The sequence below is a fragment of the Saccharothrix stipae genome (assembly GCF_054781895.1).
The window spans coordinates 284,141-398,539 of the sequence record NZ_BAAGTN010000031.1 but is presented as its reverse complement, the minus strand read 5'-3'; the positions used below and the strand labels follow the sequence as shown (position 1 = coordinate 398,539).

Sequence of the window (114,399 nt, the reverse complement as noted above, 5' to 3'; positions counted from 1 at the left end):
TGAAGCCACCCGGAGAACCCTGGTGGGGTTGACCCCACCACCGGGGTGGGGCGGGCCACGCCCTAGGCTTCCGCGTCGTGAGCCCGCATCCCCAGCACCCTGCCGTGGAAGTGTCGGGGCTGGTCAAGCGCTACGGCTCCACCGTGGCGGTGAACGGGCTCGACCTCACCCTGGAGACCGGCACGGTCCTCGCGCTGCTCGGTCCCAACGGCGCCGGGAAAACGACGACCGTCGAAGTGTGCGAGGGATTCCGGGCCGCCGACGGCGGTGAGGTGCGCGTCCTCGGGCTCGACCCCCACCGCGACGGCGACCGGCTGCGGCCGCGCGTCGGCGTGATGCCGCAGGGCGGCGGCGGGTACCCCGGCGTGCGGGCCGACGAGATGCTGCGCCTCGTGGCCGCCTGCGCCGCCAACCCCCTCGACCCCGCGTGGCTGCTCGACGTCCTCGGGCTGTCGTCCTCGGTGCGCACCCCGTACAAGCGGCTCTCCGGCGGGCAGCAGCAGCGCCTGTCACTGGCGTGCGCCCTCGTCGGCCGCCCCGAGCTGGTGTTCCTCGACGAACCGACCGCCGGCATGGACCCGCAGGCCCGCCGCCTGGTGTGGGAGCTGGTGTCGGCGCTGCGCGCGGACGGCGTCAGCGTGCTCCTCACCACGCACTTGATGGACGAGGCGGAAGCCCTCGCCGACCACGTCGTCATCGTCGACGCCGGCCGCGTCGTGGCGCAGGGCAGCCCCGCCGAGCTCACCGAGCACCACGCCGACGACCGGCAACTCCGCTTCCGCGCCCGCCCCGGCCTGGAGCTGACGCTGTTGCGCGACGCCCTGCCGGAAGGCCTGGAAGTGCGCGAAGCCAGCCGGGGCACCTACCTCGTGCACGGCAACATCGACCCCCAGGTCCTCTCCACGGTCACCTCGTGGTGCGCGCAGCAGGGCGTGCTGGCCGAGGAGCTGACCGTGGCCAGGCGCAGCCTGGAGGACGTGTTCCTGGAGCTGACCGGCAGGGAGCTGCGCTCGTGACGCGACCACCGACCTTCGCACCGGGCACGTTCACGCCCGCGCCCGGCCGCGGGAAGCTCGGCCGGATGCTGCTCGCCCAGGCCCGCACCGAAACCGTGCTCACCCTGCGCAACGGCGAGCAGATCCTGCTGACCGTACTCATCCCGGTGGCGCTGCTGGTCGCGATGACCCTCATGGACGTCATCCCGGTGCCCGAACCCCGCGTCGGCTCCGCCACCGCACGCATCCTCGCGCTGGCCGTGATCTCGTCGGCGTTCACCGGGCAAGCGATTGCGCTGGGCTTCGACCGGCGCTACGGCGTGCTCAAGCGGCTCGCCGCGACCGCGCTCCCCCGCTGGCTGCTGGTCGCCGGACGGGTCGTGGCGGCACTGGCCGTGGTGGCCGTGCAGGTCGTGATCATCTCCGTGGTCGCCCTGCTGCTCGGCTGGCAACCACCGTCGGTGACCGGCTTGCTGTGGGCGTTCGTGCTGATCGTGCTCGGCACCCTGTCGTTCGGCGCGCTCGGCGTGCTGCTCGGCGGGGCGTTGCGGGCCGAGGTCGTGCTCGCGCTGGCCAACATCGCGTGGTTCGTGCTGCTGCTCATCGGCGGCGTCGCGCTCGGCGTGGACGCCCTGCCGGGGTGGCTCGCGACCATCGTCGACGCCCTGCCGTCCGCCGCGCTCGCGCTCGCGCTGCACGACGCCGTGGTCGAGGGGACCGCGCCGGGGTTCGGTCACGTCGCCGTGCTGGTGATCTGGGGCGTGGTCGCCGGCGCGCTGGCGGTCAAGACCACCAGGCTCGGCTGACACCCCCGGGCGGCGGTTCTCAGCCAGTGGTACCTACCATCGGGTCGTGTCCGCCCCATCCTGGCTCACCTCGTTCCTGAGCACGTTCCAGCGCGCGTTCGCCATCGCCGTCGTGATCGCCCAAGGCGGCATCGCGGTCACCGGCTCGATCGTGCGGGTGACCGGATCGGGCCTCGGCTGCCCCACCTGGCCGCAGTGCTTCGAGGGCAGCCTCGTGCCGGTCGAGCACCCCGAGGTGGCGTCGCTGCACCAGTGGGTCGAGTTCGGCAACCGGACGTTGACCGGCGTGGTGGGTGTCATCGCGGGGTTGTGCGTGCTGGCGGCGTGGTTCAACCGGCCCCGGCGAAAGCGGGTCGTGGTGCTGGCGCTGGTGCAGTTCGGCGGGGTCGTGCTGCAGGCCGTGATCGGCGGGTTCACCGTGCTCACCGGTCTGCTGTGGTGGACGGTGAGCGTGCACTTCCTGGTGTCGATGCTGCTGGTCTGGTTCGCCGTGCTGCTGGTCGCGGCGCTGGGTGAGGGCGACGAGCCCGCCCGGCCGCGGGTGCCGCGGGCGTTGCTGGCGTTGCAGGTCGTGCAGGCGGTGACGTTGGGGCTCCTGCTGATGGCCGGCACGTTCGTCACCGCGGCCGGTCCGCACGCGGGCGACGCGGCGACACCGCGCCTGGACGTGTCGGTGGACACGTTGTCCCAGGTGCACGCCGACCTGCTGTTCCTGTTCCTCGGCATGCTCGTCGCGCTCGGCTTCGCGTTGCGCGGCCACGCCGTGCCGCGGCGGCCGTACTACGCGTTGGTGGCCGTGGTGCTCGCGCAGGGCGCGCTGGGCATGGTCCAGTACTGGACCGGCGTGCCGGAGGTGCTGGTGTCACTGCACGTGCTGGGCGCGGGTGCGGTGGTCGTCGCCACCGCCGCCCTGTGGGTGTCCACCCGCGAACGGCCTCACCGCGAGGACGAGGGCCTGCGCTCCCAGACCGCGGGCAGTTCGGTCGCCAGCCACGTGTAGATGTCGTCCACGGTGCGCAGCCGCACGGCCCGTTCGGGGTCGCCGCTCATCAGCCGCATCCCGGACTCGGTCAGCTCGCGCACGCTCACCAGCGCGTCCAGCTTGCGCTGGATCAGGTCGACCCACCGCTTCTCGTTGATCCGGTACTGCGCCGCCTGCCGCCCGCGCCGCGTCCGCTTCGTCACCAGGCCGGCGTTCACCAGGAACTTCAGGTTCGTGCTGATCGAACCGCTGCTGGCCTCCAGCTCCTGCGACAGCTCGGCGGCGGTCCGCTCCGTCGGCTGGCACACCAGCAGGTAGCCGAGGATGCGGCCGCCGATCAGCGGGATGCCCTCCTCGGCGAAGTGCGCCGCGAACCGCTCGATCCACGCCGACAGCCGCGTTTCCCGTCCGACGCTCAATGCGACCCCCTGTGCTCCGCGTCGACACTTCGGCCGACACTGAAGGCATAGTAGGTCGGGTGCTGATCATCACACAACGGCGCCGCGCCGTCCTGAGCGTTGAACTCGGGTGTTCCGAACGTAGGACTCTCGCGTTCTGAGTGTTGGACTCTCGCGTTCTGGGGGTAGGACATGCGGGGGTCAGAGGCGGCGAAGGCCGGAGAGGACGCGTTCCATCAGGCCCAGGTCCGGTTGGGCGCCGTCGGTGGACGCGGTGCTGTGGACGTCGATCAGGCCGCGTTCGGCCATGTCGCCCAGGAGGACCTTGGCCACGCCCAGGGGCAGGCGCAGCAGCGCGGCGATCTCGGCGACCGACCGCGGCCTGGCGACGAGGGAGATCACCTCGTGGTACTCCGACTTCATGGCTCCCGGGTAGTCCCAGTCCACCGCCGACACCAGCGTCTCGATCTCCAGCTGGTACGACGACGTGGTGCGGCCGCCCGTCCACGAGTAGGCGCGGACGATCGAGGCCGCCTCCTCGCGCGGGTACTCGAAATCGTCGTCATCGTCGAAGACCGGGCGGTGGGGCTTGGTGTCCCCGGTCGCGGTGGGTTGCTCGGGCTTCGGCTTCTCCTGCTTGCGACGGCGGGAGGAGTCGAGGCTGAACCCGTTCAGCAGGGCGGCGAACGTCTCGTCCGACGCCCCTGGCTCCTCGTTCCGGTCCATGACCACCTCACGCAGACGGGCGGGCCATCATCCGCTTCGCGCCGTGGAGCTGGGCGCGCAGCTCGGGGGTCAGGAGCTGGCCGACCTGATCGACGACCACGGTCATCTCGTAGGCGACCTGGCCGACGTCGGCGTCCGGCGCGGCCAGCACGGCCAGGCACGAACCGTCCCGGATCGACATCAGCAGCATGATCCCGTACTGCATCTCGATCACCGAGCGCAGCACGCCGCCGCCGTCGAAGCACCGGGCCGCCGACTCGGTCAGGCTGGCCATGCCCGCCGCGATCGCGGCGAGCTGGTCGGCCCGGTCGTCGGGCAGCCCGTTCGAGGCGGTCAGCAACAGGCCGTCCACCGAGATCACCACCGCGTGGGCCACCCCGGGCACGCGATCGGCGAAGTTGCTCACCAGCCAGCCGAACTGGTCGACCTGTCGCGACTTCTGCGTGCTCATCCGTTCTCCTGCCCAGCTCGATTCTCACCGGAACCCCGCACACCTTGCCGGATCCCGGTCTGGTAGCTGGCGAGGAACCCGCGTGTCGCCTGAGGATCCCTCCGGACGGGTGCCACCGCGTCGGGCGCACTCGGCCGTTCGGCCACCAGATTGGTCCGCGGCTGCCGCTTGGGCAGCTCCGCCGGAATGTCGTTCACTGGCTTGTCTTGCCCAGGCTTGTCGTGCACTGGCTTGTCGTTCACGGGCGCCTCCCCGCGCGCGTGGATGTCCGCGGCGCGGTGCCGCGCGGGTTCCGCCGGTCCGGACGGCACGGGGGCGCCGCCGAACCAGGTCGAGGCCGTGCGCCGGGGTGCGGGTGCCGGCGGAGTGGCGGGCGGTGAGTCGACGGTGCGGCCCTGGAACGGCGCCCAGCCGTCCTCCTTCAACGGCACGACGGGCGGCAGGACCGGCTGCGGCAGCGCGGGCCGTGACGTGCCGTTGCGCGGCAGAGCCGGCTGCGGGCCGGTCGAGTGGGGCAACGCCGGCTGCGGGCCGGTCGAGTGCGGCAGAGCCGGCTGCGGACCCGTGGTGCGCACGCCCGTCGTGTGCGGACCCGCGGTGTGCGGACCGGCCGTGTGCGAGGCAGTGGAGTGGGAGCCGCCCGAGTGGGAGCCCGCCGAGTGGGAGCCCGCCGAGTGCGGCACCGCGGGCTGCGGGCCGGTCGACACCATCGGGATCGAGGCCTGCGCGGGTACCGGGCGGGCCGGTGACGCGCCGGTCGCGCGCACCAGTTCGGCCGGCAGCGCCACGACTGCGCGCAGCCCGTCGCCCTGCTCGCGCAGCATGACCTCGATGCCGTGCCGCCCGGCGAGCCGGCCCACCACGTACAGGCCGAGCTGGCGGGACACGGGCAGTTCGCCGGAGTCCTCCGACGCCGCCAGCGCGATCCGGCGGTTGGCCTGCGCCAGGTCCTCCTCGGACATGCCGACGCCGAGGTCGATCACGTCGACCAGCACGCCGCCGCCGGGCCGCGGCCGGCCGCCGACGACGACCTGCGTGCGCGGCGGCGAGAACGTGGTGGCGTTGTCCAGCAGCTCGGCGACGAGCCGGACCAGGTCGCCCGCGGCGTAGCCGACGACCTCGACCGACGGCGTGGTCTGCACGACCACCCGCTGGTACTGCTCGATCTCGGACGCGGCGGCGCGCAGCACGTCGCCCAGCGGCACCGGACGGGTGAAGCGGCGGGCCACGTCGCTGCCGGAGAGCACCATCAGGTTCTCGTTGTTGCGGCGCATCCGGGTGGCGAGGTTGTCCAGCTTGAACAGGTTCGCCAGCTGCTCGGGGTTCTCCTCCTGCCGCTCCAGCTCCTCCATGAGCTTGAGCTGCCGCTCCACCAGGCCCTGGCTGCGGCGGGACAGGTTGATGAACGCGTTGCGCATGCCGGTGCGCAGGTCGGCCTGCTCGGCCGCGGAGCTGACCGCCTGCCGGTGCACCGCGTCGAACGCGCGCGCCAGCTGACCCAGCTCCTCCTTGGTGTCCACCGGCACCGGCGCCACGGTGACGTCGTGCGCGGCGTTCTCCCGCAACTGCGCCACCAGGGTCGGCAAGCGGTGTTCGGCGACGTCCAGCGCGGCGGTGCGCAGCGCGCGCAGGGACCGCAGCAGGTAGCTGCCGATGACGTAGCCGACCGCGGCGGCGGCGAACATCGACGCCAGCAGGATCACGGCCGCCGCGCCCGCCCGGTCACTGGTGGAGTCCTGCAAGCGCCCGGCGGCCGAGATGAGCTGGCCCTCCAGGGACCGCAGCACGACGCCGAGCTGCTTGAGGGTGCTCTCCGAGCCGGTGTTCCAGGCTTCGGCCTCGACGAACAGCTTCACCGCGCTGGAGTTGACCCGGACCTGCTGGAAGAGGCTGTTGCGGAGGTCGACCTCCTGGCCCGCGACGGTGCTGCGGTAGTCGGCCTGCTGCTGCGGCGTGGCGACGGCGGAGAAGTCGGCCAGCTTGTCCTGCTGGCGGGTGTAGGACTGCTCCAGCGCGGTCACCTCGGTGTCGAGCAGCACGCCGCGGCTGATGCCGGCCAGCACCGTGGCGTGCTGCCAGGACACCTGCTCACCGGCCATGGCGAGGTTGTGCAACGCGGTCGCGGTGCCCGACAGCGCCGGGTCGCCGAAGTCGCCGACCATGGCCTGGTCGAAGTCCAGCAGGGCACGCGTCACCACGGTGTAGCCGCCGATGGCGCCCTCCAGGTCGACGCTGCCCGACAGCACGCGCTCGCGCAGCTGGGGCAGGCCGTCGAGCTGGACCGCGACGTCGCGGAACCGGGCGTTGGCGACCTCGCCGAGGGTCGTGGTGCGCTCCATCAGGTTCCGCACGCCGGCGGCCGCGTTGTCGGTGGCGCTGATCAGTTCGCGGAACTCGCGCTCGGCGACGCCCGCGCCCTCGGCCCGCTGCGCGGACAGCGCGCGTTCGGCCTGCACGCCCGCGATCAGCGGGTCGATGCCGGCACGCAGCGTCACGATGCGCTGCATCGAGGCGTAGGTGTCGGCGCTCTTGACGTACCCGCGGATCTGCACCAGGCCCGCGCCGACGGCGACGAGCACGGGCACCGCCAGCACGGCGGCGAGCTTGACCGGCAGACGCCAATTCCGCCAGTCCGCGACGGCGCTCCACCACTGCCCGCGCACGTTGTTGTCGCCAGTCACCAGACAAGCCCCGGAAAGTCCGTAGTTGTTTCGAAGTTGAACGACGTCGACGTATTCAGGACCGACGAGCGTGGATGTTGCTGGGCGGATAGTAGGTGGTGGACAGGCGTGGGACAACGACCTTGCGGTCGGTCCTCATCCGATCGGCGCAGCGTGACGACATCGGGTGCATCGGAGGCCAATCGAGACGACGGTCCGGCGTCGACTGGGCAGTCGTGACCCGACCGATGGCCGCATCCCGTTGACTGGCGGCCCATCGCGGTTACGCTGAGCGCTCGCCGCCGGCCCGTGCATCCCCGTGCGCGGCGAAGGTAAATCCCCGTGGAGGATTGATGACGAAGGCGATCCTGCCTCCGACGGATTCGAGACCCGCTCGCGGCGGGCGTGGCTTCGCCACTTTCGACGACCCGGGGTCATCCCTGTTGGTCGACGAAGCGGGCGACCCCGACTTCGTCGCGCTCCAAGCGAGCGCCGATTTCCGCGAGTTGCGCCGGCGGATCAAGATCTTCGTGGTGCCGGCCACGTGCGGCTTCCTGCTGTGGTACATCGGGTACGTCGCGCTGTCGGCCTACCTGCCCGACTTCATGGGCACGCCGGTGTGGGGCGTGCTCAACGTCGGCCTGCTGTTCGGGCTGCTCCAGTTCGTCACCACGATCGCGCTGACGCTGACCTACGCCCGCTACGCGCGGCGCAAGCTCGACCCGCAGGTCGACGCGGTCCGCTCGCTCACCGCGGAGGACCGGGCCTGATGGGCGGCAACACCGCGATCAACCTGGGCGTGTTCGGCGTCTTCGTGTTGATCACCCTCTACATCGTGTACCGGGCGGGCAGCCGCAACGCCACCGCGTCGGACTACTACGCCGCGGGCAGCAGCTTCACCGGGCCGCAGAACGGCATCGCGCTGTCGGGCGACTTCCTGTCCGCCGCGTCGTTCCTCGGCATCTCCGGCAGCATCGCGGTCAACGGCTACGACGGCTTCCTGTACTCCATCGGCTGGGTGGTGTCCTGGCTGCTCGGCCTGATGATCATCTCGGAGCGGTTGCGCAACACCGGCCGGTTCACCCTCGGCGACGTGCTGGCGTTCCGGATGCGGCAGCGCCCGGTGCGCGCCGCGGCGGCCAACGTCACGCTGGTGATCTCGCTGTTCTACATGATCGCGCAGATGGCGGGCGCGGGCGCGTTGATGGCGCTGCTGCTGGACGTGCACAGCAAGGTCGGGCAGTCGGTCATCATCGCCGTGGTCGGCATCGTCATGGTGCTGTACGTGCTGGTGGGCGGCATGAAGGGCACCACGTGGGTGCAGATCATCAAGGCCGTCTTCCTGATCATGTGCGTGACCCTGATGACGGTGTTCCTGCTGGGCAAGTTCGGCTTCAGCCTGTCCGCGATCCTGGAGACGGCCTCGCGCAACACGCCGCTCGGGCCGGAGGTGCTCCAGCCGGGCGTGCGGTACGGCGGCACCCCCACCAGCCAGCTTGACTTCATCTCGCTGGCCCTGGCCCTGGTGCTCGGCACGGCGTCGCTGCCGCACGTGCTGATGCGGTTCTACACCGTGCCGAACGCCCGCGAGGCGCGCCGCTCGGTGGTGTGGGCGACGTGGATGATGGCCACCTTCTACCTGTGCACGCTGGTGATCGGCTTCGGCGCGCTGGCGCTGGTCGGCTCGAAGGCGATCACGTCGGCGCCCGGCGGCGAGAACTCCGCCGCGCCGCTGCTGGCCTACGAGATCGGTGGCGCGGTGCTGCTGGGCGTGGTGAGCGCGGTGGCGTTCGCGACGATCCTGGCCGTGGTGGCCGGTCTGACGTTGACGGCGTCGGCGTCGTTCGCGCACGACGTCTACGCGAACGTGATCAAGCACGGCCAGGCCGACCCGCGGTCGGAGGTCCGGGTCGCCCGGCTGACCGCGGTCGTCGTGGGTCTGCTCGCGATCGCGGGCGGTATCGCGGCGAACGGGCAGAACGTGGCGTTCCTGGTGGCGCTGGCGTTCGCGCTGGCGGCGTCGGCGAACCTGTCCACGATCATCTACTCGATGTTCTGGAAGCGGTTCAACACGCCGGGCACGCTGTGGGCGGTGTACGGCGGGCTCGGGTCGTGCATCGTGCTGATCGCCTTCTCCCCCGCCGTGTCGGGCGCGAAGTCCTCGATCTTCCCGGACGTGGACTTCGCCTGGTTCCCGCTGGGCAACCCGGGCCTGGTCTCGATCCCGTTCTCGTTCCTGTGCGGCTACCTCGGCACGGTCCTGAGCAAGGAGAAGGCCGACCCGGTCAAGCAGGCCGAGATGGAGGTCCGGTCGCTGACCGGCATCGGCTCCGGCTTGAAGTAGGGCACCACTCGCGTCACGACGCCGAACGCCGGAGCCCAGTGCTCCGGCGTTCGGCGTGCGGGCGTCGTCGAGGGCTACCGCCGGGCGAGGGCGGCCCGGACGGCCGAGGCGAACCGGAGGGGCGCGGTGGCGTCGGTCTGGCGGAAGCCCAGCGAGGGTTCGACCAGTTCCAGTTCGAGCAGCAGCGGCGCGTTGTCGGTGCCGGGGATCAGGTCCACCCGTGCGTACAGGAAGTCGTCGCGGCGCAGGCCGGTGAGCTCGGCGGCGGCGTCCACGACGTCCTCGGCGACCCGCCGTTGCGCGGCCGACGGTGCCGCGCCGGACAGGCGTTCCACGATGTACAGCCCGGATTCGTCGTACTGGGCGTCCTCGGTGAGCATGGCGCCCTTGGTGAACGCGTGCGAGTACAGCCCGCCGAGGAACACCATGGCCGTCTCGCCGACCGAGTCCACGTTCGCCTGGTAGGGCTGCACCAGCGCCGGCACGTCCAACGCGGCCAGGTGCGCGGCGGCCGCCCCGTGGTCACCGGCCGCGACGCGCAGCGCGCCCCGCGAGCCGGCGCCGACGGTCGGCTTCACCACGAACTCGCCCTCCGGCCAGTCGGTGAAGCCGGGCTCGGCCACCGCCGTCGGCACCACCGGCACGCCGTGCCGCGCGAGGTCGACCAGGTAGGTCTTGTCGATGTTCCACCGCACGACCGACGCCGGGTTCACCAGCTTCGGCTCGGCGTCGCACCAGGCCAGGAACTCCGGCAGGCGCTCCGGGTAGTCCCAGGTGGACCGCAGCACGACCAGGTCGGCCTCGACCGGCGTGCCCCACTCGGCCCACGCGGCGTGCACGCCGACGTCGGCGAGGGCGTCCACCAGCGCGTCGTCGTCGCCGTCACCGGCGGGCAGCGACGCGCAGGTCGCGAAGACGACCTTCATCGGCCGGCCATCTTGCGCCGGTGCGCCGGGCCGATCCTCACCGCCGCCGTCGTCTCGCGGTCCCACTCGTGCCGCTCCAGGTCCGCGACCGCCTCGACCACGGCCTCCGCCGACGCCACGTCGGGCAGCACCACGTCGCCCATGGCGCCGTCGTCACCGACCAGCACGACCCGCGCGCCGGCCCGACCGACGTTCTCCACGACCGCGCGGGCGGGCTTGCCGTGCGCGGCCACGAACGCCGTCGCCGTCTTCACCGCACGCCCGATCTTCTTGTCCTCTGCCACGTCGGCCAGACTAGAACCTGTCGGTAACTTCCGCGCACGTGACGACGCCCACGGTCCGCGGACGGCAAGATCACCGCCTCCCGGAGCACGCCGGCGCGAGGTAGCTTGCGGTTCGTGACCGATACTCCTGAGCTCACCCACCTGGTCGAACGGTTCCTCGCCTGGCACTTCGACCACAGGCCGGGCAACGCCGCGATGCTCGGCTCGTTGGCGCACGACCACACGCTCGGCGACTTCAGCGCGAGCGCGTTCGCCGACTACGAACGCGGCGCGGACGCGTGGCTCGACCGGTTCACCGCGATCGGGGTCGACGACCTCCAGCTGTCGGTGGACCGCGACCTCGTCGTCGCCGTGCTGCGCGGTGTGCGTGCGTCGGCCACGTGGCCCGCGTGGCGGCGCGACCCGTCGCTGTACACCGGCGCGGTGCTCTACCCGTTGTTCAGCGCGTTCCTCAACCGGCTGCGGCCGGAGCCGGAGCTGGTGGCGAGCGTGGTGAAGCGGCTGGCCGAGGTGCCCGGGGTGCTGGCCGCGTGCCGCGCGAACCTGGACGCCGAGCTGGCCGCGCCGAAGATCGTGCGCCGTGCCGCCGACCAGGCCCGCACCGGACGGGCGTTCCTCACCACCACGCTGCCCGCCGAGGTGTCCGACCCGGCGTTGCGCGCGGAGCTGGCCGAGGCCGCCGAACCCGCGGCGCGGGCGTTCGACGAGCTGGCCGTGTTCCTGGACGAGTTCGCGCAACGCGCCGCGGGCGACTGGCGGATGGGCGAGCGGCTGTACTCGACGCTGCTGCGCGAGCAGGAGGTCTTGGGTTACGGCGCGGCCGAGCTGCACGAGCGGGGCAAGGCCGCCTACGCCGAGTTGGACGCCGAGATGCGCGAGCTGGCCGGGTCGGCCGACTGGCATTCGGTGATGGCGTCGTTCCAGGACGACCACCCGCCGACGCCGGAGGCGATGCGGGCCGAGTACGAGGCGGAGACGCGGCGGGCACGGGCGTTCCTGGTGGAGCACGGCCTGGTGACGTTCGCCGAGGGCGAGGAGTGCCGGGTGGTGCCGTCGCCCACGTTCCAGCGCCCGGTGCTGTCGGTGGCGTCCTACATGTCGCCGCCGCCGCTGACCGACCTGCGGACGGGCCACTTCTTCGTGCCGTTCCCGCCGGACGGGTTCACCGCCGAGCAGACCACCCAGCGGCTGCGCACCAACTCGCGCGCCCAGCTGGCCACCATCGCGGTGCACGAGGCCTACCCCGGCCACCACTGGCACCTGTCGTGGCTGGCCGCGCAGGACCGGCCGGTGCGCAAGGTGTTCCGCACCCCGTACTTCTCCGAGGGCTGGGCGCTGTACGCCGAGAAGCTGCTGCGCGAGCACGGCTACTTCACCGCCGAGGTGGTCGGCGACGCGGCCAAGGCGCGGGCGCAGGAGCTGGCGCACGTCGAGGCGCGGTTGTTCCGGGCCGCGCGGATGATCGTGGACACGGCGCTGCACTGCGGCGACATGGGGGTCGAGGAGGCCGAGGAGTTCATGACCACCAAGGCGTCGTTGACGCCCGGCACGGCGGCCGGCGAGGTCAGCCGGTACTGCGCGTGGCCGACGCAGGCCCCGTCGTACCTGACCGGCGCGTTGGAGATCGAGCGCATCCGGTCGGAGTACACCGGGTCGCTGCGCGACTTCCACGACACGATCGCGGGCGCGGGCGCGTTGCCGCTGGGCCTGGCGCGCAAGGTCGCTCTCGGCAGGTGAGACGCGCCGGGACGGGCGGGTTTCGCGGAACACGCCGGCCGTCGCGGCGGTTGGCGTACTGACGTACGGACATCGCTACAGGAGGACGACACATGCCCAAGGCAGTGGTGGTGCGCGCGACCGGCGGACCGGAAGCGCTGGAGTTCACCGACGTGGCGGCGAAGTCGCCCGGCGCGGGCGAGTTGCTGGTGGACGTGGCCGCGGCCGGGGTGAACTTCATCGACTGCTACCACCGCGAGGGCCGCTACCCGCTGGCCCTGCCGTTCGGGCTCGGCCTGGAGGGGACCGGCCGGGTGAGCGCGGTCGGCCCGGACGTGACCGGGTTCGCGGTGGGTGACCGGGTGGCCTGGGCCCAGGCCCTCGGCAGCTACGCGGAGCAGGCCGTGGTGCCCGTGAAGGACGCCGTGCCGGTGCCGGACGGGGTGGACGACGACACGGCGGGCGCTCTGCTGCTCCAGGGCCTCACCGCGCACTACCTGGTCGCGTCGACGTACCCGGTGCAGAAGGGCGACACGGTGCTCGTGCACGCCGCCGCCGGTGGCGTGGGGCTGCTGCTGGTGCAGTTGGCCAAGGCGCGGGGCGCGCGGGTGATCGGCACGGTGTCCACCGAGGCGAAGGAGGCGCTGGCCCGCGAGGCGGGCGCCGACGAGGTGATCAGGTACGACCTGGCGGACTTCGCGCCCGTGGTGCGTGAGCTGACCGACGGCGCCGGTGTCGCGGCGGTGTACGACGGCGTGGGCGCGACGACGTTCGACGGCAGCCTGGCCAGCCTGCGGCCGCGTGGCGTGCTGGCGTTGTTCGGCGGGTCCAGCGGCGCCGTGCCGCCGTTCGACCCGATGCGGCTCAACCAGGCGGGCTCGGTGTTCCTGACCCGGCCGTCGCTGGGCGCGCACGTGGCCACCCGCGAGGAGCTGGAGTGGCGGGCCGGTGAGCTGTTCGCGGCCGTGGCGGACGGTTCGCTGACCGTGCGGGTCGGCGGGCGCTACCCGTTGGCCGACGCGCGGCGGGCGCACGAGGACCTCGAAGGCCGCCGCACCACGGGCAAGCTGCTGCTCGTCCCCTGACACCGAGCTCGAGCCGGCTGACGGGCGGAGGGGCGGTCCCGACCCGGGACCGCCCCTCCGGACTGTTCGCGGCGGACTGCTCGCGGCGGTCCGGTCAGCCGGTGACCTTGACCGCGTCGACCACGAAGATCAGGGTCTCGCCGGGCCGGATGTCGCCCTGCCCCTGCGGGTAGCCCTTGTCGGACGGCACGACGAGCAGCCGGCGGCCGCCCTCCTTCAGGCCGATCAGGCCCTCGTTCCAGCCCTTGATCACGTTGGCCTGGCCGATGTTCTTCAGCTCGAACGGCTCGCCGTTGTCCCAGGACGCCTCACGGGTCTGCTGGTCGCGGAAGGTCGCGAGCACGTAGTGCACCTCGGCGGTGGAGCCGGGCTTGATCTCGGGACCGGTGCCCTCGGTCAGGTCCTCGACGACCAGCCCGTCCTGCGGCGTGCAGCCGGTCGGGACGGTGATCGTCGGCTTCGCCCCCGCCGCACCGGTCACCTGGTACTGCGCCACCTGGCACGGCGGGCCGCTCGGCTCCGGCAGGTCCGCCTCGGTGGGCTGATCCTCCGGCTGGGCGGCGGTCGCGGACGGTGTGTTGGTGAGGGTGGACGGCCGGTCGCTAGCGGTGCACGCGGTCAGCGCCAGACCGGCGGACAACAAGGAGACGAGGGCCAGGGCCGTACGGCCGACAGTACGCATGGTTGCCGAGCTTAGGGTTCACCCCCGCGCGGCCCGTCGCGGCCCCACCAGCAGGCGCAACGCGGTCACCGTGCGCTGCTGTCGATCTACGAATCAATCCGCAAATGTGCCACTAATTACCGCTTCCGCCGTTGCGTACTCGCGCGTACAGTAACTCCGCGCACTTGATCGCATACCGAGAGCATTCGGCCGATCGAGTGCCCACCAAGGAGGTGACATCGTGTCCGCGGAGCCGAAGGGCGTCCGCAGTAACCTGTTACAAGAATTGTTCTGGACCAGAACGGGTCTGCTCCTGCTGGCCCTCATCGTCACTTCCGGCGTCAGTCTGGCCATTTCCAGCACAATGGATCAAGGAGCGCTCCGCACGTTCCTGACGTCGGTCGGCACCGGCACGTTGATCTCGGCCGTGGTCGGGTTCGGGCAAACGTTGATCACCAGTTCGGCGGCGCAGCGGGCGCTGGTCACGCCGGTCGTCGAGGAGAGCCGCAAGGCGCTGCGCGACCTCACCGCCGAGTACCGGGCACTGGACCGCGAGTTCTTCCCCACTCACGTGTTCGAGCCGACCGCCCGGCCGGACCCGGCGTTCAACCAGGTCATGATGCAGGACCTGGAGCGGACCCGGTTGTTCGTCTTCCGCGGCTTCGCGGGCCGTTACGCGGCCTGCCGGCTGCTGCTGTCGCAGTCGGAGTGCGAACTCAAGGCCGTCCTGGCCGATCCCCGGGACGGTGACGCGATCAGCGGGCGGGCGCGGTACCTGCTGCGCAACGAAGGCGCGGACGGCGACTACGACGTGATCGCGGCGAGGCTGCGCGAGCAGATCTCCATCGGCCTGGTCGGCCTGTTCCTGGCCCGCGGCCGGTGCTCGCGGATCGACCTGACGATCGTGTCCGACCCGCCGCTGGACCGGCTGGAACTGTTCGACGACAGCGTGTGGCTCACCCTCTACAGCAACACCAGCGCGGGCGTGATCCGTTTGTACCCGCGCACGGTGCGGTTCGCCGAGGGCTCGTTCATCTACGGGATGGAACGCGCCGAGTTCCTGCGCATCAGCAATTCCAAGGCAGGGCTCCACGTCGTCATCACACCGGGCACCAGTCGGGCGGACTTCCTCGCCCTGTTCGAGAAGATCACCGGGACCACGCTCACCGACGACGGGTTCCGGTCGCTGGAGGAGAAGTTCCACCGGTTCCGCAAAGAATTCTCCACTTCCGCTCAGCTGGGGAGCTGATAAGCCGTGCTCACCGAGTTCACCGGGTTCTCCGCCCTCGCGGAGCTCGCCACGCTCATCGCCGTGGCCGACCCCCCTGTCGTCGACCACTGGGGACACGTCGAGAGGCGTTTCCAGGAGTGGGCGGGCCGACCCGGCCTGCGGGAGAGGCTGCGCGGGCACCTGCGCGCCCTCTCACCGCAGGACGAGATGCGCGTCGTGGCCAGATCCCGCGAGACGACGACCCACTTCGCGTGGTGCCTGCGGGACGAGCCGGCCGAGCCGTTCACGTTCTGGCTGCACGAGTACAAGCCGCAGCGCGACTGGCGGGCCGGCTACGCCGACTCCATCCACAACCACCGCTACCACTTCTGCACGACCATCCTGTCGGGCTCCTACCTGCACGAGCGCTTCACCGCGGACGTGGCCGACGACGGCGGGGCGATCCTGTCCACCACCCTGCTGCGCAGTGCCGAGGCCCACGAGGGCGCCTCGGGCACCATGCTCGCGCACGAGTTCCACCGCATCCCGAAGGCCGCGGACGACACCATGACGTTCCTGGTCAAGTCGCGCGCGGTCAGCCCGTGGAGCCTCAGCTACGACCCCGACACCCGGACCAGCCACCGGCACGTGCCGGTCGAGGCGAGGTTGGAGGACCTGACGAACAACCTGTAACCGGCGCCAAGGATCATCGCGCGCGCCTACCATCGGCCCACCCGGCACGGGAGGGTCCAATGAGTACTGTCACCAGGACGGTCACGGCGCAGGCGATCTCCGAGGTCGAGGGCGAGGTGTGGCGGCTGTGCCGCGACCTCGCCGCGAAACTGCAGTTCCACGGCTGGCACCACGTCAGCTTCGTGCGGGACAAGGCCGTCCACTTCGCCCGGCGCAACGGCTCGGACGTGGCGCTGGTCGAGGTGGCCGCCCTGGTCCACGACGTGAACTACATGGTCCGGCGCAACTCGCTGCCGGTCGACGGCAGGCGGCTGCGGCTGGACATCCTGGCGCGCGCGGGCGTGCCGGACGAGGTCGCGGCGCGGGTGGACGCGGTGGTCGAGGAGGCCGAGATGCGCACCCGCCACCGCGACATCTCACCCGAGGCGCAGGCGCTGTCGGACGCGGACACGCTGTTCAAGGCCCTGCCGGTGACGCCGGTGGTGCTCGCGCCCAAGTACCTCGAAGAGAACGGGATCACGCTCAAGGAGCTGGCGCACAAGATCGTCGGCGAGCAGCGGGGCAAGCACGACGACGGGTACTACTTCTACGACCCGGAGGCGGCGGCCACCTACTCGCGGTGGGCCACCGCGAACCTGGAGCTGTGGTCGTGCATCGTGGAGTCGCTGGACGACCCGACCGTGAACGAGCTGCTGTCGGCGGTGTCCTAGGGCTTCAAGGCTTCTCCCAGACCAGCAGGGTGGACTCGAACACGGCCCCGTCGATCATGACCACCACCAGTTGGGCCCACCGCCCCTCGGACGTCTTCACGCAGAAGGCGGAGCCGTGCCCCACCTCCTCCAGCCCGACGGTGGTGACCGACTTCGCGGAGGTCGTGCAGCTCCGGTACGACGGCGGCTCTTCGATGACGACGAGGTGCCCGGCCTGGAGACCCTTGTCGAAGGTGAGGTCGGTCTGCGGCGTCCGGTAGGCGGACACGCCACCGTTCTCGGTGGTGATGTCGAAGTCGATCGAGGTGCCCGCGGTCAGCCTGATCGACTCCTCGCGGAACGCGGCCGGGGCCGTCCCGTCCTGGGGTGCGCTGTTCTGGGCCGCACTGTCCTGGGGTGCGGCATCCCGGGGTGCGGCGGGGCGGAGTTCGAGCCAGCCGAGCACACCGGCCGTGACGACGCCCACCACCGTGACCGTGACGGCCGGCACGAGCCCCTTGGCCGTGCGCTGCGGGTTTCGGCGCCACCGGAAGAGCAGCCCGACACCCAGCACCATGACGACACCGGCCGCGATCAGCCCCAGCGGAGCGAGGTTCCGGAGGCCGCCGACCAGCGACAGGAGCAGGGCGGCCACGCTCGCCACGCCACCGAGCACCTGCCAGCGGTCGACGGTGGCCTTGCTGAACGAACCGCGGCCGGACGGCGTCCCGTCCCCCTGCTCGGACATGGCGTCAGGCTAGCTATCCGCAAATATGCGGAAGGTGCATCAAGGGCGGGATCGAGCCCGGACGGGGACCGGGTTCAGAACGGCCAGCCGAGGACCGGCAGGCCGATCACGGCGTCCACGGCCAGGCCGCAGAACACGAGCATCAGGTACAGGTTCGACAGGTGGAAGAACTTCATCGTGTTGGTCGACCCGCCGCGGCGCACGACACCGTGCAGCCGGTGCGCGAACACCGCGAACCACACGCCCGACGCCGCCGCCACCGCGACGTAGATCCACGACGTCACCGGCGCCAGCAGCAACGTGCACACGACCGTGATCCACGAGTAGATGACGATCTGACGGGTGACCTGCTGCGCCGTCGCCACCACCGGCAGCATCGGCACCCCGGCCCGCGCGTAGTCCTCCTTGAACTTCATCGCGAGCGCCCACGTGTGCGGCGGCGTCCAGAAGAAGATCACGCCGAACATCACCAGCGCGGGCCACGCCACCGTGCCGGTCACCGAGGACCAGCCGATGATCACCGGCATGCAGCCCGCCATGCCGCCCCAGATGATGTTCTGCGAGGTCCGGCGCTTGAGCACCAGGGTGTAGACGAAGATGTAGAACAGGATCGTGGCCACCGCGAACACGGCCGAGATCAGGTTCGTGGTCAACCACAGGAACCCGAACGACACCACTCCGAGCACGATGCCGAAGACCAGCGCGTTGCGCGGCGGGATGGAGTCCTTCGCCAGCGGCCGGGCGCTGGTGCGCTTCATGACCGCGTCGATGTCCGCGTCGACGTAGCAGTTCAGCGCGTTCGCCGAGCCCGCGGCCAGGGTGCCGCCCGCCAGGGTGCACGCGATCAGCCACAGCGGCGGCAGGCCGCGGGCGGCCAGCAGCATCGCCGGGATGGTGGTGATCAGCAGCAGCTCGATGACCCGTGGCTTGGTCAGCGCCACGTACGCGCCGACGACCTGCCGGGGCGACCGCGCCGGAGCCTCGGTGACGGCACTCATGGCGTCGCGCTCCTCGTCAGGTCTGGGGATGGGCAGATCGTAACCGCGCGTTCTCCGAGCAGCCCGTTCGGGTACTCCCCTGAACGCACGACCCCTGTCTGTGCGTACACCCACAGAGCGTGAGTGGTACGTGTGTCCGCTAGTCGGACTAGGCTGGCCGGCGGACCTTGGGAGCCGCGGATCGGGTTTGACGGGATCGATTAAGTTCACCGCCGGCCGTCACCACCGCCGCCTAGTGAGTTTGGAGCTGGAAGTCAGTGTCCGTCACCGATGACATCGCCCGGTTGACCGAAGCCCACCTGCCTGAAGACTGGACCGACCTCGACAAGCGCGCGGTGGACACCGCGCGCGTCCTCGCCGCGGACGCCGTGCAGAAGGTCGGCAACGGCCACCCCGGCACCGCCATGAGCCTCGCGCCGCTCGCGTACACGCTGTTCCAGCGGGTCATGCGGCACGACCCGGCCGACGCCGACTGGATCGGCCGCGACCGGTTCGTGCTCAGCGCGGGCCACTCCAGCCTGACGCTGTACGTGCAGCTGTTCCTCAACGGCTACGGCCTGGAGCTGGACGACCTCAAGGCGTTGCGCACCTGGGGCTCCAAGACCCCGGGCCACCCGGAGCACCGCCACACCAACGGCGTGGAGATCACCACCGGCCCGCTGGGCCAGGGCCTGGCCGCCGCGGTCGGCATGGCCATGGGCGCGCGCCGCGAGCGCGGCCTGTTCGACCCGGACGCCCCGGTCGGCCAGAGCCCGTTCGACCACCACATCTTCGTGATCGCCTCCGACGGCGACATCGAGGAGGGCGTGACGTCCGAGGCGTCGTCCCTGGCGGGCACCCAGAGGCTGGGCAACCTGACCGTCGTCTACGACGACAACAAGATCTCCATCGAGGACGACACGACGATCGCGCTGTCCGAGGACACCGCGAAGCGCTACGAGGCCTACGGCTGGCACGTGCAGGTCGTCGAGGGCGGCGAGAACGTCGCCGGCATCCTGGAGGCGCTGGAGAACGCCAAGGCGGAGACCGAGCGCCCGTCGTTCATCCTGCTGCGCACGATCATCGGCTACCCGGCGCCGAACAAGCAGAACACCGGCGCGGCGCACGGCTCGGCCCTGGGCGCGGACGAGGTCGCCGAGGTCAAGCGGATCCTGGGCTTCGACCCGGAGCAGACCTTCGAGGTCGCCGACGAGGTGCTGGAGCACACCCGTTCGGTGATCAAGCGCGGCGAGGCGGCCAAGTCGGAGTGGCAGCGCTCGTTCGACGCGTGGGCCGAGGCGAACCCGGAGCGCAAGGCGCTGCTGGACCGCCTGGTCGCGCGCGGCCTGCCCGAGGGCTGGACCGACGCGCTGCCGTCGTGGGAGCCCGACGCCAAGGGCGTGGCCACCCGCAAGGCGTCCGGCGAGGTGCTGAACGCGCTGCGCGACGTGCTGCCGGAGCTGTGGGGCGGCTCGGCCGACCTGGCCGAGAGCAACAACACCACGATGAAGGGCGCGGACTCGTTCGGCCCGGAGTCGATCTCCACCAAGATGTGGTCGGCCAACCCGTACGGCCGCACGCTGCACTTCGGCGTCCGCGAGCACGCCATGGGCTCGATCCTCAACGGCATCGCGCTGCACGGCCCGACCCGCCCGTACGGCGGCACGTTCCTGGTCTTCAGCGACTACATGCGCCCCGCGGTCCGGTTGGCCGCGCTGATGAAGTCCGCAGTCACCTACGTGTGGACGCACGACTCCATCGGCCTGGGCGAGGACGGCCCGACGCACCAGCCGATCGAGCACCTGGCCGCGCTGCGCGCGATCCCCGGCCTGACCGTGCTGCGCCCCGGTGACGCCAACGAGACGGCCGCCGCCTGGCGCGCCGTGGTCGAGAACCCGACCGGCCCCGCCGGCATCGCGTTGACCAGGCAGAACCTGCCGGTGCTCGAAGGCACCAAGGAGAAGGCCGTCGAGGGTGTCGCCCGCGGCGGCTACGTGCTGGAGGGCGAGGGCGAGCCGGAGCTGATCCTCATCGCCACCGGCTCGGAGCTGCAGATCGCGGTCGAGGCCCGGAGGGTGTTCGAGGCCGAGGGCGTGGCCGCCCGGGTGGTGTCCATGCCGAGCGTCGAGTGGTTCGACGCGCAGGACAAGGGCTACCAGGAGCAGGTGCTGCCGTCGTCGGTGAAGGCGCGGGTGGTGGTCGAGGCGGGCATCGCCCAGCCGTGGCACCGGTTCGCGGGCGACGCGGGCGAGATCGTCTCCATCGAGCACTTCGGCGCGTCGGCGGACTACCAGACGCTGTTCCGCGAGTTCGGGTTCACGACCGAGAACGTCGTCGCGGCGGCCCGCCGGTCGCTCGCCAAGGTCAAGTGAACCCCGGACCGTTGGACGCAGAGACCTCATTGGAGTTGACGAGATGAGCACCAATCCGCTGGCCGAGCTCAGCGACGCGGGCGTGTCGATCTGGCTGGACGACCTGTCCCGCGAGCGCCTCAACACCGGCAACCTGGCCGGGTTGATCGCCGACAAGCACGTCGTCGGCGTGACCACGAACCCGACGATCTTCGCCTCCGCCCTGGCCAAGGGCGCCGCCTACGACGAGCAGGTGCGCGAGCTGGTCGCGCGCGGCGCGGACACCGAGGCGGCGGTCCGCGAGATCACCACCGCGGACGTGCGCCACGCGTGCGACCTGTTCCGCGACATCTACGCCGCCACCGACGGCGTCGACGGCCGCGTGTCGATCGAGGTCGACCCGCGGCTGGCCAACGACACCGAGGCCACCGTCGCCGAGGCGCTCGACCTGGCCAAGGCCGTGGACCGGCCGAACCTGCTGGTGAAGATCCCGGCCACGGTCGAGGGCCTGCCCGCGATCACCCGGGTGCTCGCCGAGGGGATCAGCGTGAACGTGACGCTGATCTTCTCCGTCGAGCGCTACCGGCACGTGATGGAGGCGTTCATCGCGGGGCTGGAGCAGGCCAAGGCCAACGGGCACGACGTGCGCGGCATCCACTCCGTCGCGTCGTTCTTCGTGTCCCGGGTGGACAGCGAGATCGACAAGCGGCTCGACGCGCTGGACACCCCGGCGGCGGCCGGGCTGCGCGGCAAGGCGGCCATCGCGAACGCGGTGCTGGCCTACGCGGCGTACGAGGAGACGTTCGCCGGCGAGCGCTGGGAGGCGCTGGCGGCCGCGGGCGCCCGCGCGCAGCGTCCACTGTGGGCGTCGACCGGCGTGAAGGACCCGCAGTACTCCGACACCCGGTACGTGGACCAGCTCGTGGTGGCCGACACGGTCAACACGATGCCGGAGAAGACCCTGCACGCGGTCGCCGATCACGGCAAGATCGAAGGCGACGTGGTGACCGGGCGCGCGGCGCAGGCGCAGGAGGTCTTCGACGGGCTGGTCGAGGTCGGCATCGACCTGGACGACGTGTTCGTCGCGCTGGAGACCGAGGGCGTCGACAAGTTCGAGAAGTCGTGGGCCGAACTGCTCGACACGGTCACCGGACAGCTGAACCAGGCCAAGGGCTGAGGACGAGGACGCAACGATGACCGAGGTGATCTCCGTGGAGATCGTCCGCACGCCGAACCAGAACCAGGTCGACACCGTCGTGGGCGACCTGGTCCGGGATTCGGCTCCGAGCAGGCTCACCGCAGGCGACGCCACGCTGTGGGGTCCCGAGGCGGAGCCGGAGGCGTCGATCCGCTTGGCGTGGACGACGTTGCACGAGACGTCCCGCCCGCTGGTCGCGGAGATCACCGCGCTGCGCGACGAGCTGCTCGCCGAGGGCGTGGACCGGGTGGTCCTCGCCGGCATGGGCGGCTCGTCGCTCGCGCCCGAGGTGATCACGGGCACGGCGAACGTGCCGCTGGTCGTGCTCGACACCACCGACCCCGGTCAGGTGGCCGAGGCGTTGGCGGGCGACCTGCACCGCACGGTGCTGGTGGTGTCGTCCAAGTCGGGCGGCACCGTCGAGACCGACAGCCACCGGCGGATCTTCGAGGCCGCGTTCACCGCCGCGGGCATCGACGCGGCGTCGCGGATCGTCGTGGTGACCGACCCGGGCTCGCCGCTGGAGGCGGCGTCGCGGGAAGCGGGCTACCGCAAGGTGTTCCTGGCCGACCCGCACGTGGGCGGCCGGTACTCGGCGCTGACCGCGTTCGGCCTGGTGCCCTCGGGCCTGGCCGGCGCGGACGTGGGCGAGCTGCTGGACCAGGCCGCCGCCGCCGCGCCGCTGGTGTCGGCCGACTCGGCGGACAACCCGGCGGTGGTGCTGGCCGCCACGTTCGCGGTGGCGCACGCGCACGGCGCGGAGAAGATCGTGTTCGCCGACACCGGCTCCGGCATCGCCGGGTTCGGCGACTGGGCCGAGCAGCTGATCGCGGAGTCGACCGGCAAGAACGGCACCGGCCTGCTGCCCGTGGTGGTCGAGGGGCCGGGCGCACCCGGTTTCGTGGACGCCCGCACGGACGCCACGACCGTCGCGATCGGACCGGCCACCGGCTCGTCCACCCTCGCGGTCGAGGGCACGCTCGGCGCGCAGTTCCTGGTCTGGGAGTACGCGACCGCGCTCGTCGGCCGGGTGCTGGAGATCAACCCGTTCGACCAGCCCGACGTGGAGGCGGCCAAGAAGGCGTCCCGGTCGCTGTTGGACTCCGCCGCGCCGCCGTCGGTCGAACCGGCCTTCGTGGACGGACCGATCGAGGCCCACCCCAGCGAGGGGTGGCTGCCCGCGGACGTGAAGACCGTCGCCGAGGCGTTGCGGGCGCTCATCGCCGCCGCGCCGGAGCACGGCTACCTGTCCGTGCAGGCCTACCTGGACCGGCTCGACGACGCGTCGTTCGCCCTCGTTCGCCCCGAGTTGGCGCAGCGTTCACACCTGCAGACCACCTTCGGGTGGGGGCCGCGGTTCCTGCACTCGACCGGCCAGTACCACAAGGGCGGTCACCAGAACGGCGTGTTCCTCCAGCTGAGCGGGGCGTCCGAGACCGAGTTGGACGTGCCGGGCAGGCCGTACGACCTCAGCACGTTGCAGTCGGCCCAGGCGCTGGGTGACGGCCAGGTGCTCGCCGAGCGCGGTCGCCCGGTGCTGCGGCTGCACCTGACCGACCGCGTCGCCGGGCTGGCCCAGCTCGTCGAGGCAATCCAGGAGGACGGTTCGTGAGCGAGCTCGCGAGGTCACGATCCAACGCAGCAGTGTGCGCTCATCTGTCCGACGAGCTCGGCGAGGAGGTCCGATGAGTGCTCCCACGAGGCGCAACCCGCTGCGCGACCCGCGGGACAAGCGGCTACCGCGCATCGCCGGGCCCTCCGGCCTGGTGATCTTCGGCGTGACCGGTGACCTGTCGCGCAAGAAGCTCATGCCCGCGATCTACGACCTGGCCAACCGCGGCCTGCTGCCGCCGGGCTTCGCGCTCGTCGGCTTCGCCCGCCGCGACTGGGCCGACCAGGACTTCATGCAGGTCGTGCACGACGCGGTCAAGGAGCACGCGCGCACGCCGTTCCGGCAGGAGGTCTGGAACCAGCTCGCCGAGGGCATCCGGTTCGTCCAGGGCACGTTCGACGACGACAGCGCGTTCGACTCGCTCGCCGCGACCCTGTCCGACCTGGACCGCGACCGCGGCACGGGCGGCAACCACGCGTTCTACCTGTCGGTGCCGCCCAGCGCGTTCACCACGGTGGTCAACCAGCTCAAGCGCGCGGGCCTGGCCACGCCGCCCGCCGACAAGCCCGACCAGTGGCGCCGGGTGGTCATCGAGAAGCCGTTCGGCCACGACCTGGCCAGCGCCAAGCAGCTCAACAAGACCGTCAACGACGTCTTCCCCGAGGAGTCGGTGTTCCGCATCGACCACTACCTCGGCAAGGAGACGGTGCAGAACATCCTGGCGCTGCGCTTCGCCAACCAGCTCTACGAGCCCATCTGGAACGCCAACTACGTCGACCACGTGCAGATCACCATGGCCGAGGACATCGGCCTCGGCGGTCGCGCGGGCTACTACGACGGCATCGGCGCGGCCCGTGACGTGATCCAGAACCACCTGCTCCAGCTGCTCGCGCTGACCGCGATGGAGGAGCCGGTGTCGTTCCGGCCGAGCGACCTGCGCGCGGAGAAGGTCAAGGTGCTCTCGGCGACCCGGACGATCGGGCCGTTCGACGCGACCACCGCCCGCGGCCAGTACACCGGTGGCTGGCAGGGCGGGCAGAAGGTGCTCGGGCTGCTGGAGGAGGGCGGGTTCGCCAAGGACTCGGTCACCGAGACCTACGCGGCCATCACCTGCGAGGTGAACACCCGGCGCTGGGCGGGCGTGCCGTTCTACCTGCGCACCGGCAAGCGCCTGGGCCGCCGCGTCACCGAGGTGGCCGTGGTGTTCAAGCGCGCGCCGCACCTGCCGTTCGACGACACCTCGACCGAGGAGCTGGGGCAGAACGCCCTGGTGGTCCGGGTGCAGCCGGACGAGGGCGTGACCATCCGGTTCGGCTCCAAGGTGCCGGGCAACTCGATGGAGGTCCGGGACGTCACGATGGACTTCGGCTACGGCCACGCGTTCACCGAGTCCTCCCCCGAGGCCTACGAGCGGTTGCTGCTCGACGTGCTGCTCGGCGAGCCGTCGCTGTTCCCGAAGAACGACGAGGTCGAGCTGTCCTGGGAGATCCTGGACCCCGTCCTGAGGCACTGGGCCGCCACCGGCGCCCCGGAGAAGTACAAGGCAGGCACCTGGGGGCCGGCGTCGGCGGACGAGATGCTGGCCCGCACCGGCAGGCACTGGAGGCGTCCGTGATCATCGACCTGCCCTCGACGACCACGTCGCAGGTCAACAGCAAGCTCGTGCGGCTGCGCGAGGAAGGCGGCGCGGTCACCCTCGGCCGGGTGCTGACGCTGGTCATCGTGACCGACGACGGCACGAAGACCGAGGAGGCCATCGACGCGGCCAACGACGCCAGCCGCGAGCACCCGTGCCGGGTGATCGTGGTGGCGCGCGGCGCGCGCAAGGCCGCGCCCCGGCTCGACGCGCAGATCCGCGTCGGCGGTGACGCGGGCGCGTCCGAGGTGGTCGTGCTGCGCCTGTACGGCGAGCTGGCCAACGAGGGCGCTTCGTGCGTCGTGCCGCTGCTGCTGCCGGACACCCCGGTGGTGGCGTGGTGGCCGAACGAGGCGCCCGCCGTGCCCGCGCAGGACCCGATCGGGCAGCTCGCGCAGCGCCGGATCACCGACGCGGCGGCGGAGAAGAACCCGATCAGGGCGTTGGAGCAGCGCAAGGCGGGCTACACCCCCGGTGACACGGACCTGGCGTGGACGCGGCTGACGTTGTGGCGGGCGATGCTCGCGTCGGCGTTCGACCTGCCCCCGTACGAGAAGGTCACCGAGGCCGAGGTGAGCGGGGAGAGCGACTCGCCGTCGACCGACCTGCTGGCCGCGTGGCTCGCCGGGTGCCTGCGGGTGCCGGTGAAGCGGGCGAAGGCCAGCCGCGGCGAGGGCATCGTGGACGTGCGGCTGGAGCGCCGGTCCGGTGTGGTGGAGCTGTCGCGCCCGGACGGCAAGGTCGGCACGTTGACGCAGCCCGGCCAGCCGGAGCGGCGGGTCGCGTTGCAGCGCCGCCAGGTGCGTGACTGCCTGGCCGAGGAGCTGCGCCGGCTCGACCCGGACGAGGTGTACGAAGCGGCGCTGCGGTCGTTGGGCAAGGTCGTGCGCGGTCGGACCGCGCCGAAGGCCGCCACGGTGGCGCGCAAGCCGGCGCGGGCCGCGTCGGGCGCCGCCAAGGCGAAGCCCGAGGGCGGGCTCGTCACCCAGGTCGCCGACACCGCCGCCAAGCCCGCCGCTGGTCCGGTGGACGGCAAGGCCCCGGTCGACGCCGAGGTGGCCGCCAAGTCGGACGGCCGGACGGACGGCAAGGTGGACGCCAAGTCGGCGAAGGCCGCGGTGAAGTCCACCGTGAAGTCCGCGCCGAAGGGCTCGGCCAAGACCGCCGCGAAGACCCCGGCCAAGGCGGCGCCCAAGGCGGCGAAGTCGAAGGCCGGCTCGTGAGCCGTCCCGAGGTGGTGGTGCACCGCGACGGCGACCTGCTGGCCGCCGCCACGGCCGCACGCCTGGTCACCAGCCTGGTGGACGCGCAGACCGCACGCGGATCGGCGTCGCTGGTGCTGACCGGCGGGCGGACCGGCATCGCGGTGCTGGAACACCTGCGCGCCACGCCCGCCCGGGACGCGGTGGACTGGAGCCGGGTCGACCTGTACTGGGGCGACGAGCGGTTCCTGCCCGCCGGGCACCCGGACCGCAACGAGACCCAGGCACGGGAGGCGTTGCTGGACCACGTGCCGGTGCCGGCTGAGCGGGTGCACGTGATGGAGCCGTCGGACGGGCGGTTCGGTGACGACCCGGAGGCCGCCGCCCTGGCTTACGCCGAGGTGCTCGCCGCCGCCGCGCGCCCGGAGGACCACGGGGCCGTGCCGTCGTTCGACGTGTGCCTGCTCGGCGTCGGCGAGGAGGGGCACGTGGCCTCGATCTTCCCCGAGTCCCCGGCGGTGCAGGAGCGGGAGCGCGGCGTCGTCGCGGTGCGCGACTGCCCCAAGCCGCCGCCGACCCGAGTGAGCCTCACCCTGCCCGCGATCCGCGCGGCCCGGGAGGTGTGGCTGATGACGACCGGTTCGGCGAAGGCCTCGGCCGTCGCCACGGGTCTCACCGACGCGGGCGAGGCGCTGCTGCCGGCCGCCGGCGCCCGTGGGCGGCAGCGCACCCTGTGGCTGCTCGACCAAGCCGCCGCGGCGAAGGTGCCGTCCTCCGCCTGACCCACCGCGTTCCGCTGCCGCCGTCGTCCGTCCTCCGGGCACGGCGGCAGTCGGCTTTCTCGGGGGTGATCTGCCGCACTCGGGACCGGCTTTCCCGCACGTTGTCCGCTCACCGGACGTTCGCGCTCGCAATTTTGTGCGCCGCCCGGCGTCCCGTTCGGGTAATCAGAGCATCTCGAAGGGTGAGTGGGGTCGATCGAGCACGTCGGGGGCGGGAAGGCGGGTCATGCCAAGCGTGATGACAGCGCAGTACGGTGAGGACCGGCGGATGGCTGACACAGGAGGTCGGACCCTGGCCGGCGACGCTGTCAAGGGGCTGCCGAGCGGTCGGGACAACGGCGTTGCGACCGAACGGGTGCCGCGTGCTGCGTTCCTCCGGGTGCTCGGGCGGTTGGCGGGGCGGTTGCTCGGCCGGCACCGGCAGCTGGCGTTCGACGCGGCGGCCGTCGGCATCGCGGCGCTGGACGTGTGGCTGCGGGTCGTGCCCGAGGCCGAGCCGTACAACTACGTGCTGTCGATCATCTCGGTGGCGGCGGTGGCGTTGCGCAGGCGGTTGCCGTTCCTGGTCGTGCTGGTCACCGTGCCCGGGTTCCTGGCCGGGTGGGCGCAGTTGGCGGCGATGATCGCGCTGGGCACGTTGGCGCGGCAGACGTTGTTGTCGCGGCAGACCTACATCGGGGCCGGGTTGGTGTGGCTGAGCAGGTTCTTCGTGTGGCCGCCGGACGAGTTCGTGGCGTTGGACTGGAAGACGCACGTGCACAACGCCATCTACGGGTGCATCGTCGCGGGGATGCCGATCGCGATCGGGTTGCTGGCGCACGCGCGGGAGGAGTTGTCGGCGCGGATCGGCGAGCTGGCGGCGAGCCGGGAGCGGGAGCGGTTTCTGCACGCCCACGCGGTGCGGGCGGACGAGCGGGCCAGGTTGGCGCGGGAGATGCACGACGTCGTGTCGCACCAGGTGAGCTTGATCGCGATGCAGGCGGGTGCGCTGCGGATGGCGGCGGCCGATCCGGATGCCAGGCAGGTGGCCGGGACGATCCGGATGCTGAGCACGAGGACGTTGGACGAGCTGCGGCAGCTGGTGAGCGTGCTGCGGACGACCAACGGTGACGACTCACCCCAGCCGAGGATCGAGGACCTGCCGCAGCTGGTGAGCACCACGGGCATCCCGGCGACGTTGACCGTGCAGGGGCCGGTGGACGACCTGCCGGCCTCGGTGTCGGGGGCGGTGTACCGGACGGTGCAGGAGGCGTTGACGAACGTGCGGAAGCACGCGTGCGGCGCGCCGACGTCGGTGTTGGTGGTGGCCGATGCCGACCAGCTGCTGGTGGAGGTCCGCAATGACGCGCCGGACGGGGCGGAGGGTTTGGGCGACGGCGCGATGACGCCACTGCCCGGCGGTGGTCACGGGCTGGTGGGGCTGAGGGAGCGTGCGGCGCTGTTGGACGGTGAGTTGGAGGCCGGCCCAACGGACAGCGGCGGCTTCGTCGTCAGGGTAACGTTTCCCCTGGTCAGGACTTTGGAGGCCTGAGGGTCCGGGTCGCTCAATCGGGTGATCTCAGAACAATCGAAACCAGAAACGCTGTTATCATCGACCTGAAACGTCGGTTGGAACAACGAGGAGCGCCGACCGACCCCGGGCCCTTGCACCACGACCGACACCCTCGGGCGACGACCACGCGCCGGCCGGTGGCCGTCGCCGGAGCCAGCAGGCGGGCGGCCGGCAGCCGGAGACGGGCGGCTGACGGACGGGCGGCCGAACGCGGTCGGCCGCCGGCAGGCGAGCAGGGTCAGCGGCCGCCGGACGCGGGGAGAAGGAACGCGCGGTCAGCCGGCGGACAGCGGCCGTACGGGGTCAGCGGAGGGCCGAGCGCCGGGTCGCCACGGCCGTGCACACGGCCGCCGCCACACCCAGGCCGCCGCACACCAGCGCCGGCCACAGGTCGGGCGTGTGGCGCAGCAGCACGGATGGCAGGAGCCACACCGCCACGCCGAGCCCGAACCCCAGCGGCGCGGCCGCGATCACCGCTGCCGGACCCGCCTGGTGCCGGCGCAGGGATCGCAGGATCGACTCCAGGTAGGCGAGCGCGAAGAGCAGCAGCACCACGCCGCCCGCGCCCATGATGCTGATCAGCGGGTGCGTGAGTGGCTGGAGGGAGTAGTCGGTGGACTTGCCGTCGGCGGTCACCGTGGCCACCACCGCGCCGCCCACGATCCAGCGGCTCGCGCCGGGAAGCTCGAAGGCCAGCGGTGAGGGTGAGGTGGCGGAGGTGGCGGGAGCGTCGGAGGCCTTGGGGGTGGCGGGGACGTCGGCCAGCGGGATGCCGGCGGCGGTCACGGTGAGTCTCGCGGTCGCCGGGTTGCCGCCCTCGCCGATCAGGACCGGCTTGCTCAGGTCGGCGGCGTGCACGGGAAGGTCGCGGCCGGGTGCGGCGAAGGGGAGTGCGATCAGCAGTGCCGCCGCAAAGGCGGCCGCGAAGGCGAACCAGCGGGCGGGTTTCGGTGCGGCCATCACCTGGGCCGCAGGCACGAGGGTTTGCGCGCCCAGTCGCGCGGGCGTCGGCGGTGTGTCCACCAGCGTCGCCCGAACGGGGATGTCCAGCGTTTCCCGCGGCACGGAGAGACCCGTCCCGGCGGGCCGGGTGCCGGCGGCGGCCACGTGCGGGGTCAGGTGGACCGGCGTCCCCAGTCGGAGCAGCCAGTCCCGGCCGAACAGCTCGGCCGCCGCGCCCGCCAGGTCCACCGCGAACGTCTCCGCGTTGCGGTACCGGGCCTGAGGGTCGCGTTCAATCCCCCGCATGATCACTCGGGCGAGTGGATCTGGTACCTCGATCAGGGGTCTGGGCTGCTGGTGGACGTGACGCTGGATCATCGCCAGCGCCCCACCCCCGCTGTCGAACGGCAGCCGGCCGCTCAGCAGCTCGTACAGCACCGTCGCCGCGCCGTAGACGTCAGCCGCCGGGCTCAGCGGGTTGCCCAGGGCCTGCTCCGGCGACAGGTACGCGGGCGTCCCGAGCACCTGCCCGCCGTGCGTCACCAGCGTCGCCCCCTCGCTCACCACCTGCGAGATCCCGAAATCGGCGACCTTGAGCACCCCACCCGCGGTGAACAGCAGGTTCTTCGGCTTCACGTCCAGGTGCAGCACACCGGCCCCGTGCGCGGCGTGCAGGCCGGACAGCATCGCCAGGCCGAAAGCACACGACGAGGCCGGGGTAACGCCTGATCCGGTGAACTTCGACCACACCGTGCCACCGTCGAGCTTCTCCATCACCAGCAGGTGCTCGCCGAGGTCCTGGACGTAGTCGTACACGGGCACGATGTGCGGGTGGTCGAGCCGCGCCAGCAACCGCGCCTCGTGCGCGAACCGCGCGCTCATCCGCTCGTCCGACGCGAGCACGCCGGGCAGCCGCTTCACCGCCACCGCCCGCCCCAACGGCCGGTGCACGGCCGCGTACACGACCCCCATCCCGCCGCGCCCGATCTCACCGCCGATGTCGTACTGGGGCAGCGCCGCGACGACGTTCGCCGACACCGTCACGCGACACCGCCGGGCAACGGCCGGGTGATGCGCTGCGTGCTCTCCGGGTCGGTCGGCACCTCGTCGGCGGCGGGGTGCGGTGTCAGGTAGCCGAGCGCGAACGCCGCGGCCGCCGAGCCGAGGATGAACGGGATCTCGGCGGCCGGTGACGGTGCCATGATCCGCAGCACGGACAACGAGATGACCGCGACGAGCCCGGTGCCGACGCCGGCGGGCAGGAACCGCATCGCCCGCTGCCACCGGTTGGCGGGCAGTCGGCGGCGGGCCAGCGCGATCAGCGCGCCCGCCCACGCCAGCAGGGTCAGCCCGAACACCGCGAGCCCGAACACCCCGTACACCGACCACATCGACCCGCGCACGTCACCGGTCGCGCCGATCGACGCGATGACGTCGCGGTTGGTGTCGAGCACTTCCAGCTCGGTGGGCAGCAGGCCGGTCGCCTGGGCGCCGAGTTGCCCGAGGTCGAGCACGAACCCGCGGGTGACGCTCTGCTTGGCGGGCACGTCGAACGGCACGGTGGTGTCGTAGGAGAAGAAGGTCAGCGCCAGCGCCGTGCCGGACAGCCGGATCGCCTTGACGTGCCGCACCGTGTCCGATCCGTTGTGGACGGTGACGGAGATGCGGGAGGAGCCGGACGGGTCGAGCAGCAGCGCGTCCTCGCCGACCGGGGTGCCGTCCACTGTGGCGTCGATGGTGACCGCGTCCCCGGCGGCCAGGACGGCCGAGTCCCCCGCCGCGATCGTGACCGCGTCCCCGGCGGCGTGGGCCGGGGCGACGCCGAGGAAGATCCCGCACAGGAGCAGTAAACCGACGCTGCTCATAATGCGTCTCACAAGGGCACCTCATCGGTGGGTAGCGGACTGGTCCGGGGGTCGGGTATGCGATCGGCAGGAACACTAGCTCTACTCGGTGCCCTGGCACATGGCGTTGCGGTGCTTGTAGCGGCACCGGTATCGGCGCAGCCGCAGGGTGTCGCGACGGCGAGCCCGGACTCGGGTCCGGCGGGGACCACATTCACGGTGAGCTGGTCCGGTGTGTACCTCGACCCGGACTGCTCGGACTACGCGGTGCAGATCGTCTGGGACGGCAGGCGGGTGGTCGGCGGCGGCCGGCACGCGGGTCGCGGCGCGGGGTCGGGCACGGCGACGGTGCCGTCGGACGCGGGTGTGGGCGGGCACCGCGTCACGGTCCGCCCGGTGTGCGCGGCGACGTCGAACCCGTCGGACGGCTTCACGGTCACGCCGACACCGACCACGACCACCACCGCGCCGCCGGTCACGACGACGACCGCTCCCCCGGTGACCACGACGACCACCACACGTCCGCGCGTCACCACGACGATTCCGTCGACCACTACCACCACCACGACGACCACCACGACCACGACCGACAGTTCGCCCGCGTCGACCACGACGACGCCGTACGACGGTGACGGCGCCCTGACGCTGGACAAGGACAACATCCAGCCGGGCGACCCGTTGACCGCCACGGGCACGGGTTGCGACCCCGGGTCGTCGGTGCGGCTGAGCTCGCTGGGCGAGGACGTCGGCACCACGAAAGCGGACAACTCGGGCACGTTCAGCACGAGGGTCGAGTTCACCACGATCCAGCCGGGCCGCCACGTGATCCGCGCCGACTGCGGGGTGGTGCTGGTCGGCAGCGTGGACGTGGCGTTGACCAGCTCGACCGGCGGCACGACGTCCACCTTGGTGGTGCTGGTGTTCTTCCTGCTGGTGGGCGCGATCCTGGTGCGGCGGCAGTTCACGGGCCTGTTCACCAAGCGCCGCTGAGCACGACGCGACAGCCGAGCACACACGACGGCCCCCGCGGAAACTCCCGCGGGGGCCGTCGTGCCGTTCTCGCCTGGACCTGACTAGGGCTCTTCGCGCTGCTTGCGCAGCTTGATGAGCGCCTCTTCGAGGATCGCCTCACCGTCCGCGTCGGAGCGCCGCTCCTTCACGTACGCCAGGTGCGTCTTGTACGGCTCGTTGCGCGGCGGAGCAGGGGGTGCCTGCTCGTCGCGCCCCGCCGGAAGACCGCACCGGGGGCAGTCCCAGTTCTCCGGGATCTCGGCTTCGACCGCGAACGACGGCCGAGACTCGTGCGCGTTCGCACACCAGTACGACACCCGACGTCGGGGCGCGGACTCGCCGCGCTCCGATTCGCCCATCGGGCCTGCGCCGACGCGGGTACCGCGAATCGCGTTACCACCAGCCATCGACCCTCACACCCCCACCACGTGGATTCCCTGTGTCCGCGTCGGCCGACGCCGTCGGCGCCCGCCGACCTGTGTCAGTTGACCTTCATCAACAGCCCGATGCCCACGATGGCGATGACCCAGACCGCGCCGACGAACAGCGTCAGCCGGTCGAGGTTCTTCTCCACCACGCTGGAACCGGACAGGCTGGACTGCATACCGCCGCCGAACAACGAGGACAGACCGCCGCCGCGCCCGCGGTGCAACAGCACGAGCAGGATCAGCAGCAGGCTGGAGACGATCAACAGGATCTGAAGGAACAGGATCATTTCTTCCTCGCTGTCAGGCAGGTGACGCCACAGAGTACCCGGTCGACTGCCGACCGTGGACCACCGCGGGGGGAGTGCGTGTCAATCACATCAGGGTAGAGGTCCACCCGCGGCGAGCGCGCACAGCTTGGCGAACTCGTCCGCATCCAGGCTCGCACCACCGACAAGGGCACCGTCGACGTCCTTCTGGGCGATCAGCTCGGCGATGTTGCCGGACTTGACCGAGCCGCCGTAAAGCACTCGAACGGCCGAAGCGACGTCCTCGCCGTAGAGCTCGGCGAGCTTGACCCGGATGGCGGCGCACACCTCCTGCGCGTCGGCCGACGAGGCGACCTTGCCGGTGCCGATGGCCCACACCGGCTCGTAGGCCACGACGACGTCGCGCACCTGCTCGGCGGTGAGGCCCTTGAGGCCCGCGACGAGCTGGTCGGTGCAGTGCTCGACGTGCCCGCCGGCCTCGCGGACGTCGACGTGCTCGCCGAGGCAGAAGATGGGCGTGACGCCGTGCTTGAGGGCGGCCTTGACCTTCTTGTTGACGACCCCGTCGTCCTCGTTGTGGTACTCGCGGCGCTCGGAGTGGCCCACGGTGACGTAGGAGCAGCCGAGCTTGGCCAGCATCGGGCCGGAGACGTCACCGGTGTAGGCGCCCGAGTCGTGCGGCGACAGGTCCTGCGCGCCGTACTTGAGCAGCAGCTTGTCACCGTCGACGAGGGTCTGGATGGAGCGGATGTCGACGAACGGCGGCAGCACCGCCACCTCGACCTTGGCGAAGTACTTCTCCGGCAGCGAGAAGGCGATCTTCTGCACCAGGGCGATGGCCTCGAGGTGGTTGAGGTTCATCTTCCAGTTGCCCGCGATGAGGGGCTGACGCTGAGCCATCACGCCTCCAACACAGACACGCCGGGGAGCTCTTTGCCCTCCAGGTACTCCAGGGACGCCCCACCGCCGGTGGAGATGTGCGAGAACCCGTCCTCGGGCAGGCCGAGGGCGCGCACGGCCGCGGCCGAGTCGCCACCGCCGACCACGGTGAACGCGTCGCTCTTGACCAGCGCCTCGGCCACCGCGCGGGTGCCGCCGGAGAAGGCCTCGAACTCGAACACGCCCATGGGGCCGTTCCAGAACACGGTCTTGGCGTCGGCGAGCTTGGTCGCGAACAGCTCGCGGGTCTTCGGCCCGATGTCCAGGCCCTGCCGGTCGGCGGGGATGGCGTCGGTGGCCACGACCTCGAACTCCGCGTCGGGCGCGAAGTCGGTGGCCGCGAGCACGTCGACCGGGAGCACGAGCTCCACGCCGCGCTTCTCGGCCTCGGCGAGGAAGCCGCGGACCTGGTCGAGCTGGTCTTCCTGGAGCAGCGAGCCGCCGACCTCGTGGCCCTGGGCCTTGAGGAAGGTGTAGGCCATGCCGCCGCCGATCAGCAGCCGGTCGACCTTGGTGAGCAGGTTCGCGATGACGCCGAGCTTGTCGGAGACCTTCGCGCCGCCCAGGACGACGACGTACGGGCGCTGGAGGTCGTCGGTGAGCTTGCGCAGCACCTCCACCTCGGCCAGCACGAGGCCGCCCGCGTAGTGCGGGAGCTTGTGGGCCACGTCGTAGACCGAGGCCTGCTTGCGGTGCACGACGCCGAAGCCGTCGGAGACGAACGCGTCGGCCTTGGCGGCCAGCTCGTCGGCGAGGGCGGCGCGCTCGGCGTCGTCCTTGCTGGTCTCGCGGGCGTCGAAGCGGATGTTCTCCAGCAGCACGACGGTGCCGTCACCGGCGGTCTCGGTGCCGATCTCGACCGTCTGGCCGAGCAGCTCGCCGAGTCGCACCGCGACCGGCGCGAGGGAGAACTTGGGGTCGGGCTCGCCCTTGGGGCGGCCCAGGTGGGCGGCGACCAGCACGCGGGCGCCCGCGTCCACGAGCGCCTTGAGGGTGGGGACCGACGCGCGGACGCGGCCGTCGTCGGTGATCCGGTCGCCGTCGAGGGGGACGTTCAGGTCGGCGCGCACGAGGACGCGCCGACCCGAGACACCCTCGCTGAGCAGATCGTCGAGAGTCTTCACAGCGAGTGATCCGTCTCTTCGCTCAGAGCTTGCTGGCGACGAGGTTGACCAGGTCGGCGAGGCGGTTGGAGTAGCCCCACTCGTTGTCGTACCAGCCGACGACCTTGACCTGGTTGCCGATGACCTTGGTCAGCGGCGCGTCGTAGATGCACGACGCCGGGTCGGTGACGATGTCGGCCGACACGATCGGGTCGGTGTTGTAGCGCAGGTAGCCCTTCAGCGGGCCGTCGGCGGCGGCCTTGTAGGCGGCGTTGACCTCGTCCACGGTGACCTCGCGGCCCACGGTGACGGTGAGGTCGGTGGCCGAGCCGGTGGGCACGGGCACGCGCAGGGCGTAGCCGTCGAGCTTGCCCTTGAGCTCGGGCAGGACCAGGCCGATCGCCTTCGCGGCACCGGTGCTGGTGGGCACGATGTTCAGCGCGGCGGCACGGGCGCGGCGCAGGTCCTTGTGCGGCGCGTCCTGGAGGTTCTGGTCCTGGGTGTAGGCGTGGATCGTGGTCATGAGGCCACGCTCGATGGTGAAGCTGTCGTGCAGCACCTTGGCCAGGGGGGCCAGGCAGTTCGTGGTGCACGAGGCGTTCGAGATGACCGTCTGCGAGCCGTCGTACTGGTCGTCGTTCGCGCCCAGCACCACGGTGAGGTCCTCACCCTTGGCCGGCGCGGAGATGATGACCTTCTTGGCGCCACCCTCGTCGACGTGCTTGCGCGCGGCCGAGGCGTCGGTGAAGAAGCCGGTCGACTCGACGACGACGTCGACGCCGAGGTCCTTCCAGGGCAGCTTGCCGGGGTCGCGCTCGGCCAGGGCCTTGATGACCTTGCCGTCGACCGCGATGCCCTCGTCGGTCACGGTCACCTCGCCGTCGAGGCGGCCGAGGATGGAGTCGTACTTGAGCAGGTGGGCCATGGTGTTGACGTCACCGAGGTCGTTGAAGGCGACGATCTCGATGTCGTGCCCGCTGGCCTGAACGGCGCGCCAGAAGTTGCGACCGATGCGGCCGAAACCATTGACACCTACGCGAACCGTCACGGTGAGTCTCCTCGGTACTCGACTGGCGTTGTCCGCCAGGGGCGTGCAGTCATGGGCTGACCAGGCAGCCGGGAGTCAGCCTAGCCTCCGGCATGCGTCCCTGGTCACGTGGACCTCCAGGATCTCTTTATCGAACAAGAAAATCCAGCTTGACCGGCTTGTTACCTCGGAGTAACCCGGTCGCGGCGGGAACGCGACTCCGGAGTGCGGCTCACGGCGCCTCGGCGTGGGGATCGCCCGCACCCAGCGTATGACGCTCCGTGCCCGGGTGCAGGACACGTGCCCGGTGCCGCACGGTGCTCGTTCTGAGCGTTGAACTCGGGTGTTCCGAATGTAGGACACGCGCGTTCTGAACGTAGGACACGCGCGAGGTGTACGTATCGTCACGATGCGTTGAACGGGCTACGTCCAGAGCTACACCACCGAGTTAAGCTGCGCCGCTTTTTCTTCGAACTTGTGGCGGTGGGTAGTGGCGCTGGTAACTGACGAACCGTCTCCCGCGCTGGTCCGCGCCGCCCCCGACCGCCCCACCGCCCGGGCCGACATCCAGGGCCTGCGGGCGTTGGCCGTCGGGCTGGTCGTGCTCTACCACCTGCGCCCCGACCGGCTGCCCGGCGGCTTCGTCGGCGTCGACGTCTTCTTCGTGATCTCGGGCTTCCTGATCATCGGCACGCTCACCGGCGAGATCCGGCGCACCGGCCGGGTGCGGCTGCTCGACTTCTACGCCCGCCGCATCCGCAGGCTGCTGCCCGCCGCCACCGTCGTGCTGCTGGGGGTCACGGCGGCGGTGTTCGCGCTGCTGCCCACGTCGCGGTGGCCCGTCGTGCTGCGGGAGGTGGTGTTCTCCGCGGTCAACGCGCAGAACTGGCTGCTGGCCGTGCTGTCGAACGACTACGGGCACGCCACCGCGGGCGCGTCACCGGTGCAGCACTTTTGGTCGCTGGCCGTGGAGGAGCAGTTCTACCTGGTCATCCCGCTGGTGCTGCTGGGCGCGGCGGTCCTGGCGGCACGTCGGGGCGGCCGGCCGGTGCGGTACGCGGCGGTCGCGGTCGGCGTGATCACGGTCGCGTCGCTGGCGTTCTCGGTCTGGTACACGCCGGTCGACCCCGGCGCGGCGTACTTCGTCACGCCGACCCGGATGTGGGAACTCGGCCTGGGCGGCCTGGCCGCGATGGCGGGGCCGCGGCTGCGGCTCGGTGCGGCGGCACGCCTGCTGCTCGCCTGGGGCGGCCTGACGGCGGTGCTGGTGAGCGCGTTCCGGTTCGGCACGGACATGGCGTTCCCGGGCTGGGTCGCGGTGCTGCCGACGGTCGGCACGGCCGCCGTGCTGGTCGCCCGGGACGGCTCGCTGGCCCGCGTGCTGGGCCTGCGGCCGCTGACCTACGTCGGTGACGTCTCCTACAGCCTGTACCTGTGGCACTGGCCGGTGATCGTGTTCCTGCTGGAGGTGACCGAACGCGAGGTGCTGAGCCGGACGGAGGTCCTGGTCGCCGCCGGGGCGAGCCTGGTGCTGGCGGCGTTGTCCAAGCACTTCGTCGAGGACCCGTTCCGGCGACCCGCCGGCCGCAGGCGCACGACGTACGGGATCGGCGCGGCGCTCGTCGCGGTGACCGTGCTGGTCGCGTCGGGTGGTTGGGCGTCGGCCGAGTCGACGCTGGCCGCGCTGCGCGGCCGGTCGGTGATCGACGCCGAGCACCCCGGCGCGGTGGCCCTGGACCCGAGCCGCCCGCCGGCGGTGCCGGCCGGGGTCCCGCTCGCACCCGCGCCGGCCGTGGCGGAACAGGACTGGCCGCACGACGACTGCGTCACCCGTGACCTGGGCGACGGGCTCTCGTCGTGCGTGTACGGCAAGTCCGAGGCGGCCAAGACCCTGGTGGTCGTCGGCGATTCGCACGCCGGGCAGTTCAGCACCGCCCTGGCCGAGTTCGTGCGGGGCGGGACGGGCGCGGACTGGCAGGTGCACGTCATGGTGCGCAGCGGCTGCCCGTTCTCGACCGTGCCGCCGTCGAGCGCGGGCATGCCGCTGACGGTCTGCTCCGAGGACAACCTGAAGAAGCTCGACCACATCCGCGAGCTGAGGCCCGACCTGGTCGTCACCGCCGCCATGTCGCCCGAGTCCTACCTCAAGGACCTGGACTGGACGTGGGACTCGCCGGCGCGCATGGTCGACGGCTACCGGACCGTGCTCGCCGCGTTGGCCGAGGCCGCCATCCCGGTCGCGGTGATCCGGGAGCTGCCCAGGCCGGGTGTCCCGGCCGTGCCGTGCCTGCAACGCCACGAGGACGACCCGGGCCACTGCGACACGCCCCGCGCGAAGGCCGTCGGCTCGCCGACCGACCCGCTGGCCGACGCCGCGGCCGGGCTGCCGGGCGTGCGGGTGGTGGACCTGACCGACTGGATCTGCCGTGCCGACACGTGCCCGGCCGTCGTCGGCAACGTCGTCGTCTACCGCGACAACCACCTCACCGACACCTACGTGAGGTCCCTGTCGTACCCGCTGGTCGCCGCCCTGGGACTCCGCTGAGAACGCGCCTCGGGCGACCACGGCGCGTCCTGAGCGTTGAATTCGGGGGTCCTGAACGTAGGACTCACGCGTTCTGAACGTAGGACTCACGCGTTCTGGAGGTAGGACACGCGTGTTCTGGAGGTAGGACACGCGGGGGTGGAGGTAGGACACGCGGGGGTGGAGGTAGGACACGCGGGGGTGGAGGTTGGGGCTCGGGGGGTGGAGGTGGTGCTTGGGGTTAGACCTCGGCGTCGAGCATGTCCGCGGTCACGGCGGACTCGGTGTCGGGCATGCCCAGTTCCTTCGCCCGCTTGTCGGCCATCGCCAGCAGGCGGCGGATGCGGCCCGCGACGGCGTCCTTGGTCATCTGCGGGTCGGACAGCTGGCCCAGCTCCTCCAGCGACGCCTGGCGGTGCGCCAGCCGCAGCGCGCCGGCAGCGGCCAGGTGGTCGGGCGCCTCGGCACCCAGGATCTCCAGCGCGCGCTGCACCCGCGCGGCGGCGGCGACCGCGGCACGGGCCGAACGGCGCAGGTTGGCGTCGTCGAAGTTCGCCAGCCGGTTCGCCGTGGCACGCACCTCGCGGCGCATCCGGCGCTCCTCCCAGGCCAGCACGCTGTCGTGCGCGCCCAGCCTGGTCAGCATCGCGCCGATCGCGTCGCCGTCCCGCAGCACCACGCGTTCCGCGCCGCGCACCTCGCGCGACTTCGAGCCGATGCCCATCCGCCGCGCCGCGCCGACCAGCGCCAACGCCGCCTCCGGCCCCGGGCAGGTCACCTCCATCGACGACGACCGGCCCGGCTCGGTGAGCGAGCCGTGCGCCAGGAACGCGCCGCGCCACGCCGCCTCCGCGTCGCACACCCCGCCCGACACGACCGGCGCGGGCAGCCCGCGCACCGGACGTCCGCGCGGGTCGAGCAGACCGGTCTGCCTGGCCAGGCCCTCGCCGTCCTTGACCACGCGCACCACGAACCGGGTGCCCTTGCGCAGGCCGCTGGAGGTGATGGTGAACACGTCCGACTGGTGCCCGTACAACTCGTGGATCTCCCGGCGCAGCCGCCGTGCCGTGGAGCCCAGGTCCAGCTCCGCCTCGACGACCACCCGTCCGCCGACGATGTGCAGGCCGCCGGCGAAGCGCAGCAGGGAGGCGACCTCCGCACGTCGGCAGCAGGTCTTCGAGACGGCCAGCCTGCTCAGCTCGTCCTTCACCGCCGACGTCATCGCCACGGCGCCTCGCCTCCCCTGCTCGTCCGGTCTTCCTGGAGGGTTGTACTCGACGCCCCGTCGGTCCCGACAGCAGGGCCGGCCAACGCCCGGGTGATGCTCGACGCCAGCGCGGTCGGGTCGTGCCGGTCCGGCGCGCCCGCCACCGCGATCGGCGCGAGGTGCGCCGCAGCGCCGAGAGCTGCGGCGGCCCGGCGCAGCCGGTCCGGCACCGGCACCGCGTCGACGTCCGCGATCACCGCGTCCACCCGCAGCGCCGGCGCGTGCTCGCACAGCACGTCGAGGTGCAGCTCCGGCGAGAAGCCGTCGGTTTCCCCCGGTTGGGGGACGAGGTTGAGCACGACGACCTTGCGCGCCGACGTGCGGACCAACGCGTCGTGCAGCTCGGGCACGAGCAGGTGCGGCAGCACGCTGGTGAACCACGAGCCGGGTCCGAGCAGCACCACGTCCGCCGCCAGCACCGCCTCCACCGCCTGCGGGCAGCCGCGCGGCGCCTCACCGGGACCGCCCGGGCCGTTGAGTCGGATCCGCTGCACGCGCCCCGGCGTGGTGGCGATCGCCACCTGGCCACGGATGCGGCGCACCACGTCCGCGTCGTCGTCCAGCCCGGTCACGTCGGCCTCGATCGACAACGGCTCGGTGCACATCGGCAGCACGCGCCCGCGCACGCCGAGCAGCCGGCCCGCCGCCTCCAGCACCGCGACCGGGTCGCCGAGCTGCTCCAGCAGACCGGCCAGCACGAGGTTGCCCACCGCGTGCCCGGCGAGGGCGCCGGTGCCGCCGAACCGGTGCTGGAACAACGTCGCCCACAGCGCGCTCGACGAGTCACCACCGGCCAGCGCCACCATCGCCTTGCGCAGGTCACCGGGCGGCAGCAGGCCCAGTTCGCGGCGCAACCGCCCCGAGGAGCCGCCGTCGTCCGCGACCGTCACCACGGCCGTCACGTCGTCGGTCACCCGGCGCAGGGCGGTGAGCGTGGCGTGCAGCCCGTGCCCGCCGCCCAGCGCTACCGCTCTGACGCTCACTCGCGTCCCAGGTCCCGGTGGACGACCTTGACCGCCATGCCGTCCTCGCTGGCCAACCGGCCCGCCAGCTCCTCGGAGATGGCCACGCTGCGGTGCTTGCCGCCGGTGCAGCCGACCGCCAGCGTCAGGTACCGCTTGCCCTCGCGCCGGTAGCCGGCGCCGATGAGCCGCAGCAGCTCGTGGTAGCGGTCCAGGAACTCGTCCGCGCCCTCCTGGGTGAGCACGTAGTTGCGCACGTCGCCGTCCAGGCCGGTCTGCTCGCGCAGCTCCGGGATCCAGAACGGGTTCGGCAGGAACCGCACGTCCATCACCAGGTCGGCGTCCATCGGCAGGCCGTACTTGTAGCCGAACGACAGCACCGTGACCCTGGTGCGGGTCGCCGACTCGGTGCCGAAGGTGTCCTCGATCTTGGCCCGCAGCTGGTGCACCGACAGCCCCGAGGTGTCCAGCACCAGGTCGGCCTCCTCGCGCAGCGGCGTGAGCAGGATCCGCTCGTTCTCGATGCCGTCGGCCAGCCGGCCGTCGGCCTGCAACGGGTGACCGCGCCGCACCGACTCGAACCGGCGGATCAGCACCGCGTCGGTGGCCTCCAGGAACAGCACCTTCGGCTTGTAGCCGCGCGCGTCCAGGTCCTTGATCACCGCCGCCAGGTCCTCGGTGAACGCGCGGCTGCGCACGTCCATCACCACCGCGACCCTGGTGATGGCGCCCCTGGCCTGCGCGCCCAACTCCACCATGGTGGCGATCAGCTCGGGCGGCAGGTTGTCCACCACGAACCACCCGAGGTCTTCCAGGCACTTCGCCGCGGTGCTGCGGCCCGCCCCCGACAGGCCCGTCACCACGGCGACTTCGATGCCGGACTTCTCGCCGGCCGGTGCGCTCACTTCTGCTCCTGTCGGTGTTCGATTCCTGGCTCGGCCGTCAGCCGCGCGATTGCCGGCGTCGCCGACGGTCCTCCGGTCTCGGCCGTGCTCAACGACGCGTGCACGGCCTCCGCGGTGCGCCGGCCCACTCCCGGCACCCCGCTGATCTCCTCGATGCTCGCCTCGCGCAACTTCTTCAGCGAGCCGAAGTGCCGCAACAGCGCGGCCTTGCGCGTCTGCCCCAGGCCCGGCACCTCGTCCAGCGCGGACGTCGTCATCCGCTTGGACCGCTTCTGCCGGTGGTAGGCGATGGCGAACCGGTGCGCCTCGTCACGCACCCGTTGCAGCAGGTAGAGGGCCTCGCTGGTGCGGGGCAGGATCACCGGGTCCGGCTCGCCGGGCACCCACACCTCCTCCAGCCGCTTCGCCAGGCCGACCACCGCCACGTCGGTGATGCCCAGCTCCGCCAAGACGTCGGAGGCTACCTGCGCCTGCGGCGCGCCGCCGTCCACGACCAGCAGGTTGGGCGCGTACGCGAACTTGCGGGGCTTGCCGGTCTCCGGGTCGATGCCGGGCGTCGGGCCGTCCCGGTTGTCGCGCAGGTAGGCCTGGAACCGCCGCCGCACCACCTCGGCGATCGAGCCGACGTCGCCCTGGTCGGCGCCCTCGCGCACGGCGAACCGGCGGTACTCGGACTTGCGCGCCAGACCGTCCTCGAACACGACCAGCGACGCCACCACGTCGGTGCCCTGCACGTGGCTGATGTCGGTGCACTCGATCCGCAGCGGCGCGGTGTCCAGGCCCAACGCCTCCTGCAACTCCTGCAACGCCGCCGACCGGGCCGTCAGGTCGCCCGCGCGGCGCAGCTTGTGCTGCTGGAACGCCTCCTTGGCGTTGCGCTCCACCGTCTCCATGAGCGCCCGCTTGTCGCCGCGCTGCGGCACGCGCAGGGCCACCCGGCCGCCGCGCAGGCCCGACAGCCACTTCTCGACCGCCTCGGCGTCCTCGGGCAGCTCCGGCACCAGCACCTCGCGCGGCACCGGCGCCGACTCCACGCCGCTGACCCGCGCCGACTCGACCTGCTCGCCGTAGAACTGGGTGACGAACTGGTCGACCAGGCCCGTCACGCCGGTCTCGTCGACCTTGTCGACCACCCAGCCGCGCTGGCCGCGCACCCGGCCGCCGCGCACGTGGAACACCTGGACCGACACCTCCAGGTCGTCCTGCGCGAACGCGACCACGTCGGCGTCCGTGCCGTCACCGAGGACCACGGCCTGCTTCTCCAACGCCCGCTTGAGCGCGGCCTGGTCGTCGCGCAGGCGGGCGGCCTTCTCGAACTCCAGCTCCTCCGCGGCGGCCGTCATCTCCCGCTCCAGCCGGCGCACCATCGAGTCGGTCCGGCCCGCGAGGAAGTCGCAGAAGTCCTCGACGATGTCGCGGTGCTCGTCGGCGTCGACCCGGCCCACGCACGGCGCGGAGCACTTGTCGATGTAGCCGAGCAGGCACGGGCGGCCGATCTGGCCGTGGCGCTTGAACACCCCCGCCGAGCAGGTGCGCGCGGGGAAGACCCGCAGCAGCAGGTCCAGCGTCTCCCGGATCGCCCAGGCGTGCGCGTACGGGCCGAAGTAGCGCACGCCCTTGCGGCGCGGGCCGCGGTAGACGTGCAGGCGGGGGAACTCCTCGTGCAACGTCACGGCGAGGACCGGGTAGGACTTGTCGTCGCGGTAGCGGACGTTGAACCGCGGGTCGAACTCCTTGATCCAGTTGTACTCCAGCTGGAGGGCCTCGACCTCGGTGCCGACGACCGTCCACTCGACGCTCGCGGCGGTGGTCACCATCTGCCGGGTGCGCGGGTGCAGGCCGGCGATGTCCGCGAAGTACGAGTTCAGGCGTTGGCGCAGGCTCTTGGCCTTGCCGACGTAGACCACGCGCCCGCCGGCGTCGCGGAACTTGTACACGCCGGGGGCTTCGGGGATGGTGCCTGTCGCAGGGCGATAGGTCGACGGATCGGCCACGGAGCAAGCCTACGTGCCACGCTGTGTTGGATTGCGCCGCCTTCGGCGTCGCGGGCTCGGTCGCCGGGAAGTCGGTCGTTCGCGCCCTGATTTCCCGACGATCGAAAAGCGTGATCGCCGGGAAATGAGGACGCGAACGACCGACGCGACCTCGCGTGCGTGTTCAGGCCGGGACGATCTGGCCGGCCTCGACCTTCACCGGGACCTCCTTCAGGCCGGTGGTGGCCGGGCCCTTCGTGACCGTGCCGTCGGCGGCGTTGAAGGTGCTGCCGTGGTTCGGGCAGGTGATCACGCCGCCCTCGGGCGGTGACACGGCGGTGCCCTGGTGGGGGCAGGTGGCGTCGTAGGCCTTGACGGTGTCGCCGGTGCGCACCAGCACGAGCGGCTTGCTGTTGGTCGGGTTGCCCGCGATCAGGCCGCCGCCGTCGGGCACGTCGGCCAGCGGCGCGATGATCGCGGGACCGTTCGGGGTGGTGCCGGCGCCGCCCGGGGTCGTGCCGCCGCCGGTCGTGGTGGTGCCGCTCGGTGTCCCGCTGCTGCACGCGGCCAGGCCGCCCGGGACCGCCAGCGCGACCAGCACGCCGCACATCATCGAGCGTCGGGACAGCCCTGTCTTCTCCACGGAACTCAAAACAGGTCCTCCGCTATTCGTGGTGGTGGGTGGTCGTTCGGCCACACAGGCAATACGACACCACGTGAAGCGGGGTTCAACACTCCACCCCTTGGGACGCGATCTTCAGGAAAGCAACACGTCCGACCCCGACACGGCCACCGCCACCTCGGTCAGCCCGCGCGGCGACGGTCCGTCCAGCACCGCCCCGGTCGTCGGGTCGAACGCGCTGCGGTGCGTCGGGCAGGTGATCACGCCCCCGGCGGGCGGGTTCACCGTCGTGCCCTGGTGCGGGCACGCCGGGTGGAACGCCCGCACCTCCGCCTCCGACGGCCTGACCAGCAGCAACTGGCCGTCACCGCCGACGTCGACCAGCGCGCCGGAGCCCACCGGGAGCTCGGCGAGCCCGGCGACGCGGTCCCCCGCACGGGCCGAGCCGACGCCGGGCCGACGCGTCGGCGCACCCGTGCCGCAGGCGGTCGCGGAGGCGGTCAGGGCGAGCAGTCCGCACAGCAGCGTCCGTCGGTCCACCCGCCCATCCTCGCCTACCGGTCCCTGGCCACCGCCGTCCGGGCCAGCGCCAGCACCGCCGTGAACGGCGGGAACCAGTGCCGCGAGTGCGACGGCGGGTTCGCCCAGCGCAGCGACCCGTACCGGGTCATCGTGGGCGGCAGCGCGATGCGCTGCGGCGAGCGGACGAACTGGACCTCGGCGGGCGCCTTCAGGTGCGTGGGCAGCAGGGCGACCAGTTCGGCGAGGAAGATCCAGTGCTCCCGCGGGCCGGGGATGACGGTGACGGGACCGGCGAGCATCCGGGCCTTGAGGTCGGCCAGGACGCGCGAGCCGATGCGGGCGGGCATGGCCAGGGCGGTGGTGGCGGGTCCGAGCGGCAGGAAGACGCCCTGCTCGGTGACGGACACCTTCCAGCCCAGCAACCGGTAGCCCGCGATCGCCTCACCGAGTGCCTGCTGGTGCGCGCGGTCGCGTGGCCCGTAGCGCGGGCCGTTGTCGGCGGTGGTGGCGGCGGTGATGCTCATCGGCGGAGGTCCCTCCCCGGTCGGGTGGAGCGGGCGGCGTGCGCGGGCCGCGGGGTCGTCCCGGCACTGGCACACACGCAGGGTCCGACCGATCCGGACGTTGCACCACACCGTTATCGGGTCGGATCCATGCAGCCGGCGGATCCCGCTCATCCACCACCGGTCGTCACGGGGGCCCCGACCAGGTGCCGACCCGTCCTTATGCACGAAATGCATGGACTCCTGATCACATCTCTATACACTGGTGACCACGCTCAGTGACGGGAGCGAGCCATGGAACGGAAAGCTCGAAGAGCAGCCAGTACCAGGCGCGCATGCCCGACGTGCGGGGCGTTGATCGCCGCCGACAACACCGACCGGCTCTGCCAGCGTTGTCGCCGCAACGCGCGGACCGAGCTCTACGGACCACCCGAGGTCCCCGGGGATTTCTGGGACCAGGAGGCGATGGCCGCCGCGTTCGCCGACCGGAACATGGGTGCCCTCCTCGCCGCCTACCGGCACCACCCCCAGCACGTCAGCCGCGTCACCCAGGACCGCATGGCGGCCTGGTTGGGCATCTCCCAGGCGCAGCTGTCCCGGTACGAGACCGGTGAGAACCCGATCGACCGGATCGACCGCCTCCGCCACTTCGCGCGGGCGCTCGGCATCCCGGCCGACCGGCTGTGGTTCGACCGCGTCGGAATCCCAAGCCAGGCGGACGCCGATCGCGGCGCCCCGCCCGATGTGCTCGCCGCGGCGTGGGACGCGTCGAGCATTGCCAGATCGGTCGAGGAGACGGCGAGGAACGACTTGGCGATCAGCAGACGAGCGGCGCTCACCGGAGCCGCCGCGGTGGCGATGGGTCCCGCACTGGTCGAACCGCTCCAGCGGTGGCTCCACCCCTTGCAGCCCCTGTCCAAGTGGTCGTCCAGCGCGGCGATCAGCGAGGAGGAGTTGGCGGCGTTGCAGCACGTCGCCGACGGGCTGCGCGGGTGGGGCGGACGAGGCGGGTACGGACTGGCGCGCAAGGCGGTGCTCGGGCAGTTGGAGGAACTGGCCGAGCGGTTGTCGCGCGCGCCGGCGGGTCCGACCACGGAACGGGCCTTCTTCATCGGGGCCGAGTTGTCCAAGGTCGCGGCCAGCATGTCGTGGGACGCGGGCATGCACGACGCGGCGCAGCGGTACTACGTGCTCGGCGTGCGCATGGCGAAGGCCGGGCGCAACGACCCGTTCGCCGCGCTGTGCCTGGCGGCGATGGCCAGGCAGATGTTCGACCTGGGCCGTCCCGAGGACGGTTTGGAGCTGGTCCAGCTGGGCCAGTACGGCACCAGGCGCAACGCCACCCCGACGTTGCAGGCGCTCCTGCTGACCCGCGAGGCGTGGGCCTACGCCCAGATGGGCCGCGTCCGGGAGTTCCACCGGGCGGTCGGGCAGGCGCAGGACAGCTTCGCGCAGCGGCGGCCCGGTTCGGACCCGTGGTGGCTGGACACGTTCGACGAGGCGGAGCTGGAAGGGGTCATCGGCGCCCGGATGCGGGACCTGGCCGGGCACGACCCGAAGCAGGCGCCGCTGGCGGAGCAGCACATCCGGCGGGCGCTGTCCCTGCGCGACCCGGCACGGGTGCGCAACCGGGCGTTCGACGTCATCGGGTTGGCCCGCACGAAGATGGTGGCGGGCGAGCCGGAGGAGGCGTGCGGGTTGATCCAGCAGGTGCTGCCGACGGCGGCGGGCCTGGCGTCCGGGCGGGTGGTGCGCAAGTTGCAGGACTTCGCCAAGGAGGCCGAGCTGCACCGCGACCTGGCGGTCGTGCGCGACACCCGTGAGGCGATCCGCGGGGTGCGGACGGCCTAGCGATGCGGGTGGGAGTCACCGGGCACAGCAAGCTGGCGCCCGATTGCGTCGACGCCGTGCGCGAAGCCATCCGCGCGGCGTTGGAGGCCGAGGCGGCGGGCGGGTCATCCCTGGTCGGGGTGACCTGCCTGGCGCCGGGCGCGGACCAGCTGTTCGCGCGGGTGGTGCTGGAGCTGGGCGGCCGGGTCGAGGTGGTGCTGCCCGCGATGGACTACCGGGAGAAGCTGAAGCCGGAGAAGCGGGCCGACTACGACGAGCTGCTGGCGCGGGCGCACGTGGTCAGCGTGCTGCCCAACGAGCTGTCGGGGCGGCACGCGTACGTGATGGCGAACGAGCGGATGCTCGCGTCGGTGGAGCTGCTCATCGCGGTGTGGGACGGGCAGCCGCCGGACGGGCGCGGCGGCACGGCGGACGTCGTCGAGACGGCGCGCGCGTCGGGCGTGCCCGTGGTGGTCGTGTGGCCGGAAGGTGCCCGACGCGGCTGAAACGAGGACAGGAGCCGTCCTCGATGGCCGGCAGACTGCGGTGCATGCTGGAAACCTCGGCGCGTCTGCTCAAGCTGCTGTCGTTGTTGCAGGTCCGCCGCGACTGGACGGGCGCGGACCTCGCGCACCGGCTCGGTGTCGACGTCCGGACCGTGCGCCGCGACGTCGACAAGCTGCGCACCCTCGGCTACCCGGTCAACGCCGCGCCGGGCGTGTCCGGCGGCTACCAGTTGGGCGCGGGCGCCGAGCTGCCCCCGCTGCTGCTGGACGACGACGAGGCCGTGGCGGTCGCGGTCGGGTTGCGCACGGCGGCCAACGGCACCGTGGCTGGCATCGAGGAGACGTCGGTGCGCGCCCTGGCCAAGCTGGAACAGGTGCTGCCGTCCCGGCTGCGGCGGCGGGTGAACGCGTTGCAGGCGCACACCGTCGCGCTGCCGGCGCGCGTGTCGCAGGTCGACTCGGGCACGTTGACCACGATCGCGGGCGCGTGCCGGGACAACCAGCGGCTGCGGTTCGGGTACGCGGGGCGCGACGGGTCCACCCGGCGGCACGTCGAACCGCTCGGGCTGGCCCACACCGGGCGGCGGTGGTACCTGGTCGCGTGGGACGTGGACAAGTCGGACTGGCGGACGTTCCGGGTGGACCGGATCGAGCAGGAGCCGACCCTGGGCGCCCGCTGCACGCCGCGCGAGCCACCGGCGGACGACCTGGCGTCGTACGTGTCGCGGCAGCTGTCCGTCGCGGCGTACCCGCACGAGGCCAGGCTGATCATGCACGCCCCGTACGACGTGGTCGCGGCCCGGACCTCGTACACCTCGGTGCAGCTGGAGCGGATCGACGACGAGCGGACCCGGTTGACCGTCGGCACGTCGGCGCTGGAGGACGTCGGGCCGTGGATCGCGACCATCGGCGTCGACTTCGAGGTCGAGAGCCCGGAGGAGCTCAAACAACACCTCCGGGCCACCGCCGAGCGCCTGCTGCGGGCCGCCGGTGGGGCGCCTACACCCGCAGGGTGATCCGCCGGCCCTGCTCGGCGTGCCCGACGACCACCGCCTCGGTCCGCACCCCGAACCGGACGTGCTCCCGGTTCGCGCCCGCGCCGTCCGGTCCGTACAGCTCGTTGGGCACGGTGGCGTCCAGGTCGGGGAAGTCGTCCAGCTCGAACCACAGCCCCGAACCGTGGTAGCTGCGGACCGCGCCGCGCACGGACGTGCCGACCGGCAGGGACCGCTTGACCTCCTCCCACGCGCGGGCGCGCGCTCCGGCCTCCGCGAGCACCGCGCGGACGAACTCCGCCGGCGGCCGGTAGTGGTGCCGTTCGACGTAGTGGCACACCAGGTTCGGCGCCGCGTAGACGACGCCGTCCGCGCCGGGGACGTGGATCTCCGCGCCGCCGAGCGAGACCTCGCCCCCGGACGCGTGCTCGAACGGCACCCGCACCGGGTACGTGCCCTCCGGTCCGCACAGCTCGCAACCGTGCCAGCCGCGGGTGACGTGCATCCGGTGGAACGAGGCCAGCTCCAGCAGGGCCCGCACCAGGCCGGGATCCGGTTCGCCGACCTCGAACCGGGACCCGCGGCCCAGCCAGCCGACGTTGACCGTCGGCGCCGTCTCCTCCGGCTCCTCGCGCCAGTACACGTAGGGGGTCAGGTCTTCGTAAGTCGTCATGCCGTCCCGTCGTTCAGGCGCGTGTGCAGGCCAGACGGTAGGCGGCGGCGCCGATCAGCTCCAGCGAGACCTGGAGGCGGTCCGGGCTCACGTTCTGCGCGATCGTGTCCTCGGGGGTGTGGTAGAGCGGTTCCAGCTGGTGCGGGCCCTCCTCGCCGCGCCAGCTGAAGTTCGCCGCGGCGATCTTGCGCTCGTGGAACGGCACGTGGTCGCTGCTGCCGCGCGCCACCGGGCCGTGCACCTGCGCGCCGTAGCCCAGGCGTGCGGCGGCCGCGGCGACCTGCGCGGTGGTGGCGTTGTCGCCGCCGTCCACCGAGAGCAGCCAGTAGGCGGAGGCGGGGCCGTGGCTGGTGGCGACCATGTCGTTCTGGAACACGCCCGCGATGCGCGCGGCGTCCGCGTCGGTCAGCTGGTTGACGTAGTAGCGGGAGCCGAGCAGGCCCTGCTCCTCCGAACCCCACAGCGCGAACCGCAGCGCCTTGTGCGTCGGCAGGTGGCGCAGGACGCGGGCCAGTTCGAGGGCCAGCACCGTGCCGCTGCCGTCGTCGTTCGCGCCGGGCGAGCCGGGCACGCTGTCGTAGTGGGCGGTCACCATGACCACGCCGTTGTCCCGGGGGAACGTGGCGGGGCGTTCGGCGATGACGTTGTACGAGGTCAGGCCCGCGAGGTGGGTGGTGGACACGGTCACCGTGACGGCGCCCGCCGCCCGCAGGCGCTCCACGTGCACCTGCGCGATGCCCAGCACCGGCACGGTGACGTTCGCGGTCAGGGTCGGGGAGAACGCGCTGGTCTTGCCCGCCGGCGGGACCGACACCCGACCGATCAGCACCGCGGCCGCGCCCAGCCGTGCCGCGTCCAGCACCGCCGTGGAGCCGCTGGGCACGTTCACCAGCAGCGCGACCTTCCCGGTCAGGTCCGCGGGCAGGGAGGCGCCGTTGTCCAGGTCGACCACGGGGCCGGTGGCCGTGAGGCCGAGTGCGCCGAACCGGGACGCGCCCGCGTGCCACGTGTCCGACCCCACCGTCAGCTGGGACAGGTACTTGTCCGGCACGGCGAACGGCTGCAACGTCACCTGGTAGCGCAGGTCGCGCAGCACGGAGGCGAGGTAGTCGCGGGCCCGGTGCTCGGACTCCGTGCCGCCGATGCGCTGGCCGATCCGGTCGCTGAGCACCCGCAGGTGCTCCATCGCCTTGCGCGCCCGCACCCGGCCCACCACCGGGTAGTCACCGATGTCCAGGTCGGGCAACCCGGCCGCGCCCGGCCGCTGTGCCCGTGCGGCCGGGTTCAGCCCGAGCGTCACCGCGCCGGCCACGGCCGCGGCACCGGTGAGGAGTGAACGTCTGCGCATGTGCGGACCCCCGTGAGCTCGTAGATCACCCGAACCTAGGCAGGGGGCCGAACCCCTACAAGAGTGCCGTTGGCGGACACCGGTCGGCCAACGGCACCACGACGATCAGCGCTTACGCTCCGAGGCCCGACCGGCTACGCGAACGTTGAACTCGGGGGTCCCGAACGTAGGACTCACGCGGCGCGAACGTAGGACTCACGCGTTCTGAACGTAGGACTCACGCGTTCTGAAGGTAGGACACGCGCGTTCTGGAGGTAGGACACGCGGGGTGGTGGGGTCAGCGGGTGGCGGCTCGGTGCAGGTCGCGGAGGGCGCGGACGGCGGCGACGGCGTGGTCGCGGTCCACCGCCTGGACGGCCATGATCGACACGTACTCGTCGTCCGGCAGCTCCAGCCGAGCCCACGACGCGCCGTCCGGGAACGACACGTGCAGCACCTGCGACCAGGCGAAGCGGTGCACCGTCACCACGTTGCGCACCTCCACCCCCTCGGCGTCGGCCCGCACGCGCGGCCTGGCCAGCAGCAACATGCCGCAGGCCAGCAGCACACCCAGGAAGATCATCGCCACCTGGTCGGACGTCCGGAAGATCACGCCGGTCGGCGTGTCGCCCAGCAGCAGACCCACCACGGTGAACACCGCGACCAGGAACACCGCGCTGGCCCACGACACCACGCGGATCCTCTTCGGCCGGAACTCGACCACGTCGGCGGCCACGGCGGTCCTCACGAGCCCGCTCGCAGCCCGCGCAGCACGAGAGCCGTCTCCAACGCCGCCACGCACGCCTCGAACCCCTTGTCCTCCACCGACTCGGGGAACCCGGCGCGGGCCAACGCCTGGTCCTCGTCGTTGGTGGTGAGCACGCCGTTGCCGACGGGCGTGGACGAGTCCAGCGCGACCCTGGTCAACCCCGCGGTCACCGCGTCGCACACGTACTCGAAGTGCGGCGTGCCGCCCCGGATCACCACGCCCAACGCCACCACGGCGTCGTGCGTGCGGGCCAGTTCCTGCGCCACCACCGGCAGCTCCACCGCCCCCGCCACCCGCACCACCGTCGGCGACGCGACACCGGCCTCCGCCGCCGCGGCCAACGCCCGCTCGACCAGGTTGTCGGTGATCTTCGTGTGCCAGCGCGTGGCCACCACGCCCAACGTCAGCCCCGCCGCGCCGGGGACGACGTCCTCGGGTCGCCCTTCGCCGCTCATTCCGCTCCCTCCGTGGTGGACACCACCGCGCCACCCTGGCCCAACGCCTCGTACTGTTCGAGCTGGTGCAGCTCGTGGCCCATCCGGTCGCGCTTGGTGCGCAGGTACCTCAGGTTCTCCGGGTTGGGCGAGATCGGCAACGGCACCCGGTCCAGCACGGTGAGCCCGTAGCCCTCCAGCCCGACTCGCTTGGCCGGGTTGTTGGTCAACAACCGCATCGACTTGATGCCCAGCGAGGACAGGATCTGCGCGCCGGTGCCGTAGTCGCGCGCGTCGGCCGGCAACCCCAACCCCAGGTTCGCGTCCACCGTGTCCGCGCCGCGGTCCTGCAACTGGTACGCCTGGAGCTTGTGCATCAGGCCGATGCCGCGGCCCTCGTGCCCGCGCATGTAGAGCACGACGCCGCGCCCCTGCGCGGCCACCGCCTCCAGCGCCGCGTCCAGCTGCGGGCCGCAGTCACAGCGCAGCGAGCCGAACACGTCGCCCGTCAGGCACTCGGAGTGCACCCGGACCAGCACGTCCTCGCCGTCGCCCAGGTCGCCGTAGACCATCGCGATGTGCTCGATGCCGTCGAGCTTGCTGTCGTAGCCGACCGCCGTGAACGTGCCGTGCGCGGTCGGGATGCGCGCCTCCGCGACCCGCACCACCTGCGTCTCCACCCGCCGCCGGTAGGCGATCAGGTCGGCGATGGTGACCAGCGCCAAGTCGTGGTCGTCCGCGAACACCTGGAGCTCGTCGCGGCGGGCCATGTCGCCCTCGTCCTTCTGCGACACGATCTCGCACAGCACGCCCACCGGCGCCAACCCCGCGAGCCTGGCCAGGTCGACGGCCGCCTCGGTGTGCCCGGCGCGACGCAGCACGCCACCGTCACGCGCGCGCAGCGGCACCACGTGACCGGGCCGGTTGAAGTCCTTCGCGGTGGCGTCCGGGTCGGCCAGCAACCGGATCGTGTAGGCCCGGTCCGCCGCCGAGATACCGGTGGAGATGCCCTCCCGGGCGTCCACGGTCACGGTGTACGCGGTGCCGCGCTGGTCCTGGTTCGTGTGGTACATCGGCGGCAGGTCCAGCCGGTCGCAGTCGCTCTCGGTCAGCGACACGCACACGTAGCCGGACGTGTAGCGGACCATGAACGCCAGCAGCTCCGGCGTGGCCTTCTCCGCGGCGAAGATGAGGTCGCCCTCGTTCTCGCGGTCCTCGTCGTCCACAACGACGACGGGTCTGCCCGCGGCGATGTCCGCGATGGCCCGCTCGATGTCGGCGAAGTCCTTCACCGGGCCTCCTCGGCGCGCAGGTGGGGCAGCGCGAGCCGCTCGACGTACTTCGCGAGCACGTCCACCTCCAGGTTGACGTGATCGCCCGGCACCCGCCGGCCGAGGGTGGTCAGGTCCAACGTGGTCGGGATCAGGCTGACCGAGAAGTCGTTCTCCGAGGCCGACACCACGGTCAGCGACACGCCGTCCACGGTGATCGAGCCCTTCTCCACCACGTACCGGGCCAGGCCCGGCGGCAGTCCGATGTGGACGACCTCCCAGTGCTGGGCCTTCTCCCGGGCCAGCACCACGCCGGTGCCGTCCACGTGGCCCTGCACGATGTGGCCGCCCAGGCGCTGGCCGACGGCGGCGGCGCGCTCCAGGTTGACCGGGTCGCCCTCGGCGACCTTGGCCAGGCTGCTGCGGGTCAGCGTCTCGCGCATCACGTCGGCGGTGAACGCGCCGTCGGCGACGTCCACCACGGTGAGGCACACGCCGTTGACCGCGATCGAATCGCCGTGCTTCGCGTCGCTGGTCACCAACGGACCCGCGATGGTGACGCGCGCCGCGTCCGGCAGGTCGGTGACTGCGACGACCTCACCCAACTCCTCGACGATCCCGGTGAACACCGTTCCTCCTTAGCGTGCGGCCACTGCGGAAACCCGCACGTCCGGCCCGCACATACTGACCTGCTCGACGACCAATCCGACCGCCTCGGTGACAGCCGACACCCCCGTGCCGCCCCGCAGCTGCGGGGCGAGGTAGGCGAGCACCCGGTCGACGCGGCCCGCTCCCGCGAACGCACCCGCCAGCGTAGGCCCGCATTCCAGCAGCACGTCGACCACGCCTCGCGCGGCCAACGCGGCCAGCACCAGGTCCGGGTCGTGCGTGCGCACGTGCATGGTCTCCGCCTCGTCGTCCGGCGCCGGCAGGTCGCCCACCACGACCCGCACCGGCTGCCCGCCCACATCCTGCCCCGGACGCGTCGCCCGTGCGGCCGGTTGGGCACCATCGGCCCGAACCGCGCCCGCACCCAGCACGATCGCGTCAACCTTCGCCCGCAACTCGCCCATCTCCGCGCGCGACTCAACAGAACCGATCGCCGCCCCGCCGTCCAGGGCGGCGACGTAGGTCCACGTCACGTGCGGCCGCCCGGTCCGCGCGAAGTGCAGCCAGGCACGCAGCGGACCACGCGCCACCTCGCCCGCCAACACCCCCGACCCCACTTCGACGCCGGCCGCCCGCAACACCTCGGCACCACCCGCGGCCTTCGGGTTCGGGTCGGCGACCGCGTGCACCACCCGCGCCACACCCGCCCCCAGCAACGCCTCGGTGCACGGCGGCGTCCGCCCGTAGTGGCTGCACGGCTCCAACGTCACGACCGCCGTGCCACCCCGCGCCCGCTCCCCCGCCCGCGCCAGGGCGACGACCTCCGCGTGCGCCCCACCGGGAGGTTGGGTGGCGCCCTCACCGACCACGCGGCCGCCGGCGTCCAGGATCACGCAACCCACCGGCGGGTTCGGACTGGTGCTGCCGCGGACCCCTTCACCGGCCGCGATGGCCAGCGCCATCGCCTCGTCCAGGTTCACCGGGCGCGCGTCGCCTGCTCGCGCAGCCGCTCCAGGGCAACACCGGGATCGGCCGCGTCGTACACCGCCGACCCGGCCACGAAGCAGTCCACCCCCGCCTCGGCCGCCTGCTCGATGGTCTCCGCGTTGATGCCGCCGTCGATCTCGACCACCAACCGCAGGTGCCCCGTGTCGACCAACCGACGTGCGGTCCGCACCTTGTCCAGCACCTCGACCATGAACGACTGACCGCCGAACCCCGGTTCGACCGACATCACCAACAGCGTGTCGTAATGCTTGAGCACGTCCACGTACGGCTCCAGCGCGGTGCCCGGCTTCAGCGACAGACCGGCCTTCGCACCCGCCGCACGCAGGTCCTTCGCCAACCGCACGGGATCCTTCGCGGCCTCCACGTGCACGGTCACGTTGTACGCGCCCGCCTCCGCGTACCCGATGGCCCACCGGTCCGGGTCGTCGATCATCAGGTGGCAGTCCAGCGGCAGGTCGGTCGCCTTGCGCAGCGACTTCACCACCGGCAGGCCGATGGTCAGGTTCGGCACGAAGTGCGCGTCCATGACGTCCACGTGCAACCAGTCCGCGGACGGCACCGCGGCGGCCTCGTCGGCGAGTCGGGCGAAATCGGCGGACAGGATGCTGGGGGCGATCATCGGCTGGTGGACCACGGCTGCCGAGTCTAGGCGTCCACCATTGCCCGGACCTGCGCGGGAGGCATATTTCACCCGCGCACCCGAGCCGCCCTTTCCGACTACTCACGCGGGTAGTTCCCTAGCCGTGTGGTGGCCATTACGTTCAACACCGGGGGCAGCAACTGGGGAGCACTGGGGATGAATGCCGACGAATTCCACCACAAGATCGCACTGATCACCGGGGCCTGTTCACCGCTGGGCGCCGAGGTGGTCGAGTCACTGGCCAGGCAGGGCGCGCTGGTAGCGGCCGTGGACAGCGACGGGGCCAGACTCGCCGACCTCGTCGAGCGGCTCCAGGCCCAGGGCCTGCGGATAGCGGGCAGGCAGATCGACGTGACGTCGAGCGCCGCCGTGGACGCCCTCGTGGACCAGGTCGAACGCCAGTTCGGCGCCATCGACGCCCTCGTCGCCATGGCGGGCGCCCTGCGACCGGGCCCGGCCCTGTCCATCAGCGACGACGACTGGGCGCACAGCTTCGCCGTCAACGTCAACGGCGTGTTCAACGTCTCCCGCGCCGTGGCCACCAGAATGGTCGACCGGGGCCGGGGAACCATCGTCATGGTGCCCGCCCACGTCGTCGCGGTCCCCCGCTCCGGCATCGCCGCCTACGCCGCATCACGCGCCGCCGCCATCGCCTACACCGAGTGCCTGGCCGTCGAAGTAGCCGCCCGCGGCGTCCACTGCGCCGTAGTCGCCCCCGCCGACGTCCGCCGCGTCGCCGACGAGGTCAGATTCCTCCTGGCCGACTCCTCACCCCACCACCCCATGTCCAACGCCCTCGGCGCCTAACACCCACCCACCGACCACAACCCCGCCCACCAAGGCCCCCAACCCACCCACAACGGCCCCGGCACACCCCCACCGAGGCTCGATTTGACATGGGTTCGGGTGCCATAGGCTGGACGAAGCCGGGCAGGCTTGGCGGGCGCTTTATCCGCCAGGCCTGCCCGGCTTTGGCCTGCCTGGGGTGCCCGTAAGGGCCCCATGTCAAATCGAGCCGGACCCGACCACCGACCCGCCGACCTCACCCGCCGACGTCTCAGCACTCTCCTGCTCGTGCGCAAACCGCGCCAACTCCACCCGCGAGCTGATGCCGAGCTTCTTGAAGATCCCCCGCAGGTGGTAGTTCACCGTGTGGGGCGACAGGAAGAGCTGCTTCGCCACCTGCCGGTTGGTCATCCCGGCACCGACCAACCGGGCGATGTCACGCTCCGGCACGGACAACCGAAACCACTCATCCCCACCGCGCTCCCCACCGCGCTCCCCACCGCGCTCCCCACCCCGCTCTCCACTCCGCTCCCCACCCCGCCCGACTTCACCCCTCTCCCCCGCGACCACCCCACCCCGCAACCGAAGCGACTCACCCTCCGCACCCATCCACTCGAAGATCCGCAACGCCAACGCCGTGTGCGCCTCCGCCCGACCGACCTCCCCCGCCGCCGCCAACAACCCCGCCAGGTCCTCGTTCGCGATCGCCTTCGCCCACGGGTGCCGGTGCCGCCCCGCCACCGCCGCCAACTGCTCCGCGTCCCGCTCCACCAACGCCCGCGCATGACCGGCCGCCACCGCCACCGCCGCGAACCCCGGGTTCCGCGTGGCCAACCGCTCCGCCGCTCCCAGGACACCACCGGCCAACTCGTCGTCCCCGACCACCACCGCCTGCCGCACCAGCCACGGCGCCGCCCCCGGCTCCTCGATCAACATCCGCCGGACACCGGCGTGATCGGCCATCCGCTCACGCGCCAACTCCACGGCCATCCCCGGTCCGCCCCGCGCGTGCGCCAACAACAGCTCCACCCAGTCGTACTGCCCGGAGTGCAACACCGCCTCACCCCCGGCCAGGTCCGCCCGGTACCGGCGCACGTGCTCGGCCGCCGCCGCGACCTCACCCCGGTGCAACGCCACCGTCGCCAACACCGTCGACGCGAGCGGCACCAGGATGCGCAACCCCCGGTCGCGCGCCGTGGACAGCCCTCGACGTGCCGCCGTCGACGCCTGGGTCAACTTCCCGGCCTGCACCAGCACCCTGGCCCGCGCGATCGCCCGGGCCGTCGGCGCGCCCGTCTTCACCGCCTCGTCGGCGCAGTTCTCGTCGTCGCAGCCCTGGTCGCACGACTCGCCGTCGCACGACACGCCATCCCGCACCAACCTCTCGGCGCGCTCGAACTCGCCCAGCGCGGCCAGCTTCAACGCGTACGACACCTCGGCCTGCGACTGCCACCACGCCCTGGGCCGGTCGAGCTCCCACCGGGTCGACTGACGGGCCCAGTACACGCCCTCGGCGAGGTTCCCGGCGTTCCACTCCAGGCACGAGTGGACCGTCGCGGCCATCACCACGTCCGCGTCACCCGGCTCCCGGTCCCGCGTGGTGAGCACCGACAGCGCGTGCGCGCCCGCCGGGCTCCCGGTGGCGAAGTACAGCGACAGCAACCGTCCCGCCTCGGCCAACCGGCGCAGCGGCTCGCGCACGCCCCGCGTGACGAGCACGTGCTCCATCTCGGACGCCGCGTCGGCGGGCCGCCCGTCGGCCAGCAGGATCCCCGCCAGCACCACGTGCAACTCCGCCGCCGCACCGGCGGGCACGCCGCGCACCAGGCTCTCCCGGGCCAGCGCGATGGCGGAGCCGAGCTTCCCGTTGGCGACCAGCGTGCGAACCCGGCACACCAGATCAGCCGCCTCGGCCGCACCCAAGCCACCCGCACCGTCGCCACCCAAGCCACCCGCGCCATCGACAACCTGCGCCTCGGCAGCCGAACGAGCCGCCTCCTTCGCCGCGCGCAACTCCTCCGCGTCGTGCCGGAGGGCGTGCAACACCGACCGGGGCATCGAGTCCACCACCGCCCGCCACACCAGGTCGGACCCGAACTCCAGTCGCTCGTCGACGCACACCACCAGCCCGGAGGCCAGCACCTCGTCCACCGCCAACAGCAACGCGCCCGTGGTCTCGTTCATCATCGCGGCCACGTCCTGCAACGGGAACGACTTGCCGATCACCGCCGCCACCCGCAGCACCTGCGTGGCCTTGGCCGACCACGCGTCGACCTGACCGCGCACCACGGCGCCCACCCGCCGCGGCAGCCACCCGCCGCGCGGCCGCGCCACGCCGTCGCGCACGTCGAGCCGTCCTTCTTCCTCCAGCCCGGCGACCAGCGCGGCGACCAGGCGCAGGTTGCCGCCCGCGCCCACGGCGAACGCGGCCAGGTCGGGGTGCGGCGTCGCGTCCAGCAGGTCGGTGAGCATCCGCAAGACCGCGTCGTCGTCCACCGGCCCGAGCCGCAGCACGTCACCGCGGGCCGCCACCGCGTCGCGCACCTCCGCCCCGGCGAGATCACCGGACAGCGCCAGCAGCGCCGGCACCCGCCGCCGCGCCAGCCGGGGCAGCACCGCGAGCAGCGCGGCCGGATCCCGGTGCGCGTCGTCGATCACGATCAGCGCCCGCGAACCGCGACCGCTTTCCCCCCGGCCGCCATCCATCCACCCACTATCCAACCGGACGCCGTCCATCCGACCGCTATCCAACCGGCCGCCGTCCATCCGGCCGCTATCCATTTGGCCGCTATCCACCCGACCGCTATCCACCCAGCCGCCACCCACCCGACCGGTTTCCGCCCGATCGAGTGCTCCCGCCACCTCGGCCGACGCCGCCAGGTGCTCACCGGAGACCGGGACGACGGCGTACCCGCGGGCACCAGCCACCGCGACCGCCTCGCGCAGCAGCGAAGTCTTACCGGAGCACGGCGGGCCGTCGATGGCCAGCAGGCCACCGGGCGCGGACAGGAAGCGGAGAACCGAAGCCCATTCACGATCCCGGCCGTACAATTTCGACACAATCAAGACTGCTACGCATCTCGACTGACTGTCAATTCAGCCACTCGCGCCGTTACCGCGATTTTCACCTGAACCGACGAATGGCGCGACCCGATCCAGTTCACGCGCCACCGACCCGGGATCGGCCGCGAGGACCACTCCGGCGGCGCGCAACACGGCCAAGTGGCCGCCGAACGCCGGATGCGCCGACTGGTCCTCGGACACCTGCGGCAGCGCCACGAGCGGCGTGCGGCGGCCCAACGCCTCGCACAACACCGTGAGCGCCTGGTTGTCCGCGATCCCCAGGGCGAGCTTGGCCAGCGAGTTCGCCGTCGCCGGCGCGAACACGAACGCGTCCGGCACCGGGTGCGGCTTCGGCTCCCGGGGCAGGCGCGAGGTCCACCGCACCGGCAGCTCCGTCAACTCCGCGAGCGACGGCAGCTGCGGCTCCAACCACCGGGCGACGGTGGGCGTCAACGTGATCGCCAACCGCCACCCCTTCGCCGCCAACGGCCGGGCGAGGCCGTCGACCAGCCAACTCTCCACCCCGCCCGCCGCCGACACAACGACCCCGAGCACCGGCGCGCCCACACCGTCGCGACCACTCCCGGCGCCGATCACCTACGCAGGCCGCCGCAGCATCGCGCAGAACATCGCGTCCGTCCCGTGCTTGTGCGGCCAGAGCTGCACCTGCGGCCCGTCACCCAGGTCGGGCACCTCGGGGAAGAACTCGCGCGCGTCCAACCACTCGGCCTCGGTGCGCCGCGCCACGTCGGCGACCACGCCCACCGTCTCCGACAGGTGCGGCGTGCAGACCACGTACGCCACCACACCCCCCGGTCGGACCAGCGACAACGCCGCCGTCAACAGCTCACGCTGCAACCGCGCCAGCGGCGCGACGTCCGAGGGCTGCCGCCGCCACCGGGCCTCCGGCCGCCGCCGCAACGCGCCCAACCCGGTGCACGGCGCGTCGACCAGCACCCGGTCGAACCCGCCCTCCGCCAGCCCGGACTCCCGGCCGTCGGCCACGTGCACCGTGATCGGCAGGTCCCCGGCCGCCTTCCGGATCAGGTCCGCCCGGTGCGGCGCCTTCTCGACCGCGTCCATCGACGCGCCCGCCATCCGGGCCAGCGACCCCAGCAGCACCGCCTTGCCACCCGGACCCGCGCACAGGTCCAGCCACCGCTCGTCCCGGCCCTCGACCGGCACCCGCGTCAACGCCACCGCGCACAGCTGGCTGCCCTCGTCCTGCACCGCCGCCAGCCGCTCGCGCACCGCGTCGAGGTCACCCGGGTCACCCGCACCCGCGTCCAAGTGCACCCCGTAGGGCGAGTACGGCGCGACCGTGCCGCCGGTCATGGCGGCCAACTCGTCCGCACCGCACTCACCGGGCCTGGCCGCCAGGTGCACCGCCGGCCGCGTGTCGTCGGCGACCAGCGCCTCGCGCAACGGCTCACCGCGGCTGCCCAGCGCCTCCGCGAACGCCTGCGCGATCCACCGGGGGTGCGCGTTCGCCATGGCCAGGTACCCGATCGGGTCGGTGTCCTCGTCCGGCGCGACCTCCTCGACCCAGGCGGCCTCGTCCTGCCCGGTGACCCGGCGCAGCACCGCGTTCGCGAAGCCCGCCGCGCCCGAACCCCGGTCGGCCCGGACCAGGTCCACCGTCGACGCCACCGCCGCGTGCGCCGGGATGCGCGTGCGCAGCAACTGGTAGGCACCCAGCCGCAACGCGTCCAGCACCGCACCGTCCACTTCGGACAGCGGTCGGTCGGTGCACGCCGCCAGCACCGCGTCCAGCAGCCCCTGCGCGCGCAGCGACCCGTAGGTCAGCTCGGTCGCCAGGGCCGCGTCACGCCCGGTGATCCGACGTTCCCGCAGGATCCCCGGCAGCACCAGGTTCGCGTAGGCGTCGCGCTGGCGGACGGCGCGCAACGTGTCCAGCGCGGCCTGCCGCGCCGGGTCCTCCACCGGCGGTCGGGCCGGGCCGGTGCGCCCGCGCGGTGGGTGTGCCCGTTGCGGCCGGGATGGACGCGAAGACCTCTGGGTCATGAAATCCGCTCCCCCGCCTCGATCCGGACGCCGCGCGCCCAGTCGGTCGCCGACATCCGCTTCTTGCCCTGTGCCTGCACGTCGCCCAGCACCACCGGGTCGGTGGCCGTGCCGACGAGCACGCGCTTGCGCTCCACCCGGATCTCACCGGGCGCGAGCGGTTCCTCCGCCTCGGCCGGCACGACCGGACCGAGCTTGAGCCGTTCGCCGCGGAACTCCGCCCACGCGCCGGGGTCCGGCGTCACCGCGCGGGCCACCCGGTCGATCGCGGCCGCGGGCGTGCCGAAGTCCAGCCGGGCGTCGTCCACGGTGACCTTGGGCGCGTAGCTCACACCCTCGTGGGGCTGCTCCACCGGCCGCAGCGTGCCGTCCGCGATGCCGTCCACAGTGGACAACAGCAGCTTCGCGCCGGACTCGGCGAGCCTGCCGAGGAGCTCACCGGCGGTGTCCCGCTCGCGCACCTGCTCGGTCACCACGCCGTAGACCGGGCCCGCGTCCAGCTCCTTGACGATGCGGAACGTGGTGGCGCCGGTGATGTCGTCGCCGTGCCGCACGGACGCCTGCACGGGCGCCGCACCGCGCCAGGCGGGCAGCACCGAGAAGTGCAGGTTCACCCAACCGTGGGTCGGGATCGCCAGGGCGGACTCGGGCAGCAGGGCGCCGTAGGCCACCACGGGGCACAGCTCGGGCCGCAGCTCCTTCAGCCGCGCCTGGAACGCCGGGTCGCCCGCCTTGGCCGGGGTCAGCACCTCGATGCCGCGTTCGTCGGCCAGCGCCGCGACCGGGGAGCGCTCGACCCGGCGGCCGCGGCCGGCGGGCGCGTCCGGCCTGGTGACGACGGCCACCACCTCGTGCCGGTCGGAGTCCAGCAGCGCGCGCAACGACGGCAGCGCGACCTCGGGCGTGCCCGCGAAGACCAGCCGCATGTCAGACCCCTCCGCAGGACAGGTCGGGACGGGGACGGGACGGCCGGGATTCTTGGACGAACACGCACTCTCCTCGCATCTCCTGCGGAGCCGCAGACCTCAAGTCTAGGAGAGCCGCCCGAGCCCACCACTCCGCGAGGTCGCAAACCCACAGCCCGGCCACCCCAGCCACCCCCGCGAGGTCGCGTCGACCGTTCGCGACTCATTTCCCGGCGATCACGCTCTTCGATCGGCGGGAAATCAGGCGCGAACGGTCGACTTCCGGGCGACCGAGCCGCCGTCTGCGGAGCAGCGGCAATCAGACACCGAACAGGGGATGCGGTGACTGCTTGATCGTCGGCACACCGCCGTCGAACCACGACTGCTGCCGGATGGCCCGCATGGCCTCCTTGCGGGTCCGGTCGTCCAGGCGGTCGAGGAAGAGCACGCCGTCGAGGTGGTCGGTCTCGTGCTGGATGCAGCGCGCCAGCAGGTCCGTGCCCTCGACCTCGATCGGCTCGCCGTGCATGTTCCAGCCCTTGGCCACGACGTGCTGGTGGCGGCGGCAGTCCCACGACATGCCGGGGATGGACAGGCAGCCCTCGGGACCGTCCTGCTCCTCCTCGCCGACGACGTCGAACGTCGGGTTGACCACGTGCCCGGCGAACCCGTCGCAGTGGTAGGTGAACACGCGCAGCCCCACACCGAGCTGGGGCGCGGCGAGCCCGGCGCCGCCGGCGTCGCTCATCGTGTCCCACAGGTCCTTGACCAGCTTGCGCAGCTCCGCGTCGAAGTCGGTGACCTCGACGGCGGGCGTCCGCAGCACCGGGTCGCCGAACAGCCGGATCGGTTGGACGGTCACGCGCACTCCTCGAAGCCTGGGGAGGTTCCAGTCTACGAAAGTCCGCTCAGTGCTCCAGGTCACGGCCGAGGAACGCGACGCCGACCAGCGCCGCCAGGAGGTGCCCGAGGAACCGGGTCGCCGTCACGACCGGAGTCACCGCACCGGCCACGGGCTGCCTGGCCGTGAACTGCCCGGCCGCGAACTGCCTGGCCGTGGTCGTCCCGGATGTCGGCCTGGATGTCATGGTGATCGTGGTCATGCCGGCTCCTCAGCTCCTCGTGTTCCCCCAGCGTGCGCTCCCCGGCCGTCGGCGGGCGTCCGCTCGGAGTAGCGGACCGACCTCATCCCCCGGTATGAGGTCGACTGCAACACCGGGGGTGGCTGCGGCTACCTACTGGCATGACTGCTGCGACATCGGGCCGGCAGGGGGCAGCACGGGTGCCAGACACCGACGCCGAGCTGTGGGCGCGCGGCGACAAGCCGGCGTTCGCCGCGCTGTTCGACCGGCACGCCGAGGCGGTGTGGAACCACGCCTACCGGTTGACCGCGTCGTGGTCGCTGGCCGAGGACCTGACCTCCGCCACGTTCCTGGCCGCGTGGCGGCGGCGGTCCGACATCACCCTCGTCCGGGACAGCGCGCTGCCGTGGCTCTACACCGTGGCGGGCAACCTGGCGCGCACCGAGTTCCGCCGCCTCGGCCGGTTCAGACGCGCGTTGCAGCGGGTTCCGGGGGACGACGTGGTGCCCGACCACGCCGAGCGGGTCATCGCCTCGGTGGACGACGACCGCGCGTTGCGCCGGGTGTTGGACGTAGTGGCTTCGTTACCCCGGGCCGAACGGGAGGCCGTGGAGCTGGTCCTGCTGGGCGAGCTGTCCACGGCCGAGGCCGCCGAGGTGCTCGGCGTCGCCGAGGTGAGCGTGCGCTCGCGGATCTCGCGGGCCCGCGCCCGACTGCGTGCCGTGGAGGAGCGATGAGCCAGCCGGACCTGACCTTGCCGGACCTGCCGCCGCGCCGTCCCATGCCACCTGACGTGCGCGAACGCGTGCGCCGACGCGTCCTGGGCACGGGCGGGGCCCGGGCGCCGCTGGCCGCCGCGGCGGCTGCGGCGGCCGTCGCGGTGCTGGCGGCCGGTGGGGTGATCTTCACCCAGTCCGTCCAGTTCGCCCGGTCCGAACTGGGCCACGACACCGGCGCGGTCGCGCCGCCCACCTCCCCGCCGGTCACGCTGGGCGCCCACGCCGTCGTCTCGGTCGTGCCGAAGGCGACCGGGGACGACGCGGCGCGGTGCGAGTTCCCCCCGGCGGACGTGCGGTTCACCATCGGCCTGCCGGGTCGGCGGATCCTCGTCACCGGCGACGACCGGTTCTGCGAGATCACCTACACGTCGATCACGCACAACAGGGCCGGGATCGGCCCGGTCCCGCTCGCGGGCTCCGCCGCGTCGCTGCTCTGGAGCTCCGGCAGCGGTGTGCTCATCGGCCGCAAGGGCCCCGGCACCAGCCGGGTGGAGGCGGTCACGGGCTCGCAGGTCGGGGCGGTGCTGCCCGTCGCCGTCTCGGAGGTCGAGGACCTGTTCGTCATCCCGCAGAGCGCCACCTGGATGATGCTGACGTTCACCACGCCGTCCGGACCGGCCGACGCCGAGATCTCGACGGCGAAGCTCCCGGACCAGGCGTCGTGGTCGGTGCGCGAGGACGCGATGCCCCAGGGTGACCCGGCCGTGGCGCAGTGCCTGGACGAGTCGATGCGGGACGGCGAGTCGTGGGTGGGTGATCCGCAGCGGTGGCGCCCCGGCGCGGCCACGGCCGCCGACGTCAACGCCCTGCTGGTGATGCACGACGGGACCGGGCGGACCGCGTACTGCCAGGTCTACCACGGCCGGGGCAGCAGCGCGGTCCCCGAGGACGACCCGCCGCACCAGGGCGACGCCATGTTCCGGTTGCGGCACACCACCGGCTTCGCGTCCGACCCCGGCCAGTCGAGCGTGCTGCTGGGCGGCACGGTCGACGCCACGCAGGTGATCGGGTTGGAGATCACCGACCCGCAGGGCCGGACCGCGCAGGCGGTCCTGCGGGACGGCACCTTCGCGGCCCGCCTGGACGGTCAGCCGCCGCTCACGGCACGCAGCCTCACCAAGGGATTCGTGGTCCGGGTCCTGTTCCGGCAGAACGTCAGCACGACCGTCACGCTGGAATGAGACGCGTGTGGCCCCACCCGCACGAGGGGGCGGGTGGGGCCACACCACCCGGGGTCACGGCACGAGCCCGCCCACCCACGGCACGAGCCCGCCCACCTCACGGCACGGGGCCCGCTACCACGTCACGGCGTCGGCCACACCGCCCGAGCCGCCCCACCGCCGCGCCTCGACGTCTCCGCCGCCGCACGCCACCGGCCGTCCGGGAGCCGTTCGACCGCCGTGACCGCGCCGATCTCGCCGGCCGAGGTGAAGCGGTGGCCCAGGCCGCGCAACGACTCGGCCTCGGCGCCCGCGAGGAACGCCGCCTCGGCCTGCGTGGAGGTGGCGTTGCGCTGGGACGCCCGCGGCGCGGCGATGGCCTCGACCAGGCCCGTGCCGCGGTCGAGCCGCCGGGTCAGCACCTGGAGCACCGTGGTGATGATGCTCGCGCCACCGGGTGAGCCCAGGGCCAGCACCGGCTTGCCGTGGTGCAGCACGATCGTCGGCGTCATGGACGAGCGGGGGCGCTTGCCGGGGCCGGGCAGGTTCGGGTCCGGCACTCCCGGCGTGACCGGGGTGAACGAGAAGTCGGTCAGCTCGTTGTTGAGCAGGAACCCGCGGCCGGGCACCACGATGCCGCTGCCGCCCTCCTGCTCGATGGTCAGGGTGTAGGCGACCACGTTGCCCCAGCGGTCGGCGACGGTGAGGTGCGTGGTGTCCGTGCCCTCGTACGGTGTGGCGACCGGCTCACCGGCCACCGCGCAGGGCGCCGGGTTGCGCGGATCACCCGGCGCGACCGGGCCGGTCATGGCCGCCGTCGGCGAGATCAGGCAGGCCCGGCTGTCGGCGAACCGCTGCGAGAGCAGCTCCCGGGTCGGCACGTCGCTGAACGCCGGGTCGCCCACCCAGCGGTTGCGGTCGGCGAACGACAGCCTGCTCGCCTCCAGGAACCGGTGCAGGTACTGCACCTGCGTCTCGGCCGAGAGGTCGGTGGTCTCCAGGATGTTCAACGCCTCGCCGACGGTCGTGCCGCCGGACGAGGGCGGCGCCATGCCGAACACGTCGAAGTCGCGGTAGCGGACGCGGGTGGGTTCACGCAGCGGTGCGTCGTACCGGGCGAGGTCCGCCTCCGTCATGTCGCCCGCGCGGACCCGCCGGGTGGCGCCCGCCACGACCGGCGGTTGCCGGACCGTGCGGACCAGGTCGCGGCCCACGTCACCGCGGTAGAACGCGGACACGCCGTCCTCCCGCAGCTCGCGGTAGGTGTCGGCGAGGTCGGGGTTGCGGAACGTGCTGCCGATCGCGGGCGGCGTGCCGCCGGGCAGGTACAGCGCGCCGGTCGAGGTGAAGTCGGCGAACCGGGCCGCGTTGTCGGTGACCTGGCGGTGGAACGTGGCGTCGACGGTGAAGCCGCGCCTGGCCAGCTCCTCGGCGGGGCGGACGGCCCGGTCGAGCGACCACGTGCCCCACCGTTGCAGCGCCCGCTGCCACGTGCGCGGCGTGCCGGGGACGCCGACGGACAACCCGCTGGTCACGGCCTCGGCGAACGGGATCGTCGCGCCGTTCTCGACGAACAGCTCCGCGTCGGCGGACGACGGCGCCGTCTCCCGTCCATCCACCGTGGACACGCGGTGGGTGCGGGCGTCGTAGTGCACGAGGAACCCGCCACCGCCGATACCGGCCGAGAACGGGTCGGTGACGCCCAATGCGGCGGCCACGGCGACCGCGGCGTCGACCGCGTTGCCGCCGCGGCGCAGGACGTCGACGCCGATCTGCGAGGCGTCGGGGTCGACGCTGGACACCACGCCGCCGAAGCCGACGGCTTCGGGGACGCGCGGCGCGTCGGTGGCGGCCCAGGCGGTGGCGGGCAGGAGCGGTGCGACGAGGAGCGACGCGACGAGTGATGCGAGGACGCTGGTGACAGTCGACCGGAGCATCGTTCCCTTCTACTCCACGCCGGCACAAAGCAGAACCACCCGAAGTGCCCTTGTGGGTCGCGTGTCAGAGCACTTCGAGCGGGTCCACCTTCACCCGCACCACGTCCGGCTCCTTGCGGGCGCTGCGCACGGCCAGGACCTCGGCCAGCACCGTGGCCAGCGCGCGGCCCTCGGTCCTGGACACCCGGACGAGGGCGCGTTCCTTGTCCTCCGACAGCGGCACCGGGCCCAGGACCTCGCCCGTCGGCGGCAGGCGCAGCTCCTCCAGGACACCGGCCAGCGCGTCCGGCGTGCCGTCCACGGTCGCCATCCGCACGGCCGGCGGGAACCCCAGCTCGGCCCGCGCCGCCAACTCCTGCCGGGCGTGCCACACCGGGTCCCAGCGGACCAGCGCCTGCACCGGGGCCAACGACGAGTCGGCGACCACGACGACCCGGCCCGCCGCGTGGACCAGGGCCGCCGCGGTCATCCAGCGGCGCAACGCCTCCTCCGCCGCCCGCAGGTCGGCCCGACCGAGCAGCGCCCAGCCGTCCAGCAGCAGTGCGGCGCCGTAGCCGCCCTCGGCGAGCGGCTCCGCGCCCGGCGTGGCCACCACCAGGGCGCGGCCGCCCGGAACGGTGGACAGCACCTCGTCGCCGCCCGACGTGCGGACCGGGACGCCGCTGAACGCCCGCCCCAGCTCCTCGGCCGTGCGGCGGGCGCCGATGACCTGGCCGCGCAGCCTGCGCGAACCGCAGTTCGGGCAGCGGTACGCGGCTTCGGTGGCGCCGCACCAGCGGCAGTACGCGGGCCTCGGCACGCCGTCCTGGGTGCCGCCCGGCAGGGCCAGCGGGCCCGCGCACCGGCGGCAGCGGGCGGGCGACCGGCACTGCCCGCAGGCCAGGGCGGGCACGTACCCGCGCCGGGGCACCTGGATGAGCACCGGGGTGTCGGCCGACAGCGCGGCCCGTGCCGCGTCGAAGGCGATCGACGGCAGCCTGGCCGACCTGGCCGCCGGGTCCTTCACCTCCTGCCACTCGTGGTCGCCCACCGCCGCCACCCGCGGCGCGACCGACCGCAGCGTGTCGCGGGCCGCGACCACCTCGTGCGCCCAACCGCTGTCGACCAGCAGCTGCGCCTCGGCGGTGCGGGCGAAACCGCCGATCAGCAGGGACGCGCCGGTGAGGTGCGAGCGCTGCACCAGCACGTCGCGCACGTTCGGGTAGGGCATCCGCGGCTCGGCGTGCAGGTCGTCGCCGTCGTCCCAGACGGCCACCAGCCCGAGGTCGTGGACCGGCGCGAAGGCCGCACCGCGCGTGCCCAGCACCACCCGCACCGACCCCCGCCGCACGGCCAACCACCGCTTGTACCGCTCGGACGGCCCGAGGTCCGCCGACAACGTCACCACGCCCGCCTCGCCCACCAGCGCCGCGCACGCGTCCCGCAGCCTGGCCAGGTCGCGGTGGTCCGGCACGACCACCAGCGCGCCCTTGCCGGTGCTCGCCATCGACGCCACCGCCTCGGCCACGCGGGCGGGCCAGTCCTCGGCGGGCAGCGCCTGCCACACCGCCCGCGCGGCACGGCCGGAGCGCAGCGCGTCCAGCAGGTTCGGGCCGAACGGGTACCGAGCCCACCCCTCCTCCGACGGCGCCGGCGGCACCGGCACCGGTTCGGCCGAGGGCTTGGCCTCCACGCGCGCGTGCCGGGGCGGGATCGCCATCCGCAGCACGTCGATCAACGACCCCGCGTACCGGTCCGCCACCGCCCGCGCCAGCTCCGCCACCTCCGGCGACAGCACCGGCTCGGGTGAGATCACCCGGTCCAGGAAGGTCAGCTTGCGGCCGTACTCGGAGGACTCCACCCGCTCCAGCAGGTAGCCGTCCACCAACTGGCCCGCGAACCGCACCCGCACCCGGCAGCCGGGCACCGCGTCCGCGTCCTGCTCGGTGGACACCTGGTAGTCGAACGGCCGGTCCAGGTGCGCCAGCGGCACGTCCACGCACACGCGGGCAACCGGCAGCGCGGCGGCGGGAACCTGCTCCCCGCGCCTGGTAGTCGCCTTGCCCGCCACGGGTGGAGGTCTACCAGAGACCGTGGTGGGCGCTCATGGGACATCGACTCACGGAACCAGTATCGAACACCTGTTCGAGGTTTGCAAGATCACGAACGGGTGGTCGACGTCGCCGCCGTCCCGGTCAGGAGGTCTTGCGGACCAAGCCGGTGAACCCCGCCACGAACAACGTGGCGAAAGCCCAGGCCAGCAGCTGCAAGGCCCAGGTCGTCACCACCACGGCCTGGCCGAGGCCGGTCGTCGTGACGACCTGGCAGCGCACGCCCTCCGGCTTCGCCAGCGGCGTCACGGCGTTCAGCGCGTGGCCGACCTGCTCGACCGCGGAGCACGACCGCACCAGCCCGGCCGGTCCGGCGACCCCGGCGATCAGCACGACCGCCGCGGCCAGGGTGCCGAGCAGCCACACCAGCGCGACGGCGGGCCGGTAGCCGTACCCGACGGTGGCACCGGTGATCCGGTGCCACACCCGCCCCCACCTGGTCAGCCGACCGCGCCGGAGCAGGTCCCGCTGCTGCGCGACCCGGATCCGCCGCACGTCCCGCTCGTTGCCCGCGGCCTGGTTCGCGGCGGCGAGGTGCACGTAGGGCTGGCTGGCGTACACCGGCGTGCGTCGGCCGAGCACCTCCAGCCACTCGTCCACGGTCGCGTCGCGCGGCACGCCCGAGTACGTGAGCCCGTCGAGGTCCACCAGACCGTCCAGGCCGCCCGGCGGGAGCAGCACCTCCGTGCCCACCCGGACCTGCTTCACGTCCAGCGCGACCGCGCCGCGCAGCTCGGCGTCGCGCAGCACCAGCTGACCGCCGATCCGGGCACCTCGGATGCGCACCGCCGCGTGCCGGTCGGACCCGGTCGTGACGCGCGCGTCGCGCAGGACCACGCTGTCGTCGAGCTGCACGTCCACGCCGAGCAACGCCGAATCACGCTCGGCGTGCAGGTGCGCGCCGCGGGCGTCGAGGTTCCCGCCCAGCCGCGCGCCGTCGAGCCGGACCGTGCCGACCACCCGGACGTCGGTGAGGTACAGGTGGCTGCCGGTGCGCAGCTTGACCGCGTGCACGGCGTACTCGTGCTCCGACCGCACGTGCGCTCCGGACAGGCTGACGTGGCCGCCGATCGACGCCTCGCCCAGGTCGAGCGCCCAGCCGGCGCCGCCCGCCAGCCGGACCTGCTTCATCAGCAGGTAGTGGTCCAGCTTGAGCCACGGCGCGGACACCGCCGGCGCGACCAGGCCGCTCAGGTCGAGCGACGTCAGCCGCGCCCGGTCCAGCAGCACCGGCTCGTCGGTCGTGCAGTCCCGCAGCACCACCGGCCGTGAGACCACGACGTCCGACAGGTCCAGCTGCCCGGAAACGCGCGCGCCGCTGATCCGCAGGCCCCGCTGGTCGAGTTCGTCGGTCAGCAGGTCCCGGATCAGCGACGCGGGCAGTTCGGTGCCGTCGAGGTCCACGGCCTCGCCGCGGACCAGGCGTGCGGTTAGCGCGTCACGCACCCGCGGCGGCGCGCAGGGCGTCGGCGCGGTCGGTGCTCTCCCACGGCAGCTCGACGTCGGTGCGGCCGAAGTGGCCGTACGCGGCGGTCGGCGCGTAGATCGGGCGCAGCAGGTCCAGGTCGCGGATGATCGCGGCCGGGCGCAGGTCGAAGACCTCACCGATCGCCTGCTGGATCTTGGTCGGGTCCACCGTCTCGGTGCCGAAGGTCTCCACGAACAGACCCACCGGGGCGGCCTTGCCGATGGCGTACGCCACCTGCACCTCGATGCGCGTGGCCAGGCCCGCGGCCACCGCGTTCTTCGCCACCCAGCGCATCGCGTACGCCGCGGACCGGTCCACCTTCGACGGGTCCTTGCCGGAGAACGCGCCGCCGCCGTGGCGGGCCATGCCGCCGTAGGTGTCGACGATGATCTTGCGGCCGGTCAGGCCCGCGTCACCCATCGGGCCGCCGATGACGAACCGGCCGGTGGGGTTGACCAGCAGCCGCACGTCGGAGGTGTCCAGGCCGAGCTCGGCGATCTCCGGGGCCACCACGTGCTCGCGCACGTCGACGCCGAGCAGCTTCTCCAGGTCGATCCCGTCCGCGTGCTGGCTGGACACCACGACGGTGTCGAGCCGCACCGGCTGGTCGCCCGCGTACTCGATGGTGACCTGGGTCTTGCCGTCGGGGCGCAGGTACGGCACGGTGCCGTCCTTGCGGACCGCGGTCAGCCGGCGCGACAGCCGGTGCGCCAGCGCGATCGGCAGCGGCATCAGCTCGGGGGTGTCCGTGCAGGCGTAGCCGAACATGAGGCCCTGGTCGCCCGCGCCCTGCTTGGCGATCTCGTCCTCGGTGCCCTCGACCCGCTTCTCGAACGCGGTGTCGACGCCCTGCGCGATGTCGGGCGACTGGGAGCCGATGGCCACGTTCACGCCGCACGAGAAGCCGTCGAAGCCCTTGGCCGACGAGTCGTAGCCGATCTCGACGATCTTGTCCCGCACGATCGACGGGATGTCGGCGTAGGCCTCGGTGGTCACCTCGCCCGCCACGTGCACCTGGCCGGTGGTGACCATCGTCTCCACCGCGACGCGCGAGCGCGGGTCCTTGGCCAGCAGCGCGTCGAGGATGGAGTCGCTGATGGCGTCGCAGATCTTGTCGGGGTGCCCTTCGGTCACCGACTCACTGGTGAACAGCCTGCTGCTGTGCTGACCCACGACACTCCCTAACTGTCGATCTGCGAATGGCTTTCAAGCTTACTCAGCGCCCGGGGGCGCTCTGTCACCGTTCGACGGTCGGTGCGACCGCGTCCCACAATGCGGACGCAAGTCGCGACTTCGAACCGTGCGGGATGGGGCTCTCGGCCCCGTCGGCGGACAGCAGCCACCCGGCGTTGTCCTCGACCTCGAACGCCCGGCCGTCGCCCACGGCGTTGACCACGAGCCAGTCGCAGCCCTTGCGCTTGAGCTTCGCGCGACCGTAGTCGAGCACCCCGGCGCCCGCGTCACCGGTCTCGGCCGCGAACCCCACGACGACCTGCCCGGGCCGTCGCGCGGCGACCAGCTCGGCCAGGATGTCGGGGTTGCGGGTGAGCGCGACGGGTTCGGGGTCCCGATCGGTCTTCTTGATCTTGTGCTCGACCAGGTCGACCGGCCGGAAGTCGGCGACGGCCGCGGCCATCACCACGACGTCGGCCTCGGCGGCGACGGAGTGCATCGCGTCACGCAGCTCCAGCGCGGAGCCGACGCGCACGACGTCCACCCCGGCGGGCGCGACCAGGTCGGCGGTGTGCGCGGCGACCAGCGTCACCCGTGCGCCGCGCTGGGCGGCGACCCTGGCCAGCGCGTAGCCCTGCCGGCCGGACGAGCGGTTGCCCAGGAAGCGCACCGGGTCCAGCGGCTCGCGGGTGCCGCCCGCCGACACGGCCACGTGCACGCCTTCCAGGTCGCGCGGCAGCGCGTCGGGGCGCGCCAGCAGCAACCGGGCCAGGTCCACGATCTCGGCGGGCTCGGGCAGCCTGCCCTTGCCGGTGTCCTTGCCGGTCAGCCTGCCGCTGGCGGGCTCGGCGACGACCACGCCGCGCGAGCGCAGCAGCGCCACGTTGGCCTGCGTGGCCGGGTGCTCCCACATCTCCGTGTGCATCGCCGGCACCAGCAGCACCGGGCAGCGCGCGGTCAGCAGCGTGTTGGTGAGCAGGTCGTCGGCCAGGCCGTGGGCGGCCTTGGCGATCAGGTTGGCCGTGGCGGGCGCCACGACGACCAGGTCGGCGGTCTGCCCCAGCTTCACGTGCGGCACGGACGGGACGTCGGCGAACACGCCGGTCTGCACGGGCTGACCGGACAGCGCCTCGAACGTGGCCGCGCCGACGAACTTCAGCGCGCCGTCCGTGGGCACGACGCGCACGGCGTGGCCGGACTCGGTGAGCCGGCGCAGCACCTCGCACGCCTTGTACGCGGCGATGCCCCCGCCCACGCCCAGGATGACCCTGGGGCGGTCGGGGGCGTCAACGGCCTCGGTCACTCGCCCTCGGTGTGCTCAAGGAGACCCGCGTGGATCTCCCGGAGCGCGATCGACAGCGGCTTCTCGCGCGGGCCCGGCTCGACCAGCGGGCCGACGTACTCCAGCAAGCCCTCACCGAGCTGCGCGTAGTAGTCGTTGATCTGCCGCGCGCGCTTGGCCGCGTAGATCACCAGCGCGTACTTCGAGCTGACCTGCTCCAGCAGGTCGTCGATCGGCGGGTTGGTGATGCCCTCCGGAGTACCCGAGAGCGGGCCCAGCTCGGTGTGCGTGGTCACTCGTCAACGCTCCTGCGGTTCAGGGGTGGGTCTGTGTCGCCCCGAGTCGGGACGATGGTGCCGGGACAACCGTCCCGTGCCTCGCGACGCGCGTGCTCACGCGTCGGGCACCGGGCCGACCACCAAGTTTAGCAAGCTCACGGCGGCGATCTTCACGTCGTCGTTCACCACGACCTCGTCGAACTCCGGCTCGGCCGCCAGTTCCTCCCTGGCGATCTCCAGCCGGCGGGCGACGACGGCGGGGTCCTCGGTACCGCGGCCGGTCAGCCTGCCGACCAGGTCCTCCCACGACGGCGGCGCCAGCATGACCAGCTGGGCCTGCGGCATCGCGACCCGGACCTGCCGCGCACCCTGCAGCTCGATCTCCAGCAGGGACGGCGTGCCGGCCGCGAGCGCCCGCTCCACCGGCTCCCTGGGGGTGCCGTAGCAGTTGCCCGCGAACTCGGCGTGCTCCAGGAGCTCGCCCGCGGCGACCATCTCGCGGAACTCGGCGGTGTCGACGAAGTGGTAGTGCACCCCGTCGACCTCGCCCGGCCTCGGCTTCCTGGTGGTCACCGAGACGCTGAAGTGGATCTCCGGACCCATCCGGCGCAGCTCGGCCAGCACGCTGGACTTGCCGACGCCGGAGGGCCCGGACAGAACGGTGAGGCGGGGCCGGGCGCGAACGCCCGACCCCACCCCGGTGCCATCACTCACTCGCCGCTGAACTCGGTGAGCAGCGCCTTGCGCTGCCGCTCACCCAGGCCGCGCAGCCGACGGGACGGAGCGATCTCAAGGCGCTCCATGATCTGCTGCGCACGCACCTTGCCGACGCCCGGAAGCGCCTCAAGCAGCGCGGACACCTTCATCTTGCCAAGGACCTCGTCGCTCTCAGCGGCCTTCAGCACGTCCGTCAGGGTCGTGCCGCCACGCTTGAGGCGCTCCTTGAGCTCAGCCCGAGCGCGACGAGCGGCAGCAGCCTTCTCCAGCGCTGCGGCCCGCTGCTCCTCGGTAAGCTGGGGAAGGGCCACGATTTCCTCCGTGGTGTGGGAATGTCAATTCTGGATCGGTGCCGCGACCGTACCGAGCGCAATTGCCTGGGTACAACGTGGGTCCCAGTCAGGTGAATCTTTGTCAGCGCTGGAGTGGTAGCGGCGGGTGGTAGTAGTACCAACACCCCCCAACAGGTCTATCACCGCCACCGGTAACGCCTTGCGCACGCCGGGTGTGGTATGCGCTCGATGGGTGATGGACCCGCCGGTGGCCAGGACCGTACCAGGGACCGTTTGCGCAGGTGAGCGGACCACGCGAAGCGTGTCGCGATTTGATCGTGATCACATCTCCAAGGAGGCCCGAACGGCCTCCACCGACGACCGCAGTTTTGCGGTCTCCGGACCGTGCTTGAGCACGTCCCGGGACGATGTCGGGAGCACTCCGCGCAGGTCCGCGCCGAACAGCGCGCGCAGGTCCGCGACGGTGGCGCCTTGGGCGCCGAAACCCGGCGCCAGGACGGGTCCGTGCAGGTCAGAGAGGTCCACGCCGAGTTCGTCGAGCGTCGCGCCGATCACCAGGCCGACGTCGCCGAGCGGCTCGGCGCCCGCGTTCGCCCGCGCCGCGGAGTCCACGATCGACTGCGCCACGGAACGCCCGTCGGAGCCCGTCGCGCGTTGCACGGAAGCCCCCTCGGGATTCGAAGTCAACGCGAGCACGAATATTCCTCGACCGCTCTCGGAGGCCGCCGCGAGCGCCGGATCGAGCGATCCGAAGCCGAGGAACGGCGACACGGTGACCGCGTCGCCGGCCAACGGCGAGCCCTCGGTGAGGTAGGCCGCGGCGTAGGCGGCCATGGTCGAGCCGATGTCGCCGCGCTTGGCGTCGACCAGCACCAGCGTGCCGCTGTCGCGCAGGTCGGCGATGACGCGTTCCAGGACCGCCACGCCCCGTGAGCCGTGCGCCTCGAAGAACGCCGCCTGCGGCTTCACCACCGCCACCCGGCCGCCGAACGCCTCCACGCAGGTCAGCGCGAACCGCTCCAGCCCCGCGGCGTCCTGGGAGAGCCCCCAGGACGCCAGCAGGCCGGGGTGCGGGTCGATGCCCACGCACAGGGGCCCGTGCTCGGAGACCGCCCGGGACAGGCGTGCGCCGAACCTCATCCCTCACCCCGCAGCGCCGCCTGGAGCGCCTGGAGGGGCCGCACGCCGATGTCACCGCGGATGGCCGCCTCGATGCCGTGCACGGCCGCCGCCGCGCCCTGGATCGTGGTGACGCAGGGGATGTCCTTGGCCACGGCCGCGGTGCGGATCTCGTAGCCGTCGACGCGCGGCCCGTGGTTGCCGTACGGGGTGTTGATGATCATGTCGACGGTGCCCGCGAGGATGGCGTCGACGATGTTGTCGGCACCCTCGAAGTGCTTGCGCACGATCGTGCAGGGGATGCCGTTGCGGCGCAGCACCTCGGCCGTGCCCGCGGTGGCCAGCACCTCGAAGCCCAGGTCGGCGAGCCGCTTGACCGGGAAGATCATGGCCCGCTTGTCCCGGTTGGCCACCGACACGAACACCCGCCCCGACGTGGGCAGGGAGCCGTAGGAGGCGGTCTGGGACTTGGCGTAGGCCATGCCGAACGACACGTCGATGCCCATGACCTCGCCGGTCGACTTCATCTCCGGGCCGAGCAGCGAGTCCACGCCCTTGCCCTCCGGCGTGCGGAACCGGTGGAACGGCAGCACGGCCTCCTTGACCGCCACCGGGGCGTGCGCGGGCAGCCTCGCGCCGTCGCCGGTCGCGGGCAGCAGCCCTTCGGTCCGCAGCTGGGCCACGGTCGCGCCGAGCATGATCCGGGCGGCGGCCTTGGCCAGCGGCACCGCCGTGGCCTTGGAGACGAACGGGACGGTGCGCGAGGCGCGCGGGTTGGCCTCCAGGACGTAGAGCACGTCGTCCTTCAGCGCGTACTGCACGTTGAGCAGGCCGCGCACGCCGATGCCGTCGGCGATGGCCAGCGTGGACCGCCGGACCGCCTCGATGTCGGACTCGCCCAGCGTGATCGGGGGCAGGGCGCACGCCGAGTCGCCGGAGTGCACGCCGGCCTCCTCGATGTGTTCCATCACACCCCCGATGAACACCTCGGTGCCGTCGTAGAGGGCGTCCACGTCGATCTCGATGGCGTCGTCGAGGAACCGGTCGACCAGCACCGGGTGCTCCGGGCTGACCTCGGTGGCGCGCTGGATGTAGCTGCGCAGGGTCTCCTCGTCGTAGACGATCTCCATGCCGCGCCCGCCGAGCACGTACGACGGCCGCACCAGCACCGGGTAGCCGATCTCGTCGGCGATGGCCTTGGCCTGCGCGAACGACGTGGCCATGCCGTACTTCGGGGCGGGCAGCCCGGCGTCGGCGAGGACCTGGCCGAACGCGCCGCGCTCCTCGGCGAGGTGGATGGCGTGCGGCGGGGTGCCCACGACCGGCACGCCCGCGGCCTCCAGCCGCCGCGCCAGGCCCAGCGGCGTCTGGCCGCCCAGCTGCACGATGACGCCCACGACCGTGCCGGAGCGCTGCTCGGAGTGGAACACCTCCAGCACGTCCTCGAACGTCAGCGGCTCGAAGTAGAGGCGGTCGGAGGTGTCGTAGTCGGTGGAGACGGTCTCCGGGTTGCAGTTGACCATCACCGTCTCGTAGCCCGCCTCGCGCAGCGCCATGGCCGCGTGCACGCACGAGTAGTCGAACTCGATGCCCTGGCCGATCCGGTTCGGGCCGGAGCCCAGGATCAGCACCTTCGGCTTGTCGGGCTGCGCGGCCACCTCGGTCTCGGCGTCGGGGTCCAGCTCGTAGGCCGAGTAGTGGTACGGGGTCTTGGCGGCGAACTCGGCGGCGCAGGTGTCGACCGTCTTGAACACCGGCCGCACCTTCAGCCGGTGGCGCAGCGAGCGGACGCCGTCCTCGCCGGCCAGCTCCGGGCGCAGCGCGGCGACCTGCCGGTCGGACAGGCCGGCCCGCTTGGCCTTGCGCAGCAGGCGCTCGTCCAGCACGGGGGCGTCCTCGATCTCACCCCGCAGCTCGACCAGCCAGGCCAGCTGCTCGATGAACCACGGGTCGATCCGCGACGCCTCGTGCACCTGCTCGATGGTCGCGCCCAGGCGCAGCGCGCGGTCCACCGTGTACAGGCGCCCGTCGTGGCCCTTGCGCAGGGCGTCCAGGGTGGACTCCAGCGTCTCGCCGGCGCCCGAGGGGTCGGGCACGGTCCAGAAACCCGCCGCTTTCGTCTCCATCGAGCGCAACGCCTTGCCGAGCGCCTCGATGAAGCTGCGGCCGATGGACATGGCCTCGCCGACCGACTTCATGGTCGTGGTGAGCGTGCTGTCCGCGCCGGGGAACTTCTCGAACGCGAACCTCGGCACCTTCACCACGACGTAGTCGAGGGTCGGTTCGAAACTGGCCGGGGTCTCGCCGGTGATGTCGTTGCGGATCTCGTCCAGCGTGTAGCCGATGGCGAGCTTCGCGGCGATCTTGGCGATCGGGAAGCCGGTCGCCTTCGACGCCAGCGCCGACGAGCGGGAGACGCGCGGGTTCATCTCGATCACGACCATGCGGCCGTTGCTCGGGTTGATGGCGAACTGGATGTTGCAGCCGCCGGTGTCCACCCCGACCTCGCGGATGACCGCGATGCCGACGTCGCGCATGTGCTGGAACTCGCGGTCGGTGAGCGTCATCGCCGGGGCCACGGTCACCGAGTCGCCGGTGTGCACGCCCATCGGGTCGATGTTCTCGATGGAGCAGACGACGACCACGTTGTCGTTGCGGTCGCGCATGAGCTCCAGCTCGTACTCCTTCCAGCCGAGCACGCTCTCCTCGATCAGCACCTCGGTCACCGGTGACTCGGCCAGGCCGCTCGCGGCCAGCCGCTCCAGCTCCTCGGGCGTGTGGGCCATGCCCGAACCGAGGCCGCCCATCGTGAACGACGGCCGGATGACGACCGGCAGGCCGAGCTCGGCCACGGTCGCGCGGACGTCCTCCATGGTCTTGCACACCGCGCTGCGCGGCACGTCCGCGCCGATCCGGCGGACCAGGTCCTTGAAGATCTGCCGGTCCTCGCCGCGCTGGATGGCGTCGATGTCCGCGCCGATCAGCTCGACGTCGTACTTCTCCAGCACCCCGCGCTCGTGCAGCGCGATGGCGGTGTTCAACGCGGTCTGGCCGCCCAGCGTGGCCAGGATGGCGTCCGGGCGCTCGGCCGCGATGACCTTCTCGACGAACTCCGGGGTGATCGGCTCGACGTAGGTCGCGTCGGCGAACTCGGGGTCCGTCATGATCGTCGCCGGGTTGGAGTTGACCAGGGAGACCCGCAGGCCCTCCTCGCGCAGCACCCGGCACGCCTGGGTGCCGGAGTAGTCGAACTCGCAGGCCTGGCCGATGACGATCGGGCCCGAGCCGATGACCAGCACGTGCTTGAGATCAGTCCTCTTCGGCATCAGCGACCCTCGCCCATCATCGTCACGAACTCGTCGAACAGCGGTGCGGCGTCGTGCGGACCGGCCGCCGCTTCCGGGTGGTACTGCACGCTGAACGCGGGCACGTCCAGCGCCCGCACGCCCTCGACCGTGCCGTCGTTGGGGCAGTAGTGGCTCAGCAGCACGCGGCCGAAGTCGGAGGTGAACTCCTCCCCCGGCTCGCCCTCCAGCGCGAAACCGTGGTTCTGCGACGTGATGGCCACCTTGCCGGTGGACACGTCGATGACCGGGATGTTGATGCCCCGGTGGCCGTAGCGCAGCTTGTAGGTGTCGCGGCCCAGCGCGCGGCCGAGGATCTGGTTGCCGAAGCAGATGCCGAACAGCGGGATGCGCCGGTCCAGCACGGTCCGGGTCAGCTCGACCGCGTGCGCCTGGGTGGCCGGGTCGCCCGGGCCGTTGGACAGGAACACGCCGTCCGGCTTGACCGCGACCAGGTCGTCCGCGGTCGAGGTCAGCGGCAGCACGTGCACCTCGATGCCGCGGGCGGCCATCATCCGCGGCGTGTTGGACTTGATGCCCAGGTCCAGCGCGGCCACCGTGAAGCGGCGCTCGCCGACGGCCTCGACCACGTACGGCTCCGCCGTGGTCACGTCGCCGGCGAGGTCGGCGCCCTTCATCGCGGGCGAGCTGCGGACGCGGGCCAGCATCTCCTCGACGTCGCCGAGGTCGTCGCCGGAGAACACGCCCGCGCGCATCGCGCCCTGCTCGCGCAGGTGGCGGGTCAGCATCCGGGTGTCGATGCCCGAGATGCCGACGACACCCTGGCTGACCAGCGCGTCGTCCAGGCTGCGGGTCGACCGCCAGTTGGACGGCACGCGGGCCGGGTCGCGCACCACGTAGCCGGAGACCCAGATGCGGCCCGACTCGTCGTCCTCGTCGTTCCAGCCGGTGTTGCCGATCTGCGGCGCGGTCTGCACCACGATCTGGCGGTGGTAGGACGGGTCGGTCAGGGTCTCCTGGTAGCCGGTCATGCCGGTGGAGAACACCACCTCGCCCAGGCTCGCGCCGACCGCGCCGTAGGCCTCACCGCGGAACACGCGGCCGTCTTCCAGGACCAGTGCCGCGTTCGTCATGAGTCGCCTCCCAGCGCTTGCACCCACTGCTCGTACACGTCCTTGTCGTCGCCCCGGAACCCGGTGTCGAACACCCGGTCGCCGAGGTGCCAGCGCACGACCAGCAGGCCGTCCGCGGTCATCACCTTGCCCGCGAGGCCGCGGGCCGTGCGGGCGCCGTCGACCTGCGCCGTGGGGATCCACAGCGCGCTCGCGCCCGTGCGCTCCACGAGCACACCGGTCTCGGTCAGCTTCAGGGTCGCCTCGGCGCGGTGGCCGATGTCGCCGACCGCGACCCGGTCCTGCCAGTCGTCGCCGATGGTGGTGCCGACGTACACGCCGGTCGTCTCCAGCATCGTCGCGCCGGTCTCGGCGGGCGGCCGGGGGAACTCCGGCAGCACCCCGGCCTGCCGGCGGGCCCGGCGCCGCCAGCCGCGCCACATGCCGTACAGGCACAGCAGGAAGATCGCCAGCACGGCGAGGGACAGCAGCACGCGCGTCATGCGGGGATCCTTCCGCCGACCGCCGTCACGCGCCCGCGCAGCAGGGTGGCGACCACCGCGCCGGGCAGCTCCATGCCCTCGAACGGGGTGTTGGCCGCGATGCTGGCGAACTCCGCGCCGCGCACCGTCCAGGTGGCGTCCGGGTCGACCAGGGTGAGGTTGGCCGGCTCGCCGACCTCGATCGGGCGCCCCTGGTCGGGCAGGCCCGCGATCTCGGCGGGCCGCTCGCTCATCACCCGCGCCACGCCCCGCCAGTCCAGCAGACCGGTCCTGACCATGGTCTCCACCACGATCGACAACGCGGTCTGCAGGCCCAACATGCCGGGCCGGGCCGCGGCCCACTCGGTGTCCTTGTCCTGCACGGCGTGCGGCGCGTGGTCGGTGGCCACGCAGTCGATGACGCCCTCGGCCAGCGCCTCGCGCAGCTTCAGCGCGTCGGCGGCGGTGCGCAGGGGCGGGTTGACCTTGTTCACCGGGTCGTAGGTCGCCAGCCGCTCGTCGGTCAGCAGCAGGTGGTGCGGGGTGACCTCGGCGGAGACCCGCGTGCCGCGGGCCTTGGCCCACGCCAGCACGTCGGCGGTGCCCGTGGTGGAGACGTGGCAGACGTGCAGCCGGGCGCCCGCGTGCAGCGCCAGCAGGCAGTCCCGGGCCACGATCGACTCCTCGGCGGCGGCCGGCCAGCCCTGCAGGCCCAGCCTGGACGCCTGCTCACCCTCGTGCGCCTGCGCGCCCACGGTCAGCCGGGGCTCCTCCGCGTGCTGCGCCACGACCACGTCCAACGCCTTGCTGTACTCCAACGCACGGCGCATGATCAGCGGGTCGTGCACGCAGTGGCCGTCGTCGGAGAACACCCGCACGCCCGCCTTGGCCATGGTGCCCAGCTCGGCGAGCTTCACGCCCTCCAGGCCCACGGTGACCGCGCCGACCGGGTGCACGTCGACCAGGCCGACCTCGCGACCGCGGCGGGCGACGTGCGCGACGACGACCTCGTTGTCCGCGACCGGGTCGGTGTTGGCCATGGCGAACACCGCCGTGTAGCCGCCCAGCGCGGCGGCGGCCGAGCCGGTGGCGATGGTCTCGGTGTCCTCGCGGCCGGGTTCGCGCAGGTGGGTGTGCAGGTCGACGAAGCCGGGCAGCAGCACCGCGCCGTTGCCGTCGACCACGTCCGCTTCCTCGGTGACCTCCCCGATGGCCGCGATCACGCCGTCGCGGATCAGCACGTCAACCGGGTCACCCTCGCCGTACGGTCGTACTCCCTTGAGGATCAAGGGCTTCACGCGGTTTCCTCCTCGTGGGCGAGCAAGTGGTAGAGGACGGCCATGCGCACGTGCACGCCGTTGCGCACCTGGTCGGTGATGGCGGCACGCGGCGAGTCGGCGACCGCCGAGGCGATCTCCATGCCGCGCAGCATCGGACCGGGGTGCAGCACGACCGCGTGCTCGGGCAGCAGCTTGAGCCGCCGCTCGCTCAGGCCGTAGGCGATCGAGTACTCGCGGGCCGACGGGAAGAAATGTCCGTTGCCTCCCGCGCCGGCGGGCCCGCTATACATCCGCTCGGCCTGCACCCTGAGCAGCATCACCGCGTCGAGGCTGGGCAGCTCCGCGTCCAGCTCGTGCGAGACGGTCACCGGCCAGTTCGACACCCCGACCGGCAGCAGGGTCGGCGGTGCGACGAGCGTCACGTCCGCGCCCAGGGCGGTGAGCAGGTGCACGTTGGACCGGGCGACCCGGCTGTGCAGCACGTCGCCGACGATCGCGATCCGGCGGTCGCGCAGGTCGCCGAGCCGTTCCCGCAGGGTGGCCGCGTCCAGCAGGGCCTGGGTGGGGTGCTCGTGCATGCCGTCGCCCGCGTTGACCACCGACGTGCCCGCCTCGCGCAGCCAGCCGGCCAGCCGGTGCGCCGCGCCGGACGCCGGGTGCCGCACGATGACGCAGTCCGCGCCCGCCGCGGCCAGGGTCAGCGCGGTGTCGCGCAGCGACTCGCCCTTGCTCACGCTGGAGCCGGAGGCTGAGACGTTCACCACGTCCGCGCTCATCCACTTGCCCGCGATCTCGAAGCTCACGCGGGTGCGGGTGGAGTTCTCGTAGAACATCGTGATGACCGTGCGGCCGCGCAGCGTCGGCAGTTTGCGCACTTCACGGCCTTCGAGGGCCTGCTTGAGGCTCGCCGCGGTGTCCAGGATGGCGGTCGCCTGCGCCGGGTCGATGCCCTCGGTGGTGAGCAGGTGCTTCACCGCAGCACCACCCCGTCGCGCTGGTCGAACTCCTCCAGCAGCACGTGGACCTCCTCGGTGCGGGCCGTGGGCACGTTCTTGCCCACGTAGTCCGCGCGGATCGGCAGTTCGCGGTGGCCGCGGTCGACCAGGACGGCCAGTTGCACCGCGCGGGGGCGGCCGTGGTCGCGCAGGGCGTCGAGCGCGGCGCGGATCGTGCGACCGGAGAACAGCACGTCGTCCACCAGGACCACGAGCTTGTCGTCGACGCCGCCCTCGGGCAGCTTGGTCGCCTCCAGCGGGCGGGTGGGGCCCCGGCGCAGGTCGTCCCGGTAGAGGGTCACGTCCAGCGTGCCGGTCGGCACCTCGACACCCGAGAACTCGGCGATGCGGACGGCCAGCCGGCGGGCCAGCGGCGCTCCCCGGCTCGGAATCCCCATCAGGACTACTGCGGGTGCGCTCGGTGCATCAAGAGCGGTCTTCTCGATGATCTGATGGGCCATTCGGGCGACGGTGCGCGCGACGTCGCCGGCCGACAGGAGCTCGCGCTCCCCGGCCGGGTCCGTCGCGCCACGTTGACGTGGCGCCACGGTTGGACCTCCTTCCCCGCCTCGCTGGACGGGTCCTTAAAGGACGTCGGACACCCGGCTGCGACCGGGCTGACCAGCACCGTATCAGGCGGGAGGAGTCAATCTTCCGGGTGGTGTGCGTGGTCTCGCCCACCTGTCCCAGCGAGATCAGCTTGACCTGGTGACCACGGAGAGCAATCATTACTCTGCGTATTGATCTAAGCCTCCCCGCGGCAGTCCCCTACCGGCTGACGGGGCGAATGAACGGAGAACCGCCACATGGGCGACTACGCCAAGGCGCTGGGGGCAAAGCTCCGCGCGATCCGCCAGCAGCAGGGCTTGTCTTTGCACGGCGTCGAGCAGAAGTCCGGCGGTCGCTGGAAGGCCGTGGTCGTCGGCTCGTACGAGCGCGGCGACCGCGCCGTGACCGTGCAGAAGCTCGCCGAACTGGCCGACTTCTACGGCGTCCCGGTGGCCGAGCTGCTGCCGGAGGGCCGGGTGCCGTCCGGTGCCGAACCCGCCACGAAGATCGTCATCAACCTGGAACGGCTGCAACAGCTGCCGGCGGAGAAGGTCGGGCCGCTCGCGCGGTACGCGGCCACCATCCAGAGCCAGCGCGGCGACTACAACGGCAAGGTGCTGTCCATCCGGACCGAGGACCTGCGGTCCCTGGCGATCATCTACGACATGACGCCGGGCGAGCTGACCGAGCAGCTCATCGACTGGGGCGTGCTGCCCCCCGAGGCCCGACCGGCCAAGGAGGACTGAGCACGCGAAGAGGGCCACCCGCCGGTTCGCCCCACGGGTGGCCCTTTCGGCCTGGACTTCGCCCGCGCCCGCGCGGGCACGTCGTGCGGTGGCGTGCGCCCTAGAGCACGGCCCGGAGCTGGTCGGCGATGACCGCGATCCGGCCGAGCACGCCGTTGACGAACCGCGGCGAGTCGTCCGTGGACAGGCCCTTGGCCAGCTCCACCGCCTCGTCGATCGCGACCGCGTCGGGCACGTCGGCCGCCCACAGCAGCTCGTAGAGCCCGATCCGCAGCACCGCCCGGTCGACCGCGGGCATCCGCTGCAACGTCCAGCCCTCGGCGTGCTCGGAGATGAGGTCGTCGATCCGCGCGCGGTGCGCCGTGACGCCTTCCACGAGCGAGATCGTGTAGTCGTTCACCGGCGGCACGTCCGTCGAACCGACCCGGTCCGCGAGCAGCGTCACCGGGTCGATACCCCGCTGGTCCGCTTCGTAGAGGACGTCGACCGCGCGTTTGCGCGCCTTGCTCCGTGCGCCCATCTCAGCCGTTCACTCGACCCAGGTAACGGCCGTCGCGGGTGTCGACCTTGATCTTCTCGCCGGTGGTGACGAACAGCGGCACCTGGATCTCCGCGCCGGTCTCCAGCGTGGCGGGCTTGGTGCCGCCGGTGGAGCGGTCGCCCTGCAGGCCCGGGTCGGTGTGCTGGATCACGAGTTCGACCGAGGTCGGGAGCTCGACGTAGAGCGCGACGCCCTCGTGCAGGGCGACGACCGCTTCCTGGTTCTCCAGCATGTAGTTCGCCGCGTCGCCGACCGTCTCGCCCGGGACGTTGATCTGGTCGTAGGTGTCGCCGTCCATGAAGACGAAGTCGGCGCCGTCCTTGTACAGGTAGGTCATGCCGCGCTTGTCGACGGTGGCCGTCTCGACCTTGGTGCCCGCGTTGAAGGTCTTGTCCACGACCTTGCCGGACAGGACGTGCTTCAACGTGGTGCGCACGAAGGCGCCACCCTTGCCCGGCTTCACGTGCTGGAACGCGGTGACGGTCCACAGCTGGCCGTCGAGGTTCAGCACCAGGCCGTTCTTCAGGTCGTTGGTGGTGGCCACGGTGGTGGGCTCTCCTGTTGCGTGAGTGAGGCGCCGACGGCAGGGCCGACGATCCGACTGACGTCGGCCAGGCCGACGATCCGACTTCAGACGACCACGAGTTCCTTCGTGGTCAGGGTGAGGAGCTCCGGGGCGCCTTCGCGCACCACGAGCGTGTCCTCGATGCGGACACCACCCTTCCCGGCCAGGTACACACCGGGCTCGACGGTGACCGCCATGCCGGGCAGAAGTGTACCGTCACCCGCCTTCGACAGCGCTGGAGCCTCGTGGATCTGCAGGCCCACGCCGTGCCCGAGGCCGTGCAGGAAGTCGTCGCCGTGCCCGGCCTCCTCGATCACCGCGCGCGCCGCCGCGTCCACGTCCGAGACCCGCGCGCCGACCGCCAGCGCGGCCCGGCCGGCCGCCTGCGAGGCCGCGACCAGTTGGTACAGCTCGCGCTGCCAGTCGGAGGCCCGGCCGACGACCAGGGTGCGGGTCATGTCGGAGTGGTAGCCGTCGACCAGCGCGCCGAAGTCCAGCTTCACGAAGTCGCCGTCGCGGACCACCGCGTCGGTCGGCCGGTGGTGCGGCACCGCCGAGTTCGCGCCGGTCGCCACGATCGACTCGAACGACGGTCCGGCCGCGCCGTGGTCGAGCATCCGGTTCTCCAGCTCGCGGGCGATCTCCTTCTCGCTGCGGCCCGGCCGCAGGCCGCCGTGCTCGATGAGGCCGGCCAGCGCCCGGTCGGCCGCCGCGCACGCCATGCGCAGCGCCTCGACCTCGGCGTCGTCCTTGACCAGCCGCAACCGCTCGACCAGGTCGGCGGACCGGACCAGTGCCGCGCCGTCCGCCGCGTCCGCCAGCGCGTCCAGGCCGTCCACGGTCACGTGGTGGCTCTCGAAGCCGACCCGGTCCGACTTGCCCTTGGCGGCGCGCTTGACCAGCGCCACGTCGCACGGCCGGTCGATGACCCGTTCCAGGTCCGGCACCTGGGCCGCGGCCTGGGTGAGGTAGCGGCCGTCGGTGCAGAACACCGCCGCGTCGTCGGAGTCGGCGTGCACCAGCAGCGCCGCGTTCGACCCGGTGAACCCGGTCAGGTAGCGGACGTTGAGCAGGTTGGTCACCAGCAGGGCGTCCAGCTCCCGGTCCCGGAGCATGGCACGCAGGGCGGCGCGGCGCGTGGAGTGCGGCATGTCAAGCAGCGTAGAGGCCGGCGGACCGCCTCACCCTGACGCTCGTTCGGGTGAACCGTGCCGGATCGTGCGACAACTTGTGTGACGGACAGTGCGGACGTGCCCTGGTGACCGGCCGTCGGCCCGACCTAGGGTGGACGCATGCGCGCGTGGCTGGTCCGAGGGTTCTGGATGGGGTTGTTCCACGGCGGGGTGCAGACCGGCACCTCGGCGGTGAGCGTCCACAGCCCCGAGGCCGCCTCGTCCGTCCGGTACATCGCGATGGGGCTGGTCGTCGTCATCGGCGTGCTGTGGGGTGCGCTGGACGCGTGGCGCGGGCTCGACGGGCGGGGCATGGTGTGGTTCGTCGCCGCGCTGGTCGCCGGGCCGCTGGCCGGGGTCGTGGGCGTGGTGGGCCGGTCGCTGGTCGACCAGACCGGGCTCGAATCGCTCGGGCCGGCGCTGACCGGGGGCGCGGCGTTCACCGCGTTGCTGGTCATGGCGACGGCCGCGATCGGGATGGGCATCGGCAACGCCCTGCCCCAGCCCGACGGGTCGCGGCAGGCCGACGGTTCGGCCTAGCGGCGCAGTTCGCCCGCCTTCTCGAACGAGTCCCAGTCCTTCTTGGTGACCTGGCTGAGCTGCGAGGAGTTCAGCGTGACGAGCTCGATGGCGGCCTCGCCCGAGCCGAGCACCCACAGCCGGTCGGCCACCAGCAGCCCGATCCGGCCGTCGGGCGCGCGCACCGCCTTGGCGCCCGCCGGGATCTCCGCCACCACGGGCAGGTCGTCCACGACCGGCGGCCGGCGGGCCAGCACGCCGACCGCGAGCCGGTCGGTCACCGAGCGGCGCTCCAGCCGCACCACCTCGCCGTCCAGCACGAGGTCCGTGGTGTTCGCCGGTGACGGCACGGCGTAACCGTGCAGCAGCGCCGCCGAGTCCTCGGTCGCGCAGCCCGGCACGCCCGCGAGGTCGAGGCCGAACTGGCCGAGGTTCGTGGGTGCCGCCGCCGCGCCGTCGACGGTCGCGCGGATCACGTCCACCGCGATCCGGCCGCACGGGTCCTCGGCGGTCACCGGCGCGTGCCCGAGGGGCGTGCGGACCAGGCCGGGGCCCTCCCGCCACGGACCGGGGATGTGGACCTGGGGGTGCGGGTTCGCGGTGAACGCCTTGTTCCAGAACGTCAGGCTCGTGCCGTGCTCGGTCTCGTGGGCGATGACGAACGCGTGCAGCGCGTCGACGTACATCCAGTCGGCGCTGAACGCGTCCACCACCGAGCGGGTCCGCTTCGAGCGCGTGTCGGGCACCTGCTGGAAGCCGGACGGGCCCAGCGCCTGCACGCCGGAGGCGAACGTCGGGTCCTTGGAGCGCAGCACGAACTGGCCCGCCCCGTTCCACCCGGCGGCCTCACCGGTCGTGTCGGTGAACATGAGGTGGAACCAGCCGTCGACGACCAGCACCGACGGCTGGCCCGCGCCGTAGGTGTTGTCCCTGGTCCTGTCGTAGGACGGGCTCACGATCGGCTTCCCGCCCGCCGCGCGGGTCCACGTGATGCCGTCCGGGCTGGTGGCGACCCCGATGGCGTTGCCGTTGGCGTGATCACCCGCCGCGCCCGTGTAGTAGAGGTAGTAGGTGTCGCCGAGCCTGATCACCGACGGGTCGCAGGTGTGCACGCCGTCGAAGCCGTTGACGCTGCCGGAGAGCACCGGCACGGCGGGCGCTCCGCCGGGTGCGCCGAACGGCCCGGCCGCCGAGGCGCTCTCCGCGTAGAGCAGGTCGTCACCGGGAGGTGCGGCGGCCATGAGCTGGCTGCACCACCACATGCGGTGCCTACCGCCCTCCAGCAGGACCGTCGGCCCGTAGTTGTACGGCGCGTCGCCACCGTGGGCCACCACGCCACCGCTCTGCCTGCCCCGATCGGTGGCCAGCGGCACCGGCTTCGGCGGCTCCTTGGCCGCGCTGCCGCTGGGCGCGGTGGACGTGGGCGCGGCACTGCTCGCGAGGGGTTCCGACGCCGGGTCGGCGGCACTCGGGGCACAGGCCGTCACGAGCACGACGGCCAACGCGGACCCGAGGAACCTCACCGCTCCCACCTCGGAACTGGACATGGCAGGGCCGATCTCCCACTTCTCCCGGCATCAGGACACCGGGAATACGGCGGCGCCCCGGTTCCGGTTCAGTGTAGAGATCGACTCCGCCCATCGAGTGTCAACCGGACGAGGCCACCAACTCCACCTCGAAACCGTCCGTGTTCTCCAGGTAGGCGGCGTAGTGATCCGGACCACCTGCATGGGGGTATCTGTCCGCGAACAGCGGGGACCAGCCGTGTTCGACCCCGTCGGCCGCCAACCGGTCGACCTCCGCGCGGCCCGCGACGTGGAACGCGAGGTGGTTGAGCCCGGTACCGAGGCGATGGTGCGCGTCCAGCGCGGGCGAGTGCTCGACCACCACGTAGGTGGGGCCGAGCCGCCAGCTGACCCCGGCCGGCCAGCGCTGGTACTCGACCCAGCCCAGTTCGCCGAGCAGCCAGCCGATGCTGTGCTCGGCGCGGGCGAGGTCGGGCACCCACAGTTCGACGTGGTGCAGCTGTCCTGCCGTCACGTGCCCGCCACCGTCAGCCGCGACTCATCCCCCGACCGCCGTCACAGCAGCACGCTCCCACCCGACTTCGGCTCGGCGGCCACCGCGGAGTACGCCGCCGCGATCAGCGCCGGATCAGGCCCCTCCAACCGCCCGGGCTTCGCCAACCCGTCGAGCACCACGAACCGCAGCACCCCGGAGCGGGTCTTCTTGTCCGTCCGCATCCCCTCCAGGAGCTGGCCGAGCGCGTCCGGGTCGTAACCGGTCGGCAGGCCGAGCGAGGTGAGGATCGAACGGTGCCGGTCGGCGGTCGCGTCGTCCAGCCTGCCCGCCAGGCGCGCCAGCTCCGCCGCGAACACCAGACCGACGCTGACCGCCGCCCCGTGCCGCCAGCGGTACCGCTCGCGGCGCTCGATGGCGTGCGCGAGGGTGTGGCCGTAGTTCAGGATCTCCCGCAGGTCCGACTCGCGCAGGTCGGTGGACACCACGTCGGCCTTGACCTGGATCTTGCGCCGGACCAGCTCCTCGATCACGTCGCCGGACGGGTCCAGCGCGGCGTCCGGGTCGGCCTCGATCAGGTCGAGGATCACCGGGTCGGCGATGAACCCGCCCTTGACCACCTCGGCCATGCCCGCGACCAGCTCGTTGCGGGGCAACGTCTCCAGCGTGGCCAGGTCGACCAGCACGGCGTCCGGCTCGTAGAACGTGCCGACCAGGTTCTTGCCCGCGTCGGTGTTGATGCCGGTCTTGCCGCCGACCGCCGCGTCCACCATGCCCAGCAGCGTGGTGGGCACGTGCACCAGCTTCACCCCGCGCATCCAGGTGGACGCGACGAACCCGGCCAGGTCGGTCACCGCGCCGCCGCCCAGGCCGATCACGACGTCCGTGCGACCGAGGCCGATGCGGCCGAACACGTCCCAGCAGTACCCGGCGACCCGCAGGTCCTTGCCGTCCTCGGCGTCGGGCACCTCGACGCGGTGCGCGTCGATCCCGGCCGCCTCCAACTCGCCGCGGACCGCGTCGGCGGTCTCGGCCAGCGTGGGCGTGTGGACGATCGCCGCCTTGGCCGTGCCCTTCAGGGTCTCGACCAGGTCGCCGAGCAGGCCGCGGCCCACCACCACGTCGTACGGTCGTTCCGCGGCCACGCGGATCCGCACCGGCTCGCCCATCACCACTCCCCTCGTCGGGTCACCATTCGACCACGTCCGCTCCGAGCACGTCGCCGCCCCACACCCCGGCCAGCACGTCGGCCTGGTCCCTGATCGCCCGCCGGGCCGCGCCCTTGACCTTCGACCAGCCCGTGACCTGGAACGTCACCGTCCGGCCGCTGAACTCGTGCCGCCACGCGCCCGCCACCCGGCCGTGCAGCACGAGCGCGCCGGGAGCGCCGACGGGCCGCCACACCCGCTTGGCCACGTCCGGGTCGGCGACCAGGTGGCGCGGGCCGAGCAGGTACGGGTCGCGCGGGAACAGCAGCAGGCCGGCGGGCGGGTCGGGCGTCGCCTCACCGCCCGCGGCAGCCGGGTCGAGGACGTCCTCGTGCGCGAGCAGCCGCTTGCCGTCGACCCGGACCGGGCGCAGGTCGGGCCACGTGTCCTGGGGTCCCGCGCCGAGCCACTTCTCCGCGTCGGCCTTGGCGAAGGGGCCGACGAGCCGCGCGTAGTCGCGCAACAGGGTCGGTTCGCCGGGGTCTTCGACGGCGGGTTTCGCGGTCGGCCGGCGGAAGACCAGCTTCGCGCCGTGGTGCTCCAGCTCGATGCCCGCGAGGAGCGTGCCGAGTCGGAACAGGTTCTCGATGACGTGGTCGGTGCCGCACGTCGGGCAGTGCGGCCGGGCGACCTCGGGCAGTCGGGGGCTGATCGCGGCGGACAGCTCGCCCTTGGTGGCCGTGTCGCCGGGGAACTCGCGGTGCATGAGGTCCACGACCAGCTCGACGTGCTCCAGGTCGGGCACCGGGTACGCGCCGCACCACGCCGCCAGCTGCCGCGGGGTGCGCGGTCGGAGCTGACGGCGCAACGCGGGCAGGTCCTCGCGGCGGTGCAGGTGCGGCGCGCCGCGCAGGCTCAACACCCGCACCAGGTCGTCGGTGCCCGCACGGCGGCCGCGCACGCCCAACGCCGCCGCGCCCGTCTTGGGCGGGCTGTCCACCACGCCCAACGGCAGCACCGCGTCGGGGTCGTCGCCGTGCAGACCCTGCACCGCGGCTCGGTGCGCGAGGACGCGGGCACCGGTCACGTCCACCGGGGATCAGGTCCCCGGCGCAGGCGTGCCCAGCACGGCGTCGACCACCTGCTCTGGGCCGAGGTCGTCGGTGGCCACCTCGATCGTGGCGACCTCCCGGTACAGCGGCAGGCGCGCGTCGAGCAGGGACTTGAACGTCGCACGCGGGTTCACGCCGGCCAGCAGGGGCCGTGCGCTGGACATGCCGGTGCGCTTCACGCCCTCGGCCATGCCGACGTTGAGGAAGACCACGGCGTGGCCCGCGAGGCGACCGCGGGTGGCCGCGGACAGCACCGCGCCGCCGCCGAGCGCCAGCACGCCGTCGTGGGTCTTCAGGCCCTCGGCGACGGCTTCCTCCTCCAGCGCGCGGAACGCCGGTTCGCCGTCGTCGGTGAAGATGTCTGAGATCGGCTTGCCCGCGGTGGCCACCACGTCGTCGTCGGTGTCGCGGAAGGCGACGCCGAGGCGTTCGGCGAGCAGCCGGCCGACCGTCGTCTTGCCGGCTCCGGGTGGGCCGAGGACGACGAACCGAGGGCTCACATCCCCTCCCAGCGGGCTTCCAGCGACTCCAGGTAGGCGACGACGTTGCGCTTGGTCTCGGCGATCGAGTCGCCGCCGAACTTCTCCAGCGCCGTCTCGGCCAGCACCAGCGCCACCACGGACTCCAGCACCACGCCCGCGCGCGGCACCGCGCACACGTCCGAGCGCTGGTGGATCGCCACCGCGGGCTCTCCCGTTCGGACGTCCACGGTGGACAGGGCACGGGGCACGGTGGAGATCGGCTTCATGGCGACGCGCACGCGCAGCGGCTCGCCGTTGGTGATGCCGCCCTCCAGGCCGCCCGCCCGGTTGGAGCGGCGCGTGACGCCCTTCGGCCCGGTGCCCCGGTCGATCTCGTCGTGCGCCTGGCTGCCCCACCGCTCGGCGGTGGTGAAGCCGTCGCCGATCTCGACGCCCTTCATCGCCTGCACGCCCATCAGCGCGCCGGCCAGCCGTGCGTCGAGGCGGCGGTCCCAGTGCACGTGCGAGCCGATGCCCGGCGGCAGGCCGTAGGCGATGACCTCGATCACACCGCCGACCGTGTCACCCGCCTCCTTGACCGCCTCGACCTCGGCCACCATCGCCTCGGTGCCGCGCGCGTCGAAGGCCCGGACCGGGCTCTCGTCGACGGCGGCCAGGTCGTCCGGTCCCGGCACGGGCGCGTCGGCGGGCGTCCTGGCCTTGCCGATGGAGACGACGTGGCTGATCACGTCGACGTCGAAGACCTGCTTGAGGAAGTGGCGGGCGACGGTGCCGAGCGCGGTGCGGGCCGCGGTCTCCCGGGCGCTGGCGCGCTCCAGCACGGGCCGGGCCTCGTCGAAGCCGAACTTCTGCATGCCGGGCAGGTCGGCGTGGCCGGGCCGGGGCCTGGTCAGCGCCTCGTTGCGGCCGGTCGGCTTGAGCTCGCCCGGGTCGACGGGGTCGGGGGACATCACCTTCTGCCACTTGGGCCACTCGGTGTTGCCGATCCGGACCGCGATGGGGCCGCCCTGGGTGAGCCCGTGGCGGACACCGCCGAGGATCTCGACCTCGTCGGCCTCGAAGCCCATGCGCGGGCTCCGGCCGAACCCGAGGCGGCGGCGCTCCAGTTGAGCGGTCAGGTCGGCGGTCGTGACCTCGACCCCGGCGACCATGCCTTCCAGCACGGCGACGAGGGCCGGTCCATGGGACTCCCCAGCGGTGATCCAGCGCAGCACGAGGCGATCCTTCCACAGTGTGAACGCGGGCCGAGCGCCCAGGTGAGGTGTGCCGACGTCCCGCCGCGCGGCTCAGCCGGCCGACACCGCGACCAGCCACGTCGCCGCCACCAGGCCGGGACCGTGCGGGATGCCGTCGTCCGGCCACCACCGGCCCAGGACGAGGGTGAGCGCGCTCGCCAGCAGCGCGCCGACCGGTAAGGCGAGCCACGACACCGAGGCCAGCACCGCGCCGAGCGAGCCGGCCAGCTTCACGTCTCCCCCGCCCATCGCCGCCGGTGCCACCAGGCGGACGAGCAGGTGGAAGCCACCGAACAGCAGGCAGCCCGCCAGCGCCCGCCACAGGTCCGCCCCGCACAGCCACAACGCGACACCGATCGCCGGGTACGCGGGCAGCGTCAACGCGTCCGGCAGGCGGCGGTGGCGCAGGTCGGTCACCGTCAGCAGCACGCCGAGCCACGCCACGAGCAGCGGCACGGGCAGCCACCGCGGCGGCGCCAACGCCCAGGCCACGAACCACAACACCGCCGTCGGCGCGGCGCACCACAGCCAGTGCACGTCCGCACCGCGCGGCAGGCGGCGGAGCAACCCGGCGCCCACGGCGCCGGCCACGAATCCCGAGATCACCATGGGACCAGCGTCGGCCCGGGAACACCGGTGGCACAACGAGAAGTGCGGGTGAACGGTCCATTCACCCGCACTCCCACCGGGAGGTCAGCGCTGCCAGGAGAACAGCGCGTCACCCGCCACGACCGGGCCGCCCGCCTGGTCCAGCACCACCTCCGGCGCCGCGTCCAGCGCGATCACCGGGCAGATCGGCGCGAAACCCGCCGCCTCCACCTCGGCCGGGTCCCACGTCACCACGGGCTGCCCGGCGCGCACCGCCTCGCCCTTGACCACGTGCAGCGTGAAGCCCTCGCCCTTGCGCTTCACCGTGTCGATCCCCAGGTGCACCAACACCGCCGCGCCGTCCGCGGTGGCCACGACGAACGCGTGCGGGTGCAGCGTCACCACCGTGCCGTCCACCGGCGACACCACGTCGGCACTCACCCGGTCGGGCTCGACCGCCACCCCCGGACCCACCATGGCCTGCGCGAACACCGGGTCCGGCACCTCGGTCAGCGGCACCACGCGACCGCTGACCGGACTGGTCACGCGCAACGTCACAGGAGGTCCTCGATGTCGCTGGCGATCGTGTCGGCCTCGGGGCCCACGACCACCTGGACGACGTTGCCCGCGCGCATCACGCCGTGCGCGCCCAGGCCCTTCAAAGCCTTCTCGTCCACCAGGGAACCGTCTTCCAGCTCACAGCGCAGGCGCGTGATGCACGGCTCGATCTCCACGATGTTGTCCGCACCGCCGAGCGCGGCGAGGATCCGCGCTGCCTTGTCGTCCGCCACTTGAAGTCCTCTCTCGACACCTGGCCTGAGGGTGCCACCGCTCGGGCACGGTCCCGTAACGGCGGTTGACACCCGGTTGGCGCGCGGAGCATCCTCCCCGCACCAACTGGTCTAGACCGGAAAGTACCAATCCGGGTCTACCGACGCGAGCACCGGGGAGGTGTCATGCACCGCGGCGAGATCGTCGACGGGCCGAAGCCCAAGCACGCCCAGCTCCGCGACATCCTGCGGCGCATGGCCGAGCAGGAGCTGCCCCCGGGCTCGCCCATCCCGTCCGAGCGCGACCTCGCCCAGCAGTACGGGGTGTCCCGCATCACGGTCCGCGCCGCCGTCGGCCAGCTCGTCGCCGAAGGCCTGCTGACCAGGGCCAAGGGCCGGGGCACGTTCACCGCCCGGCGCCGCCTGGACGTGCAGCTGTACCTGGAGTCGTTCACCGACGACATGCGCAGGCGCGGCCTGACCCCGGCGACCGAGGTGCTGGCCTGCGCCGAGGAGGAGCCACCGCCCGAGGCGGCCACCGCGCTCGGCCTGCTGCCGCACGAGCCGGCGTGCAAGCTCGTCCGCCTGCGCCGCGCGGACGGCGTGCCGCTCGCCGTCGAACGGGGCTGGTACAACCCGCGGGTCGTGCCCGACCTCGACCGGCACGACCTCACCACCTCGCTCTACACCCTCATCGCCGACACCTACGGGGTGCAGCTCGACCACGCGGGCCAGACCGTGTGGGCCGAGGACGCCGACCCCGAGACGGCGACGTTGCTGGGCATCCGACCCGGCAGCTCGCTGCTGGTCTTCCGCCGGGTCTCCAGCTCACAGGGCAGGCCCGTCGAGGACATGACGTCCTGGTACCGGGGCGATCTCTACCAGGTGACCATGCAATTGGACCGGACCGTCCCGGAATCCGGCCCGCACCACTCCGCCAAGGGAGGTACCCCATGAGCGCCAGCGCCCCACAGGCGACCGGCGGTCGTGAGATCAAGGGACTGGCCGGTCTCCAGCGCTTCGGTCGCAGCCTCATGCTGCCGATCGCCGTGCTGCCCGCCGCCGCCCTTCTGCTGCGACTGGGCCAGCCCGACATGCTGGGCAAGGACGGCCTCGGCTGGAACCAGGTAGCCGCCGTCATCGGCAACGCGGGCGACGCGCTGTTCGCCAACCTGCCGCTGCTGTTCGCGGTCGGCATCGCCGTCGGTTTCGCCCGGCGCGGCGACGGTTCTACGGGTCTGGCCGCGGTGGTCGGCTACGTGGTGCTGCAAGGCGTGTTCAAGGCGATGTCGCCGCTGGTCCTCGACCAGCCGACGGACCCGACCGCCGACCCGGTGCTGATCGACTACCGGGTGCTCGGCGGCATCGTCGTCGGTCTGATCACCGCCGTGCTGTGGCAGCGGTACCACCGCATCAAGCTGCCTCCCTACCTGGCGTTCTTCGGCGGCCGGCGGTTCGTGCCGATCCTGGTCGCGGGCGTCATGGTGGTCGTCGGCGTGCTGATGGGCCTGGTGTACCCGGTGTTCGCGGCGGGGTTGAACAACGTCGGCGAGGCCATCACCGGCAGCACGATCGTCGGCGCTGGCATCTACGGCGTGGTGAACCGGCTGCTGATCCCGCTCGGCCTGCACCACATCGTCAACAACGTGCTGTGGTTCCAGTTCGGCGACTACGAGGGCAAGACCGGTGACATCCCGCGCTTCCTCGCGGGCGACCCGACCGCGGGCACGTTCCAGACCGGCTTCTTCCCGATCTTCATGTTCGCCCTCCCGGCGGCGGCGCTGGCCATCGTGCACACCGCGCGGCCCGGTCAGCGGAAGATCATCGCGGGCATCATGGGGTCGGCGGCGCTGACCTCGTTCATCACGGGTGTGACCGAGCCGCTGGAGTTCGCGTTCATGTTCGTGGCGTGGCCGCTGTACGTGATCCACGCGGTGCTCACCGGCACCTCGCTGGCCATCAGCAACGCGTTGGGCATCCACGACGGCTTCGGGTTCTCCGCCGGTGTCATCGATTACCTGCTCAACTTCAACATCGCGACCAAGCCGTTGCTGATCCTGGTGCTGGGCGCGATCTACGCGGTCATCTACTACTTCTTGTTCCGCTTCGTGATCACCAAGTGGAACCTGAAGACGCCGGGGCGTGCCGAGGACGAGGATCCCGAGGACGACCAGAGCGTGGTCGACGGCGGCGAGAAGACCGCCAAGACCGACAGGCGTGAGAAGGAAGGCCGGTCGGACGCCGCGGCGTCCTGACGGCGAGCAGAAGGACGAGAGGACGGGTCATGCCTGAGCGACGGGTCACCGTGGCGAGCAAGGTCGGACTGCACGCGCGCCCTGCCGCACTGCTGGCGAAGGCGGCGGCCGGGCAACCGGTGCGGGTCACCATCCGCAAGGACGACGGCCAACCGGTCGAGGCGGCGAGCGTGCTGGGTCTGATGACGCTCGGCGCGATGCACGGCGACGAGGTCGTCCTCGCGGCCGACGGCGACGGCGCGGACGCCGCGCTGGAGGCGATCGCGGAGATCATCGCCACCGACCTCGACGAAGGCTGATCGCCTCGGCACGTCACCGGGCCCTGCTCGCACTTCACGCGAGCAGGGCCCGCGGCGTGTTCTGAGCGTTGAACTCGGGGGTCCTGAACGTAGGACTCTCGCGTTCTGAACGTAGGACTCACGCGTTCTGAACGTAGGACTCACGCGTTCTGAACGTAGGACTCACGCGTTCTGAACGTAGGACACGCGCGTTCTGGAGGTAGGACACGCGCGTTCTGGAGGTAGGACACGCGGGGGTGGGAGGAGGCGGGTGGGGGTTAGGAAGGGGGGAGGGAGCGGAGGGTTCGTTCGACTTCGGCGGCTTCCAGGGAGCGGCTTTGGCGGTGCAGCAGCACCAGGGCGGCTTCCCAGGTTCGCTTGGCCTCGCAGTGGGCGCCGCGGGCGAGGTGGGCGTCGGCCATCCGGACCAGGGTGTCGGCCTCCTGGTAGGCGCTCTCGTCCTCGCGGAACAGGCGCAGCGCCTGCTCGAAGTGGTCGATCGCGACGTCGTGCCGACCGGCGTTGTAGGCGATGAAACCCAGGCTCTCCAGCGTGTTCGCCTCACCGTTGCGGTCGCCCGACTCGCGGTACAGGGCCAGGGCGAGACCGCAGTGCTCGGCGGCCTCGTCGAGCCGGCCCAGCCTCGACTGGTACCACCCGATCGCGTTCAGCGCGGCCGCCTCGCCCGGCCGGGAACCGGAGGACCGGAACAGCGGCAGCGCGGCGAGCGAGTGGTCCAGTGCGGCGGCGTCGTCACCGTGGCGTTCGAGCACCCAGGCGAACGCGATGTGCGTGCGCGCCTGCTCCAGCTCGTCGCCCGAGTCCTCCAGCAGCCGCACGGCCTGCCGCAGGTGCTCGATCGCCTGCGGTCCGAAGTCGTGCCGGGCCGCGATGTGCCCGAGGAACCGGTGGCACTTCGCGGCGAGCCGGCGGTCACCGAGCCGTTCCGCCGCGCCCAGCGCCTGCTCCCAGGTCGCGCGGCCGTCGGCCGGGTCCGGCGGACGCCGCAGCTGGTAGCTCCGCAACACCTCGGCGAACTGCCACACCTGCGGGTCCCAGCCGTACCGGGCGGCCGTCCGCTGGGTGTCGAGGATGACCTGGTGCTCCTCGTCGTACCAGGTCATGGCGGCTTTCTCGGTGTCGAACGACAGCGGCTCGCTGCCCGGGACCGCCGGGCTCAGGACGAGGACGGCCCCGGAGTGGTCCATGTGCCGCTGCGCCGCCAACGCCGTGTGCAGGTAGAAGTCCACGAGCCGGCGCACGGCGGGCACCAGCGACTCGCCGGGCTCGTCGTGGCGCGCGCGCTCGTCGGCGTACAGGCGCACCAGGTCGTGCATCCGGAACCGGTCCGGCACGTGCTCGTGCAGCAGGTTCGCCTGGCACAGCTCGGTCAGCTCGACCCGTGCCCGCGAGGGCGCGACGCCCAGCAGCGCGGCCACCGCCGCCAGCCCGATCTCCGGGCTGCCCGCCGAGAGCAGCCGGAACGCCCGCGCCGCGCCGGCGGGCAGCGCCCGGTACGACGAGGCGAACACGGCGCGGACGCTGGCGGTGATCTCGCCCGCCTCGAACGCGTCCAGCGGAGCCGCCGCGTTGTCCAGCTCCCTGGCCAGCTCGGTGAGCGACAGGTCGGCCCGCACCGTCGCCCGGGCGCCGATCACGCTGATCGCCAGCGGCAGCCCGGCCGACCGCTCGGCCAGCGCGGGCACCTCGCGCCCCTCGCGGTCGGCGCGCTCCGGGCCGATGTGGCGGACCAGCAGGTCGCGCGCCTCGGCCGCGGGCAGCACGTCCAACGTCAGCTGGCGGGCGCCGTGCGTGGTGACCAGACCGGTGAGGTGCCGCCTGCTGGTCACGACCACCGTGCACGCCGGGCCGCCGGGCACCAGGTCGGCCACGTGCTCGGAGTCGCGGGCGTTGTCCAGCAGCACGAGCAGCTGCTTGTCCGCGGTCAGGCTCCGGTACAACCCGATCCGGGCCTCGTCGTCACGCGGGATCGCGTCGGTGTCGACGCCGAGCGCCTGGAGGAACGCCCGGATCACCGCGGACGGCGACGCCGGCGTGCCGGACGGGGTGAAGCCGCGCAGGTTCGCGTACAGCTGGCCGTCCGGGAAGCGCCCCGCGTCCCGGTGCGCCCAATGCAACGCCAACGACGTCTTGCCCACACCACCGGGTCCGCTGATCGCCACCACGGCCGACCGGCGGTCGCGCCCGGACGACGCGGGCACCGCCCGGTCCAGCCAGGTCAGCTCCGCGGTGCGACCGGTGAACAGCGGCGGCGGCAGCGGCAGCTGGCGCGGCACCGGCGCGGTCGACCGGCTCGGCGCCGGCGCGGGCGGGTGACCGCCGAGCGCCGGGTCGGCGGGTGGGTGACCACCGAGCGCGGGGTCGGCGGGTGGGTGACCACCGAGCGCCGGGTCGGCGGTGAGGATCCGCTGGTGCAGCCGCCGCAACGGCGGGCTGGGGTCGGCGCCCAGCTCCTCCACCAGCCGGCGCTGGACGCGGCGGTAGGCGTCGAGCGCCTCGCCCTGCCGACCGGAGCGGTACAGCGCGAGCATCAGCTGGCCGGCCAGCCGCTCGTCCAACGGCCGGTCGGCGGCCTGCGCCGCGATGCCCGCCACCGCGGCCGCGTGCCCACCCCGGCGCAGCAGCACGTCGTTGCGGTCGAGCTCGGCGAGCAACCGCTCCTCGTCCGCCCGCGCCCGCACGCCGTCGATCCACGAGCTGTCCATCTCGCCCGCCACCGGTCCGCGCCACAGCCCGAGGGCCTGGTCGAACAGCCCGACCGCGCGCTCGTCGTCCGCCGCACGGGCGCGCGCGACCGACCGGCGGAACGCGTGCAGGTCCACCGCGTCCTCGTCGCCGACCAGCACGTACCCGCCGCCCCGCCGGACCAGGTCCACGTCGTCCACGGCGCCCAGCACGGCCCGCAACCGGGACAGGTAGCTGTAGAGCGAGTCGCGTGCCGTGCGCGGCGGCGCGTCCCACAACCGGTCGACGAGCTGGTCGAGCGACACGGCCCGGTTGAGGTCGACCAGCAGCGCGGCGAGCACGTGGCGCTGCCGCGCGTGCCCGATGTCCAGCCGGCGACCGTCGACGTGCACCTCGACCGGTCCCAGCAGCCTGAACCGCACCTCCATCACGCCCCCGGAGCCGGATCCGCCGGACGCGCGGGCGGCGGCACCCGGCGCCTCAGGATCGCCACAAGATCGCTACAAGATCCATTGGCTAGCATCGAACCACGGCCGCGGTGAGCCCGCCGGCACGGGTCGGCGCCCGGGTCGGCCGGTCCGCCCCGGGGGTGCGGACCGGGTGCCGCGCCCGGAAGCGCCGGCCCGGTTCGACCGGGAGCTGATCACGAAAGGGCTCGGTGGAGTGACTGTTCACGTGCGCGGGACGAGACCGGGGCCGGGTGCGGCGCCGGCGCGGTCGAACACATCGCGCTGGCCCGCCCCGGCTAGCACGGCAACGGCAGGACGTGGTCCGTCGCGTCCCGCAGCGCCCGGCGCATCGCCTCGCGCGGCGCGGGCAGGCCGGTGAACTGCTCCGCCTGACCGAACGCCTGGTGCAGGAGCATGTCGAGGCCGGTCGCGAGGGTGCGGCCCCGCTGCGCCACCGCGAGCGCCAACGGCGTCGGCCACGGGTGGTAGATCACGTCCAGCACGCACGGCGCCTCGGCCAACGCCGTGGCGACCGGTTCCGTCGCGCCCGGCGGCACGGTGCTGACCAGCACGTCCGACGCCGAGGCCAGCGCGGCGAAGTCCGCGGTGTCCCAGGTGACCACGTCGAGCGCCAGCCCGAGCCGGGACGCGCACGACTCGGCCTCCGCGGCCCGGCTCACCGAGCGGACCACCAGCGACACCTCGCGCACACCGGCCGACGCCAGGGCCACCAGGGCCGCCGTGGCCGTGCCGCCCGCGCCGAGCAGCACCGCCCGACGACCGGACGTGAAGCCGCACGACGCGCGCAACGCGCCCAGCACGCCGTCCACGTCGGTGTTGTCGGCCCGCCACCCCTCGGCCGTGGGCACCAGCGTGTTGGCGGCGCCCACCCGCACCGCGCGCGAGGTCGCGCCGGCGGCGACCGCGAGCGCCGCGCGCTTGTTCGGCATGGTCACCGAGAGTCCCGCCCACGTCGAGTCCAGGCCCGTGACCAGCGACGGAACCTCCTCGGCCGTGCACTCGACCCGCGTGTACGCCCAGTCGGACAGGCCCAGGGCGGCGAAGGCGGCGTTGTGCAGCACCGGTGACAACGAGTGGGCCACCGGCGAGCCGATGACCGCCGCACGGCGGGCCACGGTCAGAAGACGCCTTCCGCGCGAGCCTTGTCCGACACGGCCCGGTGCTCGTCGTAGTTGTTCGTGAAGCACGACGTGCCGTCCTTCTGGCACTTCACGAAGTACATCCACGGCCCGTCCTCGGGCGTGATCGCGGCGGTGATCGCCTCACGGCCGGGCGAGCCGATCGGCGTCGGCGGCAGCCCCTGCACCTTGTAGGTGTTGAACGGCCCGGACCTGTCGCGGTCGGCGTCGCTGGTGGTGATGTGCGGCCGGTCCAGCTTGTAGTTGACCGTGGAGTCGAGCTCCAGCTTCTGCGGCAGCGCGAGCCGGCTGTAGATCACCCGCGAGATCTTGCCGAAGTCCTTGGTCAGGCCTTCCTTCTCGATCAGGGAGGCGACCACCAGGACCTCGTACGGGCGGAAACCCGTCTTCCCCGTGCCGCTGGGGATGCCGTAGCCCTGCATCCGGCCCAGGGACGTGGCGATCACGCTCTTGAGCAGCTCGACGGCGTTCGCGCCGGGCTTGAGGTGGTACAGCCCGGGCAGGATGAGGCCTTCGAGCCGGTTCTCCTTCGGCGCGGCGACCACGTCGGGCAGCGCCCACTCGGGGATGCCGAGGGCGGCCGGGTCGGCGTTGTCCGCCGCGTCGCGCAGCTGCTCGGGCGTCACGCACTGCTTGGCCCCGCCCAGCTCCACGCACGAGGCGTCGGACAGCTTCGACAGGATGCCCTTGGTGATGCTGCCGTCCTGCGCGGTGAGGTCGTGCAGCACGTAGCCGCCCTTGACCTCCAGCGGCACCACCTTGGCCGCCGGGTCGACCATCCGCGCCACCGCGGCCGCGCCGGACATCTTGGTCTTCATCAGGTAGAAGCCGGGCTGGATCGCGGTGACCCGCGAGTCGTCCGCGCCCGCCTCGGTGAACGCGCGCGCGCTGGCCACCACGCCCTGGTCCTTGAGCGTGGTCGCGATGGTGGTGACGAGGTCGCCGTCCTTCACCTCGACCACCACGTCGGCCTCGCCGGAGCCGGCGAAGTCGTCGAACGAACCGATGCCGCTCAACGTGCGGTACCCGTAGTACGCGCCGACGCCGCCGCCGGTCAGCACCAGCGCCACGACGACCCACAGGATCGTCCGCTTGCGCCTGCGCTTGGCCCGGCGGGCCGCGGCGTCGCTCTTGCCACGCGCCACCCGCTCGTCGTGGCGCGTGTCGGGATCGGTGAACAACCCGAGGTCGTCGTTCACGAGCCGTCCTTAGCTCCGGGGGCCCGCTCCGCAGCGGATCGAGCCACTTGTCGCGCCCGTGCGTCCAGCCAGGACTGCAGGATCTCGACCGCGGCAGCCTGGTCCACGACGGCGCGTTGCTTCTTGCCTCGCACCCCGCGTTCGGCGAGCACCCGGCTCGCCGTGACGGTGGTCAGCCGCTCGTCGGTGAGACGCACCGGAACCGGTGCGACGCGCTCGGCCAACGCCGCAGCGTACGCCGCCGCGGTCGCCGCCGCCGGCCCGTGCTTCCCGGCCAGCGTGCGAGGCAGGCCGACCACGACCTCCACGATGTCGTGCTCGACCACCAGGTCGGCCAGTTCTTGCAGGTCACGGCCGGTCTTCGCGTCACGTGCCAAGGTGACGAGCGGTGTGGCGAGGAACGCTCCCGGATCACTCGACGCCACCCCTACGCGCACCGCGCCGACGTCGACGCCCAGCCTCCGGCCGAGGCCGGGGTCGTCGACGCCGGGGCGATCGGCCGAGTTCACCGCGCCCTCACCGGGAGGAAGCACTTCGGCCGGTTTCGAGGGCGCGGTCCACCTCGGCGCGCAGGGCGGTGATGGCGGCACCGACACCACCCGGGTTCGTGCCGCCGCCCTGGGCGAGGTCCGGCTTGCCGCCGCCACGACCGCCCACGGCCGGGGCGAAGGCGGGCACCAGCTTCCCGGCGGCCAGCCCCAGGTCGCGGGCGGCGGACGTGGTGGCCACCACGAAGCTGACCTTGTCGCCGTCGGGGGCGAACAGGCCGACCACGCCCGGCTTGTCGCCGAGCCGGTTGCGCACCTCGCCGGCGATGGTCCGCACGTCGGCGCCGGACGTGCCCTCGGGCAGCTGGAGGGTCACCAGGGACACCCCGCGCACGTCGATGGCCTGGTCGGCCAGCGAGCCGGCGTTGGCCACGAGCTGGGCGGCCCTGACCTTCTCCAGCTCCTTCTCGGCCACCCGCAGCCGCTCCACCAGGGCCTCGACCCGGGCGGGCACCTCGGCGTCGGGCACCTTCAGCATGGCGGCGACGTTCTGCACCAGGGCCCGTTCCTGGGCCAGGTACTTGAAGGCCTCGATGCCGACGTAGGCCTCCAACCGGCGCACGCCGGAGCCGACCGACGACTCGCCGATCACCGTGATGGGGCCGATCTGGGACGAGTGCTCGACGTGCGTGCCACCGCACAGCTCGCGCGACCACGGCCCGCCGATCTCGACCACGCGCACGGTCTCGTCGTAGGTCTCGCCGAACAGGGCCACCGCGCCCATCTCCTGGGCGCCACCCATGTCGGTGTACACCACCTGCACCGGCAGGTCCTTGCGGACGGCCAGGTTGGAGACCTCTTCGATCTCGCTGCGGGCCTCCTCCGACAGACCGCCGGTCCAGGCGAAGTCCAGCCGCAGGTAGCCCGGCTTGTTGTACGAGCCGCTCTGCAGGGCCGACGGGCCGAGCACCTGGCGCAGGGCGGCGTGCACGACGTGCGTGCCCGAGTGGCCCTGGCGGGCGCCGACGCGCCACTCCGGGTCGACGCGGGCCTCGACGTGCTCGCCCTCGGCGATCTCGCCGCTGACCACGCGCACCTGGTGCACCCACAGCTTGCGGGCCACCTTCTGCACGTCCACGACCTCCAGCTCGGCACTGCCGGAGACGATCACGCCGGCGTCGCTCTCCTGGCCGCCGGACTCGGCGTAGAGCGGGGTGCGGTCGAGCACGACCTCGACGATGTCGCCTTCCTTGGCCGAGCGCACCCGCTTGCCGCCGCTGACGATGCCGCGCAGGGTGGCCTCGCTGGCCAGCTCGGTGTACCCGGTGAACTCGGTGGCGCCGAGTTCGAGCAGCTCCCGGTACACGGTCTGGTCGCCGTGGCCGGTCTTCTTGCCGGCGGCGTCGGCCTTGGCGCGGGCGCGCTGCTCGGCCATCAGCTTGCGGAACCCGTCCTCGTCCACGGTCAGGCCGGCCTCGGCGGCCATCTCCAGGGTGAGGTCGAGCGGGAAGCCGTAGGTGTCGTGCAGCTGGAAGGCCTTGTCACCGGGCAGCGTGGCGCGGCCGTCGGACTTGACCTCGGCGGCGGCGTTCTCGAAGATCCGCGACCCGGCGTCCAGCGTGCGCAGGAACGTGTCCTCCTCGGCCTTGAGGACCTGCTCGATACGGGCGAAGCCGGACACCAGCTCGGGGTAGGACGGGCCCATGGCGTCGCGGACGACCTCGGCGAACTGGGTCAGCACCGGCTCGGTGACGCCGAGCAGGCGGGCCGAGCGGACGATGCGGCGCAGCAGGCGGCGCAGCACGTAGCCGCGGGCCTCGTTGCCGGGCGTGACGCCGTCGCCGACCAGCAGCACGCCGCTGCGGGCGTGGTCGGCGATGACCCGGAAGCGCACGTCGTCGGTCTCGTTGGCGCCGTACGCGCGGCCGGACAGCTGCTCGGCCTTGGTGATCACGGTGCGGACGAGGTCGGTCTCGTAGACGTTGTCGACGTCCTGGAGCAGCATGGCGACGCGCTCGACGCCCATGCCGGTGTCGATGTTCTTGTCCGGCAGCTCGCCCAGGATCGGGTAGTCCTTCTTGGCGCCGCCCTCACCGCGGACGTTCTGCATGAAGACCAGGTTCCAGATCTCCAGGTACCGGTCCTCGTCGACGACCGGGCCGCCCTCCTCGCCGAAGGCGGGGCCGCGGTCGTAGTAGATCTCCGAGCACGGGCCGCACGGGCCGGGCACGCCCATCGACCAGTAGTTGTCCTCGATGTCGCGGCGCTGGATGCGCTCGGGCGGCAGCCCGGCGACCTTCTGCCACAGGTCGGCGGCCTCGTCGTCGTCCAGGTAGACGGTCACCCAGATGCGCTCGGGGTCCAGGCCGTAGCCGCCGTCGTCCTGCGACCTGGTGACCAGGTCCCAGGCCAGCCTGATGGCGTCTTCCTTGAAGTAGTCGCCGAACGAGAAGTTGCCGGCCATCTGGAAGAACGTGTTGTGCCGGGTGGTCTTGCCGACCTCGTCGATGTCCGGCGTGCGCACGCACTTCTGGATGCTCGTCATGCGCGGGGCGGGCGGCGGGGCCTCACCCAGGAAGTACGGCTTGAACGGCACCATGCCGGCGTTGACGAACAGCAGGTTCGGGTCGTCCAGCAGGAGCGAGGCGCTGGGCACGTACTTGTGGCCGGCGTTCTCGAAGTGCTCGCGGAAGCGCTTGATGATCTCGTGGGTCTGCACGGGTCTTGTCCTTCAGGGAGTGTGGAAACCGCCGTCGGCTTGGCCGACGATCGGGCGAGGGCGCGGCGAGGCGAACGAACGACCTACTTGGCGTCGTTCGCCCCGCGCGCTCGCCGACCCGGCGTGAAGCCCGTCTGACGTTCCACGTTCTCTTGCAACTCCTGTTCGCGCTCCGACATTCCGGCGCGCACCTCGGCGCCGAAGGAGCCGATGGCGCCCGCCAGCTCGCGCAGGCCCTGGCCGACGTTCTCGCCGATGCCCGCGGGCGTGGCGGCGTGCGCGGCCTGACCGGCCTTGCGGGCGGCGAACACGCCCGCGGCGATGCCGAGCCCGAACCAGAACAGCCGCCTCATCGCCTGCCCCTGCGCCGGGTGTGCTTGCTGGGCGCTTCCTTGGCCGCGCGGCGGGCGCGGATGGCCTTGCTCAGGCCGTAGGACAGCGCGGCGGCCTTGACCAGCGGCCCGCCCAGGGTGGCGGTGAACAGCGAGGTGAGCGCGGAGACGTTGCCGGTGACCGCGCGGGCGTTGGCGGTGATCCCGTCCACCCTCTCCAGCTGCGTGTTCACGTGCGTGATCGTCGTGTTCGCGCCGGTGAAGATCGGGTCGCTGTTCTGGTGCGCCTTGCGGATGGCGATCGTGGCCTCGTCCAGCGTGCGGCCCAGTTTGACCAACGGGATCGCCAGCAGGAGCACAAGCAGCACGAACGCGCCGGCGGCGACCAGCGCGGCGATCTGCCCTGGCGACACGGATCCTCCTGGTGGATTGCTGTGACCGGATTGGCCGGGACTCCAGCGTGGTGGCCAAGGTTACCGCGACCGCCGAGTGGCCCCGGAATGAGATCGGGCTTGGCGCGCGGCGGGTCGTGCCACGTGGTGGGACGGTCGGCCCAAGACCCCCCATTTGGCGTCAGTTCGATCGTCGTCGCGGCGGCTAGCGTGGTCACGCGAGTGATCGTCACACCACGGATGGTCACGGAGGGCTTGACACACACCACACCGAGTAGATGAGGTAAGCCTAGCCTTAGTCGATCGTCGGAGGTGCCGTGTTCGCCGCCAGTCCCTCCGGCCGACCGATTCCGCCGGGCCGGCCCGCCGACGTGCTGGCCAGGGCCCACCGGGTGCTCGGCGACCTGCCCGAGCACGGCATCGGCGCGGACGCCGCGCTGGCCCGCGTCACGACCGTGCTCGCCGATGGTGGAGTGGACCTGACCAACCCGTTCGCCGCCGCTCACCTGCAACCGCCGCCGCTGGCCGTGGCCGTCACGGCCGACGCGCTGGCCAGCGCGGGCAACGCCTCGCTGGACACCTACGACTCCGGGCCGGCCGCGCTCGCGGTGGAGCGGTGGGTGGTGGCGGCGCTGGCCCGGCTGGCCGGGTTCGACGCGGACGCCGACGGCGTGTTCACGCCCGGCGGCACGCTGTCGAACCTGACCGCGCTGCTGCTGGCCCGTGACGCCGCGGCCGCCCGGCTCGGCCTGGACGTGCGGTCCGACGGGGTGGCGGCGCTGCCCGACCCGGTGGTGCTGTGCTCGGAGCTGGCCCACTTCTCGGTGGCGCGGGCGTGCGCGGCGCTGGGCATCGGCGAGCACGCCGTGCGGCCGGTGTCGGTGGACTCGCGGCGGCGGATGCGGCCGGACGCGGTGGCGGCGGTGCTGCGGGCGGGCGGCACGCCGGTGGCGGTCGTGGCGACCGCGGGCACCACGGACTTCGGCTCGGTCGACCCGCTGCCGGAACTGGCCGCGATCGCCCACGAGCACGGCGTCTGGCTGCACGTGGACGCCGCGTACGGCTTCGGCGCGGTGTTCTCGGCCAAGCTGGCGGGGCTCGTGGACGGGCTGGCGCTGGCCGACTCGGTGACCGCGGACCTGCACAAGATCGGCTGGCAGCCCGCGGCGGCGAGCGTGCTGCTGGTGCGCTCGGCGTCGTCGTTCGCGCCGCTGGAGCGGTCGGTGGCCTACCTCAACCCCGAGGACGACCGGGCCGAGGGCTACGACGGCGCGCTGGGCCGGTCGTTGCAGACCACGCGCAGGCCGGACGCCGTGAAGGTGGCCGCGACGCTGCTCGCGCTGGGCCGGGCCGGCTTGGGTGCGCTGGTGGACCGGTGCCACGAGCTGGCCGGCCACGCCGCCGCGCTGATCGCCGCCGACCCGTCGTTCGAGCTGGTCGGCGGTGCCACGTTGACCACGGTGGTGTTCCGGTACCGGCCGGCGGACGACTCGCGGGCGGACGAGGTGAACGCGCGCTTGCGCCGGGCGTTGCTGCGGGCGGGCGCGGCGCTGATCGGTCGGACCGAGGTGGACAAGGTGACGTGCCTGAAGTTGACCCTGCTCAACCCGAACGCCCGGGAAGCGGACCTGGCCGCGCTGCTGGCCCTGGTCCGCGAGGCCGGTTCCGCCGCCGAGCGACTGGTAGAAGGAGCGGCATGAGACCAGATCCGCTGGAAGGCGACCCGCGGTCGACCGCGGAGCACGCGCACTTGGAGGCGTTGTTGCGCTGCTGGGTGCGGGAGCGGAACGTGGCGGTGGCGGACCGGGTGCGGATCGACGTGCTGGGGCTGCCGCTGGAGGCCGAGGTGCGGTACGCGTCGCCGACCGGGCGGCACCGGTTCGGGGCGGTGACGTTGGCGGGCAGACCGGCGGACCCGGTGGTGGCGGTGGCGTTGGTGGGCGCGGAGTTGACCGCCGGCGGAGCCGGAGATCCGACAACCGCCGGCGGAGCCGGTGGTCATGCCGCCGATCTGGTGGAGCGGACGGCCGAGTCGGTGCGGCGGGTCGCGGAGTTCGTGGCGTACCGGCGACGTGAGCCGGTGGGGCCGGCGGACCGGTTCCTGGACAGCGAGCAGCGGTTGATGCTCGGGCACCTGCACCACCCCGCGGCCAAGAGCCGGGACGGCCTGTCCGACGCCGACAACGCCCGGTATGCGCCGGAGCTGCGCGGGTCGTTCCCGCTGTTCTGGTTCTCGGCCGCCGAGCAGGTCGTCTCGCACGGGTCGGTGGCCGGGCCGGACGCGGTCACGTTGATGTCGACGTTGGCCGGGCGCAGCCCGGAGCCGGGCCGGGTGCTGGTGCCCGCCCACCCGTGGCAGGCGCACGACCTGCTGCGCCGGCCGCGGATCGCGTCCCTGGTCTCGCGCGGGCTGCTGGAGCCGCTGGGCGAGTTCGGGCCGGCGTGGTCGCCGACGTCCAGCCTGCGCACGGTGTACCGCACCGGCGCGCCGGTGATGCTGAAGCTGTCGCTCGGCCTGCGGATCACCAACTCGCGGCGCGAGTCGACGGCGACCGAGCTGCGCCGGGGCTCGGAGGTCCACCTGCTGCTCGAATCGGGCTACGCGGAGGGCACGGAGAAGGCGCACCCCGAGTTCAGCGTCGTGCGCGACCCGGCCTGGATCGCGGTGGACGAGGGCGGCGAGGTCACCGGGCTGGACGTGGCCGTGCGCGAGGTGCCCGAGGACATCGGCGACTCGCGGTGCCTGGCCGGCATGGTCGCCCCGCGACCGGGGATCGGGCGCTCCCTGCTGGGTGAACTCGTGCTGCGGCTCAACGCCGCCGAGTGGGTCGCCGACTACACCGACCGGGTGCTGGTGCCGATGCTGCGGCTGTACGCGGAGACCGGCATCGGGTTGGAGGCGCACCAGCAGAACACGCTGGTGCGGCTGGACCCGGCGGGCCGGGTGGTCGGCGGCCGCTACCGGGACAACCAGGGCTACTACCTGGCCGCCTCGCACCTGCCGAGGGTGTTGGCGCGGCTGGGTGTCGAGGAGTCCACGCTGGCCGTGGTCGACGACGCGATCGTGGACGACCGGCTCACCTACTACCTGCTGCGCAACCAGGCGTTGGCGGTGATCGGCTGCCTCGGCGTGGAAGGGCTTGCCGATGAACGGGACCTGTTGGGCGTGATGGCGGCCCGGCTGGAGGCGGCGCTGCCCGCGCTGGCCGAGGCGGGCCCGGACGGTGACCGGTTGGCGCGCCGGTGGCTGGAGGCGGACGTGCTGCCGTGCAAGGCGAACCTGCTGACCAGGCTGGAGGGCATCGACGAGGTGCTCGCGCCGCTGGACGCGCAGTCGGTGTACTTCGACGCGCCCAACCCGTTGCGGGAGGGCAGGTGCGCCCGGTGACCCACCTCGACGCCTACCGGCAGACCGACGACCTGTCCGCCGTGCCCGCTCCCCCGCTGCCGGCGCTCACCGACGGCTGGCACGCCCGCGTGGTCGACCCCGACACCCGTGACCTGGACCTGGTGCACCGCTGGATGCAGGCGCCGCACGTGGTCGCGTTCTGGCACCAGGCGTGGCCGCGCGAGCGCTGGGAGCAGGAGTTGCGCCGGCAGTTGTCCGGCACGCACTCGTTGCCGGTGCTCGTGAGCCGGGGCGAGGACCCTGTGATCTACCTGGAGGTCTACCGGGCGGCCCGGGACGTCGTCGCGGAGGTCTACCAGGCCCGACCGCACGACCTCGGGCTGCACGTCGCCGTCGGCGAGCTGTCGATGACCGACCAGGGGCTGGTGCGCAAGCTGCTGCCGGTGCTGACCGCGGCCCTGTTCGACGCCGATCCGCGGTGCACCAGGGTGCTGCTGGAGCCGGACGTGCGCAACCGGCGTGCGATCGCGTCGTTCACGGCGGGCGGGTTCGCGCCGGTGGGCGAGGTGCTGTTGCCGGACAAGGTGGCGCTGCTGATGGTGCGCACGCGATGAACGCCGGGCGGCCCGTCACCGACGTGGTGGCGATCGGGTGCGGTCCGTTCAACCTCGGCCTGGCCGCGCTGGCGTCCACCGTGGACGACCTGGACGTGGTGGTGCTGGAGGCGCGGCCGGAGCTGCGCTGGCACAGCGGGGTGATGTTCGCCGACGCGGTGCTCCAGGTGAGCTTCCTGGCCGACCTGGTGACGTTGGTCGACCCGACGCACCCGTTGTCGTTCCTGGCCTACCTGCGTGCCGCGGACCGGCTGTACCCGTTCTACGTGCGGGAGAGGTTCCACCCGACGCGGCGCGAGTACGAGGACTACCTGAGGTGGGCGACGTCGCGGCTGCCGGTGCGGTTCTCGCACGCGGTGACGTCCGTGCGGTGGGAGGACGGCCGGTTCGCGGTGTCGGGGCCGGGGTTCTCGGTGGACGCCCGGCACCTGGTGCTCGGGGTGGGCACCACGCCGTCGGTGCCGCCCGCGTTGGCCGGGCTGGGTGATCGGCTGGTGCACAGCTCGGACTACCTGCACCGGTCGCCGTCGGCCGAGCGGGTGACCGTGGTGGGGTCGGGGCAGTCGGGCGCGGAGATCGTGCTGGACCTGTTGCGGCGCAACCTGGACGGCGGGCCTGCGGTGACGTGGCTGACCCGCACGCCGGTGTTCGCGCCGCTGGACTACACCAAGCTGGTGCTGGAGATGACCACGCCGTCGTACGTGCGGCACTTCCACTCGTTGCCGCAGGACCGGCGCGACGCGTTGCGCGCCGAGCACTGGCGGCACTACCGGGCGATCTCGTCGGAGACCTTGGAGGAGCTGCACGACCTGCTGTACCGGCGGGAGTGGGAGCACGGGCTCGCGCCGGTCGAGCTGCGGCCCGGCGTGGCGGTGGCGTCGTCGGCGGTCTCCGGCGGCGAGGTGGTGCTGACGTGCGCGCACCGGGACACCGGGCGGACGTTCCGGCACCACACCGACCTCGTCGTGGCGGCCACCGGGTACGGGCAGGCGCCGACCCCGTTCCTGGAGCCGCTGGAGCCGTTCGTGCGCCGGGACGCGCGGGGCCGGTACGTGGTCGCGCTGGACCACTCGATCGCGCTGGACCCGTCCGTCACCGGCCGGGTGTTCGTGGCGAACGCCGACCTGCACAGCCACGGCGTGGCCGCGCCCGACCTCGGCATCGGGGCGGTGCGCAACGCGACCATCGTCAACGCGGTGACCGGCCGCGAGGTCTACCCGCTGCCCAAGCACACCGCCTACACCAGCTTCGGCGCTCCGGGCGACGAGGGTCGACCGGGGGACGCGGGGCGACCAGGAGACGACGTTGACTGACCTGTGGCGCGAGTGCTCGGCGGCGTTGCTGGCGAAGGCGATCGGCGAGCTGTGCTTCGAGGAGCTGCTGACCCCGACCGCGCTCGACGACCCGGCGGGCTACGAGCTGCGGTTCGACGACGCGGTCTACACGTTCTCGGCGACGCGGACGGCGTTCGGCGGGTGGGCGGTGGAGCCGGGCTCGGTGCGCCGGGCCGCGGCGGGCATCCTCGGCGACGACGTGGTGGAGCCGTGCGACGACGTGCAGCGGTTCGTGGTGGAGGCGTTCCGGTCCCTGCGGGTCGATCCGGCCACGACCGCCGGGTTCCTGGCCGAGGTGACCGCGACGCTCGCGGCCGACGTGGTGCTGGCGTCGACCGCGTGGCCGGTGGCGGAGCTGGCGTCGTTGCCGCGGGCCGAGCTGGACGGGCACCTGACCGGGCACCCGTGGCTGATCGCGAACAAGGGGCGGGTCGGGTTCTCGGCGGACGACCTGGCGCGGTACGCGCCCGAGGCGCGCACGCCCGTGCGGCTGCCGTGGCTGGCCGTGCACCGTGGGTTGGCGGAGTTCCGCGGCACGTCGTCGCTGTCCGAGGAGGGCGTGCGGGCGCGCGAGCTGGACCCGATGACGGTGGAGCGGTTCACCGAGGCGTTGCGGGAGGCGGGGGTCGACCCGGCGGCCTATGTGTGGCTGCCGGTGCACCCGTGGCAGCTGGACCACGTCGTGCGCACCCTGTGGGCGCCGGAGCTGGCCACCGGTCGGATCGTGGAGCTGGGCGAGGCGCCGGACTGGTACCTGCCGACCCAGGCCGTGCGCACCATGACCAACGTGGACTCGCCGGACCGGTACCAGGTCAAGCTGCCGCTTCGGGTGCTGAACACGTCGGTGTACCGGGGCATCCCACCGCACTGCACGCTGGCCGCGCCGGTCGTCACGCAGTGGCTCACCGGGCTGTGGCGGGCGGACAAGCTGATCGGCGAGTGGGGCACGGACCTGCTGGGCGAGGTCGCCTCGGTGACCGTCCGGCACCCGCGGCTGTCGCATGCGGGCGACGTGCCGTACCAGTGGCTGGAGACGATGGGGTGCATCTGGCGCGACCCGGTCCCCGTGCGCACCGGTGAGCGTTCCTGGTCGCTGGCGGCCCTGCTGCACGTGGACCGCGCCGGTCGGCCGCTGGTGCTGGAGTACATCGGGGACACGGACCCGGAGGTGTGGTTCGCCGCGCTGCTGCGCGCCCTGTTCCGGCCGCTGCTGCACGTGCTCTACACGTACGGCATCACGTTCAACCCGCACGGCGAGAACGTCGTGGTGATCACCGACCGCGACCACGTGCCGGTGCGCGTCGCCCTGCTCGACCTGGTGGACGACGTGAACGTGTCGGTGGACCACGTGCCCGCCCGCGGCCTGGAGCCGGACGCCCACGACCCCGTGCTGCCGCGCAAACCGTGGCCGGTCCTGCGGCAGTACGTCGTGGACGCCCTGCTGGTCGGCGTCTTCCGCCCGCTGTCGGCCCTGCTCCCGCTGCCCGAGGACCGCTTCTGGGGCATGGTGCGCGGCGAGGTGGACGCCTACCGCAACCGCTTCCCGACCCTGGCCGGCCGCATGGACGCCGGCTCCCTGACCGCCGCGGAGTTCCTCCGCTACCCGCTCAACGGCTACCGGATCACCCTGGGCTACCGGGACCTGACCGCCCGCCCGCCGGTGCCGACGACGGGCACGCTGCCGAACCCGCTGCACCGGGTGGCCCCGGTGCCGCCGTCGGACGGCTGGTGAAGGTTCGGCCGCCTCGTCCGGTATCCCCGGCCGGGCGAGGCGGCCGGGGTCCTAGAGGCGGGCGAGGGTGAGGTAGGCCAGGCCGAACTCGCCCCGGTAGCCCTTGAGCCAGCCGTCGCGGTGGTCGTCCACGACCGCGCGGACCTCGCCGGCCTTCGGGTCGTCCGGGTGCTCCAGCAGCCAGCGTTCCCGGGCCGCGCACCAGCGGGACTCGAAGCTGTCCCACTCGTCCTGGTTGGCGGTGGTGACCGACAGCAGCCGGTAACCGCAGGCCATCGCCAGGTCGACCAGCTCGGCGAGGGTGCCGAACTCGTCCTCGCCGAAGATCTCCAGCGACTTCGGGCCGGGTGGCCGGTCCCAGAAGCCGTCGCCCAGCAGGAGCGTGCCGCCGGGGCGGATGCGGGCGTGCATGGCCGCCAGGGTCTGCTCGGTGCCGCCCCAGGCGTGCGACGCGCCGATCGAGATCGCCACGTCCGCGGGCTCCGCCCGCCACGCGGTGACGTCCGCCTGCTCCAGCGTGACGCGCGAGGTCAGGCCCCTGGCCTCGACGTTCGCCTGGCCGCGGGTGATGGCGTACTCGTCGCTGTCGACCCCGAGCCCGGTCACCCCCGCCTGGTGCTCGACCGCGCGCAACAGCAGCTCCGCCCACCCGCAGCCGTAGTCGACGACCCGCTCACCGGGACGCAGGTGGAGGCCGCCGATCAGGTCGTACGCCTTCGTGTCCGAGAGCGGTGTGTTGAAGTCGAGCAGGGCGTGGCCGTTCAGCGGTGCGTCTGTCACGGGCACACCGTGTCAGAACTCGAACGGATCGGAAATGGATTTACTCCTGGCCCCGGATGACCTTGCGCAACTTCGGCAGGCGTTCGGCCAGCACGCGCTCGGCTCCCCGGCCGGTCGGCTCGTAGTAGTCGCGCCCGACCAGGTCGTCCGGCGGGTACTGCTGGGTCAGCACGCCCTCCGGCACGTCGTGCGGGTAGCGGTAGCCCTGGGCGTTGCCGAGCTTCGCCGCGCCCGCGTAGTGGCCGTCGCGC

At 72.4% G+C, this 114,399-nt stretch carries 108 protein-coding genes (1 of these 108 running past the window's edge); 35 read left to right on the top strand and 73 right to left on the bottom strand.

Annotated features, from left to right (window positions below; genetic code table 11):
* The first annotated feature begins 77 nt into the window (after window positions 1–77).
* From ACYVLT_RS40215 to ACYVLT_RS40205, 3 genes are all read left to right on the top strand, one after another.
* On the top strand, window positions 78–1,016 hold the full coding sequence (locus ACYVLT_RS40215; RefSeq protein WP_360449873.1) for an ABC transporter ATP-binding protein: 939 nt from the start codon (window positions 78–80) through the stop codon (window positions 1,014–1,016).
* A 65-nt stretch (window positions 1,017–1,081) separates the two neighbouring features.
* Window positions 1,082–1,801 (top strand): ABC transporter permease, encoded by a 720-nt coding sequence (locus ACYVLT_RS40210; RefSeq protein WP_461125421.1) that lies wholly within the window; start codon window positions 1,082–1,084, stop codon window positions 1,799–1,801.
* Between the two features lie 46 nt (window positions 1,802–1,847).
* On the top strand, window positions 1,848–2,801 hold the full coding sequence (locus ACYVLT_RS40205) for a COX15/CtaA family protein (protein WP_461125391.1): 954 nt from the start codon (window positions 1,848–1,850) through the stop codon (window positions 2,799–2,801).
* Here ACYVLT_RS40205 and ACYVLT_RS40200 read toward each other — a convergent pair.
* The 4 genes from ACYVLT_RS40200 to ACYVLT_RS40185 all read right to left on the bottom strand — a co-directional run bounded on the left by ACYVLT_RS40200 (window position 2,738) and on the right by ACYVLT_RS40185 (window position 7,039).
* Entirely contained in the window at window positions 2,738–3,202 is a 465-nt protein-coding gene (locus tag ACYVLT_RS40200) for a GbsR/MarR family transcriptional regulator (RefSeq protein WP_360449868.1), read from the bottom strand. The two genes, ACYVLT_RS40205 and ACYVLT_RS40200, sit on opposite strands and share 64 nt — an antisense overlap.
* Before the next feature lie 180 nt (window positions 3,203–3,382).
* Window positions 3,383–3,907 (bottom strand): DUF742 domain-containing protein, encoded by a 525-nt coding sequence (locus tag ACYVLT_RS40195; protein WP_461125390.1) that lies wholly within the window; start codon window positions 3,905–3,907, stop codon window positions 3,383–3,385.
* A 7-nt stretch (window positions 3,908–3,914) separates the two neighbouring features.
* Window positions 3,915–4,358, bottom strand: a complete 444-nt coding sequence (locus tag ACYVLT_RS40190) for a roadblock/LC7 domain-containing protein (protein WP_053721379.1) — start codon at window positions 4,356–4,358, stop codon at window positions 3,915–3,917.
* Window positions 4,355–7,039: a nitrate- and nitrite sensing domain-containing protein gene (locus tag ACYVLT_RS40185; RefSeq protein ID WP_461125389.1), complete on the bottom strand. Its 2,685-nt coding sequence runs from the start codon at window positions 7,037–7,039 to the stop codon at window positions 4,355–4,357. Before ACYVLT_RS40185 ends, ACYVLT_RS40190 begins: the two co-directional genes overlap by 4 nt.
* A 422-nt stretch (window positions 7,040–7,461) precedes the next feature.
* Between ACYVLT_RS40185 and ACYVLT_RS40180 the strand changes: the two genes are divergently transcribed.
* Both ACYVLT_RS40180 and ACYVLT_RS40175 read left to right on the top strand, forming a co-directional pair.
* Window positions 7,462–7,788, top strand: coding sequence for a DUF485 domain-containing protein (locus ACYVLT_RS40180; protein WP_461125388.1), 327 nt, complete (start codon window positions 7,462–7,464; stop codon window positions 7,786–7,788).
* On the top strand, window positions 7,788–9,362 hold the full coding sequence (locus ACYVLT_RS40175; RefSeq protein WP_461125387.1) for a solute symporter family protein: 1,575 nt from the start codon (window positions 7,788–7,790) through the stop codon (window positions 9,360–9,362). Before ACYVLT_RS40180 ends, ACYVLT_RS40175 begins: the two co-directional genes overlap by 1 nt.
* 74 nt (window positions 9,363–9,436) lie before the next feature.
* Here the strand turns inward: ACYVLT_RS40175 and ACYVLT_RS40170 are convergent, their stop codons facing one another.
* A complete protein-coding gene (locus ACYVLT_RS40170; RefSeq protein WP_461125386.1) occupies window positions 9,437–10,288 on the bottom strand; it encodes an ATP-grasp domain-containing protein in 852 nt (283 codons plus the stop codon).
* Window positions 10,285–10,572 (bottom strand): hypothetical protein, encoded by a 288-nt coding sequence (locus ACYVLT_RS40165; RefSeq protein WP_461125385.1) that lies wholly within the window; start codon window positions 10,570–10,572, stop codon window positions 10,285–10,287. Before ACYVLT_RS40165 ends, ACYVLT_RS40170 begins: the two co-directional genes overlap by 4 nt.
* A 114-nt stretch (window positions 10,573–10,686) precedes the next feature.
* On the opposite strand from ACYVLT_RS40165, the gene ACYVLT_RS40160 reads away from it, so the two are divergent.
* Both ACYVLT_RS40160 and ACYVLT_RS40155 read left to right on the top strand, forming a co-directional pair.
* A complete protein-coding gene (locus tag ACYVLT_RS40160) occupies window positions 10,687–12,309 on the top strand; it encodes a DUF885 domain-containing protein (protein WP_461125384.1) in 1,623 nt (540 codons plus the stop codon).
* 92 nt (window positions 12,310–12,401) lie between these two features.
* Window positions 12,402–13,373, top strand: a complete 972-nt coding sequence (locus ACYVLT_RS40155) for a quinone oxidoreductase family protein (protein WP_461125383.1) — start codon at window positions 12,402–12,404, stop codon at window positions 13,371–13,373.
* Between the two features lie 94 nt (window positions 13,374–13,467).
* On the opposite strand, the gene ACYVLT_RS40150 is transcribed toward ACYVLT_RS40155, so the two are convergent.
* Complete coding sequence (locus ACYVLT_RS40150; RefSeq protein WP_461125382.1) at window positions 13,468–14,055, bottom strand: FKBP-type peptidyl-prolyl cis-trans isomerase; 588 nt, start codon at window positions 14,053–14,055, stop codon at window positions 13,468–13,470.
* Window positions 14,056–14,275: 220 nt separating this feature from the next.
* On the opposite strand from ACYVLT_RS40150, the gene ACYVLT_RS40145 reads away from it, so the two are divergent.
* Genes ACYVLT_RS40145 through ACYVLT_RS40135 form a run of 3 tightly spaced genes read left to right on the top strand, consistent with a single transcriptional unit; the run spans window position 14,276 to window position 16,647 of the window.
* Window positions 14,276–15,283 carry a hypothetical protein gene (locus ACYVLT_RS40145; RefSeq protein ID WP_461125381.1) on the top strand — a complete coding sequence of 336 codons (1,008 nt, stop codon included), beginning with the start codon at window positions 14,276–14,278 and terminating at the stop codon, window positions 15,281–15,283.
* 6 nt (window positions 15,284–15,289) lie between these two features.
* Window positions 15,290–15,937, top strand: a complete 648-nt coding sequence (locus ACYVLT_RS40140) for a hypothetical protein (RefSeq protein ID WP_461125380.1) — start codon at window positions 15,290–15,292, stop codon at window positions 15,935–15,937.
* 59 nt (window positions 15,938–15,996) lie between these two features.
* Window positions 15,997–16,647 (top strand): HD domain-containing protein, encoded by a 651-nt coding sequence (locus ACYVLT_RS40135; RefSeq protein ID WP_461125379.1) that lies wholly within the window; start codon window positions 15,997–15,999, stop codon window positions 16,645–16,647.
* 4 nt (window positions 16,648–16,651) lie between these two features.
* On the opposite strand, the gene ACYVLT_RS40130 is transcribed toward ACYVLT_RS40135, so the two are convergent.
* Together ACYVLT_RS40130 and ACYVLT_RS40125 are read right to left on the bottom strand one after the other, a co-directional pair.
* A complete protein-coding gene (locus ACYVLT_RS40130) occupies window positions 16,652–17,374 on the bottom strand; it encodes a hypothetical protein (protein WP_461125378.1) in 723 nt (240 codons plus the stop codon).
* A gap of 74 nt (window positions 17,375–17,448) precedes the next feature.
* Window positions 17,449–18,372: a heme o synthase gene (locus ACYVLT_RS40125; protein WP_461125377.1), complete on the bottom strand. Its 924-nt coding sequence runs from the start codon at window positions 18,370–18,372 to the stop codon at window positions 17,449–17,451.
* A 257-nt stretch (window positions 18,373–18,629) separates the two neighbouring features.
* Between ACYVLT_RS40125 and tkt the strand changes: the two genes are divergently transcribed.
* The 7 genes from tkt to ACYVLT_RS40090 all read left to right on the top strand — a co-directional run bounded on the left by tkt (window position 18,630) and on the right by ACYVLT_RS40090 (window position 28,663).
* Entirely contained in the window at window positions 18,630–20,723 is a 2,094-nt protein-coding gene (gene tkt, locus ACYVLT_RS40120; protein WP_461125376.1) for a transketolase, read from the top strand.
* Window positions 20,724–20,766: 43 nt separating this feature from the next.
* Window positions 20,767–21,879 (top strand): transaldolase, encoded by a 1,113-nt coding sequence (gene tal / locus ACYVLT_RS40115; protein WP_461125375.1) that lies wholly within the window; start codon window positions 20,767–20,769, stop codon window positions 21,877–21,879.
* A gap of 16 nt (window positions 21,880–21,895) precedes the next feature.
* Window positions 21,896–23,512, top strand: a complete 1,617-nt coding sequence (locus ACYVLT_RS40110; protein ID WP_461125374.1) for a glucose-6-phosphate isomerase — start codon at window positions 21,896–21,898, stop codon at window positions 23,510–23,512.
* 73 nt (window positions 23,513–23,585) lie between these two features.
* A complete protein-coding gene (zwf, locus tag ACYVLT_RS40105; protein WP_461125373.1) occupies window positions 23,586–25,127 on the top strand; it encodes a glucose-6-phosphate dehydrogenase in 1,542 nt (513 codons plus the stop codon).
* Entirely contained in the window at window positions 25,124–26,371 is a 1,248-nt protein-coding gene (gene opcA, locus ACYVLT_RS40100) for a glucose-6-phosphate dehydrogenase assembly protein OpcA (RefSeq protein WP_461125372.1), read from the top strand. The genes zwf and opcA overlap by 4 nt, the downstream gene beginning before the upstream one ends.
* The gene (gene pgl, locus ACYVLT_RS40095; RefSeq protein WP_461125371.1) at window positions 26,368–27,132 is read left to right on the top strand and encodes a 6-phosphogluconolactonase; all 765 of its coding nucleotides are present in this window, start codon (window positions 26,368–26,370) and stop codon (window positions 27,130–27,132) included. The genes opcA and pgl overlap by 4 nt, the downstream gene beginning before the upstream one ends.
* Window positions 27,133–27,400: 268 nt before the next feature.
* Window positions 27,401–28,663: a sensor histidine kinase gene (locus ACYVLT_RS40090; protein ID WP_461125370.1), complete on the top strand. Its 1,263-nt coding sequence runs from the start codon at window positions 27,401–27,403 to the stop codon at window positions 28,661–28,663.
* A 324-nt stretch (window positions 28,664–28,987) separates the two neighbouring features.
* Here the strand turns inward: ACYVLT_RS40090 and ACYVLT_RS40085 are convergent, their stop codons facing one another.
* Window positions 28,988–30,670, bottom strand: a complete 1,683-nt coding sequence (locus ACYVLT_RS40085; protein WP_461125369.1) for a serine/threonine-protein kinase — start codon at window positions 30,668–30,670, stop codon at window positions 28,988–28,990.
* A complete protein-coding gene (locus ACYVLT_RS40080) occupies window positions 30,667–31,503 on the bottom strand; it encodes a hypothetical protein (protein ID WP_461125368.1) in 837 nt (278 codons plus the stop codon). Before ACYVLT_RS40080 ends, ACYVLT_RS40085 begins: the two co-directional genes overlap by 4 nt.
* Window positions 31,504–31,689: 186 nt before the next feature.
* Between ACYVLT_RS40080 and ACYVLT_RS40075 the strand changes: the two genes are divergently transcribed.
* A complete protein-coding gene (locus ACYVLT_RS40075; protein ID WP_461125367.1) occupies window positions 31,690–32,460 on the top strand; it encodes a hypothetical protein in 771 nt (256 codons plus the stop codon).
* A gap of 83 nt (window positions 32,461–32,543) precedes the next feature.
* Here ACYVLT_RS40075 and ACYVLT_RS40070 read toward each other — a convergent pair whose 3' ends face one another.
* From ACYVLT_RS40070 to gap, 5 genes are all read right to left on the bottom strand, one after another.
* On the bottom strand, window positions 32,544–32,888 hold the full coding sequence (locus ACYVLT_RS40070; protein ID WP_033440747.1) for an RNA polymerase-binding protein RbpA: 345 nt from the start codon (window positions 32,886–32,888) through the stop codon (window positions 32,544–32,546).
* 74 nt (window positions 32,889–32,962) lie between these two features.
* A complete protein-coding gene (gene secG, locus ACYVLT_RS40065; protein ID WP_360449807.1) occupies window positions 32,963–33,196 on the bottom strand; it encodes a preprotein translocase subunit SecG in 234 nt (77 codons plus the stop codon).
* Between the two features lie 90 nt (window positions 33,197–33,286).
* Window positions 33,287–34,075: a triose-phosphate isomerase gene (gene tpiA, locus ACYVLT_RS40060; RefSeq protein WP_461125366.1), complete on the bottom strand. Its 789-nt coding sequence runs from the start codon at window positions 34,073–34,075 to the stop codon at window positions 33,287–33,289.
* A complete protein-coding gene (locus ACYVLT_RS40055) occupies window positions 34,075–35,238 on the bottom strand; it encodes a phosphoglycerate kinase (RefSeq protein WP_461125365.1) in 1,164 nt (387 codons plus the stop codon). Before ACYVLT_RS40055 ends, tpiA begins: the two co-directional genes overlap by 1 nt.
* 22 nt (window positions 35,239–35,260) lie before the next feature.
* Window positions 35,261–36,265 carry a type I glyceraldehyde-3-phosphate dehydrogenase gene (gene gap / locus ACYVLT_RS40050; protein ID WP_073894620.1) on the bottom strand — a complete coding sequence of 335 codons (1,005 nt, stop codon included), beginning with the start codon at window positions 36,263–36,265 and terminating at the stop codon, window positions 35,261–35,263.
* Between the two features lie 469 nt (window positions 36,266–36,734).
* Here gap and ACYVLT_RS40045 point away from each other — a divergent pair, with 469 nt between their 5' ends.
* Window positions 36,735–38,789 (top strand): acyltransferase family protein, encoded by a 2,055-nt coding sequence (locus ACYVLT_RS40045; RefSeq protein WP_461125364.1) that lies wholly within the window; start codon window positions 36,735–36,737, stop codon window positions 38,787–38,789.
* A gap of 220 nt (window positions 38,790–39,009) precedes the next feature.
* On the opposite strand, the gene whiA is transcribed toward ACYVLT_RS40045, so the two are convergent.
* The 7 genes from whiA to ACYVLT_RS40010 form a co-directional block, all read right to left on the bottom strand.
* Complete coding sequence (gene whiA, locus ACYVLT_RS40040; RefSeq protein WP_360449796.1) at window positions 39,010–39,996, bottom strand: DNA-binding protein WhiA; 987 nt, start codon at window positions 39,994–39,996, stop codon at window positions 39,010–39,012.
* Entirely contained in the window at window positions 39,987–41,018 is a 1,032-nt protein-coding gene (locus ACYVLT_RS40035; protein ID WP_461125363.1) for a gluconeogenesis factor YvcK family protein, read from the bottom strand. The genes whiA and ACYVLT_RS40035 overlap by 10 nt, the downstream gene beginning before the upstream one ends.
* Complete coding sequence (gene rapZ, locus ACYVLT_RS40030) at window positions 41,015–41,872, bottom strand: RNase adapter RapZ (RefSeq protein ID WP_461125420.1); 858 nt, start codon at window positions 41,870–41,872, stop codon at window positions 41,015–41,017. Before rapZ ends, ACYVLT_RS40035 begins: the two co-directional genes overlap by 4 nt.
* A gap of 26 nt (window positions 41,873–41,898) precedes the next feature.
* Window positions 41,899–43,896: an excinuclease ABC subunit UvrC gene (gene uvrC, locus ACYVLT_RS40025; protein WP_461125362.1), complete on the bottom strand. Its 1,998-nt coding sequence runs from the start codon at window positions 43,894–43,896 to the stop codon at window positions 41,899–41,901.
* Between the two features lie 163 nt (window positions 43,897–44,059).
* On the bottom strand, window positions 44,060–44,518 hold the full coding sequence (locus tag ACYVLT_RS40020; RefSeq protein ID WP_461125361.1) for a Rieske (2Fe-2S) protein: 459 nt from the start codon (window positions 44,516–44,518) through the stop codon (window positions 44,060–44,062).
* A 114-nt stretch (window positions 44,519–44,632) separates the two neighbouring features.
* Window positions 44,633–45,037 carry a Rieske (2Fe-2S) protein gene (locus ACYVLT_RS40015; RefSeq protein WP_461125360.1) on the bottom strand — a complete coding sequence of 135 codons (405 nt, stop codon included), beginning with the start codon at window positions 45,035–45,037 and terminating at the stop codon, window positions 44,633–44,635.
* A 14-nt stretch (window positions 45,038–45,051) separates the two neighbouring features.
* Window positions 45,052–45,543 carry a hypothetical protein gene (locus ACYVLT_RS40010; RefSeq protein ID WP_360449779.1) on the bottom strand — a complete coding sequence of 164 codons (492 nt, stop codon included), beginning with the start codon at window positions 45,541–45,543 and terminating at the stop codon, window positions 45,052–45,054.
* Between the two features lie 333 nt (window positions 45,544–45,876).
* Between ACYVLT_RS40010 and ACYVLT_RS40005 the strand changes: the two genes are divergently transcribed.
* Genes ACYVLT_RS40005 through ACYVLT_RS39995 form a run of 3 tightly spaced genes read left to right on the top strand, consistent with a single transcriptional unit; the run spans window position 45,877 to window position 48,874 of the window.
* Window positions 45,877–47,373, top strand: coding sequence for a helix-turn-helix domain-containing protein (locus tag ACYVLT_RS40005; RefSeq protein WP_360449776.1), 1,497 nt, complete (start codon window positions 45,877–45,879; stop codon window positions 47,371–47,373).
* Window positions 47,374–47,375: 2 nt separating this feature from the next.
* The gene (locus tag ACYVLT_RS40000; RefSeq protein WP_461125359.1) at window positions 47,376–47,858 is read left to right on the top strand and encodes a hypothetical protein; all 483 of its coding nucleotides are present in this window, start codon (window positions 47,376–47,378) and stop codon (window positions 47,856–47,858) included.
* A gap of 44 nt (window positions 47,859–47,902) precedes the next feature.
* Entirely contained in the window at window positions 47,903–48,874 is a 972-nt protein-coding gene (locus ACYVLT_RS39995; RefSeq protein WP_461125358.1) for a helix-turn-helix transcriptional regulator, read from the top strand.
* Here ACYVLT_RS39995 and ACYVLT_RS39990 read toward each other — a convergent pair.
* The 8 genes from ACYVLT_RS39990 to rpe all read right to left on the bottom strand — a co-directional run bounded on the left by ACYVLT_RS39990 (window position 48,858) and on the right by rpe (window position 55,563).
* Window positions 48,858–49,526: a DUF7919 family protein gene (locus ACYVLT_RS39990; protein WP_461125357.1), complete on the bottom strand. Its 669-nt coding sequence runs from the start codon at window positions 49,524–49,526 to the stop codon at window positions 48,858–48,860. The genes ACYVLT_RS39995 and ACYVLT_RS39990 overlap by 17 nt on opposite strands.
* 13 nt (window positions 49,527–49,539) lie before the next feature.
* A complete protein-coding gene (locus ACYVLT_RS39985) occupies window positions 49,540–50,874 on the bottom strand; it encodes a M28 family peptidase (RefSeq protein ID WP_461125356.1) in 1,335 nt (444 codons plus the stop codon).
* Between the two features lie 277 nt (window positions 50,875–51,151).
* Window positions 51,152–51,601: a PH domain-containing protein gene (locus tag ACYVLT_RS39980; protein ID WP_461125355.1), complete on the bottom strand. Its 450-nt coding sequence runs from the start codon at window positions 51,599–51,601 to the stop codon at window positions 51,152–51,154.
* Entirely contained in the window at window positions 51,598–52,077 is a 480-nt protein-coding gene (gene ribH / locus ACYVLT_RS39975; RefSeq protein ID WP_461125354.1) for a 6,7-dimethyl-8-ribityllumazine synthase, read from the bottom strand. The genes ACYVLT_RS39980 and ribH overlap by 4 nt, the downstream gene beginning before the upstream one ends.
* Window positions 52,074–53,348, bottom strand: coding sequence for a bifunctional 3,4-dihydroxy-2-butanone-4-phosphate synthase/GTP cyclohydrolase II (locus ACYVLT_RS39970; RefSeq protein ID WP_461125353.1), 1,275 nt, complete (start codon window positions 53,346–53,348; stop codon window positions 52,074–52,076). The genes ribH and ACYVLT_RS39970 overlap by 4 nt, the downstream gene beginning before the upstream one ends.
* On the bottom strand, window positions 53,345–53,956 hold the full coding sequence (locus tag ACYVLT_RS39965; protein ID WP_360449757.1) for a riboflavin synthase: 612 nt from the start codon (window positions 53,954–53,956) through the stop codon (window positions 53,345–53,347). Before ACYVLT_RS39965 ends, ACYVLT_RS39970 begins: the two co-directional genes overlap by 4 nt.
* 9 nt (window positions 53,957–53,965) lie before the next feature.
* On the bottom strand, window positions 53,966–54,898 hold the full coding sequence (gene ribD, locus ACYVLT_RS39960) for a bifunctional diaminohydroxyphosphoribosylaminopyrimidine deaminase/5-amino-6-(5-phosphoribosylamino)uracil reductase RibD (RefSeq protein ID WP_461125419.1): 933 nt from the start codon (window positions 54,896–54,898) through the stop codon (window positions 53,966–53,968).
* Window positions 54,899–54,912: 14 nt separating this feature from the next.
* Window positions 54,913–55,563: a ribulose-phosphate 3-epimerase gene (rpe, locus tag ACYVLT_RS39955; RefSeq protein ID WP_461125418.1), complete on the bottom strand. Its 651-nt coding sequence runs from the start codon at window positions 55,561–55,563 to the stop codon at window positions 54,913–54,915.
* A gap of 177 nt (window positions 55,564–55,740) precedes the next feature.
* On the opposite strand from rpe, the gene ACYVLT_RS39950 reads away from it, so the two are divergent.
* Entirely contained in the window at window positions 55,741–56,391 is a 651-nt protein-coding gene (locus ACYVLT_RS39950; RefSeq protein WP_461125352.1) for an SDR family NAD(P)-dependent oxidoreductase, read from the top strand.
* Window positions 56,392–56,589: 198 nt separating this feature from the next.
* On the opposite strand, the gene ACYVLT_RS39945 is transcribed toward ACYVLT_RS39950, so the two are convergent.
* From ACYVLT_RS39945 to ACYVLT_RS39920, 6 genes are all read right to left on the bottom strand, one after another.
* Complete coding sequence (locus tag ACYVLT_RS39945; protein ID WP_461125351.1) at window positions 56,590–59,076, bottom strand: LuxR C-terminal-related transcriptional regulator; 2,487 nt, start codon at window positions 59,074–59,076, stop codon at window positions 56,590–56,592.
* Window positions 59,077–59,466: 390 nt separating this feature from the next.
* The gene (locus ACYVLT_RS39940; protein ID WP_461125350.1) at window positions 59,467–59,988 is read right to left on the bottom strand and encodes a flavoprotein; all 522 of its coding nucleotides are present in this window, start codon (window positions 59,986–59,988) and stop codon (window positions 59,467–59,469) included.
* A gap of 42 nt (window positions 59,989–60,030) precedes the next feature.
* Complete coding sequence (locus tag ACYVLT_RS39935) at window positions 60,031–61,458, bottom strand: RsmB/NOP family class I SAM-dependent RNA methyltransferase (RefSeq protein ID WP_461125349.1); 1,428 nt, start codon at window positions 61,456–61,458, stop codon at window positions 60,031–60,033.
* Complete coding sequence (gene fmt / locus ACYVLT_RS39930) at window positions 61,455–62,384, bottom strand: methionyl-tRNA formyltransferase (protein WP_461125348.1); 930 nt, start codon at window positions 62,382–62,384, stop codon at window positions 61,455–61,457. Before fmt ends, ACYVLT_RS39935 begins: the two co-directional genes overlap by 4 nt.
* 298 nt (window positions 62,385–62,682) lie before the next feature.
* Window positions 62,683–63,225 carry a peptide deformylase gene (def, locus tag ACYVLT_RS39925; RefSeq protein ID WP_461125347.1) on the bottom strand — a complete coding sequence of 181 codons (543 nt, stop codon included), beginning with the start codon at window positions 63,223–63,225 and terminating at the stop codon, window positions 62,683–62,685.
* 46 nt (window positions 63,226–63,271) lie between these two features.
* Entirely contained in the window at window positions 63,272–63,466 is a 195-nt protein-coding gene (locus ACYVLT_RS39920; RefSeq protein ID WP_461125346.1) for a hypothetical protein, read from the bottom strand.
* A 140-nt stretch (window positions 63,467–63,606) separates the two neighbouring features.
* Here ACYVLT_RS39920 and ACYVLT_RS39915 point away from each other — a divergent pair, with 140 nt between their 5' ends.
* Window positions 63,607–64,182, top strand: coding sequence for an RNA polymerase sigma factor (locus tag ACYVLT_RS39915; protein WP_461125345.1), 576 nt, complete (start codon window positions 63,607–63,609; stop codon window positions 64,180–64,182).
* On the top strand, window positions 64,179–65,405 hold the full coding sequence (locus ACYVLT_RS39910) for a hypothetical protein (protein ID WP_461125344.1): 1,227 nt from the start codon (window positions 64,179–64,181) through the stop codon (window positions 65,403–65,405). Before ACYVLT_RS39915 ends, ACYVLT_RS39910 begins: the two co-directional genes overlap by 4 nt.
* A 122-nt stretch (window positions 65,406–65,527) precedes the next feature.
* Here ACYVLT_RS39910 and ggt read toward each other — a convergent pair whose 3' ends face one another.
* The 15 genes from ggt to pyrR all read right to left on the bottom strand — a co-directional run bounded on the left by ggt (window position 65,528) and on the right by pyrR (window position 83,463).
* The gene (gene ggt / locus ACYVLT_RS39905) at window positions 65,528–67,321 is read right to left on the bottom strand and encodes a gamma-glutamyltransferase (protein WP_461125343.1); all 1,794 of its coding nucleotides are present in this window, start codon (window positions 67,319–67,321) and stop codon (window positions 65,528–65,530) included.
* Between the two features lie 64 nt (window positions 67,322–67,385).
* A complete protein-coding gene (locus tag ACYVLT_RS39900) occupies window positions 67,386–69,371 on the bottom strand; it encodes a primosomal protein N' (protein ID WP_461125342.1) in 1,986 nt (661 codons plus the stop codon).
* Window positions 69,372–69,495: 124 nt separating this feature from the next.
* Window positions 69,496–70,857: a hypothetical protein gene (locus tag ACYVLT_RS39895; protein WP_461125341.1), complete on the bottom strand. Its 1,362-nt coding sequence runs from the start codon at window positions 70,855–70,857 to the stop codon at window positions 69,496–69,498.
* Window positions 70,850–72,052, bottom strand: coding sequence for a methionine adenosyltransferase (metK, locus tag ACYVLT_RS39890; protein WP_461125340.1), 1,203 nt, complete (start codon window positions 72,050–72,052; stop codon window positions 70,850–70,852). Before metK ends, ACYVLT_RS39895 begins: the two co-directional genes overlap by 8 nt.
* A 64-nt stretch (window positions 72,053–72,116) precedes the next feature.
* Window positions 72,117–73,355 (bottom strand): bifunctional phosphopantothenoylcysteine decarboxylase/phosphopantothenate--cysteine ligase CoaBC, encoded by a 1,239-nt coding sequence (coaBC, locus tag ACYVLT_RS39885; RefSeq protein ID WP_461125339.1) that lies wholly within the window; start codon window positions 73,353–73,355, stop codon window positions 72,117–72,119.
* A complete protein-coding gene (rpoZ, locus tag ACYVLT_RS39880; protein WP_053721631.1) occupies window positions 73,352–73,630 on the bottom strand; it encodes a DNA-directed RNA polymerase subunit omega in 279 nt (92 codons plus the stop codon). The genes coaBC and rpoZ overlap by 4 nt, the downstream gene beginning before the upstream one ends.
* Before the next feature lie 96 nt (window positions 73,631–73,726).
* Window positions 73,727–74,326 (bottom strand): guanylate kinase, encoded by a 600-nt coding sequence (gene gmk / locus ACYVLT_RS39875; protein WP_461125338.1) that lies wholly within the window; start codon window positions 74,324–74,326, stop codon window positions 73,727–73,729.
* Window positions 74,323–74,640: an integration host factor, actinobacterial type gene (gene mihF, locus ACYVLT_RS39870; RefSeq protein ID WP_033427832.1), complete on the bottom strand. Its 318-nt coding sequence runs from the start codon at window positions 74,638–74,640 to the stop codon at window positions 74,323–74,325. The genes gmk and mihF overlap by 4 nt, the downstream gene beginning before the upstream one ends.
* A 303-nt stretch (window positions 74,641–74,943) precedes the next feature.
* Window positions 74,944–75,762, bottom strand: a complete 819-nt coding sequence (gene pyrF, locus ACYVLT_RS39865; RefSeq protein ID WP_461125337.1) for an orotidine-5'-phosphate decarboxylase — start codon at window positions 75,760–75,762, stop codon at window positions 74,944–74,946.
* The gene (gene carB, locus ACYVLT_RS39860; RefSeq protein WP_461125336.1) at window positions 75,759–79,067 is read right to left on the bottom strand and encodes a carbamoyl-phosphate synthase large subunit; all 3,309 of its coding nucleotides are present in this window, start codon (window positions 79,065–79,067) and stop codon (window positions 75,759–75,761) included. Before carB ends, pyrF begins: the two co-directional genes overlap by 4 nt.
* Entirely contained in the window at window positions 79,067–80,179 is a 1,113-nt protein-coding gene (gene carA, locus ACYVLT_RS39855; protein WP_461125335.1) for a glutamine-hydrolyzing carbamoyl-phosphate synthase small subunit, read from the bottom strand. Before carA ends, carB begins: the two co-directional genes overlap by 1 nt.
* Window positions 80,176–80,661: a PH-like domain-containing protein gene (locus ACYVLT_RS39850; protein ID WP_461125334.1), complete on the bottom strand. Its 486-nt coding sequence runs from the start codon at window positions 80,659–80,661 to the stop codon at window positions 80,176–80,178. The genes carA and ACYVLT_RS39850 overlap by 4 nt, the downstream gene beginning before the upstream one ends.
* A complete protein-coding gene (locus ACYVLT_RS39845; RefSeq protein WP_461125333.1) occupies window positions 80,658–81,938 on the bottom strand; it encodes a dihydroorotase in 1,281 nt (426 codons plus the stop codon). The genes ACYVLT_RS39850 and ACYVLT_RS39845 overlap by 4 nt, the downstream gene beginning before the upstream one ends.
* A complete protein-coding gene (locus ACYVLT_RS39840) occupies window positions 81,935–82,894 on the bottom strand; it encodes an aspartate carbamoyltransferase catalytic subunit (protein WP_461125332.1) in 960 nt (319 codons plus the stop codon). Before ACYVLT_RS39840 ends, ACYVLT_RS39845 begins: the two co-directional genes overlap by 4 nt.
* Entirely contained in the window at window positions 82,891–83,463 is a 573-nt protein-coding gene (gene pyrR / locus ACYVLT_RS39835; protein WP_308257257.1) for a bifunctional pyr operon transcriptional regulator/uracil phosphoribosyltransferase PyrR, read from the bottom strand. Before pyrR ends, ACYVLT_RS39840 begins: the two co-directional genes overlap by 4 nt.
* A gap of 258 nt (window positions 83,464–83,721) precedes the next feature.
* Here pyrR and bldD point away from each other — a divergent pair, with 258 nt between their 5' ends.
* Window positions 83,722–84,210: a transcriptional regulator BldD gene (bldD, locus tag ACYVLT_RS39830; RefSeq protein WP_015103676.1), complete on the top strand. Its 489-nt coding sequence runs from the start codon at window positions 83,722–83,724 to the stop codon at window positions 84,208–84,210.
* A 100-nt stretch (window positions 84,211–84,310) separates the two neighbouring features.
* Here the strand turns inward: bldD and nusB are convergent, their stop codons facing one another.
* The 3 genes from nusB to ACYVLT_RS39815 form a co-directional block, all read right to left on the bottom strand.
* Window positions 84,311–84,730, bottom strand: coding sequence for a transcription antitermination factor NusB (gene nusB / locus ACYVLT_RS39825; RefSeq protein WP_360449691.1), 420 nt, complete (start codon window positions 84,728–84,730; stop codon window positions 84,311–84,313).
* Between the two features lies 1 nt (window position 84,731).
* On the bottom strand, window positions 84,732–85,295 hold the full coding sequence (gene efp, locus ACYVLT_RS39820) for an elongation factor P (protein ID WP_360449689.1): 564 nt from the start codon (window positions 85,293–85,295) through the stop codon (window positions 84,732–84,734).
* Between the two features lie 86 nt (window positions 85,296–85,381).
* Entirely contained in the window at window positions 85,382–86,467 is a 1,086-nt protein-coding gene (locus ACYVLT_RS39815; protein WP_461125331.1) for a M24 family metallopeptidase, read from the bottom strand.
* 141 nt (window positions 86,468–86,608) lie between these two features.
* On the opposite strand from ACYVLT_RS39815, the gene ACYVLT_RS39810 reads away from it, so the two are divergent.
* The gene (locus tag ACYVLT_RS39810; protein ID WP_461125330.1) at window positions 86,609–87,028 is read left to right on the top strand and encodes a B-4DMT family transporter; all 420 of its coding nucleotides are present in this window, start codon (window positions 86,609–86,611) and stop codon (window positions 87,026–87,028) included.
* On the opposite strand, the gene ACYVLT_RS39805 is transcribed toward ACYVLT_RS39810, so the two are convergent.
* The 9 genes from ACYVLT_RS39805 to ACYVLT_RS39765 all read right to left on the bottom strand — a co-directional run bounded on the left by ACYVLT_RS39805 (window position 87,025) and on the right by ACYVLT_RS39765 (window position 94,382).
* Window positions 87,025–88,530 carry a glycoside hydrolase family protein gene (locus tag ACYVLT_RS39805; protein ID WP_461125329.1) on the bottom strand — a complete coding sequence of 502 codons (1,506 nt, stop codon included), beginning with the start codon at window positions 88,528–88,530 and terminating at the stop codon, window positions 87,025–87,027. The genes ACYVLT_RS39810 and ACYVLT_RS39805 overlap by 4 nt on opposite strands.
* Before the next feature lie 124 nt (window positions 88,531–88,654).
* The gene (locus ACYVLT_RS39800; protein ID WP_461125328.1) at window positions 88,655–89,047 is read right to left on the bottom strand and encodes a VOC family protein; all 393 of its coding nucleotides are present in this window, start codon (window positions 89,045–89,047) and stop codon (window positions 88,655–88,657) included.
* A 41-nt stretch (window positions 89,048–89,088) separates the two neighbouring features.
* The gene (gene aroB / locus ACYVLT_RS39795) at window positions 89,089–90,195 is read right to left on the bottom strand and encodes a 3-dehydroquinate synthase (protein WP_461125327.1); all 1,107 of its coding nucleotides are present in this window, start codon (window positions 90,193–90,195) and stop codon (window positions 89,089–89,091) included.
* A 19-nt stretch (window positions 90,196–90,214) separates the two neighbouring features.
* The gene (locus tag ACYVLT_RS39790; RefSeq protein WP_461125326.1) at window positions 90,215–91,267 is read right to left on the bottom strand and encodes a DNA glycosylase AlkZ-like family protein; all 1,053 of its coding nucleotides are present in this window, start codon (window positions 91,265–91,267) and stop codon (window positions 90,215–90,217) included.
* A gap of 6 nt (window positions 91,268–91,273) precedes the next feature.
* Entirely contained in the window at window positions 91,274–91,786 is a 513-nt protein-coding gene (locus ACYVLT_RS39785) for a shikimate kinase (RefSeq protein WP_461125325.1), read from the bottom strand.
* Window positions 91,783–92,982 carry a chorismate synthase gene (gene aroC, locus ACYVLT_RS39780; RefSeq protein WP_461125324.1) on the bottom strand — a complete coding sequence of 400 codons (1,200 nt, stop codon included), beginning with the start codon at window positions 92,980–92,982 and terminating at the stop codon, window positions 91,783–91,785. The genes ACYVLT_RS39785 and aroC overlap by 4 nt, the downstream gene beginning before the upstream one ends.
* A 72-nt stretch (window positions 92,983–93,054) precedes the next feature.
* Window positions 93,055–93,612 (bottom strand): prepilin peptidase, encoded by a 558-nt coding sequence (locus ACYVLT_RS39775; protein WP_461125323.1) that lies wholly within the window; start codon window positions 93,610–93,612, stop codon window positions 93,055–93,057.
* A gap of 84 nt (window positions 93,613–93,696) precedes the next feature.
* Window positions 93,697–94,149, bottom strand: a complete 453-nt coding sequence (locus tag ACYVLT_RS39770; RefSeq protein ID WP_461125322.1) for a PTS sugar transporter subunit IIA — start codon at window positions 94,147–94,149, stop codon at window positions 93,697–93,699.
* Window positions 94,146–94,382, bottom strand: a complete 237-nt coding sequence (locus ACYVLT_RS39765; RefSeq protein WP_360449663.1) for a PTS glucose/sucrose transporter subunit IIB — start codon at window positions 94,380–94,382, stop codon at window positions 94,146–94,148. Before ACYVLT_RS39765 ends, ACYVLT_RS39770 begins: the two co-directional genes overlap by 4 nt.
* Window positions 94,383–94,547: 165 nt before the next feature.
* On the opposite strand from ACYVLT_RS39765, the gene ACYVLT_RS39760 reads away from it, so the two are divergent.
* The 3 genes from ACYVLT_RS39760 to ACYVLT_RS39750 are packed head-to-tail and all read left to right on the top strand — an operon-like array spanning window position 94,548 to window position 96,915.
* Window positions 94,548–95,318 (top strand): GntR family transcriptional regulator, encoded by a 771-nt coding sequence (locus ACYVLT_RS39760; RefSeq protein ID WP_461125321.1) that lies wholly within the window; start codon window positions 94,548–94,550, stop codon window positions 95,316–95,318.
* Window positions 95,315–96,616: a PTS transporter subunit EIIC gene (locus ACYVLT_RS39755; RefSeq protein ID WP_461125320.1), complete on the top strand. Its 1,302-nt coding sequence runs from the start codon at window positions 95,315–95,317 to the stop codon at window positions 96,614–96,616. The genes ACYVLT_RS39760 and ACYVLT_RS39755 overlap by 4 nt, the downstream gene beginning before the upstream one ends.
* A gap of 29 nt (window positions 96,617–96,645) precedes the next feature.
* Window positions 96,646–96,915, top strand: a complete 270-nt coding sequence (locus ACYVLT_RS39750) for an HPr family phosphocarrier protein (RefSeq protein ID WP_461125319.1) — start codon at window positions 96,646–96,648, stop codon at window positions 96,913–96,915.
* Window positions 96,916–97,172: 257 nt separating this feature from the next.
* On the opposite strand, the gene ACYVLT_RS39745 is transcribed toward ACYVLT_RS39750, so the two are convergent.
* The 7 genes from ACYVLT_RS39745 to ACYVLT_RS39715 all read right to left on the bottom strand — a co-directional run bounded on the left by ACYVLT_RS39745 (window position 97,173) and on the right by ACYVLT_RS39715 (window position 106,360).
* Window positions 97,173–100,028 carry an AfsR/SARP family transcriptional regulator gene (locus ACYVLT_RS39745; RefSeq protein ID WP_461125318.1) on the bottom strand — a complete coding sequence of 952 codons (2,856 nt, stop codon included), beginning with the start codon at window positions 100,026–100,028 and terminating at the stop codon, window positions 97,173–97,175.
* A gap of 317 nt (window positions 100,029–100,345) precedes the next feature.
* Window positions 100,346–101,185, bottom strand: coding sequence for a shikimate dehydrogenase (locus ACYVLT_RS39740; protein WP_461125317.1), 840 nt, complete (start codon window positions 101,183–101,185; stop codon window positions 100,346–100,348).
* 2 nt (window positions 101,186–101,187) lie between these two features.
* Window positions 101,188–102,408 carry an endolytic transglycosylase MltG gene (gene mltG / locus ACYVLT_RS39735; RefSeq protein ID WP_461125316.1) on the bottom strand — a complete coding sequence of 407 codons (1,221 nt, stop codon included), beginning with the start codon at window positions 102,406–102,408 and terminating at the stop codon, window positions 101,188–101,190.
* Window positions 102,405–102,917 (bottom strand): Holliday junction resolvase RuvX, encoded by a 513-nt coding sequence (gene ruvX / locus ACYVLT_RS39730; RefSeq protein ID WP_461125315.1) that lies wholly within the window; start codon window positions 102,915–102,917, stop codon window positions 102,405–102,407. The genes mltG and ruvX overlap by 4 nt, the downstream gene beginning before the upstream one ends.
* Window positions 102,918–102,924: 7 nt before the next feature.
* Complete coding sequence (gene alaS / locus ACYVLT_RS39725) at window positions 102,925–105,615, bottom strand: alanine--tRNA ligase (RefSeq protein ID WP_461125314.1); 2,691 nt, start codon at window positions 105,613–105,615, stop codon at window positions 102,925–102,927.
* A gap of 83 nt (window positions 105,616–105,698) precedes the next feature.
* The gene (locus ACYVLT_RS39720; RefSeq protein ID WP_461125313.1) at window positions 105,699–105,968 is read right to left on the bottom strand and encodes a hypothetical protein; all 270 of its coding nucleotides are present in this window, start codon (window positions 105,966–105,968) and stop codon (window positions 105,699–105,701) included.
* Entirely contained in the window at window positions 105,965–106,360 is a 396-nt protein-coding gene (locus tag ACYVLT_RS39715; protein WP_461125312.1) for a DUF948 domain-containing protein, read from the bottom strand. Before ACYVLT_RS39715 ends, ACYVLT_RS39720 begins: the two co-directional genes overlap by 4 nt.
* Window positions 106,361–106,656: 296 nt before the next feature.
* Here ACYVLT_RS39715 and ACYVLT_RS39710 point away from each other — a divergent pair, with 296 nt between their 5' ends.
* Genes ACYVLT_RS39710 through ACYVLT_RS39690 form a run of 5 tightly spaced genes read left to right on the top strand, consistent with a single transcriptional unit; the run spans window position 106,657 to window position 113,368 of the window.
* Complete coding sequence (locus ACYVLT_RS39710) at window positions 106,657–108,039, top strand: pyridoxal phosphate-dependent decarboxylase family protein (RefSeq protein WP_461125311.1); 1,383 nt, start codon at window positions 106,657–106,659, stop codon at window positions 108,037–108,039.
* Complete coding sequence (locus ACYVLT_RS39705) at window positions 108,036–109,727, top strand: IucA/IucC family protein (RefSeq protein WP_461125310.1); 1,692 nt, start codon at window positions 108,036–108,038, stop codon at window positions 109,725–109,727. Before ACYVLT_RS39710 ends, ACYVLT_RS39705 begins: the two co-directional genes overlap by 4 nt.
* On the top strand, window positions 109,724–110,302 hold the full coding sequence (locus ACYVLT_RS39700; RefSeq protein WP_461125309.1) for a GNAT family N-acetyltransferase: 579 nt from the start codon (window positions 109,724–109,726) through the stop codon (window positions 110,300–110,302). Before ACYVLT_RS39705 ends, ACYVLT_RS39700 begins: the two co-directional genes overlap by 4 nt.
* On the top strand, window positions 110,299–111,615 hold the full coding sequence (locus ACYVLT_RS39695; RefSeq protein ID WP_461125308.1) for a lysine N(6)-hydroxylase/L-ornithine N(5)-oxygenase family protein: 1,317 nt from the start codon (window positions 110,299–110,301) through the stop codon (window positions 111,613–111,615). Before ACYVLT_RS39700 ends, ACYVLT_RS39695 begins: the two co-directional genes overlap by 4 nt.
* Complete coding sequence (locus ACYVLT_RS39690; RefSeq protein ID WP_461125307.1) at window positions 111,608–113,368, top strand: IucA/IucC family protein; 1,761 nt, start codon at window positions 111,608–111,610, stop codon at window positions 113,366–113,368. The genes ACYVLT_RS39695 and ACYVLT_RS39690 overlap by 8 nt, the downstream gene beginning before the upstream one ends.
* A 51-nt stretch (window positions 113,369–113,419) precedes the next feature.
* On the opposite strand, the gene ACYVLT_RS39685 is transcribed toward ACYVLT_RS39690, so the two are convergent.
* Entirely contained in the window at window positions 113,420–114,148 is a 729-nt protein-coding gene (locus ACYVLT_RS39685; protein WP_461125306.1) for an SAM-dependent methyltransferase, read from the bottom strand.
* Window positions 114,149–114,188: 40 nt separating this feature from the next.
* Window positions 114,189–114,399: the final stretch of a replication-associated recombination protein A gene (locus ACYVLT_RS39680; RefSeq protein ID WP_461125417.1), read on the bottom strand. The gene runs 1,124 nt beyond the window's last position; the window shows 211 of its 1,335 coding nt (coding positions 1,125–1,335); its start codon lies beyond the right edge, outside the window; the stop codon is at window positions 114,189–114,191.

Bases quoted from the DNA above. Each gene is read 5' to 3' on its own strand.
- ACYVLT_RS39950 (WP_461125352.1), top strand. From the start codon at position 55,741: ATGAATGCCGACGAATTCCACCACAAGATCGCACTGATCACCGGGGCC.
- ACYVLT_RS39720 (WP_461125313.1), bottom strand. From the start codon at position 105,968: ATGAGGCGGCTGTTCTGGTTCGGGCTCGGCATCGCCGCGGGCGTGTTC.
- ACYVLT_RS40010 (WP_360449779.1), bottom strand. From the start codon at position 45,543: ATGAGCATCACCGCCGCCACCACCGCCGACAACGGCCCGCGCTACGGG.
- ACYVLT_RS40175 (WP_461125387.1), top strand. From the start codon at position 7,788: ATGGGCGGCAACACCGCGATCAACCTGGGCGTGTTCGGCGTCTTCGTG.
- ACYVLT_RS40195 (WP_461125390.1), bottom strand. From the start codon at position 3,907: ATGGACCGGAACGAGGAGCCAGGGGCGTCGGACGAGACGTTCGCCGCC.
- ACYVLT_RS39705 (WP_461125310.1), top strand. From the start codon at position 108,036: ATGAGACCAGATCCGCTGGAAGGCGACCCGCGGTCGACCGCGGAGCAC.
- ribH (WP_461125354.1), bottom strand. From the start codon at position 52,077: ATGAGCGGCGAAGGGCGACCCGAGGACGTCGTCCCCGGCGCGGCGGGG.
- ACYVLT_RS39990 (WP_461125357.1), bottom strand. From the start codon at position 49,526: ATGACGACTTACGAAGACCTGACCCCCTACGTGTACTGGCGCGAGGAG.
- ACYVLT_RS39775 (WP_461125323.1), bottom strand. From the start codon at position 93,612: ATGGTGATCTCGGGATTCGTGGCCGGCGCCGTGGGCGCCGGGTTGCTC.
- aroB (WP_461125327.1), bottom strand. From the start codon at position 90,195: ATGGGCGAGCCGGTGCGGATCCGCGTGGCCGCGGAACGACCGTACGAC.
- ACYVLT_RS40000 (WP_461125359.1), top strand. From the start codon at position 47,376: ATGCGGGTGGGAGTCACCGGGCACAGCAAGCTGGCGCCCGATTGCGTC.
- secG (WP_360449807.1), bottom strand. From the start codon at position 33,196: ATGATCCTGTTCCTTCAGATCCTGTTGATCGTCTCCAGCCTGCTGCTG.
- ACYVLT_RS40150 (WP_461125382.1), bottom strand. From the start codon at position 14,055: ATGCGTACTGTCGGCCGTACGGCCCTGGCCCTCGTCTCCTTGTTGTCC.
- ACYVLT_RS39815 (WP_461125331.1), bottom strand. From the start codon at position 86,467: ATGCCGCACTCCACGCGCCGCGCCGCCCTGCGTGCCATGCTCCGGGAC.
- ACYVLT_RS39945 (WP_461125351.1), bottom strand. From the start codon at position 59,076: ATGGATGGCGGCCGGGGGGAAAGCGGTCGCGGTTCGCGGGCGCTGATC.
- nusB (WP_360449691.1), bottom strand. From the start codon at position 84,730: ATGGGCGCACGGAGCAAGGCGCGCAAACGCGCGGTCGACGTCCTCTAC.
- ACYVLT_RS39695 (WP_461125308.1), top strand. From the start codon at position 110,299: ATGAACGCCGGGCGGCCCGTCACCGACGTGGTGGCGATCGGGTGCGGT.
- tal (WP_461125375.1), top strand. From the start codon at position 20,767: ATGAGCACCAATCCGCTGGCCGAGCTCAGCGACGCGGGCGTGTCGATC.
- carA (WP_461125335.1), bottom strand. From the start codon at position 80,179: ATGACGAACGCGGCACTGGTCCTGGAAGACGGCCGCGTGTTCCGCGGT.
- ACYVLT_RS40170 (WP_461125386.1), bottom strand. From the start codon at position 10,288: ATGAAGGTCGTCTTCGCGACCTGCGCGTCGCTGCCCGCCGGTGACGGC.
- ACYVLT_RS39910 (WP_461125344.1), top strand. From the start codon at position 64,179: ATGAGCCAGCCGGACCTGACCTTGCCGGACCTGCCGCCGCGCCGTCCC.
- ACYVLT_RS39915 (WP_461125345.1), top strand. From the start codon at position 63,607: ATGACTGCTGCGACATCGGGCCGGCAGGGGGCAGCACGGGTGCCAGAC.
- ACYVLT_RS39850 (WP_461125334.1), bottom strand. From the start codon at position 80,661: ATGACGCGCGTGCTGCTGTCCCTCGCCGTGCTGGCGATCTTCCTGCTG.
- ggt (WP_461125343.1), bottom strand. From the start codon at position 67,321: ATGCTCCGGTCGACTGTCACCAGCGTCCTCGCATCACTCGTCGCGTCG.
- bldD (WP_015103676.1), top strand. From the start codon at position 83,722: ATGGGCGACTACGCCAAGGCGCTGGGGGCAAAGCTCCGCGCGATCCGC.
- zwf (WP_461125373.1), top strand. From the start codon at position 23,586: ATGAGTGCTCCCACGAGGCGCAACCCGCTGCGCGACCCGCGGGACAAG.
- tpiA (WP_461125366.1), bottom strand. From the start codon at position 34,075: ATGGCTCAGCGTCAGCCCCTCATCGCGGGCAACTGGAAGATGAACCTC.
- ACYVLT_RS40190 (WP_053721379.1), bottom strand. From the start codon at position 4,358: ATGAGCACGCAGAAGTCGCGACAGGTCGACCAGTTCGGCTGGCTGGTG.
- fmt (WP_461125348.1), bottom strand. From the start codon at position 62,384: ATGCGGCTGGTCTTCGCGGGCACGCCCGAGGTCGCGCTGCCGTCGTTG.
- ACYVLT_RS40130 (WP_461125378.1), bottom strand. From the start codon at position 17,374: ATGTCCGAGCAGGGGGACGGGACGCCGTCCGGCCGCGGTTCGTTCAGC.
- pyrF (WP_461125337.1), bottom strand. From the start codon at position 75,762: ATGAGGTTCGGCGCACGCCTGTCCCGGGCGGTCTCCGAGCACGGGCCC.
- rpe (WP_461125418.1), bottom strand. From the start codon at position 55,563: ATGATCGCCCCCAGCATCCTGTCCGCCGATTTCGCCCGACTCGCCGAC.
- ACYVLT_RS39810 (WP_461125330.1), top strand. From the start codon at position 86,609: ATGCGCGCGTGGCTGGTCCGAGGGTTCTGGATGGGGTTGTTCCACGGC.
- ACYVLT_RS40070 (WP_033440747.1), bottom strand. From the start codon at position 32,888: ATGGCTGGTGGTAACGCGATTCGCGGTACCCGCGTCGGCGCAGGCCCG.
- ACYVLT_RS40135 (WP_461125379.1), top strand. From the start codon at position 15,997: ATGAGTACTGTCACCAGGACGGTCACGGCGCAGGCGATCTCCGAGGTC.
- ACYVLT_RS39760 (WP_461125321.1), top strand. From the start codon at position 94,548: ATGCACCGCGGCGAGATCGTCGACGGGCCGAAGCCCAAGCACGCCCAG.
- ACYVLT_RS40090 (WP_461125370.1), top strand. From the start codon at position 27,401: ATGGCTGACACAGGAGGTCGGACCCTGGCCGGCGACGCTGTCAAGGGG.
- ACYVLT_RS39750 (WP_461125319.1), top strand. From the start codon at position 96,646: ATGCCTGAGCGACGGGTCACCGTGGCGAGCAAGGTCGGACTGCACGCG.
- ACYVLT_RS39920 (WP_461125346.1), bottom strand. From the start codon at position 63,466: ATGACCACGATCACCATGACATCCAGGCCGACATCCGGGACGACCACG.
- ribD (WP_461125419.1), bottom strand. From the start codon at position 54,898: ATGGCGCTGGCCATCGCGGCCGGTGAAGGGGTCCGCGGCAGCACCAGT.
- ACYVLT_RS40125 (WP_461125377.1), bottom strand. From the start codon at position 18,372: ATGAGTGCCGTCACCGAGGCTCCGGCGCGGTCGCCCCGGCAGGTCGTC.
- ACYVLT_RS39745 (WP_461125318.1), bottom strand. From the start codon at position 100,028: ATGGAGGTGCGGTTCAGGCTGCTGGGACCGGTCGAGGTGCACGTCGAC.
- carB (WP_461125336.1), bottom strand. From the start codon at position 79,067: ATGCCGAAGAGGACTGATCTCAAGCACGTGCTGGTCATCGGCTCGGGC.
- ACYVLT_RS40210 (WP_461125421.1), top strand. From the start codon at position 1,082: ATGCTGCTCGCCCAGGCCCGCACCGAAACCGTGCTCACCCTGCGCAAC.
- ACYVLT_RS39985 (WP_461125356.1), bottom strand. From the start codon at position 50,874: ATGCGCAGACGTTCACTCCTCACCGGTGCCGCGGCCGTGGCCGGCGCG.
- ACYVLT_RS39755 (WP_461125320.1), top strand. From the start codon at position 95,315: ATGAGCGCCAGCGCCCCACAGGCGACCGGCGGTCGTGAGATCAAGGGA.
- ACYVLT_RS39935 (WP_461125349.1), bottom strand. From the start codon at position 61,458: ATGACCCAGAGGTCTTCGCGTCCATCCCGGCCGCAACGGGCACACCCA.
- ACYVLT_RS40110 (WP_461125374.1), top strand. From the start codon at position 21,896: ATGACCGAGGTGATCTCCGTGGAGATCGTCCGCACGCCGAACCAGAAC.
- ACYVLT_RS39995 (WP_461125358.1), top strand. From the start codon at position 47,903: ATGCTGGAAACCTCGGCGCGTCTGCTCAAGCTGCTGTCGTTGTTGCAG.
- ACYVLT_RS40155 (WP_461125383.1), top strand. From the start codon at position 12,402: ATGCCCAAGGCAGTGGTGGTGCGCGCGACCGGCGGACCGGAAGCGCTG.